Consider the following 93419-nt stretch of genomic DNA (forward strand, 5'->3'; position numbering starts at 1 on the left):
AAAGCTCCGCTTTGAAAAACCAAAAGGATACAAAATTCTCAAGCAAGCTTGGAAAAATGATTTGATAATTATATAAGAATTGCCTGCGGCCATCCTTCAAAGCTCCGCTTTGAAAAACCAAAAGGATACAAAATTCTCAAGCAAGCTTGGAAATTTTGTATCCTTTTGGTTTTATTCGTGACCTCGACAGGATTCAAACCTGTAACCCTCAGAGCCGAAATCTGATATTCTATTCAGTTGAACTACGAGGCCGTTATTTTGAGAGTGCGAATCTACAATTTTTTTTGTTAAGCCAAAAGCTTTTTTACAATAGTTGATATGGTTTTCCCATCCGCACTTCCGGCCAATTGTTTGGATGCTAATCCCATTAACTGGCCCATACTTGCCATTCCAGCAAAACCATTATCTTTAATTAATTGACTTATAACAGATTCTATTTCTGCTTCAGACAATTGTTTGGGTAAGAATTTCTCAATAACAGCGGCTTGCTGAATTTCTGGATCGGCCAAATCTTGTCTACCTTGTTGGATATAAATTGCTGCACTATCTTTTCTTTGTTTAACCAAACGCTGTAGCAATTTGATTTCATCTTCTTGAGCTAATTCATCTTTGGCTCCACCTTCTGTGAGTGCTAATAAAATTGCAGATTTAACAGCTCGCAATGCTTCTAAGGCTAAAGTATCTTTAGCTCTCATTGCATTTTTTATTTCATCATTGATTTGAACTTGTAAACTCATCGTTTTTATTTTGAGTGCGAAAATAAAAAAAATAACCCGATAATTGAAGCAATTATCGGGTTATTCATTAGTTGATATTTGATTTAATCTACATTATCATGTAAAAAAGAATTGTTAGTTCTCAACTGATTATCGTCATTACTATCTATTCCCAATGACATCCTAGATTGATTGCTCGAACCTGTATTGGTTGGCAAGTCTACACCTAATCTCTTATAGGCAGGTATTTTTTCCATTTCGTCTAATTTGGAGGAATTGTTATGAAATTTGTAATTAAATTCTTTTAACCTCTTTCTTCGATCATCGGCTCGTAAACGAAGTGTTTCCTCGATGGTCATTTCTATAGGATTAATTTCATCATACGAATTCCCAAACTTGGGTGTTTCGTCAATTTTTTTAATCGTAATATTCAATTCCTCATTTACAGGTTCTTCTACTTTATTCTCTACTGGTTTTGATTGCAAAAGTTCGTTTTCAATCTCCATGTATTCTTCTAGAGAATACCGAACAACTCCGGTTTCGTTTACTTCTGTCATTGGAATAACTTGCATTGGGTCATTCACTTTGATTTCGTTGGTTTGTGTAGGATTTAGGTCAAAAAGGATGGGTTGCTCGTTAGCGTAGGTTTTGGTATTTTCAACAGGTAAATCAAAAGATAATGTCACTTGTTCTTTTTCTACAATAACAAACTCCGGGTCTTTAACCATAATTTCTCTTATCTCGGGAGTTGTTGCCAAAAGAGTGTGTTCTGCTTTGGGATCTACAAGTTCGTAAACAACTTCAATATTTTTAATATTTTCTGTGGTTGGAATCAAATCGGAAACCACTTTAGCTTCTATTACTTCCATGTCATCTAGAAGTTCAAAAACCACTTTATTCGTGGGTTCGTTTCCCAAGTTGTCTACAGAAGTTTTAGTCTCAATTGGTGTATGTATTTTGGGGGTTAAATCAATCGTATTGGTTTGATTTTCCTCCAAAGAGTGAATAATGCGTTGCGGTTCTGCATTTACAATCCCTTTTTGTTGTTCAACATTAAAACCTGTCGCAATAATAGTAACAGCAATAGAATCGCCTAAAGCTTCATCTTCACCAACCCCCATGATAATATTGGCATTATAACCGGCTTCGGCTTGAATGTGATCATTAATTTCACCAATCTCATCAATGGTAATTTCGGTAGATCCAGAAACGATAAGCAACAATACGTTTTTGGCACCTGTAATTTTATTATCATTTAGAAGTGGAGAATCTAAAGCTGCAACAATAGCTTCTTTGGCTCTGGCGTCACCAGAAGCTGTAGCCGACCCCATTATAGCAGTTCCGCTATTGGAAAGCACGGTTTTAGCATCTTTTAAGTCGATATTTTGAGTGTAATGATGGGTAATTACTTCGGCAATACCTCTTGAGGCAGTTGCCAATACTTCATCTGCTTTAGAGAAACCGGCCTTGAAACCCAAATTTCCATAAACCTCTCTTAGTTTGTTATTGTTGATTACAATCAATGAGTCCACTTGTTTTCTCAAACGCTCCACCCCATTCATCGCTTGTTCTGAACGAACTTTACCTTCAAACTGAAAAGGTATTGTAACAATTCCAACGGTTAAAATTTCTTTTTCTTTAGCCATTTGTGCAATAACCGGAGCAGCACCAGTACCGGTACCTCCACCCATACCTGCGGTAATAAAAACCATTTTGGTATTGCTATCTAACATTTTGGCTATGTCATCTACACTTTCAATGGCAGATTGTTGACCAACTTCCGGATTGGCTCCTGCTCCTAATCCTTCTGTTAGGCTAACACCCAACTGAATTTTATTAGGAACCGGGCTATTTTGCAATGCTTGTGAATCGGTATTACACACTACAAAATCTACGCCTTTAATACCTTGTTTAAACATGTGGTTAATGGCATTGCTACCACCACCACCTACGCCGATTACTTTAATTACATTTGATTGATTTTTGGGTAAATCAAATGAAATACTTCCAAATTCTGAGTTGCTTATCATAATTCTTGGTTTTGCTGATTCTATTATTTAACGACACTGAAGATTACTCTGCATTGTCTAAAAATTCTTTTATTTTTTCTACATATTTGTCAAAGAAAGAGCGTTTGATTTGCTTTTCAGTACTTTCTTCTACTTTGACTTCTTTTTCTGTTTGAGCAATAACTTCAGGATTAGATTTGGGTTCCTCTTGTTTTACTTCTTGTGACACCGTTTGTTCCATTTCTGACATTAAAATGGCACTTTTAGTGTTATTATTTATACTATTCATCATCAATCCTACCGCAGTAGCATATAATGGACTTGACATTTCTTCGTCGGAATTCCCGGCTAAATGTTCATTAGGATACCCTATACGCGTATCCATTCCGGTAATGTATTCAACCAACTGCTTGATGTGTTTAAGTTGGGCCCCTCCACCGGTTAATACAATTCCTGCAATAAGCTTCTTTTTGGGGTCTTCATGGCCATACGATTTAATTTCGTCAAAAACTTGCTCAATAATTTCTACTACTCTGGCATTGATTATTTTGGATAAATTTTTTAACGAAATCTCTTTAGGCTCTCTTCCTCTTAAACCGGGAATGGAAACAATTTCGTTGTCTTTATTTTCTCCGGGCCAAGCTGATCCAAATTTCACTTTCAACAACTCGGCTTGCTTTTCGATTATAGAACAGCCTTCTTTTATATCGTCTGTAATAACATTTCCGCCAAAAGGAATAACAGCAGTATGTCTAATTATACCATCTTTGAAAATTGCCAAATCGGTTGTTCCACCTCCAATATCAATCAGTGCAACTCCAGCTTCTTTTTCTTCCTGACTTAAGACGGCATCTGAAGAGGCTAACGGTTCTAGCGTGAGACCAGACAATTCTATTCCGGCACTTTGTATACATCTTCCCACGTTTCGAATAGATGCCGCATGGCCTACAACCACATGAAAACTACTTTCTAATCTACCGCCATACATTCCAATGGGTTCTTTAATCTCAGATTGCCCGTCTATTTTGAATTCCTGAGGTAGAACATGAATAATTTCTTCACCCGGCAACATAGCCAATTTGTGCACTTGATTGATTAATTGCTCAATATCTTTATCGCAAATAACTTCATCTGGGTTACTTCTACTGATATAGTCACTGTGCTGAATACTTCTAATATGCTGTCCGGCAATCCCAACTACAACATCTTTAATCATATAACCGGAATTGTTTTCGGCCTCTGTAATAGCGGCTTGAATAGATTGAATGGTTTGGGTTATGTTATTTACCACACCACGATGTACTCCCAAACTTTTAGATTTTCCAACCCCGAGAATTTCCAATTTTCCATACTCGTTTTTACGACCAATCATGGCCACAATCTTGGTGGTACCAATATCTAAACCTACAGCAATGTTATCGTTTTTCATAATCAAACTATTTTGTGCAAACCACTTGTTGAGTGAACTTGAGATTTATTATTTTATATTTTTCCAAAAGGCTATCTTGAACTGCTTTTTGAAAAAAGGCTTTATAATTGTTTAATTTTTTTTCTACACTTATCGGTTTTCCAAAATCAATAACAAAATCAAAATTCCGATTCTTCATTTTTACGCTCCCACTTGGTAGAATTTCTATTCCAATTATATTCTTTTTTAAAAATTCATCTTGGTGAATAAATCGAAATAACGTTATGAAATTTTCTCTATTTTCACCTTCTACTGACCCTAAAACCAAGGGAACTCTGGCCGAATAATTTTCTGAAAGCGGCATCTTAGTTCCTTTAGAATCAATATAATAAGAATCTCTTCCTTCGAAAAGCCTTGCTACCGGTGTTTTTTGTTTCACCACAGCCTTCAGATGACCATCTACTGTAACATAAACCTCAGCATTTTCAATCATCTGATGCTTGTTGATAGTACTTTCCAAATTATTCAAATCTAAAGCAACTTTCTGTATACTGGAAGCATGTTTTTTATTTTCTATTAACAATTTATTAACCGTTTCATGTGTTACAAAAAGTGGCTCCTCATTTAAAAATTCTACTGTTGATTGTAGCAATTTTCGGTTGTTATTTCGATGGGTTGTAAACGAAAGTAACCCACCTAAAACGAGGATCATGAACATCAATCTCAAATTGGTCCAGTTAAGAAATTTTTTCATACAACTTATTTTTTATGGCCCCTACCATTTCACCAATATCTCCGGCACCTATTGTAACATAAACGGTCGCATTGGTATGTTGCAATTCGGTAAATAATTGATTCTTTGAAACTAATTTTTTATTTTGATTGTTAATTTTTGAGAGAAGCCAACTTGAAGTTACTCCTTCTATTGGCAATTCTCTGGCCGGATAAATCTCCAACAAAATCACTTCATCAAATTGAGCTAAACTTGCAGCAAAATCATCTGCAAAGTCATGCGTTCTACTGAACAAATGAGGTTGGAAAATTGCCATTGTTTTTTGATTGGGGTAAAGTTCTCGAACCGCTTGATACACTGCATTTATCTCGGTTGGATGATGTGCATAATCATCAATATACACCAAACCTTCGGTTTGAATTTGATATGAAAACCGTCTTTTAATTCCATTGAATGTACCCAAAGCTTTGACTATTTGATCGGTTGGGGTACCGTAAGTTTTAGCCATAGCCAAAGCCATGAGTGCATTCATTAAATTATGCTTTCCGGGCAATTTAAATTGAATGTCTTTTATTATTTCGTTGGGGGTTTGAACATCAAAAACATAGGTGCTTTTTTCAATTCTGATATTAAATGCACTAAAATCGGCTGGTTCATTTATGGCAATTTTTAATCCATTCAGAGGAAGGCCCTTTGGAATAAAAAGTTGGTTGGGATTTTCAACTTTTCTAGAGAATTCCACAAATGCATTTTCAATGCTTTGCGAATCTCCATAAATATCTAAATGATCGGCATCCATTGAAGTAACACAGGCCATATTGGGATGTAATTTTAAAAATGAGCGATCAAATTCATCTGCCTCTACAACAGAGACTGATTTGCCATTTCCTATTAAATTGGAATTGTAATTTTCTACTATTCCCCCTAAAAAAGCGGTAACATCTACTCCGGATTGAACCAGTATATGTCCCAAAATACTTGAAGTTGTTGTTTTTCCATGTGTTCCGGCAACGGCAAAGCAAAAGGTATCTTGCGTTATTAATCCCAAGGCTTCTGCTCTTTTTAAAATGGTAAATTCATTCGTTTTAAAAAAATTCCATTCTGAATGCGAAGTTGGTACTGCTGGGGTAACAATAACTACAGTATTTTCCGGATTAAATCCTGCCGGAATGAATTGTATTGAATCTTCATAATGTACCTGCATACCCAAAGATTGGAGTTCATCTGTAAGTTCGGTTTGAGTTTTGTCATAACCGCAAACCTTTTTCCCCAACAGGTGAAAATAGCGAGCTAGTGCACTCATTCCTATGCCTCCAATTCCTATAAAGTATACATTATGTACTTGATTCAAGTTCATTTTATTTTTTGCTAATCAATTGGACAATTTGTTTTACAATATCTTTAGTCGCTTCGGGTCTTGCCATTGCATGAATGTTTGTGCCTAAACGCGTTTGTTCATTCGGATTTGCCATTAAATCCAGAAATACCTTATCAAATTTGTTCTCTAACTCAGATTCTTTCACCAAAAGAGCACCGTTCTTATTGACTATAGCCTTGGCATTTTGAGTTTGATGATCTTCTGCTACATTAGGAGAAGGTATAAAAAGTACCGGCTTCCCTACTATACAAAGTTCGGATACCGATGAAGCACCCGATCTGGATATAATTACATCTGCTGCAGCATAAACATAATCCATACGGTCTATAAAAGAAACTACTTTTACATTTCCTTTTTGATTGAAATGACTGTACTGTTCAAAATACAATGAACCGGTTTGCCAAATTATTTGAAACTTTTGATTGATAAAAAAATCTAGCTTTTCTGCAATCAACTCATTAATTTTTTTTGAGCCCAAACTTCCCCCGAGAACCAACACTGTTTTTTGAGTTGCATCTAAAGCAAAATAGGCCAACGCATCAATTCGTTTATGAGTAAGACTTAACAAATCTTGTCTGACCGGATTTCCGGTGAACTTTATTTTATTTTGAGGAAAGAAAGCGTCTAGATTTTCATAGGCTACACAAATAATATCAACCGATTTGGAAAGCCATTTATTTGTAATTCCAGGATATGAATTTTGTTCTTGAATTAAAGTTGGTAACCCAATCCAAGAAGCGGTTTTAACCACGGCTCCAGAAGCAAATCCTCCGGTGCCTATTACTACATTTGGCTTAAAACTTTTCAAAATAAAATACGATTTGACCATACTAAAAATCAATTTGACCGGAAACAAAAGATTAGACAACGTCAACTTTCGTTGCAATCCAGAAATCCACAATCCTTTAATTTTATAACCGGCTTGAGGAACTTTTTTCATTTCCATTTTATCTTTAGCCCCAACAAAAAGGATTTCACAGTCCGGAAACTGAACTTGTAACTCATCTGCAATAGCAATTGCCGGATAGATATGTCCTCCGGTTCCTCCGCCACTAATGATGAATTTTAATTTTTGCATGGTATTCTTATTTTTTATTGAGCACAGCTTGCATGGGATTAGACTCTTCAGAATTTTCATTTGTCTCAAGACTATCTTCCTCCAATTGTTTGTCTATCAATTTTTGCAACGCTTCATCTCTTTTTAATTTTTCGGCATTTTCTTGAGCTATTTCTTCCTCTTTTTTGGTAACATTTATTATAATTCCAATAGCCAAACAAGTCACCCAAATTGAACTTCCTCCGCTACTTATAAGGGGGAGAGTTTGTCCGGTAGTTGGCAAAAGCTCTACAGCTACTCCCATATTGATAAACGCTTGAAATACGATTGGAAATCCTAATCCTACAACTACCAATTTTCCAAACAAAGTATTGGCTTTATGTGCTGCAATTACAAATCTGAAAAAAAGCAACAAATAAATTCCTAAAATACTTAAGCCTCCAAAAAGTCCAAATTCTTCAACTATGATAGCATAAATAAAATCTGAAGAAGACTGTGGTAAAAAGTTTTTTTGCACACTTTTACCGGGGCCTAAACCGTAAATACCTCCCGAAGCAATAGCCGTTTTGGCTCTTTCTATTTGATATACTTCATCGGAATCTTGATTTTCATCATTCATAAACCGTTCTATCCTGGCCTCCCAAGTGTCAACTCGACTAGTTAATGGATTTGGGAATGCTTTGGCAACCAAAATAAAGAATGTAAGCATCAGAAAACCAATACCTAAAATACCTAAAATGTATTTTATGGGGTACTTACCAACAAACACCAGCATTAAAATCATGGCAAATATTAATGCAGCGGTTGAGAAATTTGCCGGAAGAATAAATAGTAAAGTAATCCCTACCGGTATCCATAAATCGATAAAAGACGATTTAAAAGTAATTTTTTCTTCACGTGTTTTTGATAAATATCTTGCCACAAAAACCATCAAGACAATAAAGGCCAAAGTTGAGGGTTGGAATGAGATTCCAATAAAAGGCAATTGAATCCACCGGCTTGCATTGGCTCCTGCAATAACCGTACCCTTGAATAATGTATAGGCTAACAGTATCCACAAAAACGGCAATAAAAAACGAGAAATACTTCTGTAATAATGATACGGAACCTTATGAATTTGATAGATAATTGCAAAACCTAACAAAACATGAACTAAGTGCTTTACTAAATAACTAACTGTATTTCCCGTACCTGCTCCGGCATATGCCAAATTACTACTGGCACTAAATACCGGCATAAAAGAAAACAGAGCCAATAGAGCTACTAGTGCCCAAATGACCTTGTCTCCTCTTAATCTTTTTATTAGTACGAGCATAATTATTTATTATAAATTTCGAACAGCTTGTTTAAATTGTCTGCCTCTATCTTCGTAGTTTTCAAATAAATCGAAACTTGCACAAGCCGGAGATAACAATACGGTATCTCCTTTTTCTGCAATATGTTGAGCTGTTCTAACCGCATCACCCATAGAAGTTACTTCAACCATGACATCTACAACATTGCCAAAGGCATCAATAATTTTCTTGTTGTCTACCCCTAAACAAATAATGGCTTTTACTTTTTCGCGTACCAAAGTCATCAATTCAGAATAATCGTTTCCTTTGTCAACTCCACCAACAATCCAAACTGTCGGGGCATTCATACTATCTAAGGCAAAAAATGTAGCATTTACATTGGTTGCTTTACTATCGTTTATGTATTGAACATTTTGAATTTTAAGAACTTTCTCCAAGCGATGTTCAACCCCTTGAAAGTTGGACAAACTCTCTCTAATAGTTTGTTTTCTAATACGCATTAACATAGCTACTGAAGTAGCTGCCATAGCGTTTTTTAGATTGTGTTTTCCTTCCAAAGCTATTGATTTGGTTTCCATTGTAAATTCTTCTTCGTTGATGTACATTTCCATAATATTGTTGTTAATAAAGCCCCCGTTTTTGTTTTTTTCTTGCAATGAAAATGGAATTTTCGTTGCTTTAATTGTATTGTATTTTAACCATTGTTGAATCGTTTCATCATCGGCATCATAGATCAAAAAATCTTCTTCCGTTTGATTCATGGTAATTCTAAACTTAGAATTGATATAATTTTCAAACTTATACTCGTATCTGTCCAAATGATCCGGACTAATGTTTGTTATGATGGCTATATGCGGTTTATATGTTTCTATACCATCAAGTTGAAAACTACTGAGTTCTAAAACGTACACATCAAAATCCTCATCGGCTATTTGCCAAGCATAACTTTTGCCAATATTTCCGGCCAAACCAACGTTTAATCCGGCAGATTTAAGCAAATGATAGGTTAATGACGTTGTGGTAGTTTTACCATTGCTACCGGTTATCCCAATAGTTAATGCTGTTGTAAAAGGGGTTGCAAATTCAATCTCAGAAACAACCGATATATTGTTTTTCTTGAGTTTTTGAACTATAGGAACACTATCCGGAATACCCGGACTTTTCATTACAACATCTGCATTTAAGATGAGACTCTCCGTATGCTTTTCATCTTCCCATTTGATTTCATTAAGAATTAGAACTTCTTTATAATTTTCTTTAATTTTTCCGTAATCTGAGACAAAGACATCAAACCCTTTTTTCTTTCCCAGAATTGCGGTTCCTACACCGCTCTCTCCACCTCCTAAAACAACCAATCTTTTCATCTATCTCAACTTTAGTGTTACAATTGAAAGAATGGCTAATAAAATTCCAACAATCCAAAACCGGGTTACAATTTTACTTTCATGGTAACCCTTCTTTTGGTAGTGATGATGGAGGGGTGACATGAGAAAAATGCGTTTTCCTTCACCGAACTTTTTCTTTGTATACTTGAAATAACTTACTTGAAGAACAACAGAGAGGTTTTCGGCGAGAAAAATGCCACATATTACCGGAATTAATAGTTCTTTACGAATTGCAATTGCGATAACTGCTATAATACCGCCTATTGTTAAACTTCCGGTATCGCCCATAAATACTGCGGCAGGAAAACTGTTGTACCATAAAAAACCAATGAGTGCTCCCACAAATGCTGAAATAAAAACAGTCATTTCACCGGAGTTGGGGATATACATGATATTGAGGTAATTTGAAAAAATAATATTCCCGGAAACAAACGTAAAAATACCCAGTGTTAATACCGAAATAGCCGATGTTCCGGCTGCCAAACCGTCAATACCATCAGTAAGATTGGCACCGTTTGAAACAGCTGTTATTATAAAGATTACAATTGGAATAAAAATCATCCAAGCCCAAGACTCATAACCTTCTCCTAAAAAGGTCAGTAAATCGGCATAGTCGAATTCGTTATTCTTAAAAAAAGGTATAGTTGTAGCCGTTGACTTTTCTTCTAAACTCAAAGGATTTTGAACAGTTTGCTCTAAAATATTCGTTCGTTGGGTATCTTTTCTAACCGTAACCCCCGGATGAAAATACAGAACAGACCCCACAATTAACCCTAATCCAACTTGACCAATAACTTTGAAAATTCCTTTTAAGCCTGCCTTATCTTTTTTAAATATTTTAATATAATCGTCTATAAAACCTATGGTTCCCATCCATAGTGTGGTAACTATTAACAATATGACATAAATATTATCCAACTTGGCTAATAGCAAAACCGGAATTAAAGTAGCCATTATTATAATTAATCCGCCCATGGTAGGTGTACCCGCCTTTTGGGTTTGACCAGCTAAACCAAGTTCTCTAACAGTTTCACCAACTTGTTGTTTCCTTAGAAACTCTATAACTTTTTTACCATAAATGGTAGATATTAGTAAAGACAACAATACAGCCAATCCGGACCGAAAAGTAATGTACTGAAACACACCGGTTCCGGGTATGTCAAATGCTTTGTTTAAATAATCAAATAAATAATATAACATACAAATTAGGCATTGTAAAGATTGAACAATTCTTTTACGACTTCCATATCATCAAAATGATGTTTTACACCTTGAATTTCCTGATAATTTTCGTGTCCTTTTCCGGCAATTAAAATAATATCATTAGACGAAGCTAATTGACAAGCCGCTTTAATAGCTTGTTTCCTATCGACAACCGTAAGGACTTTTCTATAATTTTGAGGTTCGACCCCTTTTTCCATTTCACGTAAAATGGTTTCAGGATCTTCCCATCTGGGATTATCCGAAGTTAAAATCACTTTATCCGAAAGCTTAGATGCAATGTGAGCCATTAGAGGCCTTTTTGCTGCGTCTCTATTCCCACCACAACCAACAACTGTAATAACCTGTTCATTTTTGGTTCTAATTGTATTGATAGTTTCCAATACATTTTCTAAAGCATCCGGAGTGTGAGCATAATCTACCACAGCAATAATTTTATTTGCCGAAACCGTATATTGAAATCTGCCCGATACACTTTCTAACTCAGATAAAAGACGAAGCACCTCTAAAGGGTCTAAACCCAATTCGATAGCCGTACCATAAATAGCTAATAAATTGTAAGCATTGAAAGAGCCAATAAGTTTTACCCAAACTTCGTTTTCATTGATTTTAAGTAACAAACCACTAAACTGATTTTCTAAAACAATAGCTTTATAATCGGCATAGGTTTTTAAGGCATAAGTGCATTTTTTTGCTTTGGTATTTTGAAGCATAATAGCTCCATTTTTATCATCACTATTGGTTAATGCAAATGCAGAAGATGGTAAAAAATCAAAAAATGACTTTTTCACATCCCGATATTCAGCAAAAGAAGCGTGATAATCTAAATGATCGTGTGACAAATTGGTAAAAACACCTCCGGCAAAAGTTAAAGCTTCGGTTCTCTTTTGATGAATGCCATGTGAACTCACTTCCATGAAACAAAACTCAACTCCAGCCTTACACATTTCGTTCAAATAATAATTTATAGTAAGAGAATCGGGTGTGGTGTGCGTGGCCGGATAGGAAATATCATGTACCCAAATTTTCACGGTAGATAACAATCCTACTTTATATCCGGCGTTTTGAAACAATTGAAAAAGTAAAGATGCAGTGGTAGTTTTCCCATTGGTTCCGGTTATACCAACCAATTTTAAATTTTTGGAAGGATTGTCATAATAGTTTGCCGCCATATAGGCTAATGCCGTATTGGTATCTTTTACTTGTACGTAGGTAACTCCATTTACAATTTTACTTGGAAATGTATCACATACAACGACCGAAGCACCAAAATCTAAAGCTTTATCAATAAAATCATGTCCATTTGACTGAGTTCCTCTAATGGCAACAAAAACATCATTCAAACTAATCTTTCTGGAATCGAATTCAATTTTTTCAATAGAAAGCTCTGTTGAACCAATTACTGCCTCAATATTTACTTTGTATAATATGTCCTTTAAAATTTTCACGATAATTCCAATACAATTATTTTGTTTTTTTGAATAGATTCCCCCGGTTGAATCGATTGATTTTTTACTTTCCCCGAACCTTTCACTATTACTTTCAATTTTAAATTTTCCAGAAGAGCAACAGCGTCCATACCCGGCATACCTTTTACGTTTGGAATGGCTTTTGGAGCCGAATTTAATTGGGTGTAAAAAGAATTAAAACTCTCTTCTTGAATTTTCAATTCTTTTCCTAATTCTTTCACTTCATTAGTAGAAGGAACATCTGTGAAAACCTTTTGAGCAATTCTTTTAAATACAGGACCGGAAACATCGGCTCCATAGTATCCTTTTGATTTACTAGGCTTGTGTACTACAACGATGCAAGAATATTTGGGATTATCGGCTGGGAAATACCCCACAAAAGAAGAAGCATAATACATGTTTTCTTTGTCGGCATAGTTCATTTGTACCGTTCCTGTTTTTCCGGCCATAGAAAACTCTTTGGAATACAATTTAGAACCCGTTCCTTTTTTGACAACATTTTCCAAAACTGCTCTAATTTTAATTAGAGTTTCATCTGAAGCAATTTTTGGATTTATTACTTCTGGTTCAAACTTCTTTATGGTTTTATTCCACTCTTTAACTTCTTGAACAAAGTAAGGCTTAACCATTACGCCATTATTTGCCACCGCATTATACAACGTTAGGGTTTGTAATGGTGTGAGAGAAACGCTGTAGCCATAAGCCATCCAAGGCAGAGTAGTTCCGTACCAATTTTTGTCGCCGGGTTGTGGAATCTTAGGGGTTCCTTCTCCTTTGATTTGCAAACCAAGAGGTTGGTTTAACTTTAACCTATTGATATGCTCTACAAATTTTTTAGGGTTATTTTTGTAATTGTTGTAAACCGCTTGAACCAAAACCGTATTAGAAGAAACTTCAAAGCCTCTACCCAAACTAATCTTGCCATAACCTCCTTTTTTGGAGTCTCTAACTTTTCGATTGTAATAAGAGATTTCGCCTCCATGCGAATCATAAACGGTATTCGTATCGGCCAATTTATCTTCAAAAAGGGCAATAAGATCTATTAATTTAAATGTAGAACCGGGCTCATGGGATTCTGAGACAGCATAATTCACTCTTTCCGTATACACTCCACTTTCATCTCTCCCTAAATTGGAAATAGCTTTTACTTGTCCGGTTTTGGTTTCCATAACCACTACACAACCGTGATCGGCTTCATAATATTCCAATTGCTTTAAAAGAGCATGGTGAGCAATATCCTGAATGTAAACATCTAGAGTAGAAATCACATCATAACCGTCTTGAGGCTCCACTTCATTTTCATCTCTAAGCGGCTTCCATTGTCCTTTGGCCATTTTTTGCATTAAACGTTTTCCGTCTTTGCCATTTAAATAATCTTTGAAAGCCCATTCGATTCCTTTTCCATCTGGTTCTCCGTTTGGCTTAACTCTTTCATAACCTATTGTTCTTTCGGCAACCAAACCGATAGGATGTTCTCTTATAGTTTTCTGCTCTGTAATAATTCCACCTTTATACATACCTTTATTAAAAAGTGGAAAACTTTTAATTTTCATGTAATGAGTGTAACTTAAATTACGAGCCACCAAATAATAGCGATTTTTTGTAGATCGGGCTTTTATTAATTCTGATTTATAAAACTGCGAGGGCTTACCCAACAACTTTGAAAGCGAATCGGCTAAGGGTTGCAAATTGGCTTCAAAATCCTCTTTTTTAGGGGCTACAGCATCAAAACGAATCTTATAACTGGGTATGGATGTAGCCAAAAGACTTCCGTCTGAGGAATAGATATTACCTTTATTAGCCGGAATAACATGATTCTTAACACTGCGTTCTTTGGCTAATTCTCGGTAATACTCCCCTTCTACCCATTGAATGTTTGTAAGCTTAACGGCAATTCCAACTGCCATTAGAAACAAGACAAATGCAACGAGATAGATACGATACGAAATATGTTTATCCTCTACGGCCATATTTTATCAAGTACTGATTTTTCTTTGGGTTTTACTACTTTTATTTTGGTTGGCGGAACAGATGATGGTCCAATTTGTCGAGTTTCCATTTTTTTTGAAATGGTACTTTCCATTTTTAACTTCATCAATTCCGATCTTCTGTCTACAAATTCAGATCTTAATTCTTTAACTTCTTTATTCAACTCTACTATTTGAAAAACTTTTTTTTCGTACCAGTGAATATTTGCTATCATTATCATGGCCAGAAAAATCAAAAAAATGATAAACTTCCAATTCTTGACCGCATCTTCATTTACCAGGAATCTGGCTTTTAAAATGGCGTATAATCCTCCTGTTTTCATTTTTTTTCTGCAATTCTGAGTTTAGCACTACGTGCTCTGTTATTCACCTTTATTTCCTGATCTGCTGGAACAATAAGCTTACCTATAGGCGTTAGAGGTACCGTAAAACGACCAAAGAAATCTCGTTCCGGCTCACCTTCAAACAATCCGTTTTTAAAAAATCGTTTAACCAATCTATCTTCAAGTGAGTGATAGGAAATTACACTCAACCTGCCACCGGGCTTTAAAATTTCGAGCGACTGCTCCAAAAATTCTTTAAGCACTTGAATTTCTTCATTTACCTCTATCCGAATCGCTTGATAAATCTGAGCTAAAATTTTATGACTCTTGTGTGCAGGCAGGAATCGGGATAAAATTTGCTTCAATTGTTCCGTATTTCGTATAGGATTTTCTTTTCGAGCCAAAACAATTGTGTTGGCAATTGCCCCCGCATTGTTTAATTCGCCATACTCTGAAAATATTTTTCTTAAATCTCCTTCTTCATATTCGTTTATAACCGTATAGGCATTTAAAACCGCATTTTGATTCATCCTCATATCCAAACCTGCATCAAATCGGGTTGAGAAACCTCGCTCAGGCACATCAAATTGATGCGAAGAAACCCCTAGATCGGCCAGGATTCCATCTACTTGTCTGACCCCATTAAACCTTAAAAAACGCTTGATGTATCTAAAATTCTCAGGTATTAAAACAAATCGCTCATCAGACAAAGCATTGGCAGCCGCATCTTGATCTTGATCAAAGGCATAAAGCCTGCCTTTTTCACTTAGGCGTGATAAAATTTCTTTGGAATGTCCTCCCCCACCAAAAGTTACATCTACATAAACCCCATCCGGATTGATATTCAACCCCGAAACCGACTCGTGTAATAAAACCGGATTATGATATTCCATTTCCATCTTCATTAATATTTCCCATTACTTCTTCTGCCAAATCTGCAAAATCCACCGTAGCATCATCTATAGCTTTTTCATACAACTCTTTATCCCAGATTTCAAGAATGTTTACCCCGGAAGAAAGCACGATGTCTTTTTCAATAGAAGCAAAAGCAACTAAATCTTTTGGAATTAACATTCTTCCCAGATTATCAATTTCTACCACTTTAACTCCCGCCGTAAATCTTCTAATGAAATCGTTATTCTTCTTTATAAAGCGGTTTAACTTATTCACTTTTGCCATCAATAAATTCCATTCAGCCATTGGATATAACTCCAAGCAAGGCTGAAAAACCGAACGCTTTAAAACAAAACCATCCTGTAAAGAGGCAGCTAACTGCTTCTTTAAAGGAGCCGGCAAAAGCAATCTTCCTTTTGCATCTACCTTACATTCGTATGTTCCAATAATGGCACTCAATACATTAGCTTTTATGTGGTTTGATAGCAAATATAAAAACATTTTACCACATTTTACCACAAATTCCCACTTTGTTAATAAGTTTTACCACTTTAACAATCAATTGATTAAATACTTTGGACTTGAAAAAGAAAAGACCTGCAAGCCTTTATAAAAAAATCTGTCAAAAACACGACAACCCAATTTAAATTCTTCATCCATAAAAATTACGCATGATTTCAGAAGAAAAAAACATCGAAACAACTGTTAGACAATAATTTAAATTTCGACTCATTTGGTTTTTTCTCTATCTTAAAAACAATTTCAAATAAAAATGGGAAAGCTTTATTTTTACATATAAAATCATATATTTGTGAGGAATTGAAAGCGAGTTTTTTTGATGGAAAATCACTTTAAAAAAGAAGGTAAATACAGTTATTTCGAATCTGGTGAAGGCACCCCTATCATAGTCTTACACGGATTGATGGGAGGCTTAAGTAACTTTGGTGGAATGGCAGAATTTTTTCCAAAACACGGTTATAAAGTGGTTATACCCGAACTGCCTTTATATACACAAAACATATTAAAAACCAACGTTAAAGCCTTTTCAAAATATGTAAAAGACTTTATTACATTTAAAGGATTTGAGAAAGTCATTTTGGTTGGTAATTCTTTGGGAGGGCATGTTGCCCTTTATCATACCAAAATGTACCCTGAAAAAGTATTAGCCATGATATTAACGGGAAGCTCCGGGCTTTATGAAAGTGCCATGGGGGATTCCTATCCCAAAAGAGGAGACTACGAGTACATCAAGCAAAAAACACAAGGTGTTTTTTACAACCCTGAAATTGCAACAAAAGAGGTAGTAGATGAAGTTTTTGCCATTGTAAATGATCGTATTAAAGTGATAAAAACACTTACCATTGCCAAAAGTGCAATTCGTCATAACATGGCAAAGGATTTACCCAAAATGACAACTCCTACCTGTTTAATTTGGGGGAAGAATGACAAGGTTACACCACCAGAAGTTGCCGAAGAATTCCATAGACTGTTACCCGAATCAAGTTTATATTGGATAGATCAATGTGGACATGCGGCAATGATGGAGCATCCTGAAGAATTTAACAGAATTGTTCTAGAATGGCTTCAAAATAACAAATTATAAAAGTCCGCATAATGGACTTTTTTTATTCTTTTTATTTATGAAAATAAACACCGCCGAATTTGTAATAAGCAATTCTGATGTGGCCAAGTGTCCCAAAGAATTACTTCCTGAATATGCCTTTATTGGCAGATCGAATGTGGGGAAATCTTCACTAATAAACATGTTGACCAACCATAAAAATCTGGCAAAAACCTCATCAAAACCAGGTAAAACGCAATTAATCAATCATTTTAAAATAAATAATAATTGGTTTTTGGTTGATTTACCCGGGTATGGATATGCCAAAGTTTCCAAAAAAACAAAAGAAACATTTCAGAAGTTCATAACCGATTATTTTGAAAAAAGAGAGCAGTTGGTTTGTGCTTTTGTATTAATAGACATTCGGTTAGAAGCTCAAAAAATCGATTTGGAATTCATCAACTATTTAGGTGAAACCGAAGTCCCTTTTTGTTTGATTTTCACCAAATCGGATAAAATAGGAAAAACCAAAATAAACTCTCAAGTAGCGGCATACCGAAAACAAGTTTTGGCTCAGGGTTGGGAAGAAATGCCCCAACATTTTGTTACTTCTTCAACGGAACAAACAGGTAAAGAAGAATTGTTAACCTACATTGACCATGTAAATCAAGAAATCTTTAAAAACAATGCGTCTTTTTAGTTTTTGAGATTGAGTTTTTCTGCAAAATAATCGCAAAAATCCCGCATTGTATCGGCCATTTTATCGTCATCGGTAGCCCTTTGATAGGTATCAGCCATAGCCACAAGAGTTTGATGAAAAAACAGTTTCATTTCATCAACCGGCATATCTTTTGTCCACAAATCAATTCGCAAAGACTCTTGAGCAACCGAATCCCAAACTGCTAGCATAAAGGCTTTTGTAGGTTGATTTTCTATCCCTCCATCTTTGGCAGACCATGACAAAGATTCCGGAATTTTATTTTCATCTAATAAAACATCAAATTGTATTTTCGATTTTTTGGCAGTCATTATTTTTTGGGTTTATATTTAGAACGAGTAAAAATTTCTTTAGCATCTAATTGGAGTAATTCCGGCAAAGATACTTCATTATTTTTCATAAAAGAACGGACAATTTGCCAACCTATCCAGATTCCTACACGGCCAGGCGACTCATTATCTATTTCCAAATAAAATTTAGAAAAAGGAGCAGGGGCAATAAAACGTTGAATTAATTTACTGTCTGTATCATACAAGATATTTTCTTCGATAAAATACCTCCAAATTTCACTTTCATTTTCCTTACACCACTCCAATTGTTCTTGGGTATAACCAATACGATTAAAATCGGAATAATGGGGCAACATGGCATCTTTGAGATATAACTCTTTCCCAAAGTAAATCATTTGACCTAAGAAACTTTTATCTGTAGGAGGCGGTGTAACCGTTTCGGAAAAAGCAGTAACTATATCCGGTAAAATTTGAGAACGTTCAAAGGTTTGTCGAAAATATTCCGGAAATTCATAAAATTTATGTTCTTTACCCAAATACAAATCCAAAGAAATAAGCATGAGAGTATCGGTTAAAATAATTTTATTTTGGTAATCCATTTCAGAAATTAAAGTAGTGACCTTTTGGGGTAACGGTTTGTTTGGAAAATAGTATTTCATAAAACGAAACACTTCTTCAATTTCTGTTTGAACAGGTCCAAAATCGGCATATTTTTTTTGAACTTCTGTATACAATTCTCTATACAAAGGATCTTGCATTTTACTGATAAACAAACTGTCGGGAAATTGATTGGGAAAAAAGGCAGCATATTTTTGTCTCATTTTTTTGAAATCAGAAACCGGAGTTTCGTAAAATATTTTATCGAAACGTTCCACACTTAGTGCAATTGGAACTTGTTCAACTTCTTGTTCGATTTTTGATTTCTTGGTACATGAAACAACCAATAAACCGAGAAAAGTAACCCAAATAAACCGGTTTAAATGCAAGAATTTTATTCCCATAAATCAAGAGTTTTTTTATATTTTTACCTTTTTAGTTTGCAAATGCAAATATACATTTAGTCACACCAAATTCACTATACAAATGACACAAAAAAAGCAGGGTATTGACGCAGAAAAAGTGACCCATCATATTGTAAATTGGTTAACAAAGTATGCAGATAACGCAAAAGTTAAAGGTTTTGTTGTGGGAATATCGGGCGGTATAGATAGTGCGGTAACTTCAACCCTGTGTGCGATGACTGGATATAAGACTGTAGGTGTTAAACTACCTATTCATCAAGCCGCAACACAAGTAGACCGTAAAGTTGAACATTTAAATCAGTTAAAAAATAGATTTTCAAATGTATCCGATTTAGAAATCGACTTAACCGATTCTTTTGAGCATTTAAAAAAAACATTTCCTCCACATGACAACGACATGCTTTATCATTTGGCATTAGCCAATACCCGCTCAAGATTACGCATGACATCACTGTATTACGTTGCAGGTATTCAGGGTCTATTGGTGGCAGGCACCGGAAACAAAGTAGAAGATTTTGGAGTAGGTTTTTATACCAAATATGGAGATGGAGGAGTCGATTTGAGTCCGATTGCCGATTTACTGAAGTCGGAAGTATACCAATTGGGAGCTTATTTGAAAGTCCCGGAATCCATTTTAAAAGCTGCCCCAACCGACGGATTGTTTGGAGACAACCGAACCGACGAAGACCAACTGGGTGCAACTTATGACGAATTGGAATGGGCTATGCTATTTGTAGAAACCAATCAACCGAATCAAAAACTAAACAAACGTGAAGAAGAAGTTTTGGCTATTTATAAAAGACTCAATCAGGCTAATCAACACAAAATGAAACCTATACCTGTTTGCGAAATTCCCAAAAGTTTAAAAAATTATTAAATTTTTATTAAACTTTTTCCTTAAAAAATAACTCCGTTTTCAAAAAATGTAGTATCTTTAGCTGCCCTAAATGAGTATTAATCATTTTTCAACTAAATACCACTTATTATGATTAAAGTTTGTTTAGCCGACAACCAACCCGTAGTGCATTTTGGAGTAAAATCTTACTTTAAAGACCATGCCGAAATTAGTATTGTAGGACACGTAGGGAATTACAATATGATTTTGGATTTACTTAAAATTAAGCCAATAGACATCCTAATTTTGGATTTGGAATTGGAAGGATTAACAAGTATCAATTTGGTTAAGTACATTTTAAAAGAATTTCCAAATACAAAAATTATTGTATTTAGTAATTTATCCGAAAACATCTATGCACCTAACTCCTTGAAGGCTGGAGTATCGGCTTATATCCACAAAACATCTAAGTTAGAGAACTTAGGAAACATTATTGTTAAAGTAAATAATGGTGCTGTTATTTTTAATGACACTATAAAAAAGAACTTGGCACTTATAGCCAAACAAAACAAAAGTGAACGTTTGTATCGTAAACTTTCGAACCGTGAAATTGAAGTATTGCGTTACCTAAGTGACGGAAAGAAAAACAATGAAATTTCCAAGATATTGGGATTAAACGAAAAAACAATTAGCACTTACAAACTAAGACTTTTAACCAAGCTTAATGTAACCAATTTAGTAGATTTGGTAAACAAAGCAAAAACACTCGAAATTGTATAGAACAGAAATACTTTTTAAAAAAAGAGGCCTTCAAAAGAGGCCTTTTTTAATTATAATCAGATCGCATTCTTCCTATTCTTCGGGTAATGCTTACCTTTAATTTGTTGTAATCATTTATGGCAACAATCAAATCTTCCAATGAATCTACTTGGCCTTCTTTGACTTGATTCATTAAATCTGAATTGATTTGAGTAATTAAAAACTCTCTAAAAGTCACTATCGTTTCTGTAACCAAACGAGACAAAACTTCTGCATCATTTTTCTCTTTCACAAAAACTTGTTTTTTATCTAACCAACCGTGTAAATTATACCTTTCATCGTTCATTATAATATCTGTAACCACTTGAGCAAAATCGGGATTTAAATTGGTTACATATTGATTTTTATCAAACGATTCGTTTTGATGGTATTGTGTAATCAAATCTAAATAAATCGCATTAAATACCGGATTAGCAAACTCAATTTCATCTTCTTGCAAACTTAAATAGATGCGTTCGTAAATCTTTTGAATCACTTTTTCGGAAACTTCAGTTTCTTTACCGTTATCGTCATATTTAACAAATACATTTTCAAACTCTGCTTCAAGGTGTCCATACAACAACAGAATTTCCAATATACTTTTCTCTAAAAGCGTAACAATATCAATCTTTTCGAGGGCTTGATTGGATTCGTTCTTGACAACTTCAAAAACTTTTTGTTCCTGTTTGAATTTTTTATTGGCTTCAGAAAGTTCCTTTTGACCTAGCTGAGCTAAAGTGCTAAAGAGAACTTGTTCAGAAATATCCATTATTCGGGCACACTCTTGAACATAAATTTCTCTTTTAATTCGATCGGGTATTTTAGAAATACTGGTAACCATATCTCGAATCAATTCGGCTTTCTTAATCGGATCATTTTGGGCATCTTGTATTAGCAATGAAGCCTTAAATTGAATGAAATCTTTGGCGTTTTGTTCCAAATAACGAACTAAATCTTCGTAGGGTGTATTTTTGGCAAAACTATCCGGATCTTCACCATCGGGAAAAGTACAAATTTTTACATTCATCCCTTCCTCGAGAATCAAATCGATACCGCGTAAAGAAGCTCGTAAACCGGCAGCATCTCCATCAAAAAGTACTGTAATATTTTTGGTAAGCCTATTTATCAATCGAATTTGATCGGGAGTTAAAGCCGTACCGGAAGACGACACTACATTTTCTATCCCGGCTTGATGCATTTGAATCACATCGGTGTAACCTTCAACCAAAAAACATTTGTCTTGCTTGGCAATAGCTTGTTTGGCATGAAAAATACCATATAACACTTTACTTTTGTGATAGATATCACTTTCGGGAGAATTTAAATACTTGGCTGCTTTTTTATCATTAGTCAAAATACGCCCCCCAAATCCGAAAATACGTCCGGACATACTTTGAATAGGAAACATCACTCTCCCTTTGAAACGATCAAACTGTTTTCCTTCGCCTACGATTGTAAGTCCGGTTTTTTCAAGATATTCCAGTTTGTATCCCTTCCCAAGGGCTTCTTTAGTTAAGGCATCCCAAGTATTGGGTGAGTACCCTAAATTAAATTTTTTTATCGTTTCTGAGGTAAAACCTCTTTCTTTAAAATAGCTCAACCCAATAGCTTTCCCTTCTTCTTCTTCCCATAATACCTTTTGAAAATAGGAACCTGCAAACTCTGAGACCAAATACATACTCTCCTTTTCATTGGCCTCGGCTTTGTCTTCATCTGAAGTTATGGTCTCTTCAATTTCAATATTGTACTTTTTGGCTAAATAACGAATAGCCTCCGGAAATGAAAAATGCTCATGTTCCATCAAAAAAGTCACAGCATTTCCTCCTTTTCCTGAACTAAAATCCTTCCAGATTTGTTTCACAGGAGAAACCATAAACGATGGGGACTTTTCATTTGAAAACGGACTCAACCCTTTTAAATTACTTCCCGCCCTTTTGAGCTGTACAAAATCGCCTATAACCTCCTCTACACGAGCAGTTTCAAAAACTAAATCTATGGTATTTTGAGAAATCACAATACAATATTGAATGTGGGTAAAAATAGGAATTAAAATCTACAAAACAGACACCCCTAATCAATATGTCGCTAAAAAATAAAACGCATTTTAAACAACCTTCTGTAAAATTGAAAACGCCTTTTTGTCCCTTTGATAGTGATGATACCGAGATACAAAAACTTTAGCCTCCGATTTGAATGTTTTAGATACCTTAATCTTTTTTACCCTTTTTGTGTTTTTAAAAAAAACAATAACCTGAAAAGATACTTTTTTAAAACTAAGTCCAAAATAGCACAAAAAAAGGAAAGCCCCAAAGGGGATAATCTTAAAATAAAATGGAACATTATGTTCCCTAAACAAAAGAAAACCAAGAAGAATGGCTCCTAAAATTGAAAAAACGTTTAATGTCCAATCACGGGACTTGAAAAATTGCACTTGTTCTATGATTTGTAAATCAAAAGTCTCAGACAAATCCAGTTTTCTGAGAACCAAATAATCAGAATATAAGGTTCCAAAGGAATTGGTATAAATTAAGGATGATTTAGGCAAAGTTTTCAAATGAGAAAAAGGTCGTTTTTTTGATTCAGCCGTTAACTAGAAAGATATCTATTTTATTGCCCTAAATTTTTGACATTTCCTAGCAACGGCTGGAATCTAAAACATTAAAATTTTAACCTAATGCGAAAATTTAAATTCAATATTACAAGTACAAAATTGATTTTCTTGGTTTTTTACTGATAATTTAAAAAAAATTGAGTTGGGTTTAAAAAAAGAGCTTCACAAGGAAGCTCTTTCGTATTTTTAGTTTTTTTTAATTGAAATCAAATCGCACTCCGAGAGAAATATTGTTTTGATCTATAGCATTATTTTTAAATACCGGATTTAAATCGTATTTCAAATACAAACTGGTTTCTCCGTAACCAATGTAAGTGGAGAGTCCGTACACAAAATCGGTAGTATTGAAATCTCCTTTTTCTTTAACTTTTACTTTGATATCATCCTCTGTAAATTTTAATATTTGTTTGGTTTTCACATTAAAACCGGCATAACCTCCAATTCCTAGACGTACATTTCTGTGCGTTTTAAAGATTCGTTCTCCTTTTTCATTTTGTTTTGTAGGTGTAAAATCAAATTCCAAATGAACGGGTGCTACCAAATGTACATTACGAAATCGACTTTCTCTCAAGTTTAAATCAAATTCTTGCAGGTTTGTCTGATTTCCATCACGAACAAAATAGCGATTATCTGTAGGTCGCAAATTAGTATACATTAAAGACAAACCGTATTTGGCATGTAATAAATTGTTGTTTTTAAAAATTCTGGTGTTATAGGTCAATCCCCATTCGTAGTAATGCGAACCCCAAACACGGTAATCACTATCTTCCAGTGAACTTAAATCGCCATCTGTAACAAGATTATTGAGACCAAAAGCAAAAACAAATTGAGAAGTAGTTCGTCTTTCGCTACGCTTTTCGTATTTTGAACTATAACTTCCTGCACCTTCATTCCAAGTAATGGTAAATCTTCTTTTACGTTGTGTAGAATCGGAATCAGAATTTTCAATTTTACCATCTACCACTTCAGAGACCAAAACGCGTAACTTTTCTTCTTCTTGATTTACCTTGGTTTCAATATTTTTGGCTCTTTCAGTAGCCAACTTTAATTTTAAACCATCGGCATCAATGGTAGTCATTTTACCTTTAGAAACCATATCATCTATAGAATCTACAGATTTTTTTAGGGCTTCTTTTTCACTTTTGGTTATTTGTTCAATACGAAGAGCAATCTCTTTGGCTCTTTTTTCAAAGACGTCTTGGGCAAAACTTTGAGTTACAAAAGTGCATAGCAATACTGTTGCGTAAAAAATAATTCTTAGCATAATTAGGGATTTTAATAGTTATAATGATTGATTATTCTGTATTTCGGTTGGCAAGAGCCGATTTAATGGTTTCGTAATTTTTGTCTATAGATTGCAATAACTTGTTTCTAAAACTCGCTGTAACTTCTTGTTCGGCAGATTCCAAAAGAGTTTTAGGATTAACCGAAATTCCGGATGCGTGTTTTTTTGAATTATCGGTCGTTTTGATTCCTTGCTCTACTTCTGCCAATAGCTTTTGAGCTTTTTCAATTTGGTCTAAAGGCAACGTATTGGGCACCTCTGTTTTTTCGACTAGTACCGGTGATTCGGTTTTGACTTCCAACAAAAAATCCTTTTTGGGGTTAATTTCGGATTTGGGTTTTTCCATTTTGTGAGAAGGCTGAAGAACAATTACCTGATTTTCTTTGGGTTTTAATAGAGAGCTTCCATTAACTTCTTCTGAATCCTGATTTATAGTATTGGTTTCATTTTCCAAAACAATGGGTTGCGAAGGAACGCTATTTTGAAATGAATCTTTGGAATTGAGTAAGAAAATACCAACAACGGTAAATCCCAAAAAAACAGCGGCAATAGCAAGCCATTTGAAATTTCTTTTGGGTTTTTGCTCTTCTACCGAAAGCATGGCATCCAATCGATCCCAAGCCTTTGAAGAAGGCTGAATCTCACGTTGACTCAACTTTTCTCTGATTTGGTTTTCTATATTATTCGGTTCCATTTTCGTAATTTTTTAATTTTAAAATTTGATTTTGAAGCAACTTTCGGGCATGAGACAATTGCGATTTGGATGTACCTTCACTAATATTTAAAAGCTCTGCAATTTCTTGGTGCTTATATCCCTCTATCACATACAAGTTGAAAACCATTTTGTATCCATCCGGTAAATTATCTATCAAAAACTGAATTTCATCTGTCGAAAATTTACTCTCTATATCGTTAAATCGTTCTTCAAAAAAAGTTTCTTCATCCATAAATTTTACTTGCTTTTGTACTCTAATAAACGAAATACACTCGTTTATCATAATACGTCTTATCCAGCCTTCAAAACTTCCTTTGTGTTCAAATTGATTCAAACTCACAAAAACTTTCATAAATGCACTGATCATTACATCTTCGGCCAATTGTAAATCTTTTATATATTGTCTACAAACCCCTAACATTTTTGGAGAAAATTTGGCAAACAATTGATTTTGTGCAAATCTGTTTTGATTTACAGCTTGTTCAATTAAATTTTTTTCCTCTTGATGTAATGGAATTACTTTCATCGATTTCTATTAAACAAAAGCTTAAAACAAAACTTTTGTAACGTCTCACAATAGTATAGACGAATAAAGATAGAAAAGGGTTGTATGAAAAGAAAAAATTAATTCAAATTTCTTTTTTTGATATAGGTTTTTGGAGAAATCTTGGTGTAGTTTTTAAAACTTAAGGAGAAATAAGACAAGGAGTTAAAACCGGAATGGTCTGCCAATTGCTGAATATTGGTTTCGCCGGCTTCAATAAGTCTAATCGCATATTCAATTCTAAACTCACGAATATACTGACTGGTGTTGCATTTCTTTTGTTTTCGGATTCTTTTATCTAAGGTTGATTTACTCACAAAAAGTTCGGCCGCAAGTGAATCTATAGAAATATCCGATTTTATGTTACGCAACAAAACATCATTGAGTAAGTCAAAAAAGTTTTTGTTTTTTAATTTTATAGTCACTTTTGAAAAGGGATCCGGTTTCGATTTTTCCAAAAGCTTATTTTTATATTGTAAAAAATTTCGCGTTTTCAAGAGTAACTCATGAATTTTAAAAGGTTTATTAATAAAGTCATTCACGCCATTTTGCAGTTGCTTCATTTTCATATCAAAGGTAATGTCGGCTGTGATAACAATAAAAGGAACCTCATCAAACTTTTTATTTTTTCTAATTTTTAAAAAAAGTTCCTCCCCAGACATTATGGGCATCATCAAATCGCAAATGATAATATCCGGTGTAGAGCGTTCTAAGAAATGTAAGGCTTCCAAACCATTTTGGCACCACTTCACTTTATAGTCATTGGCTTTTAATAAATCGGATACCGTTTGACCCAAAGACAAATCATCTTCGATAAGTAAAATTTTTAATCCTGTTGTATTCATTTTATAAAAATAAAACTATTTTTTTTAAATTATTGGTACATTGCTGTTAATCAGTCGTACAAATCATACACATTTTGAAATGTAAGCTTACTTTTGAGATTTAAACCCTCAAATTTTTTTAAATTACCCGTACACATGGAAACACAAATACTCAACCCAATACTCTTAAAAAACAACTTAAAAATCTACAGCAAAACTGTTTTGTGGGTTAGTCAAGAAAAACTCCATATTAAATACAAAGGAGAATCTAAAGCATATGCCTTAGAATCCATTAAATCTGTATTTTTAACTAAGCAAAAAAGTAAAATGTATCAAACTTTTGTAATTGCAATTACATGTCTTTTCATGATTTCCTACTTTATTGCTTTTAATTGGATTTTTTTGGGGCTTCATATCATATCGTATGCGTTTTCGTTTCTTTATTTAAACCAACACCAATATTTTTTTGTTTTGAATGTATACAATAATCCCATAAAATATCAAATTGAAACCAAAGACAAAACCATATTTAAAGAATTTATAAAAGACTTTTACAAAACGAAAGAATCACACCGTAAAGCCTCATAACTTTACCTTAATTTATTGCCCACACATGAAAGATTTATTAACCGGAATTTCCAAAGCAAATAACCATTTATTAAAAGAGCCTTTAATTACTGATGCTTTTCAATTATGCATCACGGCCTTGGGTAGTCATATTTCCATAGACCGATGCTACATCTTTAAAAATCAAATAGATGATGGTGTTTTAAAACTCTACTACGAATATGAATGGTGTAATGAAGGGGTTATAGCCTATTTGGGAAGTCCGGAACTAAACGGATATTCGTACGATGCATTTCCGGGACTTTATGAAGAGCTCATTCAAAACAACCCTTTATACGGCATAGTTAGAGAAAGTCCGAATGAATTCTTTAGAGAAATCATGGAAATGCAAGGTATTAAAGCCTATCTTTTTACTCCTATTTTTTCTAATGATGAATTCTGGGGATGGATAGGATTTGATGATTGTCAAACAGAAAGAATATGGAGAAAAGAAGAAGTTCAAGCCCTCCACTCGGTTGCCAATAATATTGGTATACGACTCAATCAAGACCGAACCCAACAAAACCTTCTTAATACACTTAATGAACTTGACTTGTATATCAAAAGTTCTAAACAAGCCAAATGGGAATGGGATTTGACTACAAACGAAGTATACTATACCTACAATTGGTTTGGCATGTTGGGATATACCAACGATGAATTGGAGCACAATTATTATACTTGGAAAAATAACGTTCATCCGGATGATATAGAAACTGCTGAAAAAAATATCAATCTTTACCTAAAAGGATTAAGCGATAAATATGAAGGTGTGCTTCGTATGAAACACAAAAACGGCAAATATGTGTGGATAAAATACTCCGGCATGGCCATTTTCGATGAAAACGGAAAACCAATAAAACTATTAGGTACTCATATAGATATTAGTGAAATAAAAGACAAAGAAAAACAACTCGAAATTTCCGAGGAAAAATTCAGATTTATTGCAGAAAACACAACCGATTTGATTTGCCAACACGATACAAATGCAATTTTTACTTATGTTTCCAATTCTTCCAAAGAAATTATTGGGTACGCTCCAGAAGAGCTAATTGGTCAAAATCCTTATGACCTAATCCACCCTGATGATATCTTAGAGCTACGAAAAAGACATCAAGCGATACTTATAGATCAAAAACTAAACATATCTACTTTCAGATTTCGCAAAAAAGACAAAACCTATGTTTGGTTGGAAATTGTATCAAAATTAATTACCGATACCGATGACCAGATAATCGGAATTCAAACTTCCAGTAGAGATATTTCGGGAAGAATTAAAGCCGAAGAAGAAATGAAACTGGCTTTGCAAAAGGAAAGAGAACTCAACGAATTGAAATCGGGATTTGTAACGATGGCATCGCATCAATTCCGAACACCACTTACAGTAATTTATTCTAATATTGAGCTTTTAAATTATAAGATTTCCGCATTAAATCCCACTCTTAAAAAAGACATTACTGTAATCTCAAATCGGGTTATGAGTGAAATTGACCGAATGACCGAACTCATGAACAACATCTTGATTTTTGGTAAATACGAGTCTGGAAATCTTAAAGTTGAAATTCAAGAAGTTTGCTTAAAATCATTTTTCGAAAAAATAATAGAAACTTATTTCAATCATGAATTTGACGGTAGAAAAGTAATTCTCGAAACCTTTGGTAAAATTCGAAAAGTAAAATCAGATGAAAGTTTACTGATACATATTTTCAACAATTTGATATCAAATTCTCTCAAATATTCAAAAAACCAAGCCAATCCTATTGTTAAGGTTGTGTATTATGCAGACCATTTTAAAGTTGAAGTTATCGATTTTGGAATAGGCATCCCCGAAGAAGAAATCAAACACATGTTTCAATCCTTTTTTAGAGCAAGTAACACTTCAAATATTAAAGGGTCTGGCTTAGGATTAATCATTGCCAAACAATTTACCGAACTTTTAAACGGAACTATTTCTCTTTCCAGCGAAGAGGGAAAAGGCACCGTTGTAACCTTAATTTTCCCTTATGAGAACTAAAATACTCTTGGTAGAAGACGAACAACAAATTCGAGAAACAATATGTGAACTGCTACTACTTAATAATTTCGATATTGTAAGTGAAGAAGATGGATGCAAAGCCCTGCAAATTTTAGACAGATGGAAACCGGACATCATTATTAGCGATATTATGATGCCCAACTGCAACGGATATGACCTTTTAAAAAACGTACGAAACAACCCAAAATTCAATCAAATTCCTTTTGTATTTCTAACAGCCAAAAAACCTGAAACCGACCTGACAGAGGCTAATAAACTGGGAGTTGATGCTTACATTACCAAACCTTTCAAAGTTGACGAACTCATTGCAATTATTGAAGCGAAACTCAAACGATATAAAGAATTAAAAAACCAATCGGATGTATTAGATATTCATTTTGACGATTTTATTATACATGAAATTAACACGCCTTTGTATGGAATCCTAGGTTCGATAAACTTTTTACAAGAAAACGGTACCAATTCTGAAAAAACCGACTATTTTAATGCAATCAAAACTTCAGCTGAAAATTTAAGTCGAACATTAACCAATATTATAAATTATCAAAAACTTTCTGCCAATCATTATTACATCGCCACAAATGCTACAATTGAAATTGAACCTTGTCTTAACGAATGCCTTGAAAAACTATTGAACAATTCAAAAAAATATAAAAACTCAGTAATAGTCGATATTGAAAATGCATTGGTAAAAATTGCTCGTAAAGATCTTTTGGTTATTCTTTTTGAAATTTTGGATAATGCTTTAAAATTTTCAGAGTCCCACTCGGAAATTAAAATCACAGGGAGAGAAAAAAATAATTTTTTTACCCTCAAAGTCATCGACTCCGGAATAGGTATGAGCGAAAAACAAATCAAACAAATTGGTCCTTTCATTCAATTCAATCGAGAAGTTCACGATCAAAAAGGTATTGGATTAGGTTTATTTTTAAGCAAAACCTTAATTGAAAACTACAACGGTAAACTAAAGATTTTTTCAGTTGAAGGTAAAGGCACCGAAGTTGAAATAATCATCCCTATTGCTTAACTTTATTTCTTGCGTTCAATCACATAATTCACCATTAAAATCAAAGCCTCCTTATATGGTGAATCCGGGAAAAGATTTAAAATAGCTAAAGCCTCCTGCTGAAACTGTATCATTTTTTGTTCGGCATAACCCAAACCGTTGTTTTGTTTCACAAAAGCAATCACTTCTTTTACTCTTTTTTTGTCTTTGTTGTGATTTTTTATAGAGTTGATTAACCAACTTTTTTCTTTGGGTGAACAATGGTTTAAAGTGTAAATTAAAGGAAGCGTCATTTTTTGCTCTTTAATATCAATTCCGGTGGGCTTCCCTATAGCCTCTTCGGTATAATCGAATAGGTCGTCTTTAATCTGAAAAGCCATTCCTATCAATTCTCCAAACTTACGCATACGTTCTACCAATTCTTGATTTTCGGGCAAAACAGAACAGGCTCCTAGAGAACAACAAGCTGCAATCAAAGTAGCCGTTTTTTGACGGATGATTTCGTAATAAATGTCTTCTGTAATGTCTAATCTTCGGGCTTTTTCGATTTGAAGTAATTCGCCTTCACTCATTTCGCGAACGGCAATCGAGATGATTCTCAACAAATCAAAATCGTCATTATCAATTGAAAGTAACAACCCTTTAGACAATAAAAAATCGCCTACTAATACTGCAATTTTATTTTTCCATAAGGCATTGATAGAGAAAAATCCGCGACGTCTATTGCTGTCATCTACTACGTCGTCATGAACCAAAGTAGCCGTATGAATTAATTCTATGACAGATGCCCCTCGATACGTTCGTTCATTAACCGTACCTCCTGAAACCATTTTAGCCGTTAAGAAAACAAACATCGGTCGCATTTGTTTCCCTTTCCGATTTACAATGTAATAGGTAATCCGATTGAGCAAAGCCACTTTGGAAGACATTGAGTCATAGAACTTTTTTTCAAAAAGTTCCATTTCCTGACTAATGGGCTGCTTGATTTGTTCGGTGATTTTCATGAAAGTTCAAAGATAGGCAGAAAGTTGTAAAATCACAACTGGAATTATTCGGAAACCGCTTCATTTTTATTGGCCAATTGACCACAAGCCGCATCAATATCTTTACCGCGACTTCTCCTCACTTTGGCAATCACACCAATTTTTTCTAAGGCTTTTACATATTCGTCTAAAACCACATCGGAGGCTTGTTGAAACATTCCGTCATCTATAGGATTGTATTCTATTAAATTGACTTTACACGGCACATATTTGCAAAACTTAACCAAGGCATCAATAGATTTTTTATCATCATTAATCCCTTTCCAAACTACATATTCGTAAGTAACTTTACTTTTGGTTTTATGGTACCAATATTCCAAACTTTCCCGCAATTCTTTTAAAGGAAAACTTTTGGAAAACGGCATAATTTCGGCACGAATCTCATCAATTGCCGAGTGAAGGGAAACGGCCAATTTGAATTTAACTTCTTCATCGGCCATTTTTTTAATCATTTTAGGTATTCCGGACGTAGAAAGTGTAATGCGTTTGGGCGACATGCCTAATCCTTCGGGAGAGGTTATCATTTCGATGGCTTTAAGTACGTTGTTGTAATTCATCAACGGTTCACCCATCCCCATAAATACAATGTTTGAAAGCGGGCGGTCAAAATACAAACGGCTTTCATTATCTATGGCTACCACTTGATCATAAATTTCGTCTGGATTGAGATTTCGCATGCGTTTTAAACGAGCCGTTGCACAAAAATTACAATCTAAACTACAACCTACTTGGCTTGAAACGCAAGCTGTAGTTCGAGTTTCGGTGGGAATCAAAACACTTTCTACCACCAAGCCATCATACAAACGAACGGCATTTTTTACGGTACCGTCTTCACTGCGTTGCATTTGATCTACTTTGATATGATTGATGACAAAATTGTCTTCGAGCATTTGACGGGTTTCTTTGGAAACATTGGTCATATCGTCAAACGAATAGACTTTTTTGCTCCACAACCATTCGTACACTTGATTGCCACGAAAAGCTTTGTCGCCATTGGCTACAAAAAAATCCCGTAATTGGGTTTTGGTTAAGGCCCGAATATCTTTTTTGGTGGTGTTCATGGTGCAAATTTTGTTTATTTTTTTAATAAAATCAATGTTAAATTATTTAATTTATTTGTTTAACTTATTTGTTTAACTTATTTGTTTAACTTATTTGTTTAACTTATTTTTGTAAAAAAAAAATTACATATGAAAAAAGTTTTTTTAATTCTTATGCTCTTCTCAATTAATATAATTGACGCAAAAACTTGTTCCACATCATGTAATCCCAATGGTTACACTTACACTTACACATGGAATCAACCTGATGGAACAAAATGTGTAAGACCATCAGATCCATATGCAACTGTTAATTATTCCATTTCTTTGACAAGAAACAATAAAACAATAACAATTGAAGAAGGCACGTGTGAAGTTAGAGATATTAACTGTTAAAATTTAAATTTATGAAAAAAATTATAACTACTGTATTTTCGTTGTTTTTTTTAATTGGATGTCAAAGCTCATCTTCTGATTTAAATGAAATTAAAAAAGAAGTATCCAAAGGTGTTACATCGAAATCTTTTTATGACATTGAAGTTGATGGGTATAGAGGTCAGTTACCCTATTTAGAAAATCACAATTCAGATAACATAAATGAATTTTCTTTAAAGATTAATATTGAAGAAAACATAAACAAAAGCGAGTATAATTGGCAATACTTTGATAGTTTATACAAGCATGATTTACCAATTTATGACAAACAAAGAATTGCTTTTGTTATTCTTGTAAAAAAAGACTTGATAGAAATTGTAAAAAATCATCCTAATGAACAGAATTTAATTGATAAACTAAAATTCTATACATCAACATTAATAGAAACTAAATCTATTGGATATTGTGTATTATATCATGCTTTACAAATAATTAATTTAAGCGATAGAGAATTTACAAAGAATGCAGCTCATCAAATTATTCAAAACTCAATCAATGATGACTTTTATAAAAATTATAATTTAACAACTCAAGAGATAAATAACATTTATGAAAAAAAAAATACATGAAAACTTCATGTATTTGGATAAACTTAATGAATTTTTATAAATTTGCTGAATAAAAATGCATTTCCTTTCTGAAGATCTCGAAGATTACGTAGCTGCTCATTCACAAGCCGAACCGAAATTATTGGCTCAATTAAATAAAGAAACTTATCAAAAAATTTTGCTCCCACGGATGTTGAGCGGACATTTTCAGGGAAGGGTTTTGAGCATGTTGTCTAAGTTGATCAAACCTGCTTCTATTTTAGAAATTGGAACGTATACCGGTTACGCCACCTTATGCTTATGTGAAGGAATGCAAGAAAACGGAATCGTACACACCATTGACATCAAAGAAGAATTAATTGATTTTCAACGGAAATATTTTGACAAATCGCCTTGGGGAAATCAGATTGTACAACATTTGGGTGAAGCTGTCAATATAATTCCAACCTTAGAAACAAAATTTGATTTGGTTTTTATAGATGCCGATAAAGAAAATTACCTCAACTACTACGAAATGATTGTACCCAAAATGAATAAAGGCGGCATCATTTTATCGGATAATGTGTTATGGTCCGGAAAAGTAGTTGAACCCCTGAAAGAAGGTGATTTGAGCACTAAAATTTTAGTGGAATACAACCAACGATTAAACAATGACCCGAGAGTTGAAACCGTATTGTTACCTATTCGGGATGGGTTTACCGTAACCAGAGTACTTTAATGTATCGGAAAATATTTGGGTTGTACAAATTTATAGAATTTGTAAAACGACATACCTATTAAAAATCCAAAAAGGTAACCGGTTAGAATGTCACCGGGGAAATGAAGACCCAGATAAATTCGGCTGTAGGCAAAAATTAAAGGAAAAAGAAACAGCAAAAAAGGGTATTTAAAATACTTGCGAAACGCTAAAAATATAAAAGTTGTGGTAGCCATAGAGTTGGAAGCATGACCGGAAAAAAAGCTAAATGATTTTCGCACCAAAACAGCTCTCATTTGTCCATCTAAACTTAAATCGTTGCAGGGTCTTAAGCGTTCAAAACTGTATTTAAAAAGATTGGTCGCTTGATCTGTTACCAAAATTAAAAGAGCCAAGAACAAAATCACTACGCCAAACTGTTTCCATCCAATTTTTTTTAGGATAAAATAAAAAAGGATTAAAAAAAGCGGGGTCCAATAGAGTTGTTTTGTAATTAGTAACCACATTCCATCCCATCGTTCTGAACCTAAATTGTTCAAAAAGAGAAATACATCTTTATCAAATTGAATGAGTTCTTCCAAAATCAAAATTGACGTTTGATTGGTCCGGTAATTTGTTCTATATCTTCTTTGGTTTTTTCAATTTCGTCATCCAAACCCAAAGAAGGATTTTGCAAAGGTTGCGTTATCTGAGTAAAATCTTGTTTTACCTTTTGAATTTCTTCTGAAATCCCGCCGGTTAAACTTTGTGTATCAATCCCATTGGCTTCTGCACTTTTTTGAATTTCAGATTTGATATCATTGGTGGCGTGTTTCAATTGCCGCATGATTTTACCTGCTGTTCGGGCTATATCTGGAATTTTATCAGACCCAAACAGCATAAGTATTATCACTATGATAGTTAAAAACTCACCTCCACTTATACCAAACATAATATTCTAAATTGTAGTTGCAAAAGTACAAAGAATTTTAGGCTTTGTAAATTACTTTTTTTCTAATTCATCAAACTTAGATGTAGCTTCTTCTTTAGGCCAAACATTGTTAGTCGTATCAATATCGGCTGTCTCTAATTTGGGATCTAACTGAATTTTGACAATTTTTTTAGTTGTTGCAAAAACACGAGTGGCCGTTTGGTTGTTTTTTCTCCAAATTTGCTCCGGAAATTTGTGAAACTCTTTAGTTCCATCTTCAAAGTGAAGTTCAACCAAAAGCGGCATAATCATCCCTCCGGGTTTATCAAACTCCACTTCATAAAAATAATTGGGTTGTTTGAGTTGGGCTTGTTGTTCGGTTGTATATTTCGAATTTATAAATTCTTGCAAAGGAACTATTTGCGACTGATTTAATGCTTTTTTTCTGTTTGGATTAAGCTGCGGATTCTTTTCATCTACCAAATATACATAGGGGCCTTGAGCCACACCAAATCGGCCTCTTCGGGCTTGAATATTTTTCAACTCTTCTGTAGGCTCTTCTGTAACAAAATACTGTTTTACTTCCTTGATGCCCATATCTACATAATCTGTAGAATAGAACCAACCTCTCCAAAACCAATCTAAATCTACAGCAGAAGCATCTTCCATAGTTCTAAAGAAATCATCCGGAGTGGGATGTTTAAACTTCCATCGGTTGGCATACGTTTTAAAAGCATGATCAAACAATTCTGGTCCCATAATCGTTTCACGCAAAATATTCAATCCGGTTGCCGGCTTTCCATAGGCATTAGCTCCAAATTGGTGAATGACTTCCGAGTTTGACATTATAGGCTCTAAAAAACTTTGATTCCCACTCATGTAAGGAACAATTTTGGCGGCCGGTCCACGACTCGAGGGATAGTTTTCCATAAATTCTTGTTCGGTCAAATATTGTAAAAAAGTATTCAACCCTTCGTCCATCCAAGACCATTGACGTTCATCGGAATTGACAATCATTGGGAAATAATTGTGTCCTACTTCGTGAATTATAACACTAATCATTCCGTATTTGATTCTATCTGATACAAAACCATTTGCATCTGGTCTTCCGTAATTCCAACAAATCATGGGATATTCCATACCTTGGTCTTCGGCAGATACCGAAATTGCTTTGGGATAAGGATAATCAAACGTATGTTTGGAATAGGTTTTTAAAGTTTGTGCCACTGCTCGAGTAGAAAAATCTTCCCACAATGGGTTACTTTCATTAGGGTATAAAGAAATAGCCATAACATTTTTGGTAGGTAATTTTACAGCCATGGCGTCGTAAATAAACTTTCTGGAAGTAGAAAAGGCAAAATCTCTGACATTTAGAGCTTTGAATTTCCATGTCTTCGTTTTATCAGAAAATCCTTTTTCGTTGGCTTTTGCCTCTTCGGGCGTTACCACCAAAACCGGTTTATCAAATGTTCGCTCAGCCAGTTCGTATCGTTTAACTTGTTCCGGTGTGAACACTTCTTTTCGGTTTAACAAGTCTCCGGTAGCTTCCAAAATATGATCGGCAGGTACCGTAATATTTACTTCATAATTTCCGAAAACCAAAGCAAATTCTCCTGTACCCCAAAATTGCATATTTTGCCAACCTTCAACATCGTTGTAAACCGCCATTCTTGGAAAAAACTGTGCAATAACATACAATCGGTTTTTGTCTGACTCAAACTCTTCATACCCGGAACGGCCTCTATCAATTCGGTAATTGTTGATATTGTACCACCACTTGATTGAAAACGTAACTTTTTCTTTAGGTTTCAAAGGCTGAGGCAAATCAATTCGCATCATAGTTTGGTTGATGGTGTATTTCATAGGCTTCCCTTTGGCATCTAAAACATAAACCAAATTAAATCCGCCGTCGAAAGATTCTTCCATGTACTTTTTTACAAAACCATCAACCGGCATGGCTCCATCCATACGCTGACTTTGCACTAACGGCGACTTGGAATCTCTACTTTTTTCATTTTGATCCAATTGAATCCAAAGATATTCGAGAGCTTCGGGTGAATTATTGTGATAGGTAATGGTTTCAACCCCGTCCAATCTTTTGTTTTTATCATCCAACACAATATCCATTTTGTAATCGGCTTGCTGTTGGTAATACGCAGGTCCGGGAGCACCAGAAGCTGTTCTAAACATATTAGGGGTAGCCAATAAGTCATACATTTGACTAAACTTGTTCGTGTCATAATGGCCGCCTTCTCTTGGCGTTTCTTTTTTGTCTTGAGCCCATGTCAAGAAAGGAAGTAAAACGAGTAAACCAATACTTTTTTTCATGAATTTTAATTTGAAGGTTCTAAAATAAACATTTTACCCTACCCTGTTGCGATTTCACACTATTTTAACAAGTGTACCGGCTGAGCTGAAGTGAGCAAAAAACTTTTTTTAACCCCATTGATTTGCGTATGAGTGATATGTTGTTGCTCGGTTAAATAATCAAAAAGCAAGGTATTCTTTATTTCAAAATTTTGAATTTTAGACACCTCTGAAACCGTTAAATAGAACACAAAAACATCTGCATCTGTTTCTCGAGCCAGATAATTTACTTTCTTGAGTTTCCCGTTTATTTTTATTGCTAAATTTTCCAATATATATTCCTCCAATTTTTTGCTTTGCTGGATGGTTTCCTTAGTCGAATCCAAATAAAACTTTTCGGAATGTTTTTTTTCTAAAGCCGCATTCAAATCATCAATAAAGTACCTTTGGGTAATTTGAACCGCTTTTTTTTCGGGAATAAAATGAATTTGGGTTACCGAAACATAAAATTTATGCAATAGAAAGGAACTGCAAAGAACAAATAAAAGAGTTAGTGTAAAAAAGGATGCTGATTTTTTCATACATGTTAGGGATTCCGAATTTTAAATGCTTTATTTTTTTCAATCAGAAAATCAATCAACTCAATTTCTTTTTGAACTTGTAAAAGTGAGCTTGACTTGGGGTCTGATTCACAAAAATCCAAAAATAAACCAATTTCATCAGGTTTCAATGCTAAAGTTTCCGTAAAAAAAGCATAGCTGAATTTTAACCGAACAGCCTCTGCAAATCGCTTAGATGAAGTAAAAACGATTGGACTTTCTTTTTTCTTTTCTTTAAAAAGCAGTTTCCCGAGTTTTTTCCCAATAGCCATTAAATTTAAAGCATATGGCATACTTAAATCACTGGGCATTACGGTATTTTTCATAGACGAACTAAAGTCGTCTTCAAAATTCATTTGAACAATACTCCCAATATCCAATTGCAGACTTAAATCGGTTACCTTTATATTGGCAGCATCTTTTTCTAAATTTCCGGTTAACGATTTTGGAGTCACAATAACTTCATCCAACTCGTTAATATATTCTTCCAATTTAATTAGTAATTCTACAACTTTAAAATCTGTTTCTGTTAGAATTAATTTTTTAGACTTGAAAACCACACTAGAAAACACCAGTGTATCCGAAGGTTTAGCGTACAATGAAAACTTACCTTGGACATCGGTTACAGCTCCTTTATTGGAAGATATATTAAATACCGTAACTTGCTCTACAGCTGTTGAATCGGAAATAATTTTACCATTTACGATAGTTCTGGAAACAATTTGTCCGTGCAAAGAAGCTACACCAAAAAACAAGAGCAAGAACCAAATTTTTTTAATCATTGGGCAAGTATTTTATAAATTCATTTGCTAATTTACTTAGTATAAAGGCTGTCTTTAATTTGTCTTTGAGCTGTAAAACTTCAAAAAGTTCTTTGTCTTCAACAGCATAATATTTAAAACCTTCAATATAATCTTCCGGGATTTTGAGTGTATCTTTAAAATAAGTATTCGGGAAAAAAGCACTCAAACGGGCCAATGCTTTTTCCCTTTTTTCAATTTCTAGCTCTTTTTTCAACAGTTTGGTTCTTCCTGAAATCCAATTGAGTAATGGGTCTAAAAGTCCCGAATTTGCGGTATACAATCTTCGCTCAGCAGGTGTAAACGATTTGGGTTTGTAATTTATTACTCCCACACTTTGGGCGGTTACTTTTGAATAATCTGAAACTACAACCTCATCCAATTCATTGACTTTGGCCGTCATTTGAATTTCTATAAAACCAGTTTGAAAAATTTCCTTTGAAATACTTTTACGCCAATAATGCAAATGAACAGCCGAAAAAACCAACAAATCGTCTTCGGAAACCTCTATATAAAAAACCCCATTTGCATCTGTGATTGTAGCTTTCTCGGTAACCAAATTAAGAACATGAATTCCTTCTACCGAAGCATTTTCGGCTTTTACCACACCTTTTATAGTTTTGGTTTGAGACCATCCCAAACCAAACAAAAGAAGAAAAAACAAAACCGTCTTAATTTTCATCTTCCAAAAGTTTTAAGAATTCTACAGATAGGGCTGCCATTCTAAAAACGGCTTGCTCTTTGGAATTGGCCTCTAAAAATGCCACATATTCTGAGTCGTACAGAATGTAATAATTAAATGCTTGAATGTAATCGGCGGGAATTTTGAGTTCATTTATGTAAAAATCTTCCTCAAACCATTGATTTGTTTTCAAAAAAATCAATTCCTTTTTTTCTACACTCAATTCTTTCTTTAATTTTTTTGTTCTTCCTGTAATCCAATACAAAAAGGGGTCTATAGGTATTTTTCCATATAAAACTTCTATCCAATCTCGTTGTGTCATTTGAGTGGGTCTCAATTTTCGTTCAGCAGGTGTATATACTTTGGGTTTGTAGTTGATATTCCCCATATTTTGAGCATTAATATTGGGATATTCTGTAACTGTAACACCCTCCAATTCAACCACTTTGGGAGTCATAACAATGTCAATCTCTTTTTTTTGTATATCGGATTTCAAAATACTTCTTCGCCAGTAATTTAAATGCACAGCCGAAAAAACTAATAAATCGTCTTCACTAACTTCAATAGTGAACTCTCCTTTTGCGTTGGTAACGGTAGCTTTTTCGGTAACCAAATTAACTACATGAACGCCTTCTGCCGGTAAATCGTTTACTCGTATCTTACCTAAAATAGTGGTTTGAGCCAAAACAATTGACGAAAAAAAGAATCCGGTTAAGCTAAAAAAGTAATGGAAATTCAAATAAAGTGGTTTTCTAGTGTTTAATCATTGATTTAGTAAAGTTAGTAGGGACTTATCCCAAGTAATTCACAACAAATTGATAATATTTTGTTAATCCAAAAAGGATGAAAACGAATTAAACCTCTAATTTTGTAAAAATCCAACTTATGAAAAAAGCAATAATTGCCAGCACCTCAACTTTACACGATGGAAAATATTTGGAATATTTATTTCCGGAGTTGGAGTGGCTCTTTCAAAATTGTCAAAAAATTATCTTCATTCCCTTTGCCAGACCCGGAGGTTTAACTCATGACGAATATACGGATAAAGTAAGAACCGTTTTTCAAAAAATGAACATCGAAGTTCAAGGTTTACATGAATTTGATAATCCGGCAAAAGCTCTAAAAGATGCCCAAGGGATTTTTACCGGTGGAGGTAATACGTTCTTATTGGTAAAGCAATTACACGATCTTAGTTTAATGCCGGTTTTAAAGAAAACCATTGAGAGCGGAACGCCCTATTTGGGAACTAGTGCCGGCAGTAATATTTGTGGTGTTTCGATGCAAACCACCAACGATATGCCAATAGTTTATCCTTCCAGTTTTGCTACCATGGGCATTATAAACTTTAATTTAAATCCGCACTATTTAGATCCTGATGTAAATTCAAAACACATGGGCGAAACCAGAGCAACTCGCATCAAAGAATTTCATCATTTGAATGCAACTCCGGTTATTGGCTTACGAGAAGGAAGTTGGCTGGAAGTAAAAGGCGACAATGTTGTTTTAAAAGGAGCATTAACCGCAAGAGTGTTTAGACAAAACTTAGAACCCATTGAAGTTGAAAGTGGAACTTATTTAGAAAAAATTTTAAATTGATTTCATTTTAAATAAAAAATCTTGAAAATTGAATCTGTACCAAGAAAATCAAATAAAACTGATAAATACTTATTTTTAATTTTTACATTAATAATAACAGGTTTATTACTAAATGCGTCTATCAGACCATGGGGATTAGACACAAAAAGTTTAACTTTTTGGCTTTTCTGTGCGTTTTCCATATTAATTTTATTGTTTTGGCTTACTCCTTTTTTTTCAGAAAAAACAATTAAAAAAATTACAGTTAGCCCAGAAAAAATTATAGTTGAATTTTTTAAAAAAAGTACAATCTATTTTTACTATCACGATATTTCAAAAATTAGTTCAAATAGAATCAAACAAGAAGTAAGATCAGGTTATGTAAGCGAAGGCTTTCTTATTACTTGTATTCAATTAAAAAACGGAAATGAAATCTTTATCTCCGAAGCTGATTTTGAAAATTACAGAGAGTTAATTGCTGCAATTGGAGTAAATTTTAAAACTTAAACGTATAGAATTAACTAATATAACTTTATATCTAAATTCAATTCGAAATCTGATTTACAGTTATTTTAGAATAAAAAAAACCTCAAACTTTCGTTTGAGGTTTTTACAGAGCGGAAGACGAGGCTCGAACTCGCGACAACCAGCTTGGAAGGCTGGAGCTCTACCAACTGAGCTACTTCCGCATATCAAACAAATTTCAACTGATACCAGTCCTTTGTTTGTGTGTGCAAATATAGAGAATTTGTTTTCTTTGATGCAAATATTTTTTTAAAAAAATTTAATCTGTACTCTAACAAATTTAATATTAAAAAGTTATAACTTGAAATCGTTTCCTTTTCTTCGCTACATTTAGCATAATAGGATTAAAAAAAATAAAAACTTCTTTATTTTTAGTAAAAAGTGAATCGATAAAAGAAAAAATCTAGTTCATTTAAATAGATTGCTGTACATTTACTAACCCAATTTAAAATACAATGAAGTCTGTTTTTGCCTTATTTGTTTGTGTTTTTTTGATTTCCTGTGAAAACAAAAAAACTTCTACACCCGTTAAAACAAGCCTTCCTCCTACTGAAATAACCTCAGAAGGAAAAATTATCGGCATAGACTCCATTAGCCTAAAGGAAACCAAAGATTCGGCCTTAATGCATTTCTATTTTAAGAACCAAATGAGAACTTTTTGGACAGCCCATAATTGCAGAGAAAATGTTTTAGCGGTCATTCGAAACTCAAAAGATGAAGGTTTGAACCCAAAAGACTTTGACATCAAACAATTGGAAAAAAAAGAAAGCCAATTGCCTCAACTTTCAGACAAAGAACTTATTGAATATGATTTTTTAATCACACGTAACCTATACCGCTACATTCAAAAAACTAATTTGGGAACCATAGACCCCAAATCTATTTTTAAGGACTGGGATATTGCACCCGAAAATAAGGTCAATCCGATAGAACTATTATTAAATTTCCAAAGAAAAGATTCCTTTGATTATGCTCTTTACAAAGCCAAGCCACAACATTTGGTCTACCAAAGAATGATTCAGAGTTTAAAGCTCATTCGACAATTTGAAAATGTTTCGTTTTCAAAATTGGAAATTAAAGATAAAATTTCGCCGCAAGATACTCAAGACGTTCTAATTGAAATCAAAAAACGATTGATTTACTGGAAAGACATGAAAAAACCGGATACGTTAACTTCTGTATACGACAACTCCACTGTAGAAAGTATAAAACGATTTCAATTGAGACACGGCTTAGCTCCGGATGGTGTAATTGGAAAAGGAACTATTGCTTCTTTAAACATCAATAGAAAAAAAAGAGAGGAACAAATTATTGCCAATTTAGAACGTTGGCGTCATTTTCCTCAAAAATTGGAAAAAGAGTATCTAATTATCAATATACCCGATTATACCTTGAGAGTGGTACTAGACAAAGACACCGTTAGAACACACCGGGTTATTGTTGGCAAAGCTTCTCGTAGCACTCCCATATTAACAGCCAAACTCAGTTACGTAGTTTTTAATCCAACATGGACTGTACCGCCCACTATTCTAAAAGAAGATGTGATTCCGGCAGCACAAAAAAACAGAGCGTATTTTGCATCCAAAAACCTTACTATATATGAAGGAAATAAAATTATAAGTGCCTCCGAATGGAATCCGGCCAAAGCTCGAAGTTACAGATACGTTCAATCGCCCGGTTCTTCAAACTCTCTGGGTTTAGTAAAAATTATGTTTCCTAACAAATTTTCTGTATACCTTCACGACACCAACAGTAGGGGCTATTTTGAAAAAGAAAACAGATCCTTGAGTTCCGGATGTGTACGTGTCCAAAATCCGTTTGAGCTCACAGCATATTTATTAAATAGTGAAGCCGAAGAATGGAACACAGTAAAAATTGATGAAATATTGGCAACTTCCAAAACGAAGAATGTAAATTTAACCAGACCCATTTACCTATACCTATTGTATTGGACAGCTTGGTCCGAAGGGAATCAATTGCAATTTAGAGATGACATCTACAACTTAGATGCAAAAACTTACGATAGTTTAAGATACTAATTTGGAAGCTATTTGGTAATTTCGAGAAGGGTGATAAATAAACAGACACGATTTATTTTGAATCAATTGAATAATTTCTTCAGAAATACCTTTAGGTAAAGCAGGACAACCTTGACTGCGTCCTAATCGTTTATTCTGTCTGATAAATTCGTCAGAGACGTAATCTGCCCCATGAATCACTACAGCCCTTTCGCGAGCTTTATCATTAATCCCCGGCTCTACCCCATCCAAACGCAAGGAATACCCATGCTTACCTTGATAGGTTTCTCCGGTTATATAAAAACCTAAACTACTTTGAAACGATTCGGGTTTATTTGAAAATTGAGTAGCATATTCTTCTCCTGAATTTCTTCCGTGAGCTACTAAACTATGATACAAAATAGTTTGAGAATCCATGTCAATAACCCACAACCTTTTGGTGTTGGCCGAAAGACTAAAATCAACCAATGTTAGAATATTATTTTCAATCTTTCCCATTTGTTGCAAACGAAAAAAACCTTCAAATGCTTTGGTAAAACTTTCCAATTGAGGAAGTTTGAAAGAATTGGAATTAAGAGACTGGTACAAATTTAAGGCTCTAGTTTCTAGAGTAATCTTAGCGGTACTGGCAATTATTTTAGGGTCGGTTGTTGTAGTTCTGGGCGAAGTAAACGAGAGCAATCCAAACAATAAAACCGGTAAAAACTTATAATTCATTGGTAATCTTAAGGTTAAAATTAGACTTGGGGCTCCAAAATTATACAATTAATGTTTAAAAACAAACTTAAAGCCAAAAAAGAATCCCAAAAATTATTCGATAGGACTCAGAAAACAAGTTAGTTAACGTCAAAAAATCCAAAATGGTATTTGAAGTGTAACATTTTTTTAAATTACCGTCTTTTGTTAGGGGTGAAATTCTTAATGAAATGATAAAGTAATTGTTTCGCCCTTGGCAATCTTTAAATTTGCTCAACTATTTTTGTATGAAATCAAAGTCACTCTTATTTTTCTTATTTCTCTTTTCAACCCTTACGTACGGTCAAAAAAAAGCGTTACAAGCTATTCGAACAAACGAAACCATTACTGTTGATGGAAAGTTGAACGAATCGATCTGGCTTACAACCCCAAAAGCCGAAAACTTTTTTATGTTTGAACCCGATAACGGAGCTCCGGAAAAAAAGGAAAGACGAAGTGAAGTTCAAGTAGTTTATACCGACAATGCTATCTATATTGGGGCCATGCTCTACGATAATGAACCGGATAAAATTGAACGTGAAATCACCCAAAGGGACAATCTGGGTACTGCTGATTTCTTTGGAATTTTTGTGAACGGATTTAACGACGGTCAACAAGATTTCAGATTTTTTGTAACAGCTTCTGGTGTGCAATTGGATTGTTTGGCCACAGAAAATGGAGAAGATTACTCTTGGGATGCCATTTGGGATAGCCAAGTTACAATTACTCAAGAAGGATGGATTGTAGAAATGGAGATTCCTTATGCCGCATTGCGATTTTCAAACGCACCAAATCAAGTATGGGGAGTCAACTTTTTTAGGGAAGTTCGAAGAGACCGTCAAAAATTTACTTGGAGCAATATTGATAGAGCTATCGGTTCTTCAATAAATCAAGCCGGCGAACTAAGAGGGATTAGCAATATTAAACCTCCCGTTAGATTGTTCTTTATCCCTTATACATCGGGTTATGTAGAGTCTAACAATCAGAACACAACCAGCACCGGAAAAGTGGGAATGGACATCAAATACGGCATTAACGATTCGTTTACTTTGGATGCGATTTTGGTTCCCGATTTTGGCCAAGCTGCTTTTGATAATGTAATATTGAACTTAGGTCCATTTGAACAACAATTTAACGAAAACCGTCCTTTTTTTACCGAAGGTACCGATCTTTTCTCCAAAGGCGACTTACTTTACACTCGAAGAATTGGAGGTCCACCAAGTGCTTTTCCACAAACAGAGAGCAATGAGTCGGTTTTAAATTACCCTAATACAGTAAATTTAATAAATGCTTTAAAAATATCCGGACGCACTTCAGACGGACTAGGAATTGGCCTTCTTAATGCAGTAACCGAAAAAACAACAGCAACGGTTGTTAACAATCAAACCAATGAAAGACGTGAAGTAGTGGTTGAACCATTGACCAATTACAACATTCTGGTATTTGATCAACGCTTCAATCAAAACTCTTCGGTTTCATTTATCAATACCAATGTAACTAGAACCGGTTCTTTTCGAGATGCCAATGTAACCGGATTGGTGTATGATATCAATTCAACCGGAAACCGGTACAATATTTCCGGAGATTTGAAAATGAGCAGTGTATATGATACCCAAAATAAAACCGGTTATACTACCTATTTTAACTTGGCTAAAACTTTTGGAAAATACCGCTACAGTGTGGCTACAAAATACATTACTAAAGATTTTGACAATAACGACTTGGGCATCAACTTTATAACCAATTACATTAATTTTTACAGCAACTTCAATTACCGCATATTAAATCCTACCAAAAATTACAACTCTTTTAGAATCAATGCCAACTACTATGTAGAATTTGAAAACACTACCGGTAAAAAACAAGACCATTGGTTTTCTTCTAATGTAAATTCTACAACTTTAAAAAACGACTACATCGGATACGGCATTAGTAGCAATCCAACGGTTACCTACGATTTTTATGAACCTCGAAAAGCCGGAAGTTTTTTGGCTGTACCGGCTAGTGGTAATGCCTTTATCTATTTTTCCTCCAATTACAACCGGAGATTTGCACTTGATATTGAACCTTCAATACGTATTTTTGACCAAGAAAACCGAATGAACTACAACTTCTTTGTAAGTCCAAGATATCGCTTTAATGATAAATTTACACTGATTTACAGTGCCAATTTTAGCCGTCAAAATTCAGATATCGGATGGGTAGATTTTGCAGATGATGAAGTAATTCTAGCCGAGCGAAACCGAACTACTGTTAGCAACAGTTTATCCGGAAAACTGGCCATAAACAATAAAATGACATTCAATCTTTCGGCTAGACATTATTGGTCTTTTGCAGAAAACATTGCGTTTCACACGTTACTTCCAGACGGTAGTTTTGAACTCAATACGGCATACAATGAAGTAAAAGATGCCAATTTCAATTTATGGAACTTTGACCTTTCCTACTCCTGGTGGTTTGCACCGGGCAGTCAAATTACAGCTTTGTACCGCAACAATGCCCAAAATTTTTCCCGAGAAATTGATAAAAGCTATGGTTCCAATGCCCAAAGTGTTTTTCAAAACAACTTAAACCACATATTCTCTATTAGCTTAAGGTATTTTATAGACTACAATCAAGCAAAAAATTGGTTTAAAAAAGCATAAACGCCCCTGTTTACTTATTGGTATTCCTTATATTTGTTGAAATTTTTTCAACAATGAACCACAAAGTAATTTTAATGATTTTAGATGGCTGGGGGCATTCTCCAGATCCTAAAGTTTCTGCTATTGATCAAGCCCAAACCCCATTTATAGATTCACTTTATCAAAATTATGCTCATGCCGAATTGCGAACAGACGGACTTCATGTTGGCCTTCCGGAAGGACAAATGGGTAATTCTGAAGTGGGTCATATGAATCTGGGTGCAGGAAGAATTGTTTACCAAGAATTAACCCGTATCAACTTGGCGGTTCAACACAAAACCTTGAATCAGGAAAAAGTACTTCAAGAGGCTTTTTTATATGCCCAAAACAACCATAAAAAAGTGCACTTTTTAGGATTAGTTTCAGATGGTGGGGTTCACTCTCACACCTCTCATCTTAAAGGATTGATTGATGCCGCTCAAGATTTTGGATTGAAAAATGTATTCATTCATGCCTTTACAGATGGTCGTGATGTTGACCCCAAATCGGGGAAAGGGTATATTGCCGATTTGGAAAATTACATTCAAAATACTTCGGCTCAATTGGCTTCTATTTGCGGTCGCTATTATGCCATGGACAGAGACAAACGCTGGGAACGCGTTAAACTGGCTTACGACTTGGTAGTTAACGGTCTGGGAACCCCCTCTCAAAATGCTACGCAGTCCATTCAAGCCAGCTATGATGCCGATATCACAGATGAATTTATCCAACCTATTGTTATGACCAACTCCCAAGGGGAAGCATTGGCACAAATTGAAAATGGCGATGTGGTGATTTTTTTCAATTTTAGAACCGATAGAGGTAGACAACTTACGGAAGCCTTATCTCAAAAAGACTTTCACGAGCAAAACATGCATAAATTGGATTTGTACTATGTAACTATGACCAATTATGATGAAACCTATACCAACGTTAATGTAATTTATAACAAAGACAATATTACCGAAACCCTTGGTGAAGTTTTGGAAAAACACCATAAGAAACAAATTCGCATAGCCGAAACTGAAAAATACCCTCACGTTACTTTCTTTTTTTCGGGAGGAAGAGAAGAACCTTTTGATGGCGAAACCCGAATTTTACGAAACTCCCCAAAAGTGGCCACCTACGATTTAAAACCCGAAATGAGTGCATATGAACTCAAAGAGGCATTATTACCTGAACTGCAAAAAGAAGAGGTTGATTTTGTTTGTTTGAATTTTGCCAACGGAGATATGGTTGGGCACACAGGCGTAATGGAAGCCGCTGTAAAAGCGTGCGAAGCCGTAGATGCTTGTGTAAAAGAAGTAATAGAAACCGCATTGGCCCACGGATATACCACTCTGGTAATTGCCGATCACGGAAACTGCGAAACCATGATTAATCCGGATGGCTCACCCAATACTGCTCATACTACCAATCCCGTACCGGTTATTTTGGTTGACCCCGAAAGAACAAATATAGAAAACGGCGTTTTGGGCGATATTGCTCCTACCATTTTAAAAATGATGGGAATACCCAAACCAAATGCAATGACCGGAAAAGAATTGGTGTAGATTGAATTTAAAAAATTAAAACCACTCTAAAGAGTGGTTTTTTTATTAAAAATAAGTTAATTACACTCAAATATGATAGTATTACTATTAAATTTGCGATGTCTTTAATTAACTTATATCGCATGCATTCTATTTTAGGTGGTTTAAAAGTGGCAATTAGCCCTAAGATATATGTAAAAGACCCGGAAACTTCAGAGCTGGGTAAGAAAATTATTGAAAAAAGCATACTTTTGATTGATGAAATTGGGTTTGATAATTTTACATTCAAAAAGTTAGGTGACAAAATTGGCTCTAATGAAAGTTCAATATACCGATACTTTGAAAACAAACACAAATTATTGTTGTACCTCACTTCTTGGTATTGGGGGTGGATTGAAATCAAGTTGGTATTAACCACCAACAGCATAACCAATCCTCAAGAAAAATTGGTAAAAGCTCTCGCCATTGTAACCGAGGAGGCAAGCGAAGACAACAATCATCCGCACATCAATGAGGTGGTTTTGAGTAGAATTATCATTTGCGAATTTTCTAAATCCTACTTAACCAAAGAGGTTGACGAAGAAAATAAAGAAGGGTATTTTTTAATTTACAAAAGAGTTATTACCCGATTAATTGAAATCATATGGGCCGTAAACCCCAATTACGCTCACGCCAAAAGTTTGGCATCTATGGTGGTTGAAGGGGCTTTACACCAACATTTTTTGAAGAATCACTTCAAGTCTATAACCAATTGCTCTGAAGCGATTTCTCCAACAGACTTTTTTACCGAATTAGTAGTAAAACAATTAAGTCATTAAACTTACAATGAAAAAAGAATCTAAAGAATTATCGCCGCTCAAACGTTTTGTCAGCCTGTTAAAGCTTGATAAAAAAGACATTTATCAAGTTTTATTTTACGCCATTTTTTCTGGAGTTGTGAGTTTATCTCTTCCCTTGGGTGTACAAGCCATTATCAATCTTATTCAAGGCGGAAGAGTAAGTTTATCCTGGATAATACTTGTTTTGGTTGTTATCATAGGGGTAAGTTTTAACGGTATTTTGAAACTCATGCAACTTCGAATCACAGAATCGATTCAACAGAAAATTTTCATTCGTTCTGCTTTTGAGTTTGCGTATCGCTTCCCAAAAATCAAATACACCGAATTTAATAATGCTTATCCGCCGGAATTAGCCAATCGTTTTTTTGATACTTTAACCGTTCAAAAAAGTGTAGCCAAATTGATATTGGATTATTCCGAGGCTGTTTTACAAATTATTTTCGGATTGCTTTTGCTTTCGGTTTACCATCCTCTATTTATATTATTTGGACTTTTGCTCTTTGTCGTTTTGTATTTGATTTTCAGGATATCATTTTCAATTGGTCTTAAAACCAGTCTTAAAGAATCCAAATACAAATACAAAGTGGCTCATTGGATACAGGAAATTGCCCGAAATTATTTTGGGTTTAAAAACCAAACAGAAGCCGAGTTTGCTTTAAAAAAAACCGACACTTATGTGGGTGAATATTTAAGTTCAAGAGAAAAACACTTCCAGGTAATTAAAAAACAATTCATTCAACTGGTAGGTTTTAAAATTGTAATTACTGCAGGCTTACTTTTAATTGGAGGATTTCTGGTAATCAACCAACAGCTCAATATTGGGCAATTTGTTGCTGCAGAAATTATTATTCTTTTGGTAATTAACTCGGTTGAAAAAATCATCATTGGACTTGAAACCTTTTATGATGTTTTAACCTCGGTTGAAAAAATTGGTCAAGTGGTTGATCTTGAAATTGAAGACGAACAAAATCAAGAAAAAAGAACCCATTGTTACACCAACCTTCAATTTGAAATTGATCAATTGAGTTACAGTTTTCCCGATTCGGCCAAAAAAGTACTTAACGCTATAAGTTTGAAAGTCAACCAAGGCGAAACTATATTTATAGAAGGTAAAAACGGCTCCGGAAAAAGTACGTTTCTCCGAATTTTGGCCTGTCTTTTAGAACCGAAAACCGGAAGTATATACATTAATGATGAAAATTACACCAAAGTAAACAAAGCACAATACCGTTCACAAATTGGAATAGTAACCGCCGGACAAACTACGTTTGAAGGCAGTGTTTTGGAAAACATAACTTTTAAAAGTGAAATGATTTCAAACGAAAGATTAAAGTGGGTTTTAGATAAAATCAAACTCACCGAAGAAATCAAAAAACTGCCCAATGGATTGGATGAAGTTATTTTAACCGATGGAAAACAGCTTTCGTCATCTACTACCCAAAAAATTCTTTTAGCTCGAGCCATTGTATCCAATCCAAAAGTTTTGTTTCTGGAAGATCCATTTGACAAAATGGATACCGAATTAGCCAATGAAATCATCGATTTTATCTTAGACCCTTCTCACAAATGGACGGTGTTTGTGATTTCAAAAAATCCGTATTGGAAACAAAAATGCAAAAGAACCCTAGTTTTAGAAAAAGGTAAATTAATCTCAGATTCGTAAAGGTATGTTGAATATAACTAAAAATAATTTACACGACAAATTGGATTTGAATCGGTTCAAAACCATACAATCCTTGAGCACAAGGCCTTATTTTAAAATGTTCAACAAATTATTAATAGGGTTCTTAATTGGCAGTATATTGTTCTTGTTGTTACCCTGGACACAAAACATTCAAGGTACGGGGTATGTTACAACCGTTTCCCCGGAACAAAGACCACAAACTGTTCATACGGCCATTGCGGGTAGAATAGAAAAATGGTATGTTGCCGAAGGTCAATATGTAAAAAAAGGGGATACAATTTTATTTATATCAGAGATCAAAGAAGATTATTTTGACCCCAATTTGGTAGCCAATACCGAAAGTCAAATGAAAGCCAAAATGCTCTCTGAAGGGTCCTATGAAGAGAAAGCCAAATCATTGGCCAATCAAATTTCGGCTATAGAAAGAGAACGCATTCTCAAATTGGAACAAGCCCGTAATAAAATAGAGCAATCTCTACTTAAGGTACGAAGTGACAGCATGGATTTGGAAGCTGTTAAAACCCAACTCAAAATTGCTCAAACCCAATACAAACGATCACAAGAATTGAACGAAAGAGGGTTAAAAGCGGTAACCGATTTGGAAGAAAAACGACTAAAATTACAAGATGCCGAAGCCAAAATTATAACGCAACAAAATAAATTCTTAGCCGCAAAAAACGAATTGATAAATGCACGTGTGGAAATCAACCGCATTACGGCTGAATACACCGATAAATTATCTAAAGCTCAAAGTGATCGATTTACCGCTTTAAGTAGTCAATTTGATACCGAAGCTCAAGTTAATAAACTCCAAAACCAAGTTACCAATTATAAAATCAGAAACGAACTGTATTATATCAAAGCTCCTCAAAACGGTTATGTAAACAGAGCTTTACAGTCGGGTATTGGTGAAACCATAAAAGAAGGAACACCTATTGTGAGCATAATGCCGGCCAAATATGATATTGCCGTAGAATCCTTTATAGATCCCATAGATCTCCCACTCATACACAAAGGCGAAAAAGTTAGAATTTGGTTTGACGGTTGGCCAACCATCGTTTTTAGCGGATGGCCTAATGCTTCTTATGGAACATTTGGTGGAGAAATTGTAGCCGTTGAAAACTTTATAAGTACCAATGGTAAATATCGCGTATTAATTGCTCAAGACCCAAAAGACAAACCGTGGCCAAAACAACTTAGTATTGGTGCAGGTGCTCACACATTTGCCTTATTGGACAATGTCCCTATTTGGTATGAAATTTGGCGAAAATTAAACGGATTCCCACCTGATTTTTATACTCCAAAAGCACAAAATGAAACGGCAAAAAAATAAATCCATCATGAGAAAATTCTTTGTATTGGGTATCCTTTTCATTTCAAATTTGGGAATGAGAGCTCAAGATTCAAAAACGACCTTAGATTCTATTATGACTTTGGACGCCTATCTGGGTTATGTAAAACAATTTCACCCTCTGGTAAGACAAGCCAATCTGGAGGTGAATCAAGCTCAAGCCGGAATTATAGCTGCTCGCGGAGGATTTGACCCGAAAATAGAAGTAGATTACGAAAACAAACAGTTTAAATCAACTGAATATTTTTCGTTACTCAATAGTACATTTAAAATTCCCACTTGGTACGGTATTGAAATTAAAGCCGGATTTGATCAAATGGAAGGAGTGTATCTAAACCCACAAAATACTGTTCCCGCCAACGGCTTAACTACTTTGGGTATTGCGGTTCCCGTGGGTCAAGGTTTACTTATAAATAAAAGAATGGCCGACCTGAAAAAAGCCAAAATATACAACAATTTATCCCAAGCAGAACGCGATTTGGAAGTAGCCTCTATATTGCATCAAGCGGCAAACAGTTATTTTAATTGGTATCGAAATTACACCGAATACGAATTGTATCAAACCTTTTTAAACAACGCTCAAATTCGGTTTAATGGAATTAAAGGGCTCATACAACAAGGAGACCGACCGGCCATTGATAGTATTGAAGCCGGAATTTTGGTAAAATCGAGAAAATTAAGTTTGGAACAATCCCGATTAAAACTTTTGAAATCTAAATTGGAATTATCCAACTTTTTATGGTGGGATAATTTGGTTCCTTTGGAATTACAAGACAACATTGTACCTGAGAAAGAATTGGATAAAAAAGTAGAAAATACGCTCAAAACCAACGGTTTGCTTTTTTCGGATTTGGACATGGTAAATCATCCAAAAATAAAAGCCCTACAAAACAAGTTGGAAATTTTGGAAGTAGACAAACGATTGAAAGGCGATTTACTTAAACCCCGGATAGATTTGAATTACAATTACCTTTCGGAACCCGAATTTATCCAAGACTTTAACACCGTAAATTACAAATACGGTGTCAATTTTAGTTTCCCTCTTTTTCTGAGAAAAGAAAGAGGTAATTATAAAATTGCCAAATTGAAAGTTCAAGATGCCAATTTAGAGTTAAATTTGGAAAATCAAGTTTTACAAAACAAAATAAAATACCAATTGGAAGAAATCCAATCTTTGAAAGAACAAATTCGAATTCAAGATCAACTAGTTGCAGATTACAATACGCTATTGGAATCTGAGGAACAACTCTTCTTCTTTGGCGAAAGCTCTATATTTTTAATCAACGCTCGTGAAAATACATTTTTGAGCAGTAGTTTACAACAATTAGATGCTCAAATTAGGTATTGCGTTTCCAATGCCGATTTATTCAAATTATTGGCCAATCCAAATTAAAAAAGTCAAATGTTTCCATTTGACTTTTTTTGACTAACTAACTCTGATTAACCTATGAGTTGTCTGATTTCCATCAGCTCATAATATGATTTTTCTATCCATTCTCTGTGATTGGGATGAGCAATTTTAACCATTTCGGCTACCCGTTGTTTTAGGGTTTTACCATACAAATTGGCAATACCATACTCGGTAATAATATATTGAACGTGAGATCGGGTGGTAACAACACCGGCTCCTTGTTTCAAGAAGGGCACTATTCTGCTTTCCCCTCTTCGGGTTTGTGAAGGCAAAGCAATGATAGCCTTTCCTCCTACACTTAGAGACGCACCTCGAATAAAATCCATTTGCCCGCCTACACCGGAATACATTTTTCCTCCAATAGAATCGGCACAAACTTGACCGGTAACATCTACTTCTATTGCCGAATTGATAGCAACCATTTTGGGGTTTTTGCGAATTCGAGCCGTATCATTTACAGCAGATGACTCTTTCATTTCTATAAATGAATTATCATCTACAAAATCATACAAGCGTCGCGAACCCATTAAAAATGTAGCCAAAACTCTTCCTCGAGTTGTCCCTTTGTAATTGCAATTAATTACATCTTTTTCGATTAAATCTATTACACCGTCTGAAAACATTTCGGTGTGCAATCCTAAATCTTTGTGATTTCCCAATTTACTCAAAGCAGCATTAGGTATAGAACCAATTCCCATTTGGAGCGTACTTTTATCTTCAATAAGCGAGGCGATAAACTCACCTATTTTTTCTTCTTCGGGAGTAAATGCTTCTATTTCGTGAGTAAAAATAGGTTGATTTACATCTACCAGATAGTCTATTTCAGATTCATGCAAAATACCATCACCAAACGTTCGAGGCATTTGAGGATTAACCTGAGCTACAACAATCTTAGCATTTTCAATTGCAGCCAAAGTAGCTTCTACAGAAACCCCCAAGGAACAATAACCGTGTCTATCCGGTGGAGAAACGTGAATAAAAACAACATCTAAAGGGAGTACATTTTTGCGAAATAAATTGGGTAACTCACTCAAAAAAACCGGAGTGTAAGAACCATTCCCGGCTTTTAAAGTATGTCGCACATTGGCCCCAATAAAAAAGGAGTTTACATGAAAACTAGATGCCAAATCGGGGTGGGCATATGGAGCTTCACCTTCGGTATGCAAGTGGCATATTTCGACATTTTTTAATTCTGAAGCTCTTTGCGTCAAGGCTTTTGACAATACAGATGGAGTAGCAGCTGCAGCTTGTAAATAAACCCTGTCTCCGGATTTAACCACTTTTACAGCTTCTTCTGCGGTAACATATTTGCTCATAATTCCTAAATTTTATACAAAGATAAGGGCGTTTAATCAATTAAAAACTGACATTTCTCATAGTTTTTACCATTTTTAGCCCTGGTAGGGGACGTAAAGTCTTTGCTGTATTGAGGCGTTTTTCTAAGGGCAGAAAAGAGCCCCGATTGCTATCGGGATTGCTCACTTTTTTGCCCAAGAAAAACGGCCTCAATACAAAAAAGCTTACAGTGAATAACAGGAAATAGCTTCTGAAAAAAACCATAAAATTGTGTACCTTTGTGCCTTTAAAATTTGAATATGATTATCCCAAAAACACGAGAAGAAATTGAGTTGATGCGTGCGAGTTCACTTTTGGTTTCCAGAACACTTGGCATGATTGCTAAGGAAATCAAACCGGGTGTAACGACTTTATATTTAGACAAACTGGCCGAAGAATTTATTAGAGATCACGGTGGTGTACCGGCTTTTTTGGGGTTATACGGTTTTCCAAACTCGTTGTGTATGAGCCCAAATGCTCAAGTGGTTCACGGTATTCCGAACAGCAAACCTTTGGAAAGTGGCGATGTAATTTCGGTGGATTGCGGGGTATTAATGAATGAATTTTATGGAGACCATGCCTATTCTTTTGAAATTGGCGAAGTGGCTCCGGAAACAAAAAAATTACTGAAAGTAACCAAAGAATCTTTGTATGTTGGCATTAGACAATTTAAAGCCGGCAACCGCGTAGAAGATGTTGGAAATGCCATTCAGACGTATTGTGAATCACACGGATATGGAGTAGTTAGAGAATTGGTTGGACACGGTTTAGGAAGAAAAATGCACGAAGACCCCGAAATGCCAAATTATGGTAAAAAAGGCCGAGGTAAATTATTTGTAGAAGGAATGGTTGTGGCTATTGAACCCATGATTAATATGGGAACCAAAAACATCAAACAACTTAAAGACGGATGGACCATTTTGACAGCCGACATGAAACCCAGTGCTCATTTTGAACACAATGTAGCGTTGATTGATGGGAAACCGGAGTTGCTTTCAACTTTTCAATACATTTACGATGCATTAGGAATTGTAAGTAACGAGGAAGAAGAGTTTAGAAGTAAACCCTTGGTAAAGAACTAAAACCCACTACAATTATTCTGGTTTTCGTTTCGCTTTTTTACAATTATTTATACTTTTGATTAAAATCTAAAACATGGGTCACATGAATTGTAAAACTTGCGAAATCGATCTTGCTCAAAATGCAAAGTTTTGTTCCAACTGCGGTTCAAAAATTGTAAACGATAGACTTTCTTTAAAAGGAACCTGGGAAGAATTTATTGGCCCTTTTTTTAGTTGGGACAATAATTTTTGGAGAACTTTTTTGGGAATGTTTACCAACCCCAAAGCCGTTTTAGAAGCCTACATTAGCGGAGCTCGAAAAAAATACTTCCAACCCTTTTCGTACATTGTTTTGTATGCTACGCTTGCCGTTTTTTTCTATAAATTTTTCCCAATGCAATCGGTTATAGATTATTCTGAAGGATTTACCAACGGAATGAATGCTTCAAACAATACCCAAAATGTTCCTCAATTTGACATGAGTAAGTTCATGGATTCTATGATGAATTATTACAATTTTATAGTACTTTCTCTTTTACCGTTATATGCACTAACCAGTTATTTGATATTCTCCAAAAGAGGACACAATTTTTTTGAGCATTTGGTATTTAACAGTTACATTCAAACCAATTTAGGCTACATTTCGCTCATTTTACAAGTAATTATGGTGACGTTACTGGAAATGAATTTCATGAGCTACGCCTATATCTATTTTCTAATTTTTATTTTATTTACTTTATACACGTTAAAAAAATTGTACCTTTTAAACTTTAAACAAACCCTGTTTTCCGGAATAAAATACCTCGTTTTATTTGTTTTATTGTATTTTGGAATCATCGTTGTGCTTTCGGTTATTTTTGGAATCATATACGCTATCACAGTTTTGAAATGAAAAAAATATTCAAGTTTATTCTCAATACCGTTCCTAGGCCTCTTTTGATTCGATTGAGCTATATAGCCAGACCTTTACTTGCTTTTGCACTTAGGGGAAATCGGTTTACCGATCCTATTGATGGGAAAAGTTTTCGGATATTTTTGCCTTACGGCTATGGGAAACAACGCAACAATGTACTATCTCCGAGTACGCTTTCTCTAGAAAGACATCGTTTGTTATGGTTGTACTTGAACCGCGAAACCGACTTTTTTACAGCTCCCAAAAAAGTATTGCATTTTGCTCCGGAGCAAGCATTTTACAAACGTTTTAGAATGCAAAAAAATTTGGAATATACCACAACCGATTTGTTTTCTCCCTTAGCAGATGTAAAGGCCGATATTTGTAATTTACCGTTTGAAGATAATTGGTATGATGTGATTTTGTGTAATCACGTTTTGGAGCATATTCCTGATGATACCCAAGCCATGCAAGAATTGTATCGCGTTTTAAAACCCGGTGGAATGGGAATATTTCAAATTCCGCAAGATTTGTCCCGAGCGGTAACATTTTCGGATGATTCTATTACAGATCAGAAAGAACGAGCCAAAATTTTTGGTCAATACGATCATGTTCGCATATACGGCAGGGATTATTTTGACAAATTAAGAAGTATTGGTTTTAAGGTTATTGAAGAAGATTACACAGCAAAAATTCCACCGGAAATGGTAGAGAAATATTGCTTGGCAAATGGTGAAATTATTCCGGTTTGCTTCAAATAGAAATACAAATAAAAAAATGCCTAGAATAAAAACTCTAGGCATTTTTGTTTAAGATAAAATTTATTACTCCGGCATCAATATAGCTATCACCTTATCTTTAGAAAGATATTTTTTGGCTACAGCTTGAATTTGTTGGGGTGTTATGGCATCAATTCGTTGTTCAAAAGATAAAATCTCGTCAATAGAACTATCATTAGAGAAAGCTCTTGTAAAATTGGCCATCCAATAATTATTCTGTTTGATTTTTTCTTTGTAATCCAATTTTTCAGATTCTTTGAATTTATTTACATCTTTTAAATCGGGACCGTTTTCGATAATTTTGTTTAATTCTCTTAATGCCGATTGAGTTAAAGTTTCGGCATTTTCAGGCCCACAAGGGAAATTGATTGTGAAATTGTAACTGCCATTTGGTACTTTGTTCATACTGCCTCGTGCACTGGCACCATATACTCCACTTTCGTTCTCACGAAGTTCTTCGATTAGTTTAATAGTTAAAACTTCACCGGCAGCTCGCAAAGCTAAAGCTTCGGTAGCCTCATATTTGGCATCACCATAAAACATGATGTTAACTGTACTTTTAGGATCTTTCCCTTTATTGACTACCTTTTTTAAATCGCCACGTAACATTCTGTAACCTAAATCTACAGCTTGTTCTTTGGTGTTTGAAGCCGGTAACGAAGCTAAATAACTCGTAACAAAATCCTCTAATACAGCTTCATCTAAATTTCCAACAAAGAAGAAATGAAAATCGGCTGCATTGGCAAATCGTTCTTTGTATTTGGCATAAGCCAATTCGTAGCTTGTATTTTCCCACGCTTTTTCATCTGGTAAAATACCATTAAACCTAGGATTATTTTGATTTAAATAGGCGTAAAGTTCTTGTTGAAAATGCATAGTGGGCATAGCTTTCATATTGGCCATAAATCCGTTTTGTTTGATTTTAAAACTTTCAAAAGCTTCTTTATCAAAATTCAAATCGGTAAAATAAGCATATACCATTTGGAACAAATATTCCAAATCTTTAGGAGATGCCGAGCCTCTGAAACCTTCTTGAGTACCCCCAACATATGGATTCACACGAGCAATTTTTCCCGTCATGAACTTGTTGATATCATTTAATTTCATGCCTGAGAATCCCGCTTCGGTAAGACCGCCCATAGCCCACTGTATTTTGGCATAATCTTCGTTTGAAATAAGATTTGTACCTCCAAAACTTAGGGCTTCAAATAAGATTTCATCGTTTTTGAAATCGGTTTTTTTGAAAGTAACTTTGGCTCCATTAGACAAAGTCCACGTTTTAGAACCAACTTTATCATTGGACTCTCTTTGGGTTATGGAACCTTTTTTTACGGGATTTCGCAACAAACTTTCAGCCACATCCTCATCTACATAGGCTTTTAATGAACTTGGATCTACAGTAATAGAAGCCAAAACTTCTTCTTCTGTTGGTTTTTTCAACCCTTCTTTTTCCGGACCGGTTAAAACAACTACACGATTATCATCTTTGATATACCCATTAATCAAGGCATTTGTTTCTTGCACCGTAATTAAGGGTAACATTTTTTGCATGGTTGTAAAAGTCCATTCAATTCCGGGAATGGGATTGTTTTCTAAGAAATTACTTTGGTACTGCCATACAAAATTTTCAGACTCCATTTTGTCTTTCTCTTTAAATTGTTGTTCCATTTGAGAAAGGAATTCCGTTTTGGCACGATCTAATTCCGATTGAGTAAAGCCAAAAGCTTTCACTCTTTCGTTTTCTTGAACTAAGACTTTTAAAGCTTCCAATTGTTTATCTTGTGGCACCATAGCAAAAGACTGAAAAGCATTTTTTGTTTTGGCAAAGGTTCCTCCGTAATAAGAGTAACCATAAGTAAAAGGTGGATTTGGTGCGTTTTGAAGTTCACCTAATCGGTTATTTAGCATGGTTGAAAACAAACCGATTACCAATTGTTCTTTAAAATCACCTATTGTTTTTACTACTTTGGGCTCTTTATAATCTTTGTATAAAAGTTGTACTTGAGTGTAGGCAGCTTCGGGATCACTTTCTACTGCAACAAATGTTTCTTTATGGTTGGGCACATCAAATTTTGCTCTGGGTTTTTCGTTTTTTGGGTTTTTGTATGACGAAAAATGAGTAATGATTTTTTTCTCCATTTCGGCTACATCTATATCCCCAACCACAATCACACTCATTAAATTGGGTCGGTACCAATCTTTGTAAAAACTAACCACTTTATCGTAAGTAAAGTTTTCCAAAATTTCTTTTTGACCAATAGGCAATCGTTTTGCATAATGTGAATTATACATCATTTTAGGCATAAATCTACCCATCATGCGTTTATCAGCACCCAGACCGATGCGGTATTCTTCAAGAACAACACCACGTTCTTTATCAATTTCTTCGGGAGTTAAAGTGGTATTAAATGCCCAATCTTCCAAAATTTGAAATCCTTTGGATAACTTTTCTGGATCATTTGATGGAATGGGTAAAAAATAAACGGTTTCGTCAAAGCTGGTATAAGCATTTAAATGTTGACCAAACTTCACACCAATACTTTGTAAATAATCTACCAAAGCATTTTTTGGAAAGTTTTTGGTGCCATTAAAACACATATGTTCCATAAAATGAGCCAAACCTTGTTGGTCGTCATTTTCCAATATAGAACCGGCATTAATCACAAGTCTTAAATCAACTTTGTTTTCCGGTTTTGCATTTTTTCTGATGTAGTATGTTAGACCATTTTTTAATTTCCCTACTTTTACAGAAGGATCTTTGGGAATAGGACTGTCTAACTTTAGCTCCTGTGCCAATACCAATGATGGCAACGCTAAAAGAAATAGAAATAGTTTGTTAAGTTTTTTCATATGAAGTATTTAAAGTATTAAAACTATACTAAAACTTCATTAATCACAACATATTGTGTTTTCTTTAACGAAAAAACCTACTTTTAGAATCATTCTAAAATAAGACTTTCAAAATTAGGGGTTTTGAATTGTTGGATTGTATTCTGCTCATCGGTATAAATCAACAACACATACAAATCATTTCTATCTTTTAGAAAAGCTTTAGTTTGTTCTATGTCCATCACCATAAAAGCGGTTGCATAACCATCTGCATCTATACATTTTTTTGATAAAACGGTCGCACTTAATACCTTACTTTGCTGTGAAAGTCCGGTTTTGGGATTGATAATGTGAACAAACTTTTCACCGGTAAGCGAGTCGGTTTTTACTTTTCGATAATTTCCGGATGTAGCCATTCCAAGATTTTCCAACTTAATTTTTGCAATCAAAATGCGATTTTCCGGAGATTGAGTGGGATCGTCAATTCCAACAACCCAATTTTTATTTTCAATCGTATTTTTACCAAAAGCTACAATTTCTCCACCAATTTCTACTATACCGTTTTCAATGCCTTTTGATTTTAAAAAATCTACCACCACATCTACCGAATAGCCTTGGGCAATCGCATTGAAATCAAAATAGGTTTGTGGAAATTTTTTTGAAATCGTTCTGTTTTCATTCAATCGAACTTTATCAAAACCCACATACTGCAATAAACTGTCTATTTTTGCAGAATTTAAATCGATCTTCTGCTTTTTAGGACCAAATCCATAGGCATTAACCAAAACCCCAATTGTAGGGTCAAAAAGACCTTTCGTTTCTTTATAAATTCTGGAAGAAACTTCAACTGTTTTTACAAAAAAATCATCGACTACAATTGTAGAATCCCCATCATTAATTTTGGAAATTTTAGAGTCGGGTCTATAGGTTGAAAGCGATTCATCAAAAGCTAAAAGCAACGAATCAATAGCTTTTTTGGATACCAATTCTGAAGAACTGATATACTTCACGGCATACGTACTTCCTTGAGCCTCTCCTTGGATGATTATAATTTGATTTTTTTCTTCCTTTTGGCACGCGACAAAGCATAATACAAGTAAAAATAGACTAACTAATTTCTTTAATTCCATTGTAGTTGATGATGTAATCTTCATTTTTCAAAAGTGGTTTTTCAAAATCGGCAGCATTAGCAATGCCTACACCGGCATAAAGTACTTTGGCTTTTAATTTTTGGGCATGGCGTTTAAACGTTTCCATCCATAGCACATCATAATCCTCCGGATTATCCGGATAATTATACACGGTTACCAAGACAAAATGTAAGGTATTAGTAGGTTTATCAACGCACACAAACTGAGGATGTCGTTTTAATTGACTGTTTACGGCTATAAACTCAAAACCTTTGGTTTCAAGATCTTTTCCCACGTGATTCATGGCGATGTTATGTAAATCTTGTTCTGACAATACTTCCATGCTGTAAAAGTAAATAGAAATTAAAGAAACGATTCTTAAGAAAAACAAAAAACCATTAAGAAATTAAGGAAATCAAGTATTGAAACTCAAGAAACTTAACTACTTAATGGTTTAAGTATTTAAAAAATAAAATAAATTATCCTCCGAAATCGTCGAAACGAATATTTTCTGGATCTAAACCAAAGTCTTCACCCATTTTTTGAACTGCTTTGTTCATCATTGGTGGTCCACAGAAGTACAATTCAATATCTTCCGGGTTTTCGTGTTTAGATAAGTAATTATCAATTACTACATTGTGGATGAAACCAACAAAACCATCACCTTCACCGTCTATACCATCTTTCACTTTCCAGTTGTCTTCCGGAAGTGGCTCAGAAAGTGCTAAATAGAACTTAAAGTTAGGAAAATCTTTTTCCAAAGCTCTAAAGTGATCTGTATAGAACAATTCGCGTTTAGAACGACCTCCATACCAATAGGTAACTTTTCTACCTGTTTTCACAGTTCTGAAAAGGTGATACAAATGCGAACGCATAGGAGCCATTCCGGCACCACCACCCACGTACAACATTTCAGCTTCTGATTCGTTAATAAAGAACTCTCCATAAGGACCTGAAACGACTACCGGATCACCTGCTTTTCTAGAGAAAATATAGGAAGAAGCGATACCTGGATTTACTTTTGCCCAACCATTAATATTTCTATCCCATGGTGGTGTAGCTACACGCACGTTCAACATGATTTTTCTTCCTTCGGCAGGGTAAGAAGCCATTGAGTAGGCTCTTTCTACCAAGTCGTCATTTTTCATTACCAATGGCCAAAGATTGAATTTATCCCATTCAGCTTTGAATTTATCTGGTTCACCCGGATGTTCTACCGGATGTGCTGTAATATCAATATCTGAATATTTTACTTCACATTTAGGAATTTCAATTTGGATATAGCCCCCCGCTTCATAATGCATATCTTCGGGTAATTCTACAATGAATTCTTTAATAAAGGAAGCAACACTGTAATTGGAATACACTTTAGCTTCAAATTTTTTGATACCAAAAACTTCTTCCGGTACTTCAATAACCATGTTACTTTTTACTTTCACTTGGCAACCCAATCTCCATCCTTCAGCCAATTCTTTACGGCTAAAGTGAGGAACTTCAGTAGGTAGAGCTTCTCCTCCACCATCTAAAACTTTACATTTACATTGGATACAAGTTCCACCACCACCACAAGCCGATGGTAAAAATATTTTACTAGAACCTAAAGTAGATAACAAAGTGCTTCCCGAACCTACTTCAATTTCGTTTTCTCCGTTAATTTTAATTTTTACAGGACCAGAAGGTACCAACTTAGCTTTGGCATAAAGAATAATTCCAACCAAAGCCAATAATAAAATCATAAAGGCAATAACGGTAGTGGAAATTAACCCACCTGTACTAACTTCTAATGCTATCATTATTCCTGAATATTATTTGTTAATGAATCATTTACTGTTGCAGCTGAATCAATGATTTCTAAAGCATTAGAAATTTCTTCTGATGGAACTACATTTTCAACTACTTCTTTTTTAGGAGCAGGTTCATCTCCACCGGTTAACATACCACCAAAAGACATAAATCCGATAGCCATTAAACCTGTTAAAATAAAAGTCATTCCTAATCCTCTAAAAGCCGGAGGAACGTTAGAATATCTGATTTTTTCGCGAATGGCACCAATAGCAACAATAGCTAAAAACCAACCAATACCAGAACCTAAACCATACACGGTAGCTTCAGTAATATTACCAAACTCTTTTTGTTGCATAAACAATGAACCTCCAAGAATCGCACAGTTTACAGCGATAAGTGGTAAAAAGATACCTAATGAATTGTATAAAGCCGGTGCAAATTTTTCAACTATCATTTCTACCAACTGTACCATTGTGGCAATGGTAGCAATAAACAAAATAAAAGTTAAGAAACTTAAATCGTAATCGGCATATTCTTCACCCATCCAAACTAAAGCACCCGGACGTAGAATGTATTGGTCTAACAAATAGTTTAACGGTACAGTAACCAACATTACGAAGATTACGGCCGCACCTAAACCAACTGCGGTTGATACTTTTTTAGAAACCGCTAAGTATGAACACATCCCTAAGAATGTGGCGAATACCATATTATCAATAAAAATTGATTTTAAAAATAACTCTAATAATTCCATTTTCTTAGTGTGTTTCTATTAAGTTTTTATTTCTTGAGCGTTGGAAACCAATGATTAATCCTAATGTAATCAAAGCCATTGGAGCCAACAACATAAAACCGTTGTTTTCGTAACCGGTTGAATACAACCAAGTTTTGTTAACTGGATCACCTAAAAGAGGATGACCTAGATAAGTTTTACCTAAACCAAATAAATCTCCTGAACCTAACAATTCACGGAAGAATCCAACGATTACTAATATTAAACCGTAACCAGCCGCATTTCCTACACCGTCTAAGAACGATTTCCAAGGAGTGTTACCCAAGGCAAAGGCTTCAAAACGACCCATGATGATACAGTTGGTAATAATTAACCCTACGAAAACCGAAAGTTTCTTAGCTAAATCCGGCACATAGGCTTTTAAGGTTAAATCCACTATAATTACCAGTGCAGCAACTACAACTAATTGAGCAATGATACGAATGGAGGAAGGAATTACATTACGCATTAAAGAAATAACCACGTTACCCACTCCCAATACAAAAATTACAGACAAAGCCATAATTACAGAAGCGTTTAGTTCGGCAGTAATTGCTAAAGCAGAACAAATTCCTAATACTTGAACCGTAACGGGATTGTTATCCGTTAAGGGGTCTTTTACTAATCCGATGTTTTTCTTTGAAAACAAAGGTTCTTTTTCTGATGTATTAGCCATGGTTTATTTTTTTAATGTTTCAAAATAAGGCAAGTATAAACGAATGCCAGAGTTAATCATTGCTCCAACGCCATTTCCGGTAATAGTTGCACCTGAAATAGCATCTACTTGATTATCTGTTTTATCTTCATTGTTAGGGTCACCGTTTGATTTAGAAATTTCAATTCCTTTGAAATTTCCGGTAGCATCAAAAAGGTTTTCACCTTTGAAGTCATCTCTAAAGAAAGGTTCAGTGATATTAGCCCCTAAACCTGGAGTTTCGGCTTTGTGATCAAAATACACTCCATTTAAACTTTTCAAATCGTCATTAATGGCAATATAACCCCAAATGGCATCCCAAAGACCATTACCTCTAACCGGTAAAATGTAAATGGTTTTCCCGTCTTTTTCAGCTACAAATAAGGGTAAACGTTGCGTTTGTCCTTTTTTGGCAGCTTCTTGTTCTTTTTTTACATCAATTAAATAAGCCATAGCATCATCAGCCACCTCAGTTCCGGTGATTACTTTTTGCTCTTTAATATATTGTGTAAACATTTCAGAAGCATTAGAGCGATTTGCATCAACACCAATAGCTGATAAAATATCAATCTGAGCTTTTACTTGATCGTTCTTCACACGTAGGTCTTTGGTGAAATTGGCAAAGAAAGCCAACAACGCCCCTACCACTACAACTAATACTACCGCAAAAATTATAGTATATCCGTTTGAATCTGTACGTTTTGACATAATATTAGGTAGTTTTAACTTTTAAACGTTTCATTCTTCTTTTCACATTCGCTTGTACCACATAATGGTCAATCGTTGGAGCAAATACATTCATTAAAATAACCGCCATCATAACTCCTTCTGGGTAAGCCGGATTGAAAACGCGAATCATGATACTGAAAAATCCGATTAAAAAACCGTATATAATTTTTCCGGTTGCTGTTTGTGCAGCAGATACCGGATCGGTAGCCATATAAACGATACCAAAAGCAATACCCCCAACAATTAGATGTTGCCAAAATGGGAATGCCATCAAGCTGTAGAATTTACTGGATTCAGTAATTACTCCGGCATCTACAATATTATTAAAGATTAACCCCATAACGGCTGCTCCAACTACTGCAGAAATCATAATTCTAGCACTTCCGATTCCTGATGCAATTAAGATTGCGGCACCTACTAAAATCAAGAACGTAGAAGTTTCACCTACTGAACCCGGGATAAATCCAAAAAACATATCGGAAACAGAATAGCCTACTTCTTTGTTTGCGGCTAAAGTACCTAAAATCGTTTCACCTGAAATAGCATCTGTTCCGGCAGCATTTTTTACTCCGTCAACTGCTCCATGCACCCATACTTTGTCTCCAGACATCCAAGCTGCCCAGTTAAAGAACAAAAACGCACGAATAGTAAGGGCCGGATTTAAAATATTCATCCCGGTACCTCCAAACAATTCTTTACCGATGATTACACCAAAAGCAACAGCAACAGCCAACATCCATAAAGGCAAATCAATAGGCATAATTAACGGAACTAACATTCCGGTTACCAAATATCCTTCTTCAACCTCATGTTTTTTTACAGTTGCAAAGATGAACTCAATACCAAGTCCAACTCCGTAAGAAACGGCAAGCATGGGAATGATTTTACTAAAACCAACCCAAAAGTTGTCAAGGTTCCAGAATTCGGTTGAAAAAAATGACATTCCGGAAGGAAAACCATTAATTTGACCGTAATGTTGAAACCCAGCATTAAACATTGCAAAAATCAACACCGGTACCATTGCCATGATTACCGTGTTCATTACCCTTTTCAAATCCGCTGCATCTCGAACATGAGCACCGGAATGCGTAGTAATATTGGGCATATAAAGAAAAGTATGCAAGGCGTTGAAAGACTGTTCCATCTTGGTTCCGCGGTACTTTTCTTTTAAATTATGTAAATTTTGTTTTAAACTCATTTTTGTGATATTTTAAGTTGAAATGAATTAACCCACTTCTTTAATCATTACATCCAATCCGTTTCGTACAATATGTTGGTGGTCTTGTTTTGACACACATACATATTCCGTTAGAGCAAAATCTTCCGGTGCTACTTCATAAATACCTAAAGCTTCCATTTGATCGATATCTTTTACCAAAATAGCTTTCAATAATTGCATCGGATAAATATCAAGCGGACACACTTTTTCGTACTCTCCGGTTAACACAAAACCTCTGTGTTCCCCATTAGTATTGGTATTCAAATCGTATTTTTTACCAGGTGTTAAGAATGAAAACATTCCGGCACGGTATACGCTGAACTTGTTGGGTCTTGGTAAATTCCATCCAAAGAAATCATAATCATCTCCTTCAGGAATGGCTGTTATCTGAGTATGATAAAACCCTACACCATCTGTAGTCGCTTTTTTATCACCGGTTAACACATCGCCACTGATGATTCTGAAATTTCCATTTTTTAAATTGGCATTCACCACATCAGCTACTTGAGCTCCCATTTTGGCTACTACATAACTCGGTTTTTCAAACCCGGTACCTGCAAGAGCCAATGTTCTTTCTAAGTTAACTTTTCCGGTTAAGAATAATTCTCCAATGATGGCAACGTCCTCAATTTGAACCACCCAAACTTTTTCACCTTTGTTAATAGGGTCAATGTGAGCAATTTGAGTAGAAACCAAACCAATTGGGTGTTTTCCGTAACCTTTGTGTACTTCGGCTTTGATACCCTCCGGCATAAAGTCGGCATTTGGCAAAACCGTTACATGTACTTTTCCGGAAGTTAGTTTTTGCAAGGCATCAAAACCGGCTTTTAAAGCTTCTTTCTTTCCTTTCAATGTAAAATTCAAATCAGACGCTAAAGGTGCAGAATGAATGGCAGAAACAAAGATGGATTTGGGAGTATCAGCCGAATTTGCAATAACATCATAGGGACGTTGTTTAACAAATGGCCAACAACCCGATGCCAATAAGTGCTCTTTTACTTCTTCCGTTGATAAATCATTTGGATTTTTTGGACTATGCTCTACAAAAGTATCCTGAGCATCAGCTAAGATAGTGATTTCCAAAATCACTCTTTTTTCACCTCTTTTGATCTCTTGGATTTTTCCGCTTACCGGAGAAACAAACTTTACTTTCTCATCAGATTTAGAATAGAAAATAACCTCGCCGGCTTTCACACTTTCGCCTTCTTTTTTTACCATTTTTGGCACAACACCATGAAAATCAGAAGGTTTGATAGCATAGACTTTCGAGCGGGCTATCTCAGAAATTTGTAATTCTGCCTCACCCTTCAACTTAAGGTCTAAACCTTTTTTAATTCGAATGTCTTTGGACATATTTATGAAGATATAATTAGTAAATAGTTTACATAATTTCAAACGGTGCAAATTTAAAAATTTTAATACAATTGCTCTATTGAATTAACAAATGTCTAATGGATTTTTATTTATTTATAATCATTTTAAATAACACGAGTGAATTCCATTAGGTTCTAAGTTCAGAAAAAGTAAAAAAAACATAAAAAAGACCCAAAAGAGAGGCCTTTTGAACCGCAAAACAAAATATGGCATTCTTTATGTATACAATTTGTAGTATATTTACATTTCAAATAAAACGGAATTTATGCTAAAAAAAATAAGTACTCTACTAGGAATTGTTTTTTCTTTTGTTCTTTATGCTCAACCGGAACAAGAAGTAAATCCACCTTATAATATTAAAACGATTAGTTTTATTCAAGCCAATCAGAATGTAATTCCCATTTTTAGACTAGGCGATTCATTTCAATTTGTTTTTGATGACCTCTATGGAGACGAAGCCAATTATTACTACACCTTAACTCATTGTGACTACGATTGGAAAAAATCGCAACTCAACATCAATGAATACCTACAAGGTTTGGACAACCAAAGAATTATTGATTATCAAAACTCTTTCAACACGTTACAACTTTACTCGCATTACCGAATAACTTTTCCCAATCAATTTACCCGAGGATTTAAAGTAAGTGGGAATTATATGTTGAAAATTTGGAATAACAATCAGGAATTGGTTTTCTCCAGAAAATTTATCCTATATGAAGATTTAGTAGCCGTACCCATGCAAGTAAGAAGTGCAAGAGATGTTAGGGTTTTAAACCAGAAACATAATTTAGAGTTTACAATAAAACCCAACAATCTATTATTGCAAAATCCGGTACAAAATGTAAAAATCTTATTACTTAAAAATGGAATTTGGAATACCGCCATTACCAATATCAAGCCCATGTTTACCATAGGAAATGATTTGGTTTACAAATACGACAAAGAAACCCAATTTTGGGCCGGAAATGAGTTTCTGTTCTTTGACAACAAAGACCTTCGAAATGCCGTAAACAGCATAAGATCTATTGACCTAAAAGGGATATACAACTCCTATCTATTTACCAATCAAACCAGAGGAGCAAAAGATTACACCTATTTCCCGGATGCCAATGGAAACTTTGTTGTAAGAAGCGTACAATCAAGAGAAGATGTGAATACCGAAGCCGATTATGCATGGGTGTTTTTCAGTTTGGAAGCACCTTCCTATTTTGGCAAAAAAGACATTTACATAACGGGTATGTTTAATAATTATGCACTTACCCCCGAATATAAAATGGATTTCAACAAAGATAAAGGCATTTATGAAAAAGCATTAATTATCAAACAAGGCTTTACCAACTACCAATTTACATTGGCAGACTCCAAAGGGATTGTAGATGAAGCAAACGCTCTTGACGGCAATTATTTTCAAACTGAAAACAACTATTTTTGTATGGTGTATTACAGAGCCAACAACGACCGTTTTGACCGAGTTATAGGCAAAGGTATTGCAAATTCTACCGACATAATCAAATAAAATGCCCGAAGAAAGACAAATTAAAAATTACAGAGGCATCAAATGCACCAATTGCAATCATCCTTTGGATGTGTCTGACAAATATTGCCCAAATTGCGGTCAGAAAAACTCAACCAAAAGACTTTCTATTAAAGATTTTGTAGATGAGTTTCTGGCCAACTTTTACGCTTATGATTCCAAAATCAAAAGAACGGTAGTTTCATTATTTACCAAACCCGGCAAAGCAGCTCTAGAGTTCACCCAAGGTAAAAGGCAATTTTATGCCAATCCCTTTAGGTTTTATCTAAGCGTATCGCTCGTCTTTTTTATTTTAAGTGGAATTACTCAAAAATTCTCAGATCAAACTATAGTCGATTTAGACCAAAGTAAACTGTACAACTCAACCCCTATTGATTCCTTAAAAAACAACCTACAAGAAGCCCTAAACGATTCAATTGCAGCAAATCAAGACGAACTAAACCTCAAAGATTCCGTTATTAACAAAAAAACAAAACTGTACTCAGAAAAAGAACTTGAAAAATATTCTTTCTTTAGAAGAAATATTCTTAAAATTAAAACCTATTCCAACTTTTTAGACATTTCAAAAACAACCTATCCACCCAAAATATTAGACACATTAAAGCACGATAACACAAAATGGAATAGATACTTATTAAAGAAAACCTATCAATTTTCCAAAATCATGATGTCTGATAAAAACGGAAAATTAGGAATAACCGATTATTTTAAATTTTTAGAAGATAAAATCCCTTTCATTCTCTTTATTTCTCTTCCATTTTTAACCATAGTTTTTGCTCTCATCTATATAAGAAAAAAACTGTACTATGCCGAGCACATGGTATTGGTTTTCAACCTAATGACTTTCTTATTCCTACTCCTTTTGTTTGATGAAATCATAAATCTGTTTATTGATTTCGACCTCTCTGTATTAATTCTACTAGGTTATCCTTTTTATTTTTACAAAGCATTAAGAAATTTTTATCAACAAAGTAGATGGAAAACAATTTTAAAATTTGTAATTTTGACTTTCATTTTACCAATAACTGCTTCATTTGTAGCACTATTCGTAATGCTTGTGGGTTTTTTATTTTATTAATATGGTTTCTCAAATTACAAGAGGCATTAAAATTTCGGTTTCTACTAGTTTTGAAGGTACTTACTTTAAAAACTATAAGCTTCACTTTGCCTTTAGTTACCATATAACTATAGAAAATCACAGTAAAGACTCTGTTCAACTCATGTCACGTCATTGGGAAATATTTGATTCTTTAAACCATGTAGAAGTTGTCGATGGCGAAGGTGTAATCGGGAAAAAACCGGTTCTCAAACCCGGAGAACACCATACTTACAGTTCCGGTTGCTTACTTTCTTCCCCTTTCGGAGCGATGAAAGGTCATTTTAATATGATTAATTTCACCACTACCCGAAACTTTAAAGTAATTGTTCCTACTTTCAAACTTAGTGCTCCATTTGCTTTAAATTAATTTTTAAAAGCTATTCCCGCTATTCGTTTCAAGCTTTTGTTCAAAAACCTTTTTTCTAAGGTCTGTCCCGATTGCTATCGGGACTTCCTAATGTTGCTCTGCCAAACCAAGAAAAAATAGCTTTTATTCGCAAAAGGCTTCCTGCCTACCGGTAGGCTTGGCCCACTTCTATTGGGGCTAAGCGAGAGTGCTAACAATTCCCTAAAATAGAAACCGAGTTGTAAAAAATTCAAAAAAACCTTTGTACTTTTGTGTTCTATTACATAATTCACATTGAAAGAATTATTTAATTACCAAAATGTCTATTAATCAAATAACACTCTTATGTTAAAAGGATTTTTTCACGTACCCAAAGCCATCAACGAACCCGTAAAAGCATACGCACCCAACAGTCCGGAAAAAGCAGCCGTATTAGCCGCTTACAAAGAAATGTGGAATACCCAAATCGATGTACCTTTATATATTGGTAGCGAAGAAATTCGCACCGGAAACACGCGTAACATGAGTGCCCCTCACGATCACAAACACATCGTTGGCACCTATCATTTAGCCGAGAAAAGTCACATAGAAAAAGCCATCGCAAACGCATTGGAATCCCGAAAAGCTTGGGCTGCCATGCCATGGGAACAACGTGCTGCCATTTTCTTAAAAGCAGCCGAATTAATTGCTGGTCCGTATCGTGCCAAAATCAATGCTGCCACCATGATTGCTCAATCTAAAACCATTCACCAAGCCGAAATTGATGCTTCGTGTGAATTGATTGACTTTTTGCGTTACAATGTGGAATTCATGACACAAATATATAACGACCAACCTACTTCGGATTCTTCCGTTTGGAACCGTGTAGAATACCGTCCGTTAGAAGGATTTGTATATGCCATCACACCATTTAACTTTACTGCAATTGCCGCCAATCTTCCTGCTAGTGCTGCCATGATGGGCAATGTGATTGTTTGGAAACCAAGTGATAGCCAGGTGTTCTCTGCCAAAATTATCATCGATGTTTTCAAAGAAGCCGGTGTTCCGGATGGCGTGATCAATGTTGTTTTTGGGGATCCCGTGATGATTTCAGATATTATATTCGACCATCCCGATTTTGCCGGAATTCATTATACCGGTTCTACGTTTGTTTTCAAAGAAATCTGGAAAAAAATAGGCACCAACATTCATAAATACAAAACCTATCCAAGAATCGTTGGCGAAACCGGTGGAAAAGATTTTGTTTTGGCTCATCCAAGTGCCAACGTAAAACAAGTGGTTACCGGATTAATTCGTGGAGCATTTGAATTTCAAGGACAAAAATGTTCGGCTGCATCTAGAGCTTACATCCCTAAAAGTTTGTGGTCTGCTGTTCATGCCGAATTGAAATCGGAAATGGCTACCATCAAAATGGGTTCTCCGGAAGATTTTAGTAATTTCTTCACGGCAGTTATTCACGAAGGCTCTTTTGATAAATTGGCCAAATTCATCGACCAAGCCAAAAAAGATACTGATGCCGAAGTAATCATTGGTGGTAATTATGACAAGTCTGTGGGGTATTTTGTTGAGCCTACGGTTATTTTAACCACCAATCCAAAATACGCCACCATGGAAACCGAATTATTCGGTCCGGTTCTGACAATTTACATTTACGACGATGCAAATTGGAAAGAAACTTTGAAATTGATTGACGAAACCTCGGAATACGCCTTAACCGGAGCGGTTTTCAGCCAAGATCGTTATGCTATTACAGAAGCTACTCAAGCCCTAGAAAATAGTGCCGGAAACTTTTACATTAACGACAAACCAACCGGAGCCGTAGTAGGAATGCAGCCGTTTGGGGGAGCTAGAGCATCAGGTACCAATGACAAAGCCGGTTCGGCACAGAACTTATTGCGTTGGGTTTCGCCTAGAACTATCAAAGAAACGTTTGTTACTCCAGAAAATTACAGATATCCATTTTTAGGATAAATTAAGTCTTTTTCAAAAATATATAGAGTCCGAATGTTAAATCTTCGGACTTTTTTTTATTTTTATGGTGAAATTTCAAAACAATTCAAAACCATAAAACACTGCCAATGAAAACAAAAATTACATGTATCGCCTTATTTTCCGCTTTAATTTCATTTGCCCAAAATGGAGAATATGATTTGTTAAGAGAACACACCCAAACGAAGATTCTTTACAATCAAGTTTTTGAAATCTCTAAAATCACAACACAAGAACGAAAAAAGGTTTCTACCCAATACTTTAAACAAGTTTATCATGAAATCCAACGTGCCGATTTTTTAAAACGATTGCCGGAATACCAAACCTTAAAAAAGCAAGCCGATGAAGCTTATTTATCAACGGAAATTCCATTGGCTCTACTGATTTCAGAATTTGAAACGTTAAACCCTGAAGCGATTACACAAGGAGCGATTGTCAAAAACAATTCGAAATATAGTGTTATCAATCCTCAATTTAAGCTTTTCCAAAATCATCAAACCACATTGATGGCACCTTTGGTTAGCAAAACCAAATTTTCAAATATTTCTTTAATTTTAAAAGAAAAAAACATTTACAATACCACTTCAAAATCTATTGCGTCTATTCATTACAAAACTGGTAATCAAAATCAATGGAACGTTTTGATTCCGAATCAGCCTTTTGCAATGCAATTGAACTCAACCGATGAAAATCAAATTCATTTTCGAGTTACTTTTACTAATGGCGATTCTAAGACCATCGTATCTTCGATTCAGTTGGAGAATCAACCAAAAAATTCGTTTAGAGAAACTCATGCCATTCAAGCAACTACAATTACAAGCACTATACCGTATCAAGGTTTTGGGGAAAATCAAGCTTATTTTGGTCAAGGAGAATATGAGATCTTTTTAGATAACGTAGATCAAGTTTTAGACAAACCCCTATTTGTGGTTGATGGTTTTGACCCCGGTGATACTCGAAATACAACCGCCATTTACAGTTTATTAAACTTTGGAAACACTGGTGAAAACTTAGCCGACTTGGTGAGAAATGAAGGATTTGACATAGTTGTTGTAAACTTTCCAATATACAGTCCGCAAACCGGAATTACCATTGATGGCGGAGCCGATTTTATTCAACGAAATGCATTCGTTTTGGTTGAAATTATAAACCAAATCAACTCGCTCAAAGTTGGCTCACAACCCAATGTAGTAATTGGCCCAAGTATGGGTGGATTAATCTCGAGATATGCTCTCCGTTATATGGAGCAAAACAATTTGGTTCACGACACCCGACTTTACATTTCTTTTGATTCGCCACATTTGGGAGCAAATGTCCCTATTGGATTCCAACATTTATTCAACTATTTGGCATTTGGTCCGGTTGGAGACGTAGCTTTACAAGAAGTGGTAAACGGTCTTCTCAGAAGTCCAGCCGCAAAACAAATGCTGGTAGACCATCTTGATGGCCATTTGCAATCTGGAAGCACAACAGAGTTTAACAATGCCATTCAACTTCCTACGGGTGCTCCAAATTTTAGGAATGCATTCCAAAACGAGTTGAATACCATGGGTTTCCCAACGCAAACCAGAAATGTATCTATATCTAATGGAAGTGGAAATGGAACCACAACAGGAACTCCGGGCATGTTTGTTTTAAATGATTTTATTATCAATGCTTCTGCAACAGAACGTGCTCGCATTGATTTACGTTTTACTCCTCCAGCCGGTGTTTCCAATCAATTGGTAAGTAGATTTAGAGCTCAAACGCTTTTGTTTTCAACTTGGATTACTTTACTTACCAGTCAAGCCAACTCTGCCTCTCCGGCTACTTCGTCAGGGTTTGATTCAGCTCCGGGAGGTACATTTTCATTTGGAGATTTTGCTGGAGGTCCGGATGCCGACCCGCTCATTGAAGATTTTATTGCCAATCTAGAAATAGACCGTTTTTGTTTTATTCCAACCTTGAGTTCATTGAGCATTTCAAATCCCAATTGGTATAGTTCAGTTCCCGGGGCATCAGCAACTCCATTTGCGGCCATTTATGTGCCCACAGTAAATGAAGATCATGTTACCCTTACCCAAGGAAATGTTACATTTGCTTTAAACGAAATTTTGAACGAACCGTTAACCCTTGAAGAACCTAATTGGAATGAAAACATAGTTATCAAAAACCCAATTAAAAATACGATTGAAATGTATAGTTCAAGCTTACTTTCAAACGCAACGGTTTCTATTTTTGATGCTTCCGGAAAAATAATTTACACTCAAAAAAACATTTCATTTGAAGGAAATCATCAATTGGATATCAATCTTTCAAACGGATTTTACTTGATTAAAATTGAATCTGCCCAGAGAAGTTTTGTACAGAAATTGATTAAAAATTAATTTTATTCTCATAAAATTTAGCCACGAATGCACTAATAAATTTGTGCATTCGTGGTTTTATACTTTAAACTTCAATGGCAAATGCACCACTTTTTTTGTCTCAAAGAATTCTTCTGTAAAATAATCGGATAAATTGTAGAGAGTGGCTTTTGGAAAATCTTTTAACTCATCCGTCAAATCGCCTCCTTTTAGATATAAAATTCCGTTTTTTAATGCGTGATTGTTTTGTTTTTTGATTTTATTCTTTACCCAAGAAACAAAATCAGGCATATTGGTAACGGCACGGCTTACGATAAAATCAAATTCTCCCTTGACATTTTCGGCTCGCATTTGCTCGGCTTTTACATTTTTTAAATCTAAAGCGGTTGCTACTTCGTTTACCACTTTTATTTTTTTGGCAATTACATCAATCAAATAAAAACGAGTCTCAGGAAACAAAATCGCTAATGGAATACCGGGAAAACCACCACCGGTTCCCACATCTAAAACCGTTGATTTCGGTTGAAATTCCATCACTTTGGCAATACCTAACGAATGCAAAACATGTTTCACATACAATTCGTCAATATCCTTACGGGAAATCACATTGATTTTGGCATTCCAATCGGGATACAATTCACTCAATTTTTCGAACTGATGAACCTGATTTTCAGATAAATTAGGAAAATACTTTAGAATTTCTTCCATCTTGAACAATTTTTAACAAAAGTAAACATTTTGGTGTTGAAATTTTATCAAAAGTTAAACGTTATAAACTAGATTAATACTTAACTTTGAAAAAATTTTTATATTTACATGAATACCACCATTCCCACTTTTTCTAAACAAGACAATCTTAAGTTTTTTAGAACCCTGAACAGTAGAGTAAATAATTACTTCAAAGAAAATAACCTTCAAAAAACCGGAAACTGGAAATTACACTTGAAAACAATTATCATGTTTTCTATTTTTCTAACTCCGTATTTCTTTCTTTTAGCCATGGATATGCCCTTTTGGGCCTACCTTTTACTTAACGTCGTTATTGGCGTTGGGATGGCGGGCGTTGGGATGAACGTGATGCATGATGGCAATCACGGGTCTTATTCCAACAAACCTTGGTTAAACAAAATTATGGGTGGAAGCATTTATATTTTGGCTGGTAATGTGTACAATTGGCAAGTACAACACAATGTATTGCATCACACGTACACCAACATTGTAGGTCATGACGAAGATTTAGATGCCGGAAGAATCATCCGCTTTTCAAAACAAGCCAAATGGCATCGTTTTCATAAATTTCAACATTACTACTCTGTATTTTTATACGGATTATTAACGTTCAACTGGGCCATAACAACAGATTTTCTTCAAATGAAGCGTTATTTAAAACGCAAATTATCGTATGGCGAATTCAAAAGTCCTGCAATTCGTTGGACAACCTTAATTATTACTAAAGTAATTTATTTTTCCATTTGGTTAGTTTTACCAATGCTATTGGGTGTGACATGGTGGAAGGTTGTTTTAGGTTTTATAGTAATGCACTATACAGCCGGATTAATTTTAAGTATTGTTTTTCAGTTGGCTCATGTGGTAGAAGACACTCACAACCCTATACCAAATGAAGAAGGCGAAATAGAAAATACTTGGGCCATTCATCAGTTATTCACTACTGCTAATTTTGCTCCAAAAAATTGGATTGTAAATTGGTACACGGGAGGATTGAATCATCAAATTGAACATCATATTTTTCCGCATATCAGTCATATTCATTATGGAAAAATTGCAGAAATTGTAAAACAAACAGCCAAAGAGTGTAATTTGCCTTACTATGAATTTAAAACTACCCGTGAGGCTATTTATTCACACTTTAAACATTTAAAAGAATTAGGACAAAAACCTCAAATGGCCTAATATTCATTAAATTTAAACACACAAAACACAACTATAATGAATTCGTTATCGGATAGAATTAATAATTTATCTACCTCTCAAACTTTGGCCATGGCAGCATTGGCTAGAGAGTTAAAAGCCCAAGGAAAAGACATCATAAGTTTAAGTTTAGGTGAACCGGATTTTAATACGCCGGATTTCATCAAAGAAGCGGCAAAAAAAGCAATCGACGAAAACTACAGCACCTACACGCCTGTTGACGGTTATGCCGAATTGAAAGAAGCCATTTGCCGTAAATTCAAAAGAGATAACAATCTCGATTACAAACCGGCAAACATTGTGGTTTCCACCGGTGCAAAACAATCGCTTTACAACATTGCTCAATGTATGTTGAATGAGGGTGATGAAGTCATTTTACCCGCTCCTTATTGGGTGAGTTATTACGAAATCATTAAATTATCCGGTGGTGTTCCGGTTGAAGTACCTACTTCGGTTGAAACCGATTTTAAAATCACTCCGGAACAATTAGAAAAAGCTATTACACCCAAAACCAAAATGATTTGGTACAGTTCGCCATGCAACCCAAGCGGATCGGTTTACAGTCGTGAAGAATTTACAGCCATTGCTAAAGTATTGGAAAAACACCCAAACATTTACGTAGTTGCTGATGAAATCTACGAACACATCAATTTTTCAGGTACTTTTTGCAGCATTGCATCCATCCCGGGAATGTTCGATAGAACTATCACGGTGAATGGTGTGGCCAAAGCATTCGCGATGACAGGATGGAGAATCGGTTACATCGGTGCTCCCGAATTTATCGCAAAAGCATGTACCAAAATGCAAGGTCAAGTGACTTCTGGAGCCAATTCTATTGCTCAACGAGCTACGATTGCCGCTGTGGATGCCAACCCAAAAGTGCTGAATTACATGGTAGAAGCGTTTCACAAAAGAAGAGATTTAGTCGTAGGTTTAATCAAAGAAATTCCAGGACTAAAAATCAACGTTCCCGAAGGTGCATTTTATGTATTTCCGGATGTATCGTCCTTCTTCGGAAAAACATTACGCGGTACATTCATCAAAGACGCAACCGATTTTTCTATGTATTTGTTAGCCGAAGCCAATGTAGCCACCGTAACCGGAGATGCTTTTGGAAACCCGGATTGCATCCGCTTTTCTTACGCCACCAGCGAAGAATTGTTGATTGAAGCCATGCGAAGAATCAAAGAAGTTTTAGCATAATACAACAGCCTCAAGGAAACTTGGGGCTTTTTTTATAACTTTGGCGTGACCACAAGGGTCGGGCTTTTCGTTGCAAGTCCTCGCCCAAAGGTTGGTTTTTGTTGGGTTGTGCTCGGCTTCTTTGGTCGCCGGCACAACCCGCAAAAACTCAACCTTTGTTCTGCGGGCTTTCCACTTCAATCCCTCACGCAAAACCTGCTCAATTAGAATATGAAAAGTAAAATCCTCCTACTCGGTTCTGGAGAACTCGGAAAAGAATTTGTCATTGCTGCACAACGTATCGGTCAGACTGTAATTGCAGTGGATAGTTATGAAAATGCTCCCGCCATGCAAGTGGCTCATGGTTTTGAAGTCATCAACATGCTAGACGGTGCCGAACTCGACCGAATTGTAACTAAACACCAACCCGATTTTATTGTTCCCGAAATAGAAGCCATTAGAACCGAACGTTTTTATGATTATGAAAAGCAAGGTATAACCGTTGTACCTTCTGCAAAAGCAGCCAATTTCACCATGAACCGAAAAGCCATTCGCGACTTGGCAGCCAAAGAATTAGGATTACGAACAGCCAATTACCGCTATGCCACTTCAGCTGACGAATTGGAGAAAGCAGTTTCCGAGGTTGGAATTCCTTGCGTTGTAAAACCTTTAATGAGTTCCTCCGGTAAAGGACAATCCACCATCAAATCAAATGAAGATATTACCAAAGCTTGGAACTACGCCGTAGAAGGTTCTCGTGGCGATGTGGTGGAAGTTATTGTAGAAGCTTTTGTTACTTTTCATTCAGAAATTACCTTATTAACGGTCACTCAAAACAACAATTTACCCACTTTATTTTGTGCTCCCATTGGTCACCGACAAGAGCGTGGGGATTATCAGGAAAGTTGGCAACCCGCAAAAGTTTCCGAAAAAGACATTTTGGAAGCTCAAGAAATGGCTCGCAAAGTAACCGAATCCTTAGGCGGTGCCGGATTATTTGGAGTAGAATTTTTCCTAACCAATGAAGGCGTTTATTTTTCCGAATTATCACCAAGACCGCATGATACCGGAATGGTAACCTTAGCCGGAACGCAAAATTTCAACGAATTTGAATTGCATTTACGAGCTGTATTGAGTTTGCCAATAGCCGAAATTACGTTAGAAAAAGCGGGAGCCAGTGCCGTTATTTTAGCTGCTGAAAATTCAAACCATCCCATTTATTCAGGAATGGAACAAATTGCAGCTTTACCCAAAACCGATTTCAGAATTTTTGGAAAACCCACTTCACGACCGTACAGAAGAATGGGCGTTGCCTTGGTAAATGATTCGTTAGACACACCCATCGAAGAAATTATTGAACGAGCAAAAGCAGCAGCAAAATTGGTAAAAGTAAATGCATAATGACCTTGATTTTAGACAACATAGACAAAATTGTTTCCCTTACTGAAGCGGAAAAAGTACTGTTTTTGTCTAAAATTGAAACCAAACAATACAAAGCCAAAACCATTTTGCACAATGCCGGAGAAATTTGCAAACATTCTTATTTTGTTAATTTCGGATTAGTGCGAAGTTTCAACATCAATGATAATATCGTAGAACATGTTTTGCATTTTGCCTGCGAAGGCTGGTGGATTGGCGATATGTACAGTTTGCTTTCTCAAAAACCTGGCAACCTATTCATTGAAGTAATGGAAGATGCCGAAGTTGTTCTGTTATCCAAAGAAAATCAAGAACAACTGTATTTTGAAATACCAAAATTAGAACGCTTCTTTAGAATTTTAACCGAAAAATCCTTGGTGGCTCATCAAGAACGATTGATGGATAATTTAAGTTTATCTGCCGAAGAGCGATTTGATAAATTTTGCAAACGGTATCCTACGCTCATTCAACGGGTACCTCAAAAACAGATTGCTTCCTACATTGGTGTTACGCCGGAGTTTTTTAGTAAAATGAAAAGCCGGATGCTTAAGAAGTAGGCAGTCGCAGTGTTCAGTCGCAGTGTTCAGTCGCATTTTACAGTCGCATTTTACAGTAGCAGTCTCAGAGAACTTACAACAGACAACTGATAACCGACAACGGACAACAGACAACCATCAACTTTCTTAACCTACATTAAGTGCCAAACCTTTCTTTGGGTTGTAAATTTGTATCATCAATAACACAAAATCTTTTTAGTTATGAAAAATGTAGTTTTACACAAAGCCAACGAAAGAGGTCATGCCGACCACGGTTGGTTAAATGCTTACCACAGTTTTAGTTTTGCCAATTGGTACAATCCCGATAAAGTTCAGTTTGGAGTATTGCGAGTTTTAAATGATGACACCGTTGCTCCCGGAATGGGATTTGGGATGCATCCACATGATAATATGGAAATCATCACCATTCCGTTGGAAGGCGATTTGGCTCACAAAGACAGTATGGGCAATGCAGAGACCATTAAATTTGGCGATGTGCAAGTTATGAGTGCCGGAACCGGAATTCGCCACAGTGAGTTCAATCCAAATGCGGATCGAAGAACAAAGTTGTTGCAAATTTGGTTATTTCCAAACAAAAGAAACGTAACGCCGCGTTACCAACAAATCACTTTGGATGTAAGCGACCGCCACAATAAATTACAACAAATTTTGTCTCCCAACGCAGAGGATGAAGGCGTATGGATTCATCAAGAGGCTTGGTTTTCTATGGGAAAACTCGATCAAGGTTTTACCACGGAATACAATGTTAAACGCAAAGAAAATGGGGTATATGCTTTTGTAATTTCCGGAAAAGTAACCATTAATGGGTATGCTTTAGACACCAAAGACGCATTAGGTGTTTGGGATACAGAAAAACTTGATATCCAAGTAGATGAAAATGCCGAATTACTTTTAATGGATATTCCGATGGAATAATTTTGTAACTTTACCTGTCAAGTTGAATAACCTTCTTGACAGGTTTAAAACCTTATCCTTATGAACGAAACAATCCAACTCCATCAAAACGAAAAAAACGGCTATTTTTCAGTAGAAGTTGAGGGTAAAACCGAAGCTAAAATGACTTTTGTTTTTGCCGGTTCCAATAAAATCATCATTGATCATACGGAGGTAAATCCGGGAAACAATGGTAAAGGTTTTGGGAAAAAGATGGTTACGGCGGCCGTTGAAATGGCACGAGAAAAAAACCTTAAAATCATTCCTTTGTGTCCGTTTGCCAAAAGTGTTTTTGATAAAACGGAAGCTTTCAAAGACGTATTATAACTCAAAAACTAACCAATATGGAACCCACCACTAAAGAATACACCAACGGAGAAGTAACTATTGTATGGCAAGCTCACAAATGCATTCACTCTGCGAATTGCGTAAAAAATAATCCGGCAGTATTTCAACCCAAAGAAAAACCATGGATTAAAACCGATGGTTCAACTACGGATAAAATTATTGAAACCATTCACAAATGTCCTTCCGGAGCTTTAACTTATTTTCTCAATGATGAAAAATCCTCCTAAATGGAAATTCGCCTTAATCGTTTGGATAGCCATTTACCCGAGTATCACATTTTTGCATTATTTAATTGGTGAAGAATTAAACCATTTTCCAATTCCAATTCGCACTTTAATCGTTACCGGAATATTAGTTCCTTTAATGGTGTTTATTTTGCTACCGCTTTTGCGATTTTTTTTTGGTAATTGGATGTCGAAATAATTCAAAAGACAAGTATTGCAAAAAAAATCGCCTATCAAAGAAATTATCGAGTCCATATAAATAGTATTTTTGCGAAGACAACTTTATAAAATATACTTATGAAAGCATACGTTTTCCCAGGACAAGGAGCACAATTTACCGGAATGGGTAAAGATTTATATGAAAATTCGGCTTTAGCCAAAGAATTATTTGAAAAAGCCAATGAAATTCTAGGTTTCAGAATTACAGATATTATGTTTGAAGGAACTGCTGAGGAATTGAAAGAAACCAAAGTAACTCAACCGGCCGTTTTTTTACACTCTGTAATTTTAGCTAAAACCCTAACCGATTTTAAACCGGATATGGTGGCGGGTCATTCGTTGGGTGAATTTTCTGCATTAGTAGCCAATGGTGCTTTATCTTTTGAAGATGGATTGCAATTGGTTTCCAAACGAGCATTAGCGATGCAAAAAGCCTGTGAAATTACCCCTTCTACGATGGCAGCGGTTTTGAATTTAGACGACAAAATAGTGGAAGACATTTGTGCTTCAATAGATGGTGTTGTGGTAGCGGCAAATTACAATTGCCCCGGACAGTTAGTGATTTCCGGAGAATACAAAGCGGTTGAATTAGCTTGTGAAAAAATGAAAGAAGCTGGAGCCAAACGAGCATTGATTTTACCCGTTGGAGGAGCTTTCCACTCCCCTATGATGGAACCGGCCCGAGAAGAATTGGCTGCCGCCATTGAAATGACCCATTTTTCCACACCAATGTGTCCGGTGTATCAAAATGTAACAGCAAATGCCGTTTCGGATGCTGATGAAATTAAAAAGAATTTGATTATTCAATTAACGGCTCCGGTAAAATGGACGCAATCTGTTCAACAAATGATAGCTGACGGAGCAACAAGTTTTACCGAAGTTGGCCCAGGAAAAGTATTAGTTGGATTGGTAAATAAAATCAATAAAGAAGTAGAAACGGTTTCGGCTTAAAGGATATAAAAATGCAAAAAAATTAGTATATTTGACAGTTAATCATGATTTTTTATGAAAAATTTATTTCTCAATTTCTTACTAATATTTACTTGCATACTTAATGCTCAGACAGTTGCTGAGCTAGATCTAACTTTTAATAACAACAGTGCTTTATCTGGAAATGGAGAAGGTCCTGATAAATATGGATTTGTTACTGCTGCTGCTCTACAAACAGATGGAAAAACAATTGTTGCAGGCAGTTTTACATCTTATAACGGAACTCCGTGCAAAGGATTAATAAGATTAAACCTAGATGGATCACTAGACAGTAGCTTTGCTATTAGTAATCTTAGTAACAGCAATATAAATTCAATAAATATACAAACAGATGGAAAAGTAATCATTGCGGGTAGTTTTAATTACTTAAATGGAAATAGTGGTAGTAATTATCAAAATATTGCAAGACTTAATTCGGATGGCTCAATTGATTTAACTTTTAACTCTAACATAACAAATACAATAGGCGGCGTTAGCGGTGCAATTATCAAATCATCTATAATTTTACCTGATGGAAAAATTATTATTAGTGGTAATTTCACTACATATAACAATACAAATGCTTATAGAATTGCAAGATTAAATATAGATGGAACTCTTGATACAAGCTTTAACATAGGAGGTTTGGGAGCTCAGTTTGGAATTACTAACTCTAATAATGTAACTGATATAAAAAGTCTAAAATTACAACCAGATGGAAAAATAATAGTTGTAGGTAACTTCACTGCTTTTAATAGTACTGTTAGAAATCATATTGCAAGATTAAATACTGATGGCTCAATTGATTTAAGTTTTAATTCAGAAATTGGATTTGGTTTTCAATCAAATGAATACGTAAATGTTAATTCCATTTCTATACAAAATGATGGAAAAATTATTGTAGGAGGTCAATTTACAAGTTATAATAACACTTTAACAAAAGGACTCGTTAGGATAAATAGCGACGGCTCAATTGACAATACATTTTATGCTGGAAATGGTTTCAACTTACAAGGAACTAATGTTACCGGAAATACATACTTTTATATTGGAGAAGTTATTAAAACTGAAATCCAACCTGATGGCAAAATTATTGTAGGTGGTGATTTTATTAAAATTGATCAAACACTTATAAGAAATTTAGCAAGATTAAATACTGATGGCTCATTAGATCTGACATTTAATAATGTTAGCGGGCCTTCAAATATATTTTATCCATATTATTCATCTGGTGGTATTACAGGAAAAATTTCAACTTTAATTTTTGATAATCAAAATATTTTTATCGGAGGAAATTTTGATTACTACAACTATACGCACGTTGGTTCATTTACAAAATTAAAAAGTGACGGAACCATTGATTTTGATTTTAACAAAAATAATGGACCTAATCATACTGTAAAATATACAAAAATTCAGTCTGACGGAAAAATAATTATTGGAGGACTTTTTACAAGATATAACGGTAAAGATTCAAAAACAATTATTAGAGTTAATGAAGATGGAAGCATCGATCAAAGCTTTAATATTGGAAATGGTGCATCGCGAATTTATAACTCTTTAAGAAGTAACGTAAGCTCTATTAATTCAATAATAATTCAACCAGATAATAAAATTATTGCAGCTGGTCATTTTGACTTTTTTAATAATATTGCAAAAAGTTCAATAGTAAGATTAAATACTAATGGTTCAATAGACAATACCTTCAACCCTATTTTGCCATTATATACAAATTCAATTGAAAAAATAATTCTACAATCTGATGGAAAAATAATTGTAAAAAGTAACGATAAATTATTTCGATTAAACTCAGATGGTTCAAATGATAATTCTTTTAATCATATACCAATTGGTGGTAGCTATACCAATCAAAATTCAGTTATTTTAAAAAATGACGGAAAAATTATTTATTCTGATGGAAATAGCGTAAAAAGATTAAATGCTGACGGATCTATTGATACGACTTTTAATATTGCAAGTGTTTGTTGCGTTTTTTCCATAGAGGTTAATTCTGATGATAAAATAATTATCGCAGGAGGTTTTAGTAGTATAAATAGTGTGTCTGTTTACAAAATTGCAAGACTAAATCCAAACGGAACACTTGATGTAACTTTTTATCCAAACGGTTTTTATTGTGACAGGATTCTAACCACAAAAATTTTAAGTAACGGAAAAGTTTTGATAGGGTGTTACGGCACTAGTAGTTCCCAAACAAATCAATTATTATTAATAAATAGCAATGGAAGTTTGGATTCAAATTTTAATATCGGAACTGGTTTTGCTTACGGTTCAAATGATAATTCTAAATCTATATATGACATAAACATCCAAGCCGACAATAAAGTTTTAGTTGGTGGAACATTTACAACATATAATGGTATTACTCAAAATAGAATTTTAAGATTAAGCAATTCAGGCAGCTTATCTAATGATTTATTCAATTCTTCAAACAAAATTTATTTATACCCAAATCCAACAAAAGATTTTTTAAACATTGAGAGTCCAGATTATTTCGAAATTAAATCAATTAATATTATTAATCAAATTGGACAAACTGTTATTAACCAAAATGAAAACTATAAAACTATTGATGTTTCTACTTTAAGTAATGGTATCTATTTCATAAAAATAAATGGTGAAAATAAAATTATTACAAAGCAATTTATTAAAAAATGAAATGAAACAGTATAAACCCAACTTATTAAATTGCAAAACAGACGAAATGATAGCCAATTGTGCTAGGAGTTTTAAAGAAGTTGTAACTGGAAAAGTATTAGTTGGATTGGTAAATAAAATCAATAAAGAAGTAGAAACGGTTTCGGCTTAATAAATTTTTGGCACTAATTTTGGCTTTAAAACGGTATAATCTTTAAATAAAGAAATCATGAAAAAAGCAATTTTAGGAATCATATTACTTGGAGCCCTTTTTGTTTCTTGTAAAGAAAAGTCAACCGAAGAAAAAGTAGAAGACGCTATTGAAGCAATTGGTAACGATATAGAAGAAAAAACCGATTCGGTAGTTCAAGAAGTTGAGGAAACATTTGAAGATAACGCTTCCACTTCAGAAGCAAAAGAATAAATTAGAGTCGTGGAAATGGATAGTGTAGTAAATTCAATTTCTACTTTTTTAAAATGCCCCAAACACATGAGTTTTTGGGGCATTTTTAAATTGTATTAGGATTTAAAGTGAAAATTTAAAAGCTTAACTTCGAATTTTCTGTTCCCATTTCCAGGCACTTTCCAGAGCTTGCTCTAAGCTTAAAGTTGTTTTCCATCCTAAAACATCATTAGCTTTGGTAGTATCTGCATAAGCTTCTACAACATCTCCCGGTCTTCGGTCTACAATTTTGTAAGGTAATTTTTTACCGGAAACTTTTTCAAACGTTTGGATTACTTCTAAAACAGAACTTCCGGTTCCGGTTCCTAAGTTAAAGGTTTCAACTTTTTCCAAATTTTTATTTTCAATAAGTCGTTGTAAAGCTACAACATGAGCTTTTGCCAAATCGACTACGTGAATATAATCTCGAATACAAGTCCCATCCGGTGTGGGATAATCATTCCCAAAAACAGACAACTCTTGTCGTAACCCCATAGCTGTTTGCGTAATAAATGGCACTAAATTTTGAGGTACACCTAAAGGCAACTCACCAATCTCGGCACTTTCATGAGCTCCTATTGGATTAAAATACCGCAACAAAACCGCTTTAATATTTGAAACTTTGGCTACATCTATTATGATTTCTTCACCAATTTGTTTGGTATTGCCATAGGGAGACATGGCCGGTTGAATAGGAGCACTTTCGGTGATAGGCATTTTTTCGGCTTGACCGTAAACCGTACATGAAGAACTAAAGATAAATTGAGCCTCTGGTTTTTGTTGTAATTCTTTTAAAATGTAAACAAGAGAACTAATGTTATTTTCATAATACAAAAGGGGATTTTCTACACTCTCGCCCACAGCTTTTGAAGCTGCAAAATGAATAATACCTGATACATCTGGGTACTTTTTAAAAAAGGAATGTACTGCTTCTCGGTTTCTTAAATCTATTTTTTCAAATTCGGGCTTCTTACCCGTTATTGCGTGTATTCCCTCTAGAACCTCAACCGAAGCATTAGATAAATCATCTATTATTACTACATCAAAGCCTTTATTTTGAAGCTCAACGACCGTGTGAGAACCTATAAAACCTAATCCGCCTGTTACAAGTACTTTCATGTATTCCTAAAAACTAATTAAAAAATTCCAGAACTGAATCAGTAATAAATTGGATTTGTTCGTCGTCTAATTCAGAATGCATTGGTAAAGAAATTACTTCTTGAACCAATTGATTGGTAACCGGAAAATTTTCTTCTTTATATCGCGTATCGGCATAAGCCTTTTGTGAATGTAACGGAATGGGATAATAAATAGCACAAGGAATCCCTTTACTTTGCAAATGATCCATCAAGGCATTTCTATCCGCATCAACAATTCGGAGTGTATATTGGTGAAAAACATGGCAATCACAAACATCACAGATAGTTGGAGCGATGATATTTTTATGTCCTTCAAATGCTTTTGAATACTTTCTTGCAGCATCTTGTCTAGCGGCATTGTAGGTATCTAGTAAAGGTAATTTAGCATTTAAAACCGCTGCTTGAATGCTATCTAAGCGTGAATTGACCCCAACCACATCATGGTGATAACGCACATACATTCCGTGATTTACAATACCACGAATGGTATGAGCCAAAGCATCATCGTTGGTAAAAATGGCACCTCCATCTCCATAACACCCTAAATTTTTAGAAGGGAAAAACGAAGTAGCTCCTACATGCCCGATGGTTCCGGCTTTCTTTTTGGTACCATCCGAAAAGCGACAATTCGCCCCAATAGCTTGAGCATTATCTTCGATTACGTATAAATTATGTTCTTGGGCTATTTGCATTATGGCTTCCATATTTGCAGCTCTACCAAACAAATGAACCGGTACAATTGCTTTTGTTTTTGATGTAATCGCTTTTTTTATAGCTTCTATAGAAATATTCATATTTACCATATCTACATCTACCAAAACGGGAGTCAATTGCAGTAAAGCAATAACTTCTACTGTAGCAGCAAAAGTGAAATCGGCTGTAATCACTTCATCCCCGGGTTGCAAACCCAGTCCCATCATGGCAATTTGAAGAGCATCTGTTCCGTTTGCACAGGGAATAACATGTTTCACACCTAAATATTCTTCTAAATTTTTTTGAAATTCGTGAACTTTTGGCCCGTTAATATAGGTTGTCGTATCTAAAACTTCTTGAATAGATGCATCTACCGTTTGTTTGATTTTCTCATATTGACTTTTCAAGTCAACCATTTGAAGTTTTCTCATGCTTATTAATTTAATTTTTCAAAACGACTCAATTGCGTTTCAAGTAACAAAAGTAATTATTTGCATGATGATAACAATGAAAATTGTCTAAAGTAATGTATTTTAGCGTCACAATATTTTTTACATGTTAAGCTTCTATTCATTTGTTGTTTCAATAGCCGGGTTTTTTCTGAAAATAGTGGCCTTGTTCAGCCCTAAGATGAAACTTTTTGTTGAGGGCCGAAAAACCGTTTTTGAAACCCTTTCAAATCAAATTTCAAATCAAGATAAAACCCTATGGTTTCATGCGGCTTCGTTGGGTGAATTCGAACAAGGATTGCCCGTAATGGAAAAAATTAAAAGTCAATTTCCGAATCATAAAATTGTACTTACTTTTTTTTCGCCCTCGGGATTTGAAGTTCGAAAAAACAATTCAATTGCAGATGTAACGATTTATTTACCGTTAGATACGAAACAAAACGCCAAACGTTTTTTAGATTTAGTTCATCCCGAAATGGTATTCTTTATCAAATATGAATATTGGCCCAATTACCTCAACGAACTCAAAAAAAGGCAACTAAAAACCTATTTGATTTCAGGAATTCTCAGAGAAAATCAAGTCTTTTTTAAATGGTATGGCGGATTTTACCGAAATTGTTTAAAAACATTTGATTTCTTTTTTGTACAAAATGAGTCCTCAAAAAAATTGCTGCAATCGTTAGGCTACCAAAATGTGAAAGTTTCCGGAGATACACGTTTTGATCGGGTAGTTTCGATTTTGGGAAGAGATAATTCGTTAGATTTTATTGAAGAATTCAAAAACAATACGACCACAATTGTAATTGGTAGCTCTTGGCCAAAAGACGAAGAATTTTTGGTGAATTTCATCAATAATTCTGCTCAAAAAGTAAAATTTATAATAGCTCCGCATAATATCAAATCGGAACAAATTTTGGAAATGCAAAAATCGATTACAAAAAAAACGATTTTATTTTCGGATTATTCGGATGCTGCAGAGACGTTACATGCAACGACTCTAAAGGAATACGACATATTCATTATCAATACGATAGGTATTTTGACAAAAATTTATTCGTATGCCGACATTGCCTACGTGGGCGGGGGATTTGGAAATCCCGGAGTGCATAACATTTTAGAACCGGCAACCTTTGGCATTCCCATCGTAATTGGACCTAATTATACTCATTTTGCCGAAGCTACTGCTTTAGTAAATTTAGAAGGTTGTGTTTCAATTTCTAATCAAAATGAATTGAATGAAACACTTACTACTTTAGTTACCAATGAAGATATTCGTCATGAAAAAGGACATATATGCAGTACATTCGTGCAAATGAATAAAGGAGCTACCGAACAAATTCTCTCGTTTATTCTTAAGGAAAACCTAAAATAAAAATTGAAATTATCTAAAAATTGTACCTTTCACAACTTAAATTAAATACCATGAAATTTTTTCGCTTACTAATCCTATTTCTATCTTTTTCTGGATTTGCCCAACAAGGCGGTATGTGGATTCCATCACTTTTGGAAGGCATGAACGAGAAAGAAATGAAATCACTCGGCATGAAAATGTCGGCCAAAGATATTTATGATGTCAATAAATCCAGCATGAAAGATGCTGTTCCGCATTTCAATAACGGATGTACCTCAGAGGTTATTTCACCCAAAGGATTATTATTAACCAATCATCATTGTGGTTACGGACAAATTCAATCGCACTCAACCGTAGAAAATGACTATTTAGAAAACGGATTTTGGGCTATGAATCTTTCTGAAGAATTGCCCAATCCCGGTATGGTTGTCACTTTTATAGTTAAAATTGAAGATGTAACCAAACAAGTTCTGGAAAACACTCAAAACCTCAACAATGAAGCAGATAAACAAAAGAAAATCCAAGAAAATATTTCTGCTTTAACGAATTCTTTACCTAAAGAAAGTTGGCAAGAAAATCGAATTCGTACTTTTTATGATGGCAATCAATACATTTGGTTTGTGGTAGAAACTTTTAAAGACATTCGTTTGGTAGGTGCTCCACCTTCATCCATTGGAAAGTTTGGTTCAGATACTGATAATTGGGTATGGCCACGTCATACCGGCGATTTTGCCCTTTTTAGAATTTATGCAGATAAAAACAATCGTCCGGCATCTTACTCAAGCGAAAATATTCCTTACACACCCAAACATTTTTTTCCGGTTTCTACTTCCGGTATTCAAGAAAACGATTTTACCATGGTGTTTGGTTATCCCGGTAGAACTCAGGAATATTTACCAGCTGTAGCCGTAGAACAAATTGTAAATGATTTGAATCCCGCAAAAATAGAAGTCCGTGATGTAGCTTTAAAAATTCAAGATGGATTTATGCGAAAAGATAAAGCCATCAAAATTCAATATGCTGCCAAATATGCTTCTGTAGCCAATTATTGGAAAAAATGGATTGGAGAAAACAAAGGTTTAATAAAGTCTAATGCAATTCAAATTAAGAAAGATTTTGAAAAAAACTTTATGATTCAAGTTGCCAAAGCCGGAAAACAAGAAGAATACGGGAACTTGCTAACCGAATTTGAAAAAAATTATACTGAAATTGCTCCCTATGCATTGAGTAGAGATTATTTCATGGAAGTTGTAATGCGAAATACCGAAATCCTTAGTTTTGGATACCGCTTGTACCAATTGGAACAAGTATTTAATACCCGTGGTGAACAAGCTTTTAACGACCGTAAAACTAGTTTGACTAACGCTTTTGAAGATTTATACAAAGATTTTAATGCCACTGTAGATGAAAAAGTTATGGAACAATTGATACAATTGTATGCCACAAAATCACCCAAAGAATTGTTGCCTCAAGAACTTTTGAATCAAGATTTAAAAGCAAAAACAGCCGAAATTTTTAAAACTTCAAAACTAACAAGTTACCCAGGGCTGACCCAATTAATCAATGGAGATGCTAAAACGGTTATAAATAATTTGAATCAAGACAGTGGATACCAATTTGTTAAACTACTCGCAGAAGCTTACCTTAAAAACGTAGCTCCAAAATTTGATGAAATTAATCTTAAAAACTCCGCATTACAACGCACCTATATGAAAGGCATTTTGGAGTTAAGCCCAAAACAAGCTCGGATTTTTCCGGATGCCAATTCAACACTACGTGTAACGTATGGCAAAGTAAAGGGATATGCTCCAAGCGATGCCGTATATTACAGTCCGGTAACCTATTTGGAAGGTGTTATGGAAAAATACATTCCGGGAGATTATGAATTTGATGTTTCACCCAAGTTGATTGAATTATACAAACAAAAAGATTTTGGCCCTTATGGTGAAAATGGAAAAATGCCGGTTAATTTTATCGGAACCAATCATACAACGGGAGGAAATTCGGGAAGTCCAGCCATTGATGCCCATGGAAATTTAATAGGTTTAAATTTTGACCGCGTTTGGGAAGGAACCATGAGCGATATTTATTACGATCCGGCCATTTGTAGAAACATAATGGTAGATGTAAGATACATTTTATTTGTTATAGACAAATATGCGGGAGCCAAGCATTTGGTTGATGAAATGAAGTTGGTTTCACCCAAAAGAAAAAGAAAAAAGAAATAAATGCCAAATTGGTCAATAAATCAAACTATTTTGGATTAAAAAACATTGCAAATTCTGACGCAAACGTTTGAAATCCAATTGATTTATTTTTTTTAAAAAAATAGTTGCAAAATATTTTGTTGAATTAAAAAATTTATATCTTTGCTCCGAATTAATAATTAACCTTTTATAATTTAGTAAGATGAAAAAAGTAATTTTAAGTTTAGTATTTGTTGCTGCTTTGACAGTAGTATCTTGTAAAGAGAAAGAAGCTGAAGTAACTGAAGAAGTAGTAACTGAAGAAGTTGCTCCTGAGGTTGTTGAAGAGGCTGCTCCAGTTGTTGACTCTGCTGCTGCTGCTACTGAAGCTCCTGCTGCTGCTCCTGCTCAGTAATTAGTAACAAGCTAATAAAGAAATTAATCCTGACTAGGTCAGGATTTTTTTTTGCTCTAAAATAAAGAATACAATCGATGTTTTTTCTCTATTATTTTCTATCGTCTTTTTGTTTTTCAAAATACAGTAAACTTTAACTTTTGTGAATAAAAAAAGCTTCACTTGAAAATCAAATGAAGCTTTTGTACTCAAGGCGGGACTTGAACCCGCACGAACATTACTGTTCACTGGATTTTAAGTCCAGCGTGTCTACCAATTCCACCACTCGAGCATT

85 protein-coding genes and 3 tRNA genes are annotated in these 93419 nt (G+C 34.9%); 40 read left to right on the forward strand and 48 right to left on the reverse strand.

Annotated features, from left to right (window positions below; genetic code table 11):
• Positions 1-178 precede the first annotated feature (178 nt).
• The 15 genes from V7M80_RS07795 to mraZ all read right to left on the reverse strand — a co-directional run bounded on the left by V7M80_RS07795 (position 179) and on the right by mraZ (position 16335).
• A tRNA-Arg gene (locus tag V7M80_RS07795) sits at positions 179-252 on the reverse strand.
• A gap of 35 nt (positions 253-287) precedes the next feature.
• A complete protein-coding gene (locus V7M80_RS07800) occupies positions 288-737 on the reverse strand; it encodes a GatB/YqeY domain-containing protein (protein WP_333695241.1) in 450 nt (149 codons plus the stop codon).
• Between the two features lie 83 nt (positions 738-820).
• Positions 821-2746 carry a cell division protein FtsZ gene (gene ftsZ / locus V7M80_RS07805; RefSeq protein WP_333695243.1) on the reverse strand — a complete coding sequence of 642 codons (1926 nt, stop codon included), beginning with the start codon at positions 2744-2746 and terminating at the stop codon, positions 821-823.
• Between the two features lie 43 nt (positions 2747-2789).
• Complete coding sequence (gene ftsA, locus V7M80_RS07810) at positions 2790-4154, reverse strand: cell division protein FtsA (RefSeq protein ID WP_333695245.1); 1365 nt, start codon at positions 4152-4154, stop codon at positions 2790-2792.
• Between the two features lie 7 nt (positions 4155-4161).
• Positions 4162-4887 carry a cell division protein FtsQ/DivIB gene (locus V7M80_RS07815; RefSeq protein WP_333695246.1) on the reverse strand — a complete coding sequence of 242 codons (726 nt, stop codon included), beginning with the start codon at positions 4885-4887 and terminating at the stop codon, positions 4162-4164.
• Positions 4871-6223, reverse strand: coding sequence for a UDP-N-acetylmuramate--L-alanine ligase (gene murC, locus V7M80_RS07820; protein WP_333695247.1), 1353 nt, complete (start codon positions 6221-6223; stop codon positions 4871-4873). Before murC ends, V7M80_RS07815 begins: the two co-directional genes overlap by 17 nt.
• A 1-nt stretch (position 6224) precedes the next feature.
• Positions 6225-7322 (reverse strand): undecaprenyldiphospho-muramoylpentapeptide beta-N-acetylglucosaminyltransferase, encoded by a 1098-nt coding sequence (murG, locus tag V7M80_RS07825; protein ID WP_333695248.1) that lies wholly within the window; start codon positions 7320-7322, stop codon positions 6225-6227.
• 7 nt (positions 7323-7329) lie between these two features.
• The gene (locus tag V7M80_RS07830) at positions 7330-8616 is read right to left on the reverse strand and encodes an FtsW/RodA/SpoVE family cell cycle protein (RefSeq protein WP_333695250.1); all 1287 of its coding nucleotides are present in this window, start codon (positions 8614-8616) and stop codon (positions 7330-7332) included.
• Between the two features lie 9 nt (positions 8617-8625).
• Positions 8626-9960 (reverse strand): UDP-N-acetylmuramoyl-L-alanine--D-glutamate ligase, encoded by a 1335-nt coding sequence (gene murD / locus V7M80_RS07835; protein ID WP_333695251.1) that lies wholly within the window; start codon positions 9958-9960, stop codon positions 8626-8628.
• On the reverse strand, positions 9961-11181 hold the full coding sequence (mraY, locus tag V7M80_RS07840) for a phospho-N-acetylmuramoyl-pentapeptide-transferase (protein ID WP_333695253.1): 1221 nt from the start codon (positions 11179-11181) through the stop codon (positions 9961-9963).
• A 5-nt stretch (positions 11182-11186) separates the two neighbouring features.
• Positions 11187-12650: a UDP-N-acetylmuramoyl-L-alanyl-D-glutamate--2,6-diaminopimelate ligase gene (locus tag V7M80_RS07845; protein WP_333695254.1), complete on the reverse strand. Its 1464-nt coding sequence runs from the start codon at positions 12648-12650 to the stop codon at positions 11187-11189.
• Positions 12647-14641 (reverse strand): penicillin-binding protein, encoded by a 1995-nt coding sequence (locus V7M80_RS07850; RefSeq protein WP_333695256.1) that lies wholly within the window; start codon positions 14639-14641, stop codon positions 12647-12649. Before V7M80_RS07850 ends, V7M80_RS07845 begins: the two co-directional genes overlap by 4 nt.
• Positions 14632-14982, reverse strand: a complete 351-nt coding sequence (locus V7M80_RS07855; RefSeq protein WP_333695257.1) for an FtsL-like putative cell division protein — start codon at positions 14980-14982, stop codon at positions 14632-14634. Before V7M80_RS07855 ends, V7M80_RS07850 begins: the two co-directional genes overlap by 10 nt.
• On the reverse strand, positions 14979-15887 hold the full coding sequence (gene rsmH, locus V7M80_RS07860; RefSeq protein ID WP_333695259.1) for a 16S rRNA (cytosine(1402)-N(4))-methyltransferase RsmH: 909 nt from the start codon (positions 15885-15887) through the stop codon (positions 14979-14981). The genes V7M80_RS07855 and rsmH overlap by 4 nt, the downstream gene beginning before the upstream one ends.
• Positions 15862-16335: a division/cell wall cluster transcriptional repressor MraZ gene (gene mraZ, locus V7M80_RS07865; protein ID WP_333695375.1), complete on the reverse strand. Its 474-nt coding sequence runs from the start codon at positions 16333-16335 to the stop codon at positions 15862-15864. Before mraZ ends, rsmH begins: the two co-directional genes overlap by 26 nt.
• 379 nt (positions 16336-16714) lie before the next feature.
• On the opposite strand from mraZ, the gene V7M80_RS07870 reads away from it, so the two are divergent.
• Together V7M80_RS07870 and yihA are read left to right on the forward strand one after the other, a co-directional pair.
• The gene (locus V7M80_RS07870) at positions 16715-17479 is read left to right on the forward strand and encodes an alpha/beta fold hydrolase (RefSeq protein WP_333695261.1); all 765 of its coding nucleotides are present in this window, start codon (positions 16715-16717) and stop codon (positions 17477-17479) included.
• Between the two features lie 37 nt (positions 17480-17516).
• A complete protein-coding gene (gene yihA, locus V7M80_RS07875) occupies positions 17517-18137 on the forward strand; it encodes a ribosome biogenesis GTP-binding protein YihA/YsxC (protein ID WP_333695262.1) in 621 nt (206 codons plus the stop codon).
• Here yihA and gldC read toward each other — a convergent pair.
• Together gldC and gldB are read right to left on the reverse strand one after the other, a co-directional pair.
• A complete protein-coding gene (gene gldC / locus V7M80_RS07880) occupies positions 18134-18466 on the reverse strand; it encodes a gliding motility protein GldC (protein WP_333695264.1) in 333 nt (110 codons plus the stop codon). The genes yihA and gldC overlap by 4 nt on opposite strands.
• Positions 18466-19446: a gliding motility lipoprotein GldB gene (gene gldB, locus V7M80_RS07885; RefSeq protein WP_333695265.1), complete on the reverse strand. Its 981-nt coding sequence runs from the start codon at positions 19444-19446 to the stop codon at positions 18466-18468. Before gldB ends, gldC begins: the two co-directional genes overlap by 1 nt.
• An 82-nt stretch (positions 19447-19528) precedes the next feature.
• On the opposite strand from gldB, the gene nadE reads away from it, so the two are divergent.
• Both nadE and V7M80_RS07895 read left to right on the forward strand, forming a co-directional pair.
• Positions 19529-20344: an NAD(+) synthase gene (nadE, locus tag V7M80_RS07890; protein WP_333695267.1), complete on the forward strand. Its 816-nt coding sequence runs from the start codon at positions 19529-19531 to the stop codon at positions 20342-20344.
• Between the two features lie 108 nt (positions 20345-20452).
• On the forward strand, positions 20453-21082 hold the full coding sequence (locus V7M80_RS07895) for a response regulator transcription factor (RefSeq protein ID WP_333695269.1): 630 nt from the start codon (positions 20453-20455) through the stop codon (positions 21080-21082).
• A gap of 46 nt (positions 21083-21128) precedes the next feature.
• Here V7M80_RS07895 and dnaG read toward each other — a convergent pair whose 3' ends face one another.
• The 5 genes from dnaG to V7M80_RS07920 form a co-directional block, all read right to left on the reverse strand.
• Complete coding sequence (gene dnaG, locus V7M80_RS07900) at positions 21129-23114, reverse strand: DNA primase (protein WP_333695271.1); 1986 nt, start codon at positions 23112-23114, stop codon at positions 21129-21131.
• 793 nt (positions 23115-23907) lie between these two features.
• The gene (locus tag V7M80_RS07905) at positions 23908-24975 is read right to left on the reverse strand and encodes a hypothetical protein (protein WP_333695272.1); all 1068 of its coding nucleotides are present in this window, start codon (positions 24973-24975) and stop codon (positions 23908-23910) included.
• Between the two features lie 31 nt (positions 24976-25006).
• A complete protein-coding gene (locus V7M80_RS07910; RefSeq protein ID WP_333695274.1) occupies positions 25007-25690 on the reverse strand; it encodes a hypothetical protein in 684 nt (227 codons plus the stop codon).
• Positions 25677-26237, reverse strand: a complete 561-nt coding sequence (locus tag V7M80_RS07915; protein ID WP_333695275.1) for an RNA polymerase sigma factor — start codon at positions 26235-26237, stop codon at positions 25677-25679. Before V7M80_RS07915 ends, V7M80_RS07910 begins: the two co-directional genes overlap by 14 nt.
• Positions 26238-26335: 98 nt before the next feature.
• Complete coding sequence (locus V7M80_RS07920; RefSeq protein ID WP_333695276.1) at positions 26336-27100, reverse strand: response regulator transcription factor; 765 nt, start codon at positions 27098-27100, stop codon at positions 26336-26338.
• Positions 27101-27235: 135 nt separating this feature from the next.
• Between V7M80_RS07920 and V7M80_RS07925 the strand changes: the two genes are divergently transcribed.
• From V7M80_RS07925 to V7M80_RS07935, 3 genes are read left to right on the forward strand one after another with little or no spacing between them, the layout of a single operon-like run.
• On the forward strand, positions 27236-27667 hold the full coding sequence (locus V7M80_RS07925; protein WP_333695278.1) for a hypothetical protein: 432 nt from the start codon (positions 27236-27238) through the stop codon (positions 27665-27667).
• A gap of 25 nt (positions 27668-27692) precedes the next feature.
• A complete protein-coding gene (locus V7M80_RS07930) occupies positions 27693-29699 on the forward strand; it encodes a PAS domain-containing protein (protein WP_333695279.1) in 2007 nt (668 codons plus the stop codon).
• On the forward strand, positions 29689-30747 hold the full coding sequence (locus V7M80_RS07935; RefSeq protein WP_333695281.1) for a hybrid sensor histidine kinase/response regulator: 1059 nt from the start codon (positions 29689-29691) through the stop codon (positions 30745-30747). Before V7M80_RS07930 ends, V7M80_RS07935 begins: the two co-directional genes overlap by 11 nt.
• A gap of 2 nt (positions 30748-30749) precedes the next feature.
• Here V7M80_RS07935 and V7M80_RS07940 read toward each other — a convergent pair whose 3' ends face one another.
• Positions 30750-31730 carry a polyprenyl synthetase family protein gene (locus V7M80_RS07940; protein ID WP_333695283.1) on the reverse strand — a complete coding sequence of 327 codons (981 nt, stop codon included), beginning with the start codon at positions 31728-31730 and terminating at the stop codon, positions 30750-30752.
• Positions 31731-31774: 44 nt separating this feature from the next.
• On the reverse strand, positions 31775-32830 hold the full coding sequence (gene rlmN, locus V7M80_RS07945) for a 23S rRNA (adenine(2503)-C(2))-methyltransferase RlmN (protein WP_333695285.1): 1056 nt from the start codon (positions 32828-32830) through the stop codon (positions 31775-31777).
• 386 nt (positions 32831-33216) lie between these two features.
• On the opposite strand from rlmN, the gene V7M80_RS07950 reads away from it, so the two are divergent.
• Positions 33217-33813 (forward strand): hypothetical protein, encoded by a 597-nt coding sequence (locus tag V7M80_RS07950; RefSeq protein ID WP_333695287.1) that lies wholly within the window; start codon positions 33217-33219, stop codon positions 33811-33813.
• 55 nt (positions 33814-33868) lie between these two features.
• Positions 33869-34510 (forward strand): O-methyltransferase, encoded by a 642-nt coding sequence (locus V7M80_RS07955; protein WP_333695289.1) that lies wholly within the window; start codon positions 33869-33871, stop codon positions 34508-34510.
• Here V7M80_RS07955 and V7M80_RS07960 read toward each other — a convergent pair.
• From V7M80_RS07960 to V7M80_RS07990, 7 genes are read right to left on the reverse strand one after another with little or no spacing between them, the layout of a single operon-like run.
• Positions 34507-35073 carry a phosphatase PAP2 family protein gene (locus V7M80_RS07960; RefSeq protein WP_333695376.1) on the reverse strand — a complete coding sequence of 189 codons (567 nt, stop codon included), beginning with the start codon at positions 35071-35073 and terminating at the stop codon, positions 34507-34509. The two genes, V7M80_RS07955 and V7M80_RS07960, sit on opposite strands and share 4 nt — an antisense overlap.
• Positions 35073-35420, reverse strand: coding sequence for a twin-arginine translocase TatA/TatE family subunit (locus V7M80_RS07965; protein ID WP_333695291.1), 348 nt, complete (start codon positions 35418-35420; stop codon positions 35073-35075). The genes V7M80_RS07960 and V7M80_RS07965 overlap by 1 nt, the downstream gene beginning before the upstream one ends.
• A 51-nt stretch (positions 35421-35471) precedes the next feature.
• On the reverse strand, positions 35472-37727 hold the full coding sequence (locus tag V7M80_RS07970; protein ID WP_333695292.1) for a M1 family metallopeptidase: 2256 nt from the start codon (positions 37725-37727) through the stop codon (positions 35472-35474).
• 59 nt (positions 37728-37786) lie between these two features.
• Positions 37787-38287, reverse strand: a complete 501-nt coding sequence (locus tag V7M80_RS07975; RefSeq protein ID WP_333695294.1) for a DUF6702 family protein — start codon at positions 38285-38287, stop codon at positions 37787-37789.
• 5 nt (positions 38288-38292) lie between these two features.
• On the reverse strand, positions 38293-39087 hold the full coding sequence (locus V7M80_RS07980; RefSeq protein WP_333695296.1) for a carboxypeptidase-like regulatory domain-containing protein: 795 nt from the start codon (positions 39085-39087) through the stop codon (positions 38293-38295).
• Positions 39080-39787, reverse strand: a complete 708-nt coding sequence (locus V7M80_RS07985) for a hypothetical protein (RefSeq protein ID WP_333695298.1) — start codon at positions 39785-39787, stop codon at positions 39080-39082. Before V7M80_RS07985 ends, V7M80_RS07980 begins: the two co-directional genes overlap by 8 nt.
• Positions 39777-40526: a hypothetical protein gene (locus tag V7M80_RS07990; RefSeq protein WP_333695299.1), complete on the reverse strand. Its 750-nt coding sequence runs from the start codon at positions 40524-40526 to the stop codon at positions 39777-39779. Before V7M80_RS07990 ends, V7M80_RS07985 begins: the two co-directional genes overlap by 11 nt.
• Before the next feature lie 146 nt (positions 40527-40672).
• On the opposite strand from V7M80_RS07990, the gene pepE reads away from it, so the two are divergent.
• Positions 40673-41383: a dipeptidase PepE gene (gene pepE / locus V7M80_RS07995; protein ID WP_333695301.1), complete on the forward strand. Its 711-nt coding sequence runs from the start codon at positions 40673-40675 to the stop codon at positions 41381-41383.
• A gap of 21 nt (positions 41384-41404) precedes the next feature.
• A complete protein-coding gene (locus V7M80_RS08000) occupies positions 41405-41869 on the forward strand; it encodes a hypothetical protein (protein ID WP_333695302.1) in 465 nt (154 codons plus the stop codon).
• Between the two features lie 109 nt (positions 41870-41978).
• Here the strand turns inward: V7M80_RS08000 and V7M80_RS08005 are convergent.
• Positions 41979-42051: transfer RNA gene (locus V7M80_RS08005), tRNA-Gly, on the reverse strand.
• A gap of 291 nt (positions 42052-42342) precedes the next feature.
• Here V7M80_RS08005 and V7M80_RS08010 point away from each other — a divergent pair.
• Positions 42343-43926, forward strand: coding sequence for a L,D-transpeptidase family protein (locus V7M80_RS08010; protein WP_333695304.1), 1584 nt, complete (start codon positions 42343-42345; stop codon positions 43924-43926).
• Here V7M80_RS08010 and V7M80_RS08015 read toward each other — a convergent pair.
• Complete coding sequence (locus tag V7M80_RS08015) at positions 43915-44622, reverse strand: murein L,D-transpeptidase catalytic domain family protein (RefSeq protein WP_333695305.1); 708 nt, start codon at positions 44620-44622, stop codon at positions 43915-43917. The genes V7M80_RS08010 and V7M80_RS08015 overlap by 12 nt on opposite strands.
• Positions 44623-44888: 266 nt before the next feature.
• Here V7M80_RS08015 and V7M80_RS08020 point away from each other — a divergent pair, with 266 nt between their 5' ends.
• The 6 genes from V7M80_RS08020 (at position 44889) to V7M80_RS08045 (ending at position 54102) form a co-directional block, all read left to right on the forward strand.
• A complete protein-coding gene (locus tag V7M80_RS08020; protein WP_333695306.1) occupies positions 44889-47285 on the forward strand; it encodes a DUF5916 domain-containing protein in 2397 nt (798 codons plus the stop codon).
• 53 nt (positions 47286-47338) lie between these two features.
• Positions 47339-48856: a 2,3-bisphosphoglycerate-independent phosphoglycerate mutase gene (gene gpmI / locus V7M80_RS08025; protein WP_333695307.1), complete on the forward strand. Its 1518-nt coding sequence runs from the start codon at positions 47339-47341 to the stop codon at positions 48854-48856.
• Positions 48857-48978: 122 nt separating this feature from the next.
• Positions 48979-49653, forward strand: coding sequence for a TetR/AcrR family transcriptional regulator (locus tag V7M80_RS08030; protein ID WP_333695308.1), 675 nt, complete (start codon positions 48979-48981; stop codon positions 49651-49653).
• Between the two features lie 7 nt (positions 49654-49660).
• Complete coding sequence (locus V7M80_RS08035) at positions 49661-51337, forward strand: peptidase domain-containing ABC transporter (protein WP_333695310.1); 1677 nt, start codon at positions 49661-49663, stop codon at positions 51335-51337.
• 4 nt (positions 51338-51341) lie between these two features.
• Positions 51342-52691 (forward strand): HlyD family secretion protein, encoded by a 1350-nt coding sequence (locus V7M80_RS08040; RefSeq protein ID WP_333695312.1) that lies wholly within the window; start codon positions 51342-51344, stop codon positions 52689-52691.
• A 7-nt stretch (positions 52692-52698) separates the two neighbouring features.
• Positions 52699-54102 carry a TolC family protein gene (locus V7M80_RS08045; protein ID WP_333695313.1) on the forward strand — a complete coding sequence of 468 codons (1404 nt, stop codon included), beginning with the start codon at positions 52699-52701 and terminating at the stop codon, positions 54100-54102.
• 47 nt (positions 54103-54149) lie between these two features.
• Here the strand turns inward: V7M80_RS08045 and V7M80_RS08050 are convergent, their stop codons facing one another.
• Entirely contained in the window at positions 54150-55436 is a 1287-nt protein-coding gene (locus V7M80_RS08050; RefSeq protein ID WP_333695315.1) for an acetyl-CoA hydrolase/transferase family protein, read from the reverse strand.
• A 279-nt stretch (positions 55437-55715) separates the two neighbouring features.
• On the opposite strand from V7M80_RS08050, the gene map reads away from it, so the two are divergent.
• The 3 genes from map (at position 55716) to V7M80_RS08065 (ending at position 58169) form a co-directional block, all read left to right on the forward strand.
• The gene (gene map, locus V7M80_RS08055) at positions 55716-56537 is read left to right on the forward strand and encodes a type I methionyl aminopeptidase (protein ID WP_333695317.1); all 822 of its coding nucleotides are present in this window, start codon (positions 55716-55718) and stop codon (positions 56535-56537) included.
• Between the two features lie 82 nt (positions 56538-56619).
• Complete coding sequence (locus V7M80_RS08060) at positions 56620-57408, forward strand: DUF3667 domain-containing protein (RefSeq protein ID WP_333695318.1); 789 nt, start codon at positions 56620-56622, stop codon at positions 57406-57408.
• Positions 57405-58169: a class I SAM-dependent methyltransferase gene (locus V7M80_RS08065; protein WP_333695319.1), complete on the forward strand. Its 765-nt coding sequence runs from the start codon at positions 57405-57407 to the stop codon at positions 58167-58169. The genes V7M80_RS08060 and V7M80_RS08065 overlap by 4 nt, the downstream gene beginning before the upstream one ends.
• Positions 58170-58232: 63 nt before the next feature.
• Here the strand turns inward: V7M80_RS08065 and V7M80_RS08070 are convergent, their stop codons facing one another.
• From V7M80_RS08070 to V7M80_RS08110, 9 genes are all read right to left on the reverse strand, one after another.
• Positions 58233-61037 carry a M16 family metallopeptidase gene (locus tag V7M80_RS08070; protein WP_333695320.1) on the reverse strand — a complete coding sequence of 935 codons (2805 nt, stop codon included), beginning with the start codon at positions 61035-61037 and terminating at the stop codon, positions 58233-58235.
• A gap of 89 nt (positions 61038-61126) precedes the next feature.
• Positions 61127-62170: an FAD:protein FMN transferase gene (locus tag V7M80_RS08075; protein WP_333695321.1), complete on the reverse strand. Its 1044-nt coding sequence runs from the start codon at positions 62168-62170 to the stop codon at positions 61127-61129.
• On the reverse strand, positions 62124-62489 hold the full coding sequence (locus tag V7M80_RS08080; RefSeq protein WP_333695322.1) for a Na(+)-translocating NADH-quinone reductase subunit F: 366 nt from the start codon (positions 62487-62489) through the stop codon (positions 62124-62126). Before V7M80_RS08080 ends, V7M80_RS08075 begins: the two co-directional genes overlap by 47 nt.
• Positions 62490-62625: 136 nt before the next feature.
• On the reverse strand, positions 62626-63939 hold the full coding sequence (nqrF, locus tag V7M80_RS08085) for an NADH:ubiquinone reductase (Na(+)-transporting) subunit F (RefSeq protein WP_333695324.1): 1314 nt from the start codon (positions 63937-63939) through the stop codon (positions 62626-62628).
• Positions 63939-64685: an NADH:ubiquinone reductase (Na(+)-transporting) subunit E gene (gene nqrE / locus V7M80_RS08090; RefSeq protein WP_333695325.1), complete on the reverse strand. Its 747-nt coding sequence runs from the start codon at positions 64683-64685 to the stop codon at positions 63939-63941. The genes nqrF and nqrE overlap by 1 nt, the downstream gene beginning before the upstream one ends.
• Before the next feature lie 4 nt (positions 64686-64689).
• Entirely contained in the window at positions 64690-65379 is a 690-nt protein-coding gene (locus V7M80_RS08095; protein WP_333695327.1) for an NADH:ubiquinone reductase (Na(+)-transporting) subunit D, read from the reverse strand.
• 3 nt (positions 65380-65382) lie between these two features.
• Positions 65383-66105 (reverse strand): NADH:ubiquinone reductase (Na(+)-transporting) subunit C, encoded by a 723-nt coding sequence (gene nqrC / locus V7M80_RS08100; RefSeq protein WP_333695328.1) that lies wholly within the window; start codon positions 66103-66105, stop codon positions 65383-65385.
• Between the two features lie 4 nt (positions 66106-66109).
• Positions 66110-67324, reverse strand: a complete 1215-nt coding sequence (locus tag V7M80_RS08105) for an NADH:ubiquinone reductase (Na(+)-transporting) subunit B (protein ID WP_333695330.1) — start codon at positions 67322-67324, stop codon at positions 66110-66112.
• A 27-nt stretch (positions 67325-67351) separates the two neighbouring features.
• Complete coding sequence (locus V7M80_RS08110) at positions 67352-68698, reverse strand: Na(+)-translocating NADH-quinone reductase subunit A (protein WP_333695332.1); 1347 nt, start codon at positions 68696-68698, stop codon at positions 67352-67354.
• 286 nt (positions 68699-68984) lie between these two features.
• Here V7M80_RS08110 and V7M80_RS08115 point away from each other — a divergent pair, with 286 nt between their 5' ends.
• The 5 genes from V7M80_RS08115 to V7M80_RS08135 all read left to right on the forward strand — a co-directional run bounded on the left by V7M80_RS08115 (position 68985) and on the right by V7M80_RS08135 (position 76056).
• Entirely contained in the window at positions 68985-70238 is a 1254-nt protein-coding gene (locus V7M80_RS08115) for a type IX secretion system plug protein (protein WP_333695334.1), read from the forward strand.
• A 1-nt stretch (position 70239) separates the two neighbouring features.
• Entirely contained in the window at positions 70240-71334 is a 1095-nt protein-coding gene (locus tag V7M80_RS08120) for a DUF3667 domain-containing protein (protein WP_333695337.1), read from the forward strand.
• A 1-nt stretch (position 71335) separates the two neighbouring features.
• Entirely contained in the window at positions 71336-71722 is a 387-nt protein-coding gene (apaG, locus tag V7M80_RS08125; protein WP_333695339.1) for a Co2+/Mg2+ efflux protein ApaG, read from the forward strand.
• A gap of 324 nt (positions 71723-72046) precedes the next feature.
• The gene (gene pruA / locus V7M80_RS08130; protein WP_333695341.1) at positions 72047-73672 is read left to right on the forward strand and encodes an L-glutamate gamma-semialdehyde dehydrogenase; all 1626 of its coding nucleotides are present in this window, start codon (positions 72047-72049) and stop codon (positions 73670-73672) included.
• Positions 73673-73779: 107 nt separating this feature from the next.
• The gene (locus V7M80_RS08135; protein WP_333695343.1) at positions 73780-76056 is read left to right on the forward strand and encodes a T9SS type A sorting domain-containing protein; all 2277 of its coding nucleotides are present in this window, start codon (positions 73780-73782) and stop codon (positions 76054-76056) included.
• A gap of 57 nt (positions 76057-76113) precedes the next feature.
• On the opposite strand, the gene rsmG is transcribed toward V7M80_RS08135, so the two are convergent.
• Positions 76114-76743, reverse strand: coding sequence for a 16S rRNA (guanine(527)-N(7))-methyltransferase RsmG (gene rsmG, locus V7M80_RS08140; RefSeq protein ID WP_333695345.1), 630 nt, complete (start codon positions 76741-76743; stop codon positions 76114-76116).
• 108 nt (positions 76744-76851) lie between these two features.
• Between rsmG and V7M80_RS08145 the strand changes: the two genes are divergently transcribed.
• From V7M80_RS08145 to V7M80_RS08175, 7 genes are all read left to right on the forward strand, one after another.
• Complete coding sequence (locus V7M80_RS08145) at positions 76852-77946, forward strand: fatty acid desaturase family protein (RefSeq protein WP_333695347.1); 1095 nt, start codon at positions 76852-76854, stop codon at positions 77944-77946.
• Positions 77947-77982: 36 nt separating this feature from the next.
• Positions 77983-79167 carry a pyridoxal phosphate-dependent aminotransferase gene (locus V7M80_RS08150; RefSeq protein ID WP_333695349.1) on the forward strand — a complete coding sequence of 395 codons (1185 nt, stop codon included), beginning with the start codon at positions 77983-77985 and terminating at the stop codon, positions 79165-79167.
• Between the two features lie 210 nt (positions 79168-79377).
• Entirely contained in the window at positions 79378-80547 is a 1170-nt protein-coding gene (purT, locus tag V7M80_RS08155) for a formate-dependent phosphoribosylglycinamide formyltransferase (RefSeq protein WP_333695351.1), read from the forward strand.
• The gene (locus V7M80_RS08160) at positions 80547-81122 is read left to right on the forward strand and encodes a Crp/Fnr family transcriptional regulator (protein ID WP_333695353.1); all 576 of its coding nucleotides are present in this window, start codon (positions 80547-80549) and stop codon (positions 81120-81122) included. The genes purT and V7M80_RS08160 overlap by 1 nt, the downstream gene beginning before the upstream one ends.
• Before the next feature lie 201 nt (positions 81123-81323).
• Positions 81324-82037: a pirin family protein gene (locus V7M80_RS08165; RefSeq protein ID WP_333695355.1), complete on the forward strand. Its 714-nt coding sequence runs from the start codon at positions 81324-81326 to the stop codon at positions 82035-82037.
• A gap of 60 nt (positions 82038-82097) precedes the next feature.
• Positions 82098-82382, forward strand: coding sequence for a GNAT family N-acetyltransferase (locus V7M80_RS08170; RefSeq protein WP_333695357.1), 285 nt, complete (start codon positions 82098-82100; stop codon positions 82380-82382).
• A 17-nt stretch (positions 82383-82399) separates the two neighbouring features.
• The gene (locus V7M80_RS08175; RefSeq protein ID WP_333695358.1) at positions 82400-82630 is read left to right on the forward strand and encodes a (4Fe-4S)-binding protein; all 231 of its coding nucleotides are present in this window, start codon (positions 82400-82402) and stop codon (positions 82628-82630) included.
• Between the two features lie 57 nt (positions 82631-82687).
• Here V7M80_RS08175 and V7M80_RS08180 read toward each other — a convergent pair whose 3' ends face one another.
• Positions 82688-82882: a hypothetical protein gene (locus tag V7M80_RS08180; RefSeq protein ID WP_333695359.1), complete on the reverse strand. Its 195-nt coding sequence runs from the start codon at positions 82880-82882 to the stop codon at positions 82688-82690.
• A 42-nt stretch (positions 82883-82924) separates the two neighbouring features.
• Between V7M80_RS08180 and fabD the strand changes: the two genes are divergently transcribed.
• From fabD to V7M80_RS08200, 4 genes are read left to right on the forward strand one after another with little or no spacing between them, the layout of a single operon-like run.
• A complete protein-coding gene (gene fabD / locus V7M80_RS08185; RefSeq protein ID WP_333695361.1) occupies positions 82925-83797 on the forward strand; it encodes an ACP S-malonyltransferase in 873 nt (290 codons plus the stop codon).
• Positions 83798-83851: 54 nt separating this feature from the next.
• Entirely contained in the window at positions 83852-86491 is a 2640-nt protein-coding gene (locus V7M80_RS08190; protein ID WP_333695363.1) for a T9SS type A sorting domain-containing protein, read from the forward strand.
• A 1-nt stretch (position 86492) separates the two neighbouring features.
• Positions 86493-86642 (forward strand): hypothetical protein, encoded by a 150-nt coding sequence (locus tag V7M80_RS08195; protein WP_333695364.1) that lies wholly within the window; start codon positions 86493-86495, stop codon positions 86640-86642.
• A 57-nt stretch (positions 86643-86699) separates the two neighbouring features.
• Entirely contained in the window at positions 86700-86894 is a 195-nt protein-coding gene (locus V7M80_RS08200) for a hypothetical protein (protein WP_333695366.1), read from the forward strand.
• Between the two features lie 123 nt (positions 86895-87017).
• Here the strand turns inward: V7M80_RS08200 and galE are convergent, their stop codons facing one another.
• Together galE and V7M80_RS08210 are read right to left on the reverse strand one after the other, a co-directional pair.
• The gene (galE, locus tag V7M80_RS08205; RefSeq protein WP_333695367.1) at positions 87018-88031 is read right to left on the reverse strand and encodes a UDP-glucose 4-epimerase GalE; all 1014 of its coding nucleotides are present in this window, start codon (positions 88029-88031) and stop codon (positions 87018-87020) included.
• Positions 88032-88044: 13 nt separating this feature from the next.
• The gene (locus V7M80_RS08210; RefSeq protein WP_333695368.1) at positions 88045-89175 is read right to left on the reverse strand and encodes a DegT/DnrJ/EryC1/StrS family aminotransferase; all 1131 of its coding nucleotides are present in this window, start codon (positions 89173-89175) and stop codon (positions 88045-88047) included.
• Between the two features lie 124 nt (positions 89176-89299).
• On the opposite strand from V7M80_RS08210, the gene V7M80_RS08215 reads away from it, so the two are divergent.
• The 3 genes from V7M80_RS08215 to V7M80_RS08225 all read left to right on the forward strand — a co-directional run bounded on the left by V7M80_RS08215 (position 89300) and on the right by V7M80_RS08225 (position 93145).
• The gene (locus V7M80_RS08215; protein ID WP_333695370.1) at positions 89300-90565 is read left to right on the forward strand and encodes a 3-deoxy-D-manno-octulosonic acid transferase; all 1266 of its coding nucleotides are present in this window, start codon (positions 89300-89302) and stop codon (positions 90563-90565) included.
• A gap of 50 nt (positions 90566-90615) precedes the next feature.
• Positions 90616-92772: a S46 family peptidase gene (locus tag V7M80_RS08220; RefSeq protein ID WP_333695371.1), complete on the forward strand. Its 2157-nt coding sequence runs from the start codon at positions 90616-90618 to the stop codon at positions 92770-92772.
• A 181-nt stretch (positions 92773-92953) separates the two neighbouring features.
• Positions 92954-93145, forward strand: coding sequence for a hypothetical protein (locus tag V7M80_RS08225; RefSeq protein ID WP_333695373.1), 192 nt, complete (start codon positions 92954-92956; stop codon positions 93143-93145).
• A gap of 185 nt (positions 93146-93330) precedes the next feature.
• Here the strand turns inward: V7M80_RS08225 and V7M80_RS08230 are convergent.
• Positions 93331-93416 (reverse strand) — tRNA-Leu (locus V7M80_RS08230).
• Between the last annotated feature and the right edge of the window lie 3 nt (positions 93417-93419).

Origin of the sequence: Flavobacterium sp., assembly GCF_036759525.1 — a bacterium.
Taxonomy (GTDB): Bacteria; Bacteroidota; Bacteroidia; order Flavobacteriales; family Flavobacteriaceae; genus Flavobacterium.

Bases quoted from the DNA above. Each gene is read 5' to 3' on its own strand.
- V7M80_RS07935 (WP_333695281.1), top strand. From the start codon at position 29,689: ATGAGAACTAAAATACTCTTGGTAGAAGACGAACAACAAATTCGAGAA.
- V7M80_RS08165 (WP_333695355.1), top strand. From the start codon at position 81,324: ATGAAAAATGTAGTTTTACACAAAGCCAACGAAAGAGGTCATGCCGAC.
- V7M80_RS08145 (WP_333695347.1), top strand. From the start codon at position 76,852: ATGAATACCACCATTCCCACTTTTTCTAAACAAGACAATCTTAAGTTT.
- V7M80_RS08135 (WP_333695343.1), top strand. From the start codon at position 73,780: ATGAAAACAAAAATTACATGTATCGCCTTATTTTCCGCTTTAATTTCA.
- rlmN (WP_333695285.1), bottom strand. From the start codon at position 32,830: ATGAACACCACCAAAAAAGATATTCGGGCCTTAACCAAAACCCAATTA.
- V7M80_RS08120 (WP_333695337.1), top strand. From the start codon at position 70,240: ATGCCCGAAGAAAGACAAATTAAAAATTACAGAGGCATCAAATGCACC.
- V7M80_RS07895 (WP_333695269.1), top strand. From the start codon at position 20,453: ATGATTAAAGTTTGTTTAGCCGACAACCAACCCGTAGTGCATTTTGGA.
- V7M80_RS08110 (WP_333695332.1), bottom strand. From the start codon at position 68,698: ATGTCCAAAGACATTCGAATTAAAAAAGGTTTAGACCTTAAGTTGAAG.
- pruA (WP_333695341.1), top strand. From the start codon at position 72,047: ATGTTAAAAGGATTTTTTCACGTACCCAAAGCCATCAACGAACCCGTA.
- ftsA (WP_333695245.1), bottom strand. From the start codon at position 4,154: ATGAAAAACGATAACATTGCTGTAGGTTTAGATATTGGTACCACCAAG.
- V7M80_RS08045 (WP_333695313.1), top strand. From the start codon at position 52,699: ATGAGAAAATTCTTTGTATTGGGTATCCTTTTCATTTCAAATTTGGGA.
- rsmH (WP_333695259.1), bottom strand. From the start codon at position 15,887: ATGAAGATGGAAATGGAATATCATAATCCGGTTTTATTACACGAGTCG.
- V7M80_RS07955 (WP_333695289.1), top strand. From the start codon at position 33,869: ATGCATTTCCTTTCTGAAGATCTCGAAGATTACGTAGCTGCTCATTCA.
- V7M80_RS07950 (WP_333695287.1), top strand. From the start codon at position 33,217: ATGAAAAAAATTATAACTACTGTATTTTCGTTGTTTTTTTTAATTGGA.
- V7M80_RS07910 (WP_333695274.1), bottom strand. From the start codon at position 25,690: ATGGAACCGAATAATATAGAAAACCAAATCAGAGAAAAGTTGAGTCAA.
- V7M80_RS08220 (WP_333695371.1), top strand. From the start codon at position 90,616: ATGAAATTTTTTCGCTTACTAATCCTATTTCTATCTTTTTCTGGATTT.
- galE (WP_333695367.1), bottom strand. From the start codon at position 88,031: ATGAAAGTACTTGTAACAGGCGGATTAGGTTTTATAGGTTCTCACACG.
- V7M80_RS08190 (WP_333695363.1), top strand. From the start codon at position 83,852: ATGAAAAATTTATTTCTCAATTTCTTACTAATATTTACTTGCATACTT.
- V7M80_RS08030 (WP_333695308.1), top strand. From the start codon at position 48,979: ATGCATTCTATTTTAGGTGGTTTAAAAGTGGCAATTAGCCCTAAGATA.
- V7M80_RS07920 (WP_333695276.1), bottom strand. From the start codon at position 27,100: ATGAATACAACAGGATTAAAAATTTTACTTATCGAAGATGATTTGTCT.
- V7M80_RS08095 (WP_333695327.1), bottom strand. From the start codon at position 65,379: ATGGCTAATACATCAGAAAAAGAACCTTTGTTTTCAAAGAAAAACATC.
- map (WP_333695317.1), top strand. From the start codon at position 55,716: ATGATTATCCCAAAAACACGAGAAGAAATTGAGTTGATGCGTGCGAGT.
- yihA (WP_333695262.1), top strand. From the start codon at position 17,517: ATGAAAATAAACACCGCCGAATTTGTAATAAGCAATTCTGATGTGGCC.
- V7M80_RS08225 (WP_333695373.1), top strand. From the start codon at position 92,954: ATGAAAAAAGTAATTTTAAGTTTAGTATTTGTTGCTGCTTTGACAGTA.
- murC (WP_333695247.1), bottom strand. From the start codon at position 6,223: ATGAACTTGAATCAAGTACATAATGTATACTTTATAGGAATTGGAGGC.
- V7M80_RS08065 (WP_333695319.1), top strand. From the start codon at position 57,405: ATGAAAAAAATATTCAAGTTTATTCTCAATACCGTTCCTAGGCCTCTT.
- V7M80_RS08040 (WP_333695312.1), top strand. From the start codon at position 51,342: ATGTTGAATATAACTAAAAATAATTTACACGACAAATTGGATTTGAAT.
- V7M80_RS08160 (WP_333695353.1), top strand. From the start codon at position 80,547: ATGACCTTGATTTTAGACAACATAGACAAAATTGTTTCCCTTACTGAA.
- V7M80_RS08210 (WP_333695368.1), bottom strand. From the start codon at position 89,175: ATGAGAAAACTTCAAATGGTTGACTTGAAAAGTCAATATGAGAAAATC.
- rsmG (WP_333695345.1), bottom strand. From the start codon at position 76,743: ATGGAAGAAATTCTAAAGTATTTTCCTAATTTATCTGAAAATCAGGTT.
- V7M80_RS08170 (WP_333695357.1), top strand. From the start codon at position 82,098: ATGAACGAAACAATCCAACTCCATCAAAACGAAAAAAACGGCTATTTT.
- V7M80_RS08195 (WP_333695364.1), top strand. From the start codon at position 86,493: ATGAAACAGTATAAACCCAACTTATTAAATTGCAAAACAGACGAAATG.
- V7M80_RS07985 (WP_333695298.1), bottom strand. From the start codon at position 39,787: ATGAAAATTAAGACGGTTTTGTTTTTTCTTCTTTTGTTTGGTTTGGGA.
- V7M80_RS08175 (WP_333695358.1), top strand. From the start codon at position 82,400: ATGGAACCCACCACTAAAGAATACACCAACGGAGAAGTAACTATTGTA.
- V7M80_RS07830 (WP_333695250.1), bottom strand. From the start codon at position 8,616: ATGCTCGTACTAATAAAAAGATTAAGAGGAGACAAGGTCATTTGGGCA.
- V7M80_RS07915 (WP_333695275.1), bottom strand. From the start codon at position 26,237: ATGAAAGTAATTCCATTACATCAAGAGGAAAAAAATTTAATTGAACAA.
- nqrE (WP_333695325.1), bottom strand. From the start codon at position 64,685: ATGGAATTATTAGAGTTATTTTTAAAATCAATTTTTATTGATAATATG.
- murD (WP_333695251.1), bottom strand. From the start codon at position 9,960: ATGAAAAGATTGGTTGTTTTAGGAGGTGGAGAGAGCGGTGTAGGAACC.
- V7M80_RS08080 (WP_333695322.1), bottom strand. From the start codon at position 62,489: ATGGAAGTATTGTCAGAACAAGATTTACATAACATCGCCATGAATCAC.
- gldC (WP_333695264.1), bottom strand. From the start codon at position 18,466: ATGACTGCCAAAAAATCGAAAATACAATTTGATGTTTTATTAGATGAA.
- V7M80_RS08105 (WP_333695330.1), bottom strand. From the start codon at position 67,324: ATGAGTTTAAAACAAAATTTACATAATTTAAAAGAAAAGTACCGCGGA.
- murG (WP_333695248.1), bottom strand. From the start codon at position 7,322: ATGCAAAAATTAAAATTCATCATTAGTGGCGGAGGAACCGGAGGACAT.
- V7M80_RS07800 (WP_333695241.1), bottom strand. From the start codon at position 737: ATGAGTTTACAAGTTCAAATCAATGATGAAATAAAAAATGCAATGAGA.
- V7M80_RS08015 (WP_333695305.1), bottom strand. From the start codon at position 44,622: ATGAATTATAAGTTTTTACCGGTTTTATTGTTTGGATTGCTCTCGTTT.
- V7M80_RS07970 (WP_333695292.1), bottom strand. From the start codon at position 37,727: ATGAAAAAAAGTATTGGTTTACTCGTTTTACTTCCTTTCTTGACATGG.
- V7M80_RS07940 (WP_333695283.1), bottom strand. From the start codon at position 31,730: ATGAAAATCACCGAACAAATCAAGCAGCCCATTAGTCAGGAAATGGAA.
- purT (WP_333695351.1), top strand. From the start codon at position 79,378: ATGAAAAGTAAAATCCTCCTACTCGGTTCTGGAGAACTCGGAAAAGAA.
- V7M80_RS08070 (WP_333695320.1), bottom strand. From the start codon at position 61,037: ATGAAAAAACTTAACAAACTATTTCTATTTCTTTTAGCGTTGCCATCA.
- mraY (WP_333695253.1), bottom strand. From the start codon at position 11,181: ATGTTATATTATTTATTTGATTATTTAAACAAAGCATTTGACATACCC.
- pepE (WP_333695301.1), top strand. From the start codon at position 40,673: ATGAAAAAAGCAATAATTGCCAGCACCTCAACTTTACACGATGGAAAA.
- V7M80_RS08035 (WP_333695310.1), top strand. From the start codon at position 49,661: ATGAAAAAAGAATCTAAAGAATTATCGCCGCTCAAACGTTTTGTCAGC.
- V7M80_RS08020 (WP_333695306.1), top strand. From the start codon at position 44,889: ATGAAATCAAAGTCACTCTTATTTTTCTTATTTCTCTTTTCAACCCTT.
- V7M80_RS07905 (WP_333695272.1), bottom strand. From the start codon at position 24,975: ATGCTAAGAATTATTTTTTACGCAACAGTATTGCTATGCACTTTTGTA.
- nqrF (WP_333695324.1), bottom strand. From the start codon at position 63,939: ATGATAGCATTAGAAGTTAGTACAGGTGGGTTAATTTCCACTACCGTT.
- V7M80_RS07925 (WP_333695278.1), top strand. From the start codon at position 27,236: ATGGAAACACAAATACTCAACCCAATACTCTTAAAAAACAACTTAAAA.
- nqrC (WP_333695328.1), bottom strand. From the start codon at position 66,105: ATGTCAAAACGTACAGATTCAAACGGATATACTATAATTTTTGCGGTA.
- ftsZ (WP_333695243.1), bottom strand. From the start codon at position 2,746: ATGATAAGCAACTCAGAATTTGGAAGTATTTCATTTGATTTACCCAAA.
- V7M80_RS08215 (WP_333695370.1), top strand. From the start codon at position 89,300: ATGTTAAGCTTCTATTCATTTGTTGTTTCAATAGCCGGGTTTTTTCTG.
- V7M80_RS08060 (WP_333695318.1), top strand. From the start codon at position 56,620: ATGAATTGTAAAACTTGCGAAATCGATCTTGCTCAAAATGCAAAGTTT.
- gldB (WP_333695265.1), bottom strand. From the start codon at position 19,446: ATGGGAATAAAATTCTTGCATTTAAACCGGTTTATTTGGGTTACTTTT.
- apaG (WP_333695339.1), top strand. From the start codon at position 71,336: ATGGTTTCTCAAATTACAAGAGGCATTAAAATTTCGGTTTCTACTAGT.
- V7M80_RS07980 (WP_333695296.1), bottom strand. From the start codon at position 39,087: ATGATTAAAAAAATTTGGTTCTTGCTCTTGTTTTTTGGTGTAGCTTCT.
- V7M80_RS07855 (WP_333695257.1), bottom strand. From the start codon at position 14,982: ATGAAAACAGGAGGATTATACGCCATTTTAAAAGCCAGATTCCTGGTA.
- V7M80_RS07850 (WP_333695256.1), bottom strand. From the start codon at position 14,641: ATGGCCGTAGAGGATAAACATATTTCGTATCGTATCTATCTCGTTGCA.
- V7M80_RS07975 (WP_333695294.1), bottom strand. From the start codon at position 38,287: ATGAAAAAATCAGCATCCTTTTTTACACTAACTCTTTTATTTGTTCTT.
- V7M80_RS08075 (WP_333695321.1), bottom strand. From the start codon at position 62,170: ATGAAGATTACATCATCAACTACAATGGAATTAAAGAAATTAGTTAGT.
- V7M80_RS07930 (WP_333695279.1), top strand. From the start codon at position 27,693: ATGAAAGATTTATTAACCGGAATTTCCAAAGCAAATAACCATTTATTA.
- nadE (WP_333695267.1), top strand. From the start codon at position 19,529: ATGACACAAAAAAAGCAGGGTATTGACGCAGAAAAAGTGACCCATCAT.
- fabD (WP_333695361.1), top strand. From the start codon at position 82,925: ATGAAAGCATACGTTTTCCCAGGACAAGGAGCACAATTTACCGGAATG.
- gpmI (WP_333695307.1), top strand. From the start codon at position 47,339: ATGAACCACAAAGTAATTTTAATGATTTTAGATGGCTGGGGGCATTCT.
- V7M80_RS08010 (WP_333695304.1), top strand. From the start codon at position 42,343: ATGAAGTCTGTTTTTGCCTTATTTGTTTGTGTTTTTTTGATTTCCTGT.
- V7M80_RS07965 (WP_333695291.1), bottom strand. From the start codon at position 35,420: ATGTTTGGTATAAGTGGAGGTGAGTTTTTAACTATCATAGTGATAATA.
- V7M80_RS07870 (WP_333695261.1), top strand. From the start codon at position 16,715: ATGGAAAATCACTTTAAAAAAGAAGGTAAATACAGTTATTTCGAATCT.
- V7M80_RS08050 (WP_333695315.1), bottom strand. From the start codon at position 55,436: ATGAGCAAATATGTTACCGCAGAAGAAGCTGTAAAAGTGGTTAAATCC.
- V7M80_RS08200 (WP_333695366.1), top strand. From the start codon at position 86,700: ATGAAAAAAGCAATTTTAGGAATCATATTACTTGGAGCCCTTTTTGTT.
- V7M80_RS08180 (WP_333695359.1), bottom strand. From the start codon at position 82,882: ATGGACTCGATAATTTCTTTGATAGGCGATTTTTTTTGCAATACTTGT.
- V7M80_RS08115 (WP_333695334.1), top strand. From the start codon at position 68,985: ATGCTAAAAAAAATAAGTACTCTACTAGGAATTGTTTTTTCTTTTGTT.
- V7M80_RS07815 (WP_333695246.1), bottom strand. From the start codon at position 4,887: ATGAAAAAATTTCTTAACTGGACCAATTTGAGATTGATGTTCATGATC.
- V7M80_RS08150 (WP_333695349.1), top strand. From the start codon at position 77,983: ATGAATTCGTTATCGGATAGAATTAATAATTTATCTACCTCTCAAACT.